A 102,958-nucleotide genomic window follows, 5' to 3' on the forward strand; every position below is an offset into this window, starting at 1 on the left:
GTTGAAATTAAGTGTTTACAAGCCGGATCGGATGCGTATAATGCGCCTCCCCAGCAGCGAGCTCCAGGGTTCGCGGTTGGTAAAAAGGTTGGCCTTTAAGGTGTTCTTTTGAGTGCTCTTTTAAAGGTTTAACCGGCGGCAAAAACTTTTTCAAAAAGTGCTTGCCAAGCGAAAAGTTCAGCGTATAATGCGCGCCTCTTTCGCTGAGAAAGACGGGAGTTGAGGTTAGGTTTTTCAGTTTCCGGTTTGTTAAAAACTTAATGAAATTAAGGGTTTACAAACAAAAGTTGATGTGTATAATGCGCATCCCCGCTAAAGCGCTAAGCGCTCTTAACGGGAAAGGTTAAAAGGCTTTTTAAAGCGCTTTTAACCCGGCAAAAAACTTTGAAAAAAGTGCTTGCCAAAACGAATTTGATGCGTATAATTCGCATCCCACGGTTCGAGGCGCAGCCCTCACCGAGTTCTTTAAAAGCTAGATCAAGCAATGCGTGTGGGCACTTGCGAAGTCGATGTGGCAACACAATATATCGAATGCAAGTGACTCGTACAATTCATTAAATGACTTCGGTCATTGAAGAAATACGTTCAACTGTATTTGAGCAAAGTTTTAGATCTTTGTTGTACCTTCTTCGGAAGGGTAAAGATCACTTGAAAGATTAAACTGAAGAGTTTGATCATGGCTCAGATTGAACGCTGGCGGCAGGCCTTACACATGCAAGTCGAGCGCGAACGTTCCTTCGGGAACAAGTAGAGCGGCGGACGGGTGAGTAACGCGTGGGAATCTGCCCAGTAGTGGGGGACAACAGCCGGAAACGGCTGCTAATACCGCATACGCCCTACGGGGGAAAGCAGGGGATCTTCGGACCTTGCGCTATTGGATGAGCCCGCGTCGGATTAGTTTGTTGGTGGGGTAATGGCCTACCAAGACTGCGATCCGTAGCTGGTCTGAGAGGATGATCAGCCACATTGGGACTGAGACACGGCCCAAACTCCTACGGGAGGCAGCAGTGGGGAATATTGCACAATGGGGGAAACCCTGATGCAGCCATGCCGCGTGTGTGAAGAAGGCTCTAGGGTTGTAAAGCACTTTCAACAGTGAGGAAAAGTTAACGGTTAATACCCGTTAGCCCTGACGTTAACTGTAGAAGAAGCACCGGCTAACTCCGTGCCAGCAGCCGCGGTAATACGGAGGGTGCAAGCGTTAATCGGAATTACTGGGCGTAAAGCGCACGTAGGCGGTTTGTTAAGCTAGCTGTGAAAGCCCAGGGCTCAACCTTGGAACTGCAGTTAGAACTGGCAAGCTAGAGTACAGTAGAGGGGTGTGGAATTTCAGGTGTAGCGGTGAAATGCGTAGATATCTGAAGGAACATCAGTGGCGAAGGCGACACCCTGGACTGATACTGACGCTGAGGTGCGAAAGCGTGGGGAGCAAACAGGATTAGATACCCTGGTAGTCCACGCCGTAAACGATGTCTACTAGCCGTTGGGGTCCTTGAGACTTTAGTGGCGCAGCTAACGCACTAAGTAGACCGCCTGGGGAGTACGGCCGCAAGGTTAAAACTCAAATGAATTGACGGGGGCCCGCACAAGCGGTGGAGCATGTGGTTTAATTCGACGCAACGCGAAGAACCTTACCAGGCCTTGACATCCTTGAGACTTTCCAGAAATGGATTGGTGCCTTCGGGAATCAAGTGACAGGTGCTGCATGGCTGTCGTCAGCTCGTGTCGTGAGATGTTGGGTTAAGTCCCGTAACGAGCGCAACCCTTGTCCTTAGTTGCCAGCACGTAATGGTGGGAACTCTAAGGAGACTGCCGGTGACAAACCGGAGGAAGGTGGGGACGACGTCAAGTCATCATGGCCCTTACGGCCTGGGCTACACACGTGCTACAATGGGCAGTACAAAGGGTTGCCAAGCCGCGAGGTGGAGCTAATCCCATAAAACTGTTCGTAGTCCGGATTGGAGTCTGCAACTCGACTCCATGAAGTCGGAATCGCTAGTAATCGTAAATCAGAATGTTACGGTGAATACGTTCCCGGGCCTTGTACACACCGCCCGTCACACCATGGGAGTGGGTTGCTCCAGAAGTGGTTAGCCTAACCTTCGGGAGGGCGATCACCACGGAGTGATTCATGACTGGGGTGAAGTCGTAACAAGGTAGCCCTAGGGGAACCTGGGGCTGGATCACCTCCTTAAACGATTTGCCCATCTCTTCGTAAGTGCTCACACGCATTGCTTGATCTGAAGTAGCAGTGATATCTGCAAGCTACTGGCCTGGCTGCAAGGTTCCTTAAGCGTACGCTGGTAAGGTTGCAGTGAGATTTAGAGGCCTGTAGCTCAGCTGGTTAGAGCGCACCCCTGATAAGGGTGAGGTCGGCAGTTCAAGTCTGCCCAGGCCTACCACTTTCAAGATATGGGGCTATAGCTCAGCTGGGAGAGCGCCTGGTTTGCATCCAGGAGGTCTGCGGTTCGATCCCGCATAGCTCCACCATCTCTTAGATATCATTGCTTGGCTTGGCTAGAAGTCAGAAACATAATGTTTTTTGAAGACATTATCTTCCTGGTTTTTACACCAGATGCTCTTTAACAAGATGAACAAAGTTGTAATAAATTGCTGATTAAAGGACGCGTTGTGTATCTCTACACAATAAGTCCGGCGAATTTATCATGTCGTAACAATCAGTCGCTTGTGTTATATGGTCAAGCGACTAAGCGCACACGGTGGATGCCTTGGCAGCTAGAGGCGATGAAGGACGTAGGAGCCTGCGAAAAGGTACGGGGAGCCGGCAAACATGCTTTGATCCGTACATGTCCGAATGGGGAAACCCACTTACCATAAGGTAGGTATCCATAACTGAATACATAGGTTATGGAGGCGAACGAGGGGAACTGAAACATCTAAGTACCCTTAGGAAAAGAAATCAACCGAGATTCCGTTAGTAGCGGCGAGCGAACGCGGATTAGCCCTTAAGTTGATTGTGTCTTAGTGGAATTTTCTGGAAAGTTGAGCGATACAGGGTGATAGCCCCGTACACGAAAAGGCACTTTTGATGAAATCGAGTAGGACGGGACACGTGTTATCTTGTCTGAACATGGGGGGACCATCCTCCAAGGCTAAATACTCCTAGCTGACCGATAGTGAACCAGTACCGTGAGGGAAAGGCGAAAAGAACCCCTGTGAGGGGAGTGAAATAGAACCTGAAACCGTGTGCGTACAAGCAGTAGGAGCAGACTTGTTCTGTGACTGCGTACCTTTTGTATAATGGGTCAGCGACTTAATGTATGTGGCAAGGTTAACCGTTTAGGGGAGCCGTAGGGAAACCGAGTCTTAATAGGGCGTCCAGTCGCATGCATTAGACCCGAAACCCGGCGATCTATCCATGGGCAGGTTGAAGGTTAGGTAACACTGACTGGAGGACCGAACCCACTAACGTTGAAAAGTTAGGGGATGACTTGTGGATCGGAGTGAAAGGCTAATCAAGCCGGGAGATAGCTGGTTCTCCCCGAAAACTATTTAGGTAGTGCGTCATGTCTCACCCACGGGGGTAGAGCACTGTTTGGGCTAGGGGGTCATCCCGACTTACCAACCCCATGCAAACTCCGAATACCGTGGAGTGCAATCATGGCAGACAGACGGCGGGTGCTAACGTCCGTCGTCGAGAGGGCAACAACCCAGACCGCCAGCTAAGGTCCCAAATGTTAGTTAAGTGGGAAACGATGTGGGAAGGCTCAGACAGCTAGGAGGTTGGCTTAGAAGCAGCCATCCTTTAAAGAAAGCGTAATAGCTCACTAGTCGAGTCGGCCTGCGCGGAAGATGTAACGGGGCTAAAACTAGCAACCGAAGCTGCGGATGCACTTTGTGCATGGTAGGGGAGCGTTCTGTAAGCCGTTGAAGGTGTGTTGAGAAGCATGCTGGAGGTATCAGAAGTGCGAATGCTGACATGAGTAACGATAAAGGGGGTGAAAAGCCCCCTCGCCGGAAGATCAAGGTTTCCTATTCAACGTTAATCGGAATAGGGTTAGTCGGCCCCTAAGGCGAGGCAGAAATGCGTAGTCGATGGGAAACAGGTTAACATTCCTGTACTTGTTATTACTGCGATGGAGGGACGGAGTAGGCTAGGCCATCACGGCGTTGGTTGTCCGTGTTTAAGGTTGTAGGCTGAGAGCTTAGGTAAATCCGGGCTCTTAAGGCTGAGAACTGATGACGAGTCTCATTTTTGAGACGAAGTGGTTGATGCCATGCTTCCAGGAAAAGCTTCTAAGCTTCAGGTAATAACGAACCGTACTGTAAACCGACACAGGTGATCAGGTAGAGAATACCAAGGCGCTTGAGAGAACTTGGGTGAAGGAACTAGGCAAAATGGTACCGTAACTTCGGGAGAAGGTACGCCGGCCTTGGTGATGGGACTTGCTCCCTAAGCTGAGACCGGTCGAAGTGACCAGGTGGCTGCGACTGTTTATTAAAAACATAGTACTCTGCAAACACGTAAGTGGACGTATAGGGTATGACGCCTGCCCGGTGCCGGAAGGTTAATTGATGGGGTTAGCTTCGGCGAAGCTCTTGATCGAAGCCCCGGTAAACGGCGGCCGTAACTATAACGGTCCTAAGGTAGCGAAATTCCTTGTCGGGTAAGTTCCGACCTGCACGAATGGCGTAACGATGGCCACGCTGTCTCCACCCAAGACTCAGTGAAATTGAAATCGCTGTTAAGATGCAGTGTTCCCGCGGCTAGACGGAAAGACCCCGTGAACCTTTACTATAGCTTTGCACTGAACTCTGAACCTATTTGTGTAGGATAGGTGGGAGGCTTTGAAACCATGACGCTAGTTGTGGTGGAGCCAACCTTGAAATACCACCCTGGTATGTTTGGGGTTCTAACGCAGGTCCATTATCTGGATCGCGGACAGTGTATGGTGGGTAGTTTGACTGGGGCGGTCTCCTCCCAAAGAGTAACGGAGGAGCACGAAGGTTGGCTAATCCTGGTCGGAAATCAGGAGGTTAGTGTAATGGCACAAGCCAGCTTGACTGCGAGTCTGACACGACGAGCAGGTACGAAAGTAGGTCATAGTGATCCGGTGGTTCTGTATGGAAGGGCCATCGCTCAACGGATAAAAGGTACTCCGGGGATAACAGGCTGATACCGCCCAAGAGTTCACATCGACGGCGGTGTTTGGCACCTCGATGTCGGCTCATCACATCCTGGGGCTGAAGCCGGTCCCAAGGGTATGGCTGTTCGCCATTTAAAGTGGTACGCGAGCTGGGTTTAGAACGTCGTGAGACAGTTCGGTCCCTATCTGCCGTGGGCGTTGGAAAGTTGAGAAGAGTTGCTCCTAGTACGAGAGGACCGGAGTGAACGAACCTCTGGTGTTCCGGTTGTTATGCCAATAGCATTGCCGGGTAGCTACGTTCGGACGGGATAACCGCTGAAAGCATCTAAGCGGGAAGCCTCCTTCAAGATTAGCTTTCCCTGGGATCTTGAATCCCCTAAAGGGCCGTAGAAGACTACTACGTTGATAGGCTGGGTGTGGAAGCGTTGTGAGGCGTTGAGCTAACCAGTACTAATTGCCCGTGAGGCTTGACCATATAACAGAATCGACTGATTGATAACATGATCAATCGACGGACTTAGTGTGATACACAGTGTCCTCAGTAAAACGAAAAACAACTTTGTTCATCGCCCTATTTGGTTGTGTGATTAGGCACTACGAACGTAGATAAGACCGAAAACAAACCATACCTGTTTGCTTGACGATCATAGCGAGTTGGAACCACCTGATTCCATCCCGAACTCAGCAGTGAAACGACTCAGCGCCGATGGTAGTGTGGGGCTTCCCCATGTGAGAGTAGGTCATCGTCAAGCTTCTAATATAAACGCCCTGTAGGTAGTCCTGCAGGGCGTTTTACTTTGTAGGCTACTTCCCAGCTTAGGTGGCCATTGCCAATTACAGATAACCGCTCCTGCGTTATCTGCATACACTACATCCTTGTAGATAACCTACTCCTACCGATCAATAAGGCGCAATTTTAGAGATCGAATACTCCGAGCACGTATCACTTTATGTAACTCAAACGAATACTCTGCGTTAATAGGCCCTGAGGTCAGCCTTCCAAACGCCGTTTGCTTTTTCTCGGATCTACTTCTGGGGCATGTAAGCAAAAAAGAAATGCCGCCCCAGAAACGTCTTTTGTCTTATTGCCCCGATCCCAATTAATCTGAATCACACAGAATTAGTAATGGTTTACGTATTTTTAGGTGGTAAGCACAACACCTAGCTGCTTGCCGATGCTTTGCGGACAGGTAGATTGCCAATCTTTCCCCAAAAGATTAGACGGGTTGACTCCGGCTATCCAAATTTGTTTCAGGCAAATAGAATGGCTTTTAATTTAGAGCACCTCATTGGGCTATTATTGCCTCTCCGTAAATCTGGCTAACGGCCATTGCTAATCAGTTCCGTATGTTTTCTCCATAAGGAGGGGCTGAATTGAGTACGGTGAGTTACTTCTCCTGACTGGCTTTAACTGTCAACTTGTAGTTGTGAAGATCATTACAACTACACTTCGTAACTCAGGAATAAGATTGGTTATGCATTTGTCACTTCACTATTTAATGGGAAGGAAATTTAGCGCTAAAAATGTTTATTTTCCTGGAAATTTCTGGCTTGATAAGCCGCTTGTGTTGGGGGTAAAGTCTTCAAATTTTTTTGGAGCGTTACTTCGGAAGTAGGTTAAGGTGGTCTCTATTGCTTTTGTTTTTCTATGTGGTTTAGCTAAGTTAACCCTTTCTGTAGGGTCATTTTGGTGATCATAAAGCTCCTCAGAACCATCAGCATACTGGATGTATCTCCAACGCTCATTCTGTAAAGCGAAATTACCAGGACTGTGTATTGTCGGCACAACGGTATTGGAGTTGCTGTTATCGCCGGCTAGTTTAGGTATAAGCGATTTCCCTTCTAGTTGAGAGAGTGATGGGAGCCCGGCGTAATCAATAAGCGTAGGAAAGATATCAATTAAGCCAACCGCGTCGGTGATTTGAATTGGATTTATGTCAGGTGCCGCTATTAACAAAGGAACACGAGTCGATCCCTGCCATAAGGTGCGTTTAAACCAGAGATTCTTTTCTCCATTTTGTACACCATGATCACTCGCAAGAACGATAACGGTGTTCTTAATTAGGCCGCTTGAGTAAAGATGTTGCAGTAGTCGGCCAATTTGCCTGTCAACAAGGCTAATAGAAGCTCGATAAGCTTGAATGTTTTTACGTGCTCTATCTTCTTGTGCGGTATATTCATTAAAACGTTGTCTTCTTTTATAGCTGGTCAACTCAAGGCCGTACTTGGGGACTTCATGATAAATATTATTTTCTACTGTCGGGGCGCGAATGTGCTCGAGTGGGTGCAGATCGAAAAACTCTTTTGGCGCAAACCGTGGATTATGAGGCCTGAAGAATCCTAGGGTCAGAAAAAACGGTTTCTGTTGGTTTTTCTTATTGTTTAGGAAGGTTAGAGCGGCGGTAGCCGCTTTAAAATCTGCTGTCTCTTCTTCTTCAAGAAATGCTCCCCAGTCATAATATTTATTAAAGCTAAAATCGGCCTGTAATGGCTCAGAAGGAAAGGGGCCGAAGGCGCCATACCAGCCTTTTTGAATGTAATCATAAGAGGCTTCATGGACATTCTGATGAAACACTTTTCCTATCGTTGCGGTGTAATACCCAGCTTCTCGGAAGTACCCAGGCAATGTGTGTAAGTTAGCGAGAGCGGGCACCTCCCAGTAATTTGGTTTTAATCCGTAAATACCGGTGCTGCTAGGTAAAGTGCCGGTTAATAGGCTCGTCCTAGATGGGTTGCATAAAGGAGCTTGAGCAAAAGCGTGCTTAAATACAACCGAGCGCGTAGCTAGTTGGTCTATGTTTGGGGTGTGAGCCCTTTCACTGCCGAGAAAGCCTACGTCATCGTTTAAGTCGTCGATTAATATAAAGATTATATTTTTTGGGGCGACGTTGTGAGGGGCTTCTGATAACCATTGTCTTTCTGTGGAGTGCCAGACACCATAGATTAGCGGCGCGGTGGCTATAAGGAGGAATGTTATAAATTTGAGGCTTTTTACCCTGATATTATCCGTCACGATGCCTTTGGTCCTTGTTGGCTATATTTTTATAAAGAGACCTGCTTTGCCAAAGTTGAGAGGTAGCATAAGGGTGCTTATGACTCATTTAGAAGGACGAAGCAGGTGGTGGGCCTGATTGTAGTGGATGTGGATTTTTGGCTCTAGTGTTGTACGCGAAAACCTGAGGGTTAACCCCCGGTGAGTTTGAGTCCTTTTTGTAGCTGTTATAGTCTATACCTGACTCTATATCCTCTGAGAAGCTTTATATGACCGTTCGTTATACTGAAAATTCAGCGTATTTTCTCGACTTTGATGGCACCTTAGTTAACTTTGCGGATGATCCAGAAGGTGTGTACGTGTCGGATGAGCTAAGGCAGGTTCTCACCGAGTTAGAGCAGATAACTCATGGGGCTGTCGCCCTGATATCTGGTCGTTCAATTTCTTCTCTGTCAAACCTAATACAGCTTCCCCTCTCTATGGCCGGTAGTCATGGTGCCGAGTGGCGCGTGGGGGATGGTGATGTTGAGAGTGTATCGTTAGAGAGCGACGCTTTTCAGGATATAAAAACGTCGCTACTGTCATTTGCTGAAGTTCATGGGCTCATAGTTGAAGATAAAGGACATGCCGTAGCCCTGCATTATCGTGTCAAACCTGAACTGAAAGCTTTACTGGACGATTATATAGATGGCGATTTGATGCTTGGCCAGCGAACCGATGTGCGGGTGATTCGCGGCAACTGTGTGCGTGAAATCCAGCCTAAAGGTGTGGATAAAGGCGTTGCCATTGCACGGTTTATGGGCATGCCGCCATTTGCGGGGCGGGTACCTTTTTACATTGGTGATGATACAACAGATGAAGATGGGTTCGCTTGGGTGAACGCTCGCGGTGGGGTTTCAGTAAAAGTCGGCGACGGGGATTCCTGCGCACAAGAGAGATTATCTGACCCTGGCGAGGTTTTTGCATTTTTGCGTGGACAACTGGATAAGTTGAGGCAATTAAATGATAGAACGAAATCTCGAACTGGCTCTGATCGGTAACTGTTCCATTGGCGCCCTGATTGATAAAAACGCTGAAATTGTATGGAGTTGCTTACCCCGCTTCGATGCTGAACCAGTCTTTTGCTCCTTGTTAAAGACCGACCCGCCTGATGCTATTACAGGGACTTTCGCGATTGATCTCGCGGATTATAGTCACAGCGAGCAGTACTACGAAAAAAACACCGCCATTCTCACGACTAAAATTTACGACTCCCATGGAAACGGAGTCGTGATCACAGACTTTATTCCCCGGTTTACCCAATACGGTCGCACCTACAGACCGGTTATGCTTAATAGGAAACTGGTTCCTATTGGGTCACCCAAAATTAGGATTCGCTTACGTCCGGCTTGCAAAGACGGTACTCAAGGGTTTCGTAAAGTCCAGGGTAGTAATCACATACGCTATCTGGGTTGCGATATGGCGTACCGCATGACTACGGGACTTTCGGTAACCGCTATCGTCGATGAAACGTGGTTTATTCTGGATACCGAGCATTATATGGTCTTTGCCGATGACGCTTCGATCACTGAGCCTGTAAAGCAATTGTGTGAGCGATTTCTGGCCGAAACAGAGTCTTATTGGTTGGAGTGGTCGCGTTATCTTGCGATTCCTTTTGAGTGGCAGGATGCGGTGATACGCGCAGCCATTACGCTTAAATTAAGCGCTTATGAAGATACGGGCGCTATTATTGCGGCCATGACAACTTCAATACCTGAGGCGCGGGATACAGAGCGTAACTGGGATTATCGTTTCTGCTGGCTGCGTGATAGTTATTTTACTGTGCACGCTCTAAACCGATTAGGTGCCACGCGAACGATGGAGCAATATTTACATTATCTTGTAAATATTGTGGCGCAATTAGACGAAGAGCACCTGCAACCGGTCTTTTGTATCAATGGCACGCAAGACATGCCAGAACGTATTGCTCATGATTTATCCGGGTACCGGGGTATGGGGCCGGTGCGTATAGGTAACCAGGCCGCTGAACAAATACAACACGATGTATACGGTGCAATTGTTCTATCTGCCACTCAGATGTTTTTTGATGAGCGTATCCGCAGGCCGGGTAATGTAGAGCTTTTTACCCTTCTAGAGACTATGGGAGAAAAGGCACTGGCGTACTATAACCAACCTGACGCAGGGCTTTGGGAGCTTCGGGGGTCAAAGCACGTTCATACCTTTTCCAGCATGATGTGTTGGGCCGCGACTAGTCGTTTAGCCAAGATCGCCGCCAAGCTTGGCGAAACGTCCAAAGCCGCCTATTGGTCCGAAGCCTCCGACACGATTCGAGAGGCTATCGAAACACGTGGTTTTAATAAAGAATTGAATGCTTATACCGCCACTTGGGATGGCGACTCTATGGATGCAAGCTTGCTGCTTGCGTGTGAGCTGGGTTACATCGATGGAAAAGACCCACGTTTTATTGGCACGATTGCTGAAATAGAAAATCGCCTCAAACCTGAGGGGAGCCGTTATTTGTTCCGCTATATAGTGGAAGATGACTTTGGTATGCCTGAAAACGCATTCACGATTTGCTCTTTTTGGTATATCGATGCCTTGGCAGCCTCCGGGAGAACCGACGAAGCGCGGGAGCTTTTCGAAGATCTGTTGGGTAAACGTAATCATCTTGGACTGATGTCAGAAGATTTGGATCCTGTTACAGGAGAGTTGTGGGGTAATTTCCCGCAAACCTACTCCATGGTGGGGATTATTAATAGCGCAAGAATTTTAAGTAAGAAATGGGAGAATGAACTATGAGCCGTTTGATTGTCGTGTCAAACCGCGTTGCAAAAACAGACGGGGCGAACAAAGGCTCAGAAGGTGGATTGGCCGTAGGCGTTATGGCGGCCATGGAAAAAGCCGGCGGGGTGTGGTTTGGCTGGAGCGGTAAGGTCGACAACAAAGACAGTGAAGCGAAGCACGAAGTGCGCGGCAACATTGAATATGTGACCATTAATCTGCGTCAGGCTGAATACAACCAGTATTACAAAGGTTACGCTAACAGTGTGCTCTGGCCACTGTTCCACCAACGCCCCGAGTTGATGCGCTACAGCGATACGGATTTAAGTGGTTACCTGCAGGCAAATAATAAATTTGCTACTGAATTACTTAAAATTATTCAGCCAGGCGACACTATCTGGATTCATGATTACCATTTAATCCCATTAGGAAAAATGTTACGCGATGCCGGTGTGAAGAATGCGATCGGTTTTTTCCTGCACACGCCTTTCCCCTCGCTGGATTTGCTGCGTACGGTGCCCGGCTATCAGAAAATTTTGAAAGGTCTGCTGCACTATGATTTAGTAGGTTTCCAAACTCAGGCCGATCACATGGGCTTTTGCATGGGCGTAGCCCAAGGCCTAGGTGGTGAAATATTAAAAAACGATCGGCTGCGCTTTGAGGACAGACACTGTACTGCCAGAGTTTATCCAATCAGTGTTGAAACCTCGGCCTTGCCTACTGCCGCGACGGCCGGTGAAAAAGCGGACGAATTTAAACGCCTGTATAACAGCTTGAGCGACCGAAAATTGATTATTGGAGTCGACAGGCTGGATTACTCCAAAGGCCTGGTGCAGCGGTTTCAGGCTTACGATAAGCTGCTCAATCACTACAAAGAATTTATTCGCAAGGTTGTGTATCTACAGATTTCGCCCACCTCGAGGGGGGATGTGCAGGCCTATGGCGATTTAGCAAAGCGAATTGATCGTGAAGCAGGGCACATCATTGGTACTTACGCTGATTTTGACTGGATGCCTTTACGCTATCTGAACAGGGGCTTCCGGCGCAGAACTATTCTGGCTATGTACCGGCTGGCACATGTTGGTTTGGTCACGCCGCTAAAAGACGGCATGAACTTAGTGGCAAAAGAATACGTTGCCGCGCAAAATCCGGAAAACCCTGGCGTACTGGTATTGTCAGAAATGGCCGGTGCAGCGGATGAGCTGGATGCCGCGGTAGTGGTGAATCCGTACGATGTGAGTGGTATTACGGGTGGAATCGCTAAGGCATTAAACATGCCTTTGGATGAGCGTATTGATCGCTGGCGCAAAATGATGGATGTGCTTGAACAGCAGGATATCCACGCTTGGCAGAGTCAGTTTCTTGAGGATTTGGCCAGTGTTACCAGTGTGGACATTGCGCCTGTGGTCAACCAGTAATGCCGGTTAATGTTTTACGGGGCGCTTATTGAGCTTACGCTGCAGTGTGCGTCGGTGCATACCTAAGGCGCGGGCGGTGGCGGAGATATTACCATCATGCTCACTAAGCACTTTTTGAATATGCTCCCAGGCAAGGCGGTCTACTGACGGTGGTTGAGCCGTTATTTCCACCGCCTCTGCCTCTGAATCAGAAAAAGCTGCGAGGATTTCGTCGGCATCGGCGGGCTTACAAAGATAATTACAGGCTCCTGCTTTAATGGCGTGTACCGCCGTGGCAATACTTGAGTAGCCTGTGAGAACAACGATCTCAATGTCTTCTTGCCGGTTTAGCAGCTCTTTCACCACATCCAGTCCAGATTCACTGCCTATTTTTAGATCAACTACGGCCCTAGCGTAGTGACGCTGCTGTAATAATTGCAGCGCATCGAAGCTGTTGGATGCGAAGGCGGCGTCGAATCCACGACGCCTTAAAGAGCGTTGCAAGATTTCTCCGAAGGTAATGTCATCATCGATAATCAGTAAGCTATTGTTCACCGGCTGCCTCCAATGGCAGAGTAATAGTTGTAAGCGTGCCGCCGAGATCAGGCGTAGTAATTTTTACCGTTCCACCGTAGCGTTGAATGCTGGCATGAGTTAAAAACAGACCGATACCGAGGCCGTCGGGTTTGGTGGTAAATGGACGCTTGCCAAGCATGGGTTCTGCTTCCGGACTGAAGCCTTTACCCTGATCTTTAATTTCCCAAATAAGTTTACCGTTATTGGTTCGCACCGAAACATGCAGCGGTTTTGCACTTGCATCCGCCGCATTGTTAAGTACGTTAATAATGGCTTGTTCAATGGTGGGGTGGAAACGGGTTTGTTGGCCTAATAAGGATTTTTGAACCTGAATGTCCGCGCGAGCATCTGGGCGTAATAGTTGCCAGCGGTCGATTAAGTCAGTGCAATAATCATAAGCCGCTGTTATGCCAGGGTGGGTCAGTTGTTCGATATCAGCTCGCTGGCGTAAGCGTTGTAAAATCGCACCACACTCGTTTACCTGGTTGCGCAACAAGGTTAGGTCTTCACCGATCAAACTGTGCACTTTGGGGTCTTGTGCTAAATCGGCTAATAAGACTTTTATACTCGATAGCGGTGTACCCAATTCGTGCGCTGTGCCCGCCGCTTGAGTGGCGACGGCTAATAATTGCTCATCTCGAAGGTCTTCTTCGCGCCGTGCATTTAAGGTGTCTTGTTGTTGTCGTACGGCGGCGGCCATTTTTACTACGAAGTAACTGATCAATAGCGCGCTGAGGGCAAAGTTAAGCCACATCCCGATCAGATGGAAATTAATACCCGCCTCATGGCGATGGCTATGTGAAGGGGGCTCAAGTTGTGCCAAAGGGTGATTCCAAACCAGCAACGTACCATAAAGTGCGATGGCCACTAAGCTGAGGCTCCAGGCGTAAACGCCGGGTAAAACGGCGGCGGCAATACAGACGGGAACTAAAATATACGATAAAAAGGGGTTGGCGGCACCGCCCGTGTAAAAAGCCAAAACGGCGACAGCCAATATATCCACCAGCAATTGGCCCGTTATCTCGAGACTCACTACGGGTACTTGCCATCGTAGTCTAAGCAAAGAAAAAAGATTTACGAAGGTAAGGAGTACAATAATGGCGGTAATGGGTATCTGAGGAAGTGCTAATAAACGGTTAGCCCAAAAAGTGGCTATAGCCAGAGCCAGTATTAAAAAGCCACGTATCAACACTAGCTGACGCAAGTGTCCAGAGGGTGCTCTTAAGGTGGTAATTCGCGGATTCATGACCCCTGATTATACCGGATTGATTGTCACTGGACAGCGACATAGGGTCGCATCATAGCAGCTGGTGAGCTTTGATTTGTCCGCTCAGAAGTCCGTTGCGTGTCAGCCAGATGACATCAAGTTGCTCTGTTTTAAGAGTTCGTCGAACTTTATCAATACTCGTGAGTTCGTCTAAAGCCGGTACATCTGAATTCATGATTTGATGTACGGTGCAGTACACACTTGCTCGGCGCGTCCACTGGCTCAGTTCGTCGAGGTTGTCCATGTCGTGGCCAGTACTGCGACGGAAATTATCATTGATCATTTGGGCGCGGTACGTTTCGTCCAGATGGGTTAGCTGGTGAATGTCGGTGCTTCCCACACTGCCAACTAGCTGGTGATCTGAGGCAATGACAGGAACCTGCGCCAGTCCGTATCGCTTGAGAAAGTGGTCCAGCCTTTGGATAGACCATCCCTCGTAGGCACAGTGCACTTCGGTGATCATAACTTCTTTGGCTATTGGGGGTGACATAGATATTCCTGATTATGAAGTATTGAGTGTACACCAAGGGCCTATGACTTGACGGGTTCAATTCGTTCTTTGGCTTAGTCGGTGCCTGAGGTTGGTCACGGTGACGTGAATCATAAAATCATCGCGGCTGTGCTCTCGCTCATTTTTGTTAAAGCTCTAACTGCTGCGCTGAGGGTTATTACTCAGGGCTAGCTCTATGGTCATAGTGGGGTATGCTCGGTTGAAGGCCATACTTTTATAGCGAGTGGACTTAGCGCCAAAAATGCGTAAATCCTGTCTGCGTGCTCTTGCCGTTATTAACTGGCTATTATTCATCCACTCCTGTATCCTTCGCGCCCCTTTTGTCCTAATTCAGAATCCCCCTATGATTTTTGCCGAACTTGGCCTTGCCCCCGAAATTCAACAAGCTGTTGCCGAACAGGGTTACGAAACCCCGACGCCGATTCAGGCCCAGGCCATTCCTGCGGTATTACAAGGCAAGGATGTGATGGCAGCTGCGCAGACCGGTACGGGCAAAACAGCAGGCTTTACCTTGCCGATGCTGGAGCGTTTGTCCCAAAGTGCTGCGAAGGGCAAGCAGCCCGGCAATCAGGTGCGGGCTTTGGTGCTGACGCCTACGCGAGAGTTAGCGGCGCAAGTGGGCGACAATGTGGCGCAATACAGTCGCTACTTGCCGATCAAATCAACCGTTGTTTTCGGTGGCGTTAAGATTAATCCGCAAATGATGCGTTTGCGCGGTGGTGTGGATATTCTGGTGGCAACACCTGGGCGCTTGCTGGATTTATACCAGCAGGGTGCGGTTAAATTTGATGCGCTGGAAATTCTGGTGCTGGATGAAGCCGACCGTATGCTGGATATGGGCTTTATTCACGATATCCGCAAAATTATGGCGCTGATGCCCAGCAAGCGGCAAAATCTGATGTTCTCGGCCACCTTCAGCCCCGAAATTCGCCAGCTGGCCAAGACTATCGTGCATAACCCGGTAGAGATTACCGTTAACCCACCCAACAGTACCGCTACTCGGGTAAAACAGTGGATTTACCCTGTAGACAAAAAAGAAAAAACGGGCCTGCTGATCGAGTTAATTAAGACCAACAATTGGCATCAAGTGCTGGTATTTTCGCGCACCAAGCACGGTGCCAATAAACTGGTTAAGTTGCTGGATGGCGCGGGTTTAAAAGCCGCCGCGATTCACGGCAATAAAAGTCAGGGGGCACGTACTCGCGCGCTGGCCGACTTTAAAAGTAATAAAGTGCGCATTCTGGTGGCTACCGATATTGCCGCGCGCGGTGTGGACATTGACCAGTTGCCGCAAGTGGTGAATTTTGATTTGCCGCAAGTAGCGGAAGATTACGTGCATCGTATCGGTCGCACGGGTCGTGCTGGCGCTGAAGGTTCGGCTGTGTCACTGGTGAGCGCCGATGAGTTTGATATGCTCAGTGACATCGAACGGCTTATTAATACGATACTGCCGCGTGAATTTATTATAGGTTTCGAGCCGCAGCATGCTCTGCCCGAATCCAGCTTGGAAAAGCGCGGCACTCGCAATAATCGTTCGCGTAGTGGTAACCCACGCAATAAAAAACCATCTGGTAATAAGCCTAAAAAACCTTCGCAAGGGCACAATAAGAATACCGACTCTGGCAAGCCTGCGGCAAAAAATAATGATGGAAAGCCCGCAGCCAAAAAAAGTTTCTGGCAAAAAAAGAAAGGCGGTAACGCCAGTGGAAAGGTTAAGCCTTTTGCGCGCAATAACAGCGAAGCAAAAAACAATCGCTAAAAAATTCGAGAAGAGCGGGGCGCGGGAAACGATTGAAGTAAACTTTCGCTCCCTGCTACCCGCTTTTTGTTGTCTACTTAATTACAGCTGCCGCTAAAGCAGTCGTCGGTGTGACCAAAGCCAATCACCCCACTGCAATGCATAGTTTCGGAATAAGAGCCTCCGCCGCACTCACCGTTTGCGTAAGTGGCTGTGTTGTACTCCATGTCTTCTGCCTGACGGTTTTCTCCGTTCACGGTGACATAATCCAGAATCACATCGCGGCCTGATGCGTCGTTATCGTATTCGACATTCACATCACCGTAGGCGCTGCCATTGTAGGTGTAGTTCTGGAAGCTGGTGCTTAAGGTCCAGTCGGCCACCGTAGTGCCCCCTACACGTAAATTAATATGCTCACTGCCGCTTACACCCCGTGCTCTAACGGTAATGCTTTCACTCCCACCACCGTTGTTGCCACCGCCGCTTGATCCCAAGGTGATATTGGAATTACCGCTGCTTTGATAGCCTTCAGTAGCCATCACCATATAATCGTGATTGCCAAGGTTTAAGCCGTGGCTGGCCCAGGCGTCAAAGTGGTTACCGGTGGTAATGGTGCCGCCGGTACGTTTTTGCTGGCGCACACTCCAATATTGGTAAAATGTTGCGGTACCTTCAATGGATGGCTGGTTTACCCGCTGAGTGCGGTAGATGTCATAGGTGCCGCCATCGGAATAAACCGTGCCGTAATAAGTGCCGCTTTCGCCGGGGCGGTAAGTACCCCAGTTATCGACGATGTAGTACTCAATCAATGGGCTGCGGGTCCAACCGTAAAGCGTAAGGTAGCCGTTGCCGGAAGGGTTAAAGGTACCTGAGTAATTTACGGTGCGGCGACCGCCGGGGTTCCAGCCTTTACCGCCCACCCAGTTGCCTGTATTGCTCCACTGTGATGAATAGTTGCCGCCAGAGCCCAGTGTCATTGACACGGTTCCTGGTGCGTCTGTCCAAAACGAGTAGTAATACCCATTGTGGGTGCCGGTCTGATTACTGGTTAATGTCTGTGCTTGAACGCCACTGGTAAAACACAGCGCCGTAGTGGCTGCGACCAGTGAAGCGATTTTTTTAACGCGTGCAAAAGTTGGCGTTGATGCTCTCTCTATTGTCATGGTTATTCTCCAGATAGGTGCCTAAACCAATACCGCTTTTAGAGGCAAGGCATGGGCTTTATCTGCGATACATCGAGCAGAATTGATAATACTTAACCGACTGCTTATAAGATTTATCCGATTAAGCGGTTTGCACCTTAGGTGGGAAATTCATTGTTGTCAATGAGACTATATGCTTTTGGTCAGAATAACCATGTGACACCGCTGTCATTGTCGCCTGTGTCACACTGAAATGAAGTAAAGGCTAAGGCGTTTGAAAAACCTTGTGTGAACGGCGAGTTTAGGGCGTGAAATTATCCCACACCGGGGGGGAGCCGAAATAGCCGCTGGCAAAATCGATAAAAGCGCGGACCTTGCTCGGCAAAAACTTGCGATGGGTGTATACCGCGTAAAGTCCTAATGGCGCAGGCTCATATTCGGGTAAAACGATTTTTAAATCGCCTCGCGCTACAGCAGGGCCAGCGATAAACGTGGGTTGAATAACTATCCCTGCGCCTGCAATCGCCGCCTGCAGTAAGACATCGCCGTTGTTACAGGTAAACGCGTTTTTCTGTCGCGAGGCCAGCGCAACGTGTATTGGCGACTCGCTGTTATCCATGTAGCTGTAGCGCAGGTAGTGGTGATCTTTTAACTCGTCTAGGTTCCCAGGGGTTCCGTGTTGTTGCAGGTACGCGGGGGATGCACAGGTCACCAGCCGTATAGGCGCTAAGTGGCGGGCAATCAGCGATGAGCATTTTTAATGCGCCAATGCGCAGCGCCACATCAAAACCCTCTTCGACAATATCGACTTTGCGATCATCGAGCTTTACATCGATTCCGACGGCTGGGTGCGCACGCTGAAAATCCATCAGCAGGGCGGGTAGGTGGCTGGTGCCAAAAGACACGGGAGCCGACAGGCGCAAAACGCCCTGTGCACTTTGCTGATAATCCCCCAGCTGGTTTTCCAGATCGTCAAGTTCCTCCAGCAGTAGCAGGGCTCTGGCACTGTACTGGCTGCCCGCTTCGGTCGGGTGAACCTTGCGCGTGGTGCGATTCAGCAGGCGAAGCCCCAGGTGTTCTTCCAGTTGCGACACATATTTGCTGACCAGTTGTGGCGACATGTTCAGCTTAGTGGCAGCTCGGGCGAAGCTGCCTTCGCTGACCACCGTGACGAACGTGCGCATAGCGTCGAGACGATCCATGACAAAACTCCCATTTCATTATTATTAACAATGCTTTGTTGATAATAAGCCAATGATAGGCATCTTATTCTTTTTTGGTGTGGATAGTAAATTGGTCTCATGCCGTTCGCGAAGTAACGGTACATCTAATTACTGGGAGCAAAAACATGAACACATCGTTAGTAACAAAACTGTTTGTATCGAACGCAGGGCTGAGTGCATTGGCTTTACGGGTGCCTGTGGGCGTTATTCTACTGGCCCATGGGGCGCAAAAACTGTTCGGCTGGTTTGGCGGCTATGGCCTTGAGGGTACCGGGCAGTGGATGGAGAGCATTGGTCTGGCCCCCGGTTATTGGATGGCTGCGCTGGCTGGCAGTGCAGAGTTTTTTGGCGGCGCCGCTTTAATACTGGGGTTGCTGGTCCGTCCAGCAGCCATTGTCAGTGCGTTTACCATGCTGGTGGCAATTTTCAGCGTTCACTGGGCAAACGGATTGTTTATGAGCAACAACGGTTACGAATTCGCCTTGGCATTGTTGGCCGCAAGTGTGTCTTTATCCTTAAGCGGTGCCGGGGCGGTATCTGTGGATCAATGTATCGCGCGAGCCGCTAAGCAGCCGTACGGCTCGCGATCTGCCTAGGCCCTAAGGCTTTATTCATCGACGGTCAGGTTGGAATTTCAATGAGTAAGAATATTATTTTTATCTCCCACGGCGGTGGCCCCATGCCGCTGCTAGGGGACGATGGTCACGCTCAGATGGAGGCCCATCTGCAGCAGCTTGCCCATAAGTTGCCTAAGCCAAAAGCCATACTGATTATAAGCGCTCACTGGGAGGCGCCAGTGCCCACGGTTACGACAAGCGTAAGCCCTGGCCTTGAATATGATTACTACGGCTTTCCCGAGCGGGCGTATCAGATTACCTATCCTTGTCCCGGCGAGCCTGCGTTAGCGGATAGGGTTAGTCAAACGTTGCAACACAGCGGCTTCTCCCCTGCGCAAGACACAGAGCGGGGGCTTGATCACGGGGTGTTTGTTCCCTTAAAAATCATGTATCCCCAGGCGGATATTCCGGTGGTTCAGTTGTCACTGTTGCGCAGCCTTGACGCGGCAGACCATATTGCGCTCGGTGAGTCTTTGCAAACGCTGAGCGACGATGGTTTGTTGGTCATCGGGTCGGGCTTTAGTTTTCATAATATGCGCGAGTTCTTTTCGGACGATCACGTATCCTTTGAAAAAAACCAAGCGTTTGAAGCTTGGCTGGAAGATGTTTGCACCCATGCCGGCTACAGCCAACGCGAGCGGCTGGAAGAGTTGCGCCAATGGCATACGGCCCCTAACGCAGAATTTTGTCACCCTCGCGCAGAGCACTTAATGCCGCTGTTAGTGTGCGCTGGGCTAGCCAATCGTGCGGCCAGTGCTTATACGGGAGTACCCATCTTAAATAAATCGGCGGCGATGATTGAATGGTTGTAAGTCAGCTGATCATTTAGAATAGGTCTATTGCAAACAGGGACGGGAAGGATGCAAATAGAAGATCAAAAGCAAACAAAAGGTCTGCCTAAACGTCATTTTGCTACACAAAGTGTTGAGACATCAGCGGTTGCTGATGCCGATAACCGTGTGCAGCAAGAGCGTAAATACACCGAGTATAAAAAGCGTCGCCGGCAGTGGCAGGTGCAAGCAGATCGAAAGCGTGAGCAGCATTTAGGTCTTAGGAAGTTCGGTTTAATGGTGGCTTCCTCGGCAATGCCTTTTTTGATCAAGGTCGGAAAGACGGCAAGCTGTTCTTGTGCGGCTAAAACTCCGGCGTTGCTATTACCGCTGGTCATTGGCGCTGTGGCGCTGGGGGCTTTTTATTTGGCGTATCGTTTTTTTGTGGGGTGATGAGGGTTTTTATGGTGTGCCCTTCATTACGTAAAATGCGGTGGAGAGTCTGAACAAAATGCTGGTAGTTACTGGATAAAAACTATGAAAATTTGGGTCGATGCCGATGCTTGTCCGGTGGTTATTCGCGAGATTATTTTTCGTGCTTCGCAGCGTACCAAAGTGCCGGTTACTTTGGTGGCCAATCAATTTATTCGTACACCCCAGACGCCGCAAATTACCTCGCTGCAGGTGTCGGCGGGTTTTGATGTGGCCGATAACGAAATTGTTCAGCGTTGCGCTGCTGGCGATCTGGTGATTACCAGTGATATTCCGCTTGCGGCAGAGGTCATCGAAAAAGGTGCCCAGGCGTTGAGTGGGCGGGGTGAGCTGTTTACCGCGGCGAATATTAAGCCGCGTTTGAATATGCGCGACTTTTTGGAAACCATGCGCTCTAGCGGTATTCAAACCTCGGGCCCTCCGCCGCTTAGTCAAGGTGACCGGCAGCAGTTTGCCAACCATCTGGATCGCTGGTTGAGCAAATTAAACCGACACTAGTGGTCAAGTGGAAAACTCTTTAATCGTTCTCTACGGGGCGCCCGGTGCTGCACAGAGAACACTTGAAATAGTGCTACTACTCCTACCATACATACCCCTTGTGTTAACGGCCTTGTCTGTGTTTTTAAACCGTCGGCCATGTAAATCCCGGTAAACCACGTTCGTGTTCCTTTAAGGCCTTGCTATGCTTAACAGGCAACTAAAAATACTCAAGGTTTACCGTGATGATGCTAACTGATTCTAAAATTCGCTACGGCGCGTTAAGTCGTTTATTCCACTGGTCAATGGCACTGCTTATTGGCTGGCAGCTTGTGGGTGTATTGGCGCGGGTGTTGGCCGAAGATACCGCGCTGGATAAGTTTTTCTGGGCGACCCATAAGCCTTTGGGGGTGATTTTATTGGTGCTGGCTCTGTTACGTCTTGTTTGGGCGCTGGTCAACCTGCGCCGACGACCACCCGAATTAACTATGGCCGCCACCATTGGTCACATTGGCCTGTATGGTTTATTGGTGGCGATTCCGACCCTGGGGCTGCTGCGTCAATATGGCTCCGGTCGTGTGTTTGACGTCTGGGGCTTACCACTGTTCGCAGGCTTTGAGGGGCGTGTCGAATGGATGGTAGAGCCAGGTAACCTATTGCACGGTAACCTGGGCTGGTTGTTATTGGTTGCCGTTATCGGTCATGTGTTTATGGTCTATTGGCATCGTCGTGGCAACAAAGAGCACGATGTTCTGCCGCGGATGTGGGGCTGATCCAGGGTAGAGGTAATAAGGCGAACGGTAAGTGGTTTTAGCGTTCGCCGTGTTTTGTTTAATTGTCTGTATCGGTTTCTTTGCGTTTTTCCTCCTGGTGGATATCTTCCGTCATGCCAATTTGCCAGTAACCGCTGGCGTACAACCGACGTTTGTCTATCCCTTTGTCTTTGAGATAGCGGCGTATTTGTTTGATCGCACCGGATTCGCCGGCCACCCATGCCGCTCCATTACCCGCCAGCCATTGCAAACGCTTTACCGTATCAAACAGTGTGTCGTTTGGGGTTTGTGGAGTGGGGTTGATGAGCCAGATAACCTCCAGGTTGGCGGGTTTTTGCAGAGGGATTTTATCGCTGTCGCTGATCACCTCCAGCACCGCATAGCCTTGCGCGTTATCGGGCAGCTGCTCGAGATTGGCCGCTATAGCGGGCAGGGCGGACATATCCCCGGCGAATAAAAACCAGTCTGCAGCGGTATTCACCCATTTGGGTTTGCCCGGCCCGGCAAAGCCTACTGTATCGCCGGCCTGAGCATTGGCCGCCCAACTGGAAGCGGGGCCAGCGGGTTCGTGCATCAGAAAGTCCACTACAATTTCTCTCTCGGCGCGATTGAACTGGCGCAGGGTGTAGGTGCGCACAATAGGGCGTGATGCCTTATCGTTTGTGGCCAAACTATCGAGGTTGAGACTTTGGCCAGGCTTAGGCAGCAGCAATTTAAAATTGGCGCTTTCGTGATGTTCTGGAAAGTCATCCAGGTTATCGCCCGTGAGTATGACGCGCCGCATATTAGGACTCAGGTGGTAGGCACGCTTAACGCTGAGCAGGCGGGGGCCGGGTCTGTTCATGTTTGCTCCCTCTAGAACAATAGTAGATAATATCAACTATATTTTTTATGGTTGATAAAGTCAACAATATGTCTGGAAAAAACATGCCCGTTGAAAACACGGGTTTTAGTGATCTTTTGTGGCAATTGGCGTTTCAGGTGCGCAGCCGCTGCCAGCGTGCGGTAGCTGAGTCTGGATTTACACTTTACGGCATGCATGTAAGGTTGCTGCACTTAATCGCCGCCGAGCCCTTCTGCCGTGCGCAAACCTTAGTCGAGACCAGTGGGCGCGATAAGGCGCAAATTGCCCGGCTGTTAAAAGACTTGCAGGCGCAGGGGTTACTTACCCGAGCGCCGCACCCGGAGGATGGTCGCAGCCGAGTTATTACCCTAACGGCTGAGGGCAACGAGCTGTTAGCTACGGTACGCGCTGCGGAACAGGCGGTAGAGTCCGAATTTCTGGCTAAACTCTCAGAGCGAGAAGTTGAAACTTTTGTCCGTTTGGGGCGCAAAATGCTGGCACCCTAGGCTCTAGGAGCCTGATATGAACAATATTGCCTATTTTGAGATTCAAGCGAGCCAACCCGAAGCCTTGGTGGCGTTTTATCAACAAGTGTTTGATTGGAGTTTTACCCGCGATGAATCCTTGCCCATCCCCTATTGGCGAATTCAGACCGGCGGACTCTATGGTGGGCTGTTGCAACGACCGGCCGATACACCGCCAATAGGGTGCGGCACAAACGCCTTTACCTGCTCCATTGAGGTGGCGGATATCGACACCACGGCGGAGGTGATTGTCGAGCTGGGCGGGCAGGTGGCACTGGATAAATTTGAGGTGCCAGGCGTGTGCTGGCAGGCCTATTATCTTGACCCGGATGGCAATACGTTTGGCTTGTTCCAGCCGATGCCTCACGCTTGACGCTGCCCTAGGTTTTGTTATATATAATTTGTGGTTTTATATGTGAATATTGTGGGGGCAGCGTCTGCTGGCCCAATTCTGCATAATGATAATAACGAGGGATACAACCATGTTACGTAGCATTTATTGTTTAGCCTTATTAGTTCTTGCGAACCTGTGTTTTGCGCAGTCGTCGCCCAACTCTAACTATGTTTACTTTACCCAAGGGCAAACACCAGACCCATGGCATTGGGTGCTTGCCGACCCCGGTAACTGGTGGATGCCGGTTGAAGATACCGGTGGGCAGAGCGGCAAGGGCAAGGTGAGTTTGGCCAGCGCCGAGGATAAAGACTTCCCGGGTGCTATCAGTTTGAAATGGAAAAAGTCAGACGATTGGGGCAGTGTCACCCTGAGTGGCGGCATGCTGGATCTGAGTAAATTTGAGCACGCCGCTGAGCTGGTCATTGCGCTTCGGGTGAATTCTAAAGTGCCCAGTACCGTGAATGTCAAAATGGCTTGCGGTGAGGGGTGTGAGGCGGAAGTTAATGTGGCCGACAATCTCAAAAATATGAAGCGTGGCCAGTGGATGGCGTTGCCTATTGCACTGGATTGCTTTAGCGCCAGCGGTGTGGATTTAAGCAAAATAAACTGGCCGTTTTCTATCGGCACCGCTGGCAAGCTTGAACTGGATATTGTTGAAGTCAGCCTGGCGCCTATGGCCGAAGGCGAAGAAGGTTGCGTACCGAATTCATAAATCTTTACGCACCGTTAATTTGATAGGTAAAAGGCTTTGGTACACTGCGCCAAAGCCTTTTTATTTGCAAAGCTCATCTGAACCACAGCGCGATATTATCGAAAATAACTCTACTGTTTTAGAGCGCAGAATTTAGATCGAAAAGTTTAAAACAAAAAATTTAAAACAAAGAATCGAGAGCCCTATGAAAACCAGTATGAAAAAATTAACGAGCGTAATCTTCCTTTCTGTTGCGGCCTGCTCTGCGGGTGCGAACGAATTAACCGAGAGTGAACAGCTGCGCCTGATTGGTCGCTTTCAGCCGGTGCAAACCGAAGCGGTTTCATTTACATGGCCCGGCTCGGCTGTCGAGTATCGTTTTCGCGGCAGTGAAACTGCCGTTACCATCACCGTGCCCGAACGCATGCGTTTCTGGGTAGAGGTTGACGACAATAAAGGCCGTGAGCTTTGGGCCGAACCCAGTGTGCAAGATTACACTCTGGCGCAGTCACTGCCCAATGCTGAGCACAAGGTGCGCTTAACCCGTTTGGCTGAATCTTTTTCGGGTGTGGCAAAAATTACCGGCTTGCCGAGTACCGATGGCGAGTTGCTAGGTGCACCGGCTGCCCCTGAGCGTCAGTTGCTGGTTATTGGTGATTCCATTACCGCTGGGTACGGCGTTGAAGGTGACAGTAAAGATTGCTCGTATTCGCAGGATACCAGCACGCCACTTAAAGCCTACGCAGGCCTGACGGCAAGTGCGTTAAACGCTGATATCCACACCATCGCCTGGTCAGGTATTGGTGTGTGGCGCAGTTACGGCGAAGAGACGCCCAAGTCGCCGACCATTGCCGAGCGTCGCAAACTGACCCTCGCGGATGACTTCGACACCCCATGGAGCTCGGACAGTTACCGGCCAGACGCGGTGTTGATAAATATTGGCACCAACGATTTTTGGCAGGGGAGCGCCCCCGGCTACCCGCAAGCGATGGCGACTATTTTGAGCGAGGTGCGCAGTGATTACCCCGGCACCCCCGTGTACTTTATTGTAAGCCCTATGTTGGGTGGCGAAGCGCGCGAGCAGCAAGCGGAATATTTAAACGAACTGGCCACCGCAAACGATGTGGCGGTACTCGACACGGGCCGTATAAAACCCGAGGATGGTTATGGCTGTGATTGGCACCCTAACGAGTTAACCAATCAGCGTATGGCCGACAAGCTGGTAGCACGCTTACGCGAGGATTTAGGTTGGTAAGTGTGCTGAATATTCGGCGTCCAATAGCGCTGCTACTTGCCTTGGTTTTTTTTATGGAGGCGAGTGCGAGTCGAGCAGAGGGCGAAGCAATTGGTGCTCATCGTGACCAGTATGTGCTTCGGTTTATGGTTCAGCAGCAGAAAATAACTGAAGGTGAAAACCTTCAGCGAGGCTATGAGGATGCGATCTTAGTTAAGCTTGATGAGCCTGCGAAAATTACCGCCCTTGACGATATACAAATGAGCATTCGGTTAGTCAAAAAGCAGCAGGACATTTGTGCTCACATCGCAGTGCGCTCAGATGTAAACACCTATGAGGGCCAGCTATCAAACTTGAAAATCGATGCGGGTGACTTTCGCTCGCCTTTAAACGAACCACTGACAGCGGAGTCAGTATTACTGCAAACGAGCGAACAGGAAGTTATTAAAGTGTTCGCTCGGGTGTATCGATATTTACCCGAGAGCGAGAAATAGCATGACAAAAGATGTAACAACTGAAATTGAAGCGGCGGCCTTTCGCCGTTTGCTGGAGCATTTGGATGAGCGTAAGGACGTGCAGAATATTGACTTGATGGAGCTTGCCGGCTTCTGCCGCAATTGTTTGGGCAAGTGGTACCAGCAGGCGGCGGCCGAACGCGGTGTGGCTTTGGATAAAGAGCAGGCGCGAGAGGTCATTTATAAGATGCCTTACGCGCAGTGGAAAGAACAGTATCAGACACCGCGCGACTGATGGGTAGGTTTGCCGCTGTCCTCACCGCGCTGGTGCTGAGTGTCAATATCAGTGCGGCCGAGCCCCTATCGCTGGACGGTTTTAGCGATGCCATTCATCACTGGTACAATCGCACCGACAAGCTGGATGCGCCGGTACATCCTGCCAGCGATACACGGGCCATTGCCGATAATATACTGCTATACCAACGTGAAAACGGCGGCTGGCCCGAAAATACTCACCCACAGCGCCTGTTAACCGAGGCGGAAAAATCTGAAATTCGGGCGGCAAAATCGCAGGCGGATGCCAGCTTCGATAACCGCAACATCTACCCGCAAATTACCTACCTGGCCCACGCGTATCAGCGCACAAACGATGCACGATATCGTGATGCAGCCTTAACCGGTTTGGATTTTGTGTTGCAGTCCCAGTACAACAACGGCGGTTGGCCGCACTCGCCTGGCCGGGCCGATCGCCCTTACGGTGATTACATCACGTTTGCCGATGAGGTGATGCCTGGCGTGTTGGGGTTTTTACGCAATGTGCAAAGCGGCGAGCCGCCCTTTGATTTTATTCCCGACGACACACGCACCGCCGCCGCTCAAGCCATTGTTAAAGGTGATGCGTTAATTCTGCAGCTGCAAATAAACATAAACGGCGTGGCGACCATTTGGGCGGGCCAATACCATGAAGCCACCTTGGCGCCCGTAGCCGCTCGCAGTTACGAGCTGCCAGCATTGCAAACCTGGGAAAGTGTGGCCGTGGTGGAATATTTAATGTCGATTCCCTCGCCGTCAAACGGAGTTATTCACGCTGTTGAAAACGCCGTGGCCTGGTTTCGCGAACACCAGATTCCCGCTGTGCGAATTGAGGAATTCGCAATTGAGCCGGTGCGGTTTGATTACCACACCGCCACCATCGACAGGCGTTTGGTTGAAGACGCCAATGCGCCCGGCTTATGGGCCAGATTCTACGATCTGAAAACCAGCGAGCCGTTTTTTACCAATCGCGATGGCTCGCGGGTCGAGGCCTTGGAAGACGTAGCGCTGGAGCGCCGCAGTGGCTATCACTGGTACGGCACCTGGCCGCAACAGTTGATTGATGTTCACTACCCACAGTGGCGCGAGAGAATCGGTGTGGAGCATGAGCAACATTAGCGAACCTTTCGTTGTGTCAAGGCGTTCAGCTCGGCGTTGGAAAAACTTGAAATAGACCCACTGGGTCTTAACTGCACTGTTAAATTTTCGCCCCTGTTAGGTTTAAAGTCTGGCAGACTATTACCGATAACTAAGGAGCCTCTGATTAAGTCCCCAGTGGTCTCTGGCTTACAGAGCTTTTCGAGATCAAGGCGGCGAACTAAAAGCGGGCTGACGGCCCGGTGAGGTGAGCCAACACAGAGATCGGAGAGCTCTGTAAGCCCCGAAGGGCGCGGCCAAAACGCTCATCCGCTGTGTTGCCTACACGGATGTAGGTAAGGGCCGTGAGCAGGACGCGGAAGGCTTGCACTTCTTGCCAAGGACTATGGCCATTGCCTACGAAGCGCGCCAAGGGCAATGGATTGCCCGAATGCCGGAAAGGCAGGAGCATTTTCCGGCGAAGGAGTGAACGTTTTGACTCGCGCAGAGACCGCTGGGGAGTTAATCAGAGGCTCCCTATAACGACAATTCGGAGTGCCCATGTTTGTGTTGCGTCAATTCTCTATTGCTCAGCGTCTCAGCACTGTAGCCGTTCTGGCTTTATGCGTTGTCCTCGGTGTTATCGGCTTGTTTTCCATCGGTTACCACGAAAGTCTGCTGCAAGATCGGCGTATTAAAACCCAGCATTTGGTGCAGGCAGGGCTGGGGGTGATGGAGCATTACCAGAGGCTTGAGCAAAGTGGTGAGCTGACTCGCGAGCAGGCACAAGAGCGTGCTATTGCGGCTATTGATGGGCTGCGTTATGGCGATAATGATTACTTTTGGATTCAAAATCGCCGCGTGGAAATGATAAATCATCCCTTCAGCACCAAGCTTAACGGCACCAGCATAGCCGATATCGCCGACCCTAACGGCGTGCGCTTATTCAGTGAAATGGAAAAGCAAGTGGCGCAGGCAGGAGAGGGCTTTGTGCATTACCACTGGCCTAAACCGGGCTTTGATAAGCCGGTGGAAAAGGTGTCGTTTGTGAAAGCGTTTGCGCCCTGGGGCTGGGTGCTGGGCTCGGGCATTTACATCGATGATGTCGAAAATGCCTTTTGGCAAACCATGACGTTTACGCTCACGCTTGCACTGATGGGTGTGGTGTTGCTGACGGTGTTTATTTTTCTCATTGCCCGCAGCATTACCCGCCCCATGCAGGGCGCTGTGGCGGCGCTTGAAGATATTGCCAGTGGAGACGGTGATTTGACACACCGTTTAAGCACCGAGGGTCGCGATGAGCTGGCAAGCCTTGGTTGTGCGTTTAATCGCTTTAGCGACAAGCTCGCCGGTGTGATCACTAATGTGCGCCATTTGGTGGAGCAAAACCGCGACGTAGTCGCCACCGTGAAAGGCACCATGAGTCAGGCTAACGGCGTTTACCAGCGGCAGAAAACCGAGCTGGATACCGTGGCCACAGCGATTGAGCAAATGAGCGTTACTTCGCAGGAAGTGGCGCAGCGTATTGGCGATGCCGCCACCGCAGCACAAAGTTCCAGCGACCAATCGGCCGAGGGGCATAACACCGCTGAACACACCCGCGAGTCCATGGATGCCCTGGCGACGGATATCGCACAAACCCAAGCAGCAATTGGCAAATTGGATGAACAGTCGGGCCGTATTCGCACCGTACTGGATGTGATTCGTGGCGTGGCCGAGCAAACCAACTTACTGGCGTTAAACGCGGCCATTGAGGCGGCGCGTGCCGGCGAGCAGGGCCGGGGCTTTGCAGTGGTTGCCGATGAGGTTCGCACCCTTGCCAGTCGGGCGCAGGACTCCGCCGACGAAATTCAATCCATGATCGACGCACTGCTTAGCAGTACCGCAGCCGCTGTGCAGGCCATGCAATCGAGCCATGAGCGCTCCGAAGCATTGGGTGAGCGGGTGCATTCGGTCGCACAAGTGCTGCAAGAGATCAACAACGCCGCTGCCACCATTACCGATATGACGCACCATGTGGCCTCGGCCGCAGAAGAGCAATCGCAAACATCCCATTCGGTGGCGCAGAGTTTGTCACAGCTGAATCGCTACGGCGATGAAGTGCTCAGCAGCCTTGAGCGCACCGACGTGAACACTCGTATTCTCGCCGATACCAGCGCCGAGCTGGAAGCGGTGATGCAGCAGTTTCGAATCGGTGACTAGAGTGTAACGCCCCATGATTTTTAAAGGAGTGTAAAAACGAATGGCCGCAATATGGAGTTATGTATACTAGTGTTCCATAAGTTGTTAAGTAAAAAAATAAAATTCCATCGGAGAGCCTTATGAAATTAAAAACAGCCATCGCTTGTGGCTTATTACTAACCAGCCAATCACTCCTGGCGAAAGATCATACAGTAGAAATTGAATTCGACGCGAGTGAATCTGGTCCACTGATTCACAAAGATATCTATGGGCAATTTGCCGAGCATCTCGGTCGCGGTATTTACGAAGGTGTTTGGGTTGGAGAAGATTCCGACATACCCAATACCCGCGGTTTTCGCAACGATGTGTTAAACGCGTTGCGCGACATTAACGTGCCTTTGGTGCGCTGGCCTGGCGGCTGTTTTGCCGATGAATACCACTGGCGTGAAGGCATAGGCCCGCGCGATGAACGCCCGGTAAAAGTAAACACCCACTGGGGCGGTGTGGAAGAGCCCAACACTTTTGGTACCCACGAGTTTTTTGAGTTCGTCGAACTGTTAGGCGCTGATGCTTACGTTAACGGCAACCTGGGCAGCGGCAGCGTGCAGGAAATGGCCGAGTGGATGGAATACATGACCGGCGATAAGGGCTCCACCCTGGCCGAAGAGCGTCGTAAAAACGGCCGTGAAGAGCCTTTTGAAATCGCCTATTTTGGAGTGGGCAACGAGGCCTGGGGTTGTGGCGGGCACATGCGTCCAGAATATTATTCGGATTTGTATCGTCATTACTCTACCTTCCTTAAAGCCCCTCACGGCAAAATGCCTAAGTTGGTAGCCAGTGGTGGCACCGGAGATGACACCTCTTGGACCGATGTGCTCAGCAAGAATGTTGAGCAAAAAATGGATGGTATCAGTTTCCATTACTACACCCTGCCTTTAGGGGATTGGGATAAAAAAGGTCGTGCGGTTGATTTTCCTAAGGATGAGTGGGCAAAAACCATGGCACAGACTTATGAAATGGATCGGTTTATTCAAATGAACCTGGCGGTTTTGGAAGAAAATGATCCTGACAACACCGTTAAGCTCTACGTTGACGAGTGGGGCACCTGGTACGACCCAGAGCCTGAGCGCGACCCGGGTTTTCTGTATCAGCAAAACACACTGCGTGACGCAGTCGTTGCGGCAGTGAATTTCAATATTTTTCACAAGTACGCTGACCGAGTGACAATGACGAACATCGCTCAAATGGTGAATGTACTTCAGGCGATGATCCTGACCGACAAAGAAAAAATGGTGTTAACACCCACTTATTACGCCTATGGGTTGTACAAAGTGTTTCAAAATTCGACCTCTATTCCGTTTGAGATTAAAGCACCTGGATACAAGGTTGGAGACAAAAGTGTGCCCGCGGTAACCGCATCAGTCGCTAGAGGAGATGATGGCAAACTCTACATGGCACTGGTGAATCTAGACCCGGAAAATGGTGCGGATATCAAGCTGGATATTGACGGCGTTACAGCCAAGCGGGCGGTAGGGCAAATGCTGACCGCCGAGGCGATGGACGCGCGCAACACGTTCGAAGATCCAGACGCTTTCAAGCCCGTAGCGTTTGAAGCTGATCTGGATGAGCTGGAAATACCCGCCAAATCGGTCGTTGTCGTTGAGTTGAAATAAACTTTTTATAATGACGATATCGAATGCCGGGCCCAGCGTAGTGATGCGCTGGGCTTTTCCGTATTAACGAGAAAGTTTGGGATTGATCAACTCAAGACACTTATTGCTTTATTTTTCTTTTAAAGTGTCACGTTTGTCAGGTGTAGAGGAACGCACTGTGTAACTACCCTATTATTAGCCAACCTACAATTTTCGAAAGGGCTATGCCAATGCCATCAAAAGCCACAGTAAACCAGTTTAATTCTGCGCGCGAGTACTTTGAGCCGTATGGCTTGACCTGTGTCTATTGGCAGCCCAGCTCCATGCCGCGCCCTGATTATCACAATGAAATTGAACTGAATTTTCTGTTGTCGGGCTCGGTTACGTATCTTTATGGTGGACATCGAATAACCTTGGGGGCGGGTAAGTTAGCGGTTTTTTGGGCGGCAATTCCTCATCAGGTAATTGAGTATTCAGAGGGTATTGTTTATTTTGCTGCAACAATTCCCTTGAATGATTTTTTATCCTGGCAAATGCCTGAAGACTTTGTGCAGAGTTTGTTGCAAGGGCAATTCTATTTAGAACCATCGGATGCCTCTGCAGAGGCTGACGCTAGGCTTTTTAAGCGTTGGGAATTCGATTTGCAGGGCGGGAGTGTGGCACTGGATAAGGCCGTGCTGCTGGAAATGCATGCACGTTTATTGCGACTCGCCGACAGCTTGTTTCAACGGGGCTACACGCAAAGGAATGCTATCGTTGCTCATCAGATGATCACGTCTGAACTTACCAAAGTTGAACGAATGGCGTGCTATATCATGAAAAATTACACCGAAAAAATCACCACGGCTGATGTGTGTAAGAGTGTCGGGCTTACACCCAACTACGCAATGAACTTATTTCGGCAGACGTTTGGCTCTTCTATTGGTGACTATCTTATCCAGCATCGTGTGTCTCACGCTCAGCGCTTGCTGGTGACTACCTCGGTGCCAATTACCCAGGTGGCTCTGGAATCGGGCTTTGGGTCTATCAGCCGATTCAATGAGGCGTTTCACCGTAATAGCGGGTGTTCACCCCGTCAGTATCGTCAACACCATAGTGTGGCATAAACTCTTAGTATTACTGCCACCGCTGAAGTCATAGAATCCCGGTAATATTGGAAGCAATAGCGGAAGAAATGGCCAGAAAGTGTGGTTATTATCGGCTTTGAAATTTTAATAATGACTCATAGGTATCCACGCTCATGAGATATGCCCTTATTGTGTTCTTATTCTTTTCGTGTGTCTGTTTCGCAGGCGCAGAACCTCTCAAACCTCGTATTATCCTGCTGACCGATATTTCGCCAAACCATATCGAGCCCGATGATATGGAGTCGATTATCCGGTTGTTTTCGTATGGTGACCTGTTCGAAATCGAAGGTATTGTCGCCACCACCGGTTGGAGTAGTGAAGGCGATAACGCTGAGTGGATTGAGTTAATCTACGATGCGATTGACGCCTACGAGAAGGATCTGCCGAAGCTGTCGCAGCGCTCTCAGCAATCAGAATTTGCTGCGGATGAAGAGGTCCAGCGCCTCGGGTACTGGCCAAGTCCCGATTATCTTCGGGACCGGACGGTAGTGGGTAGTCAGGTGCGCGGCATTGAGTTTATTGGCAAGGGTAATAACACAGCCGGTAGTCAATTACTGATCGACGCCGCCAATGAAGCCGATGAGCGCCCGGTATGGGTGTTGGCTTGGGGCGGTGCGAATACCTTGGCTCAATCCATCTGGTACTTACAGAACAATGGCGATGGTAAACAGCTTGCCCACTTTTTAGACAAGGTGCGTTTATACACGATCACTGACCAGGATCGCAGCTACAAAGAGGGCACTCCCTATGAAATCAGTGCCCACCAATGGTTGCGTCGCGAGTTTAAAGACGAGCTGTTTTTTATCTGGGACGAAAGTGCGTGGCGCTATCAAAACGGCACCGGAAAAGCGAATTGGGATGAGTACGCTAAACACGTTCAGGGTAAGGGCGTTATGGGCGAGTTGTATCCTAAATACAAGTATGGTGTAGAGGGCGATTCGCCGTCGTTTTTTTACGTACTGCCCAACGGCTTAAATTATCCTGAAAACCCAGGCTGGGGTGGTTGGGGCGGTTATTTTGAAATGGCCCTGACGCCCGACGGTGAGACGTATGCGCTCACCAATCACAGTCAAATAGACGCGGGCGCTGTTTCCCGTAAGTACGAAGAGCAGTTCTACCCCGCTATTTTCAACGATTTTGTTGCGCGCATGGATTGGGTGAAAGAAGGTACAGGCAATCTAAACCCCGTTGCGGTGGTGGGTGATGACGCCAGCCTTAAACCTGTCTACCTGACGCCCAAGGCAGGGGCCAAGGTAAACCTGGACGCTTCTGCAAGCCACGACCCCAACGGCGACGCTCTTAGTTTCTTGTGGTGGTATATGCCAGAAGCTGGAGATTACGAGGGCGCACTTAAACTGCCAGGAGCAGATGCGAACTCCGTGACTATTGATGTTCCTGCCGATTCTGCGGGTAAAAGCCTACATATCATTCTTGAGATTACCGATAATGGCACGCCTAATCTTACCGCCTACCGTCGGGTTATTCTTAAGCCCCAAGCGTAACTCAATCACCAGCCCGAGAGGTTTAACGCACATTGCGGGCTGGTAGATTTACAGCATCTAGCTTGCTACACTCTTGCAAATTGTTTGGTTGACTATAAGGCTCGGTGCAGACCGCTGCATTGGGCTTTATCTATTAATTATTTAAAGAATAATGACTATGAATATGCCGCGCCTTCTCGTCTTTATACTTACTTGTATTTTACCGTCCGTCAGCCTCGCCGACTCCTGCGAAGCACCTGCGAGTGTATGTTTTACCTCCCAAAAGGGCGCTCTCGCACTCATAAAAAACGGCGCCCCACTTGCGGTGTTGTCGGATAAAGACGCAAACCCCGCCGTACAGCGTGTAGCACAAGATTTTGCGGATGACTTAAGAAAGATCAGTGGTGCGAAGGCTAGGCAGGTAACTCAAATAACAGATCTGAATGGACCTGCAGTGCTGATTGGCGAAGTAGGTAAGAACCAGTTTATCGATTCGTTGGTTAAGTCTGGCAAGCTGGACGTGTCCGCCATACGGGGTAAATGGGAAGGCTATGTTATCAGCGTTATCGATGAGCCCTGGCCGAATGTACCTCGGGCACTGATTGTTGCCGGGGCTGATCGTCGCGGTGCAGTGTTTGGCAGCTACGAATTATCCGAAGCCATGGAGGTGTCCCCCTGGTATTGGTTTGCCGATGTGCCCGTCAAGCCTCGCGAGAACGTGTACATCACGCCCGGCTCTCGGGTCGACTGGCCAGAGGTTCGCTACCGCGGCATTTTTATTAATGATGAAGATCCAGCCCTTAGCAGTTGGGCAAAACAACGCTTTGGCGGTGTTAATTCAAAGATGTATGAGCGTGTATTTGAACTGATACTGCGCTTAAAAGGAAATTATATCTGGCCTGCAATGTGGTACCCCAAAGCGTTTCATTTGGATGACCCGAAAAATAAAGTGCTCGCGGATGATATGGGCATTGTGATGGGAACTTCGCACCACGAACCTTTAACCCGAGCCCAAAGCGAGTGGCACCGAATAGACAGTGACGTAACCGGAGGGGCCTGGGATTATCAAACAAATGCGGAGAATTTGCGGGAGTTTTGGCGCGGCGGCATAGAGCGGATGATGTCCAAAGGCGACGGTCAGGGCTATGAGAACCTGGTGACCGTGGGCATGCGCGGTGATGGCGATATGCCGATGGCTGAAGGTACCGCGATTGATTTGCTGGAGACCATTGTTACCGAGCAGCGTGACATTATTGCTGAGGTCACGGGCAAGCCCGCATCGGCAACACCCCAGGTATGGGCCCTGTATAAAGAAGTTCAGGATTATTACGATCAGGGCATGACCGTACCGGATGATATTACATTATTGTTTGCCGATGACAATTGGGGGCAGATTCGCCGTTTGCCGACTAAAGACTTAGATCGCGCTGGCGGTTTTGGGGTTTACTATCACTTCGATTACGTGGGCGTGCCCCGCAATTACAAATGGCTTAACACTCAGCAAATTCAGCAGGTCTGGCAGCAGATGAACCTCGCTTACGAGCGCCACGCGCGTGACCTGTGGGTGGTGAATGTCGGCGATATTAAGCCCATGGAATACCCGCTGGATTTCTTTATGAAAATGGCGTGGCAACCAAGCGCCATGGATAGCGCGGCGCTGGAAGAGTTTCCTGTACAGTGGGCCAGCCGCTCTTTCGGGGCTAATGTGGCGGACGATGTGGCTGAACTTATGACTGAATACAGTCGTCTGGCGTCGCGTCGAACCCCCGAGCTATTAAACGAATCGACCTTTCCTGTAGGGCCGGTGGCCGAAGTGTTAGATGGGCAAGAGTTCGGCCGTATTGTGGCTGACTGGCGCGCATTGGTCGCGCGATTAGAAAGTGTAAAAAAGCAGATTACCCCTGAGCAACACTCTGCGTTTTTTCAACTGATCGAGTACCCCATACTGGCGTTTTCAAACCTTTATGAGCTGTATTACGCGACCGCCTGGAATCGCCGCCTGGCCTCTCATCACGATCCGCGCGCTAACCATTTTATTCCCTTGGCCGAGAGCGCTTTTGCCCGTGATGCCGAGCTGACTGGTCAGTATCATGCGCTGAACAATGGCAAGTGGGATGGCATGATGAACCAGGTGCATATGAATTACGTGATTTGGAATGAGCCAACTCAGCAAACCTTGCCTGTGCTTACCCGGGTGGCTGCAGACGCGCCGGTGGATAAACATGTGCAAGAAATTGTATTTGCTGACCCTTACGCTGCCAAAGACAATAAGCACATTGTAATAGACGCGACTCAGTTCTCGCGTAACGTGGCGGGTAAAGGTGTTGCATGGACAGCGGTAGAGCATTTAGGCCAAGGGCGTGGCGCAATGTTGTCTGTACCTCAGGGGCAGCCAAGTACAACGGTCGAGGACAATGTAAGGTTAGAGTACGATTTTTCACAAAATCAAACGGCCGACGTAGAGATTCGGGTAAATTTGTCGCCTACTTTGGATACTCGCAATGCGGGGGGTATTCGCCTCGGTGTATCCATCGATGAACAACCGGTGCATACATTAATCTCTACCTTACAACCGACTGCCGGTGGCGTGAGCAATGATAATCAGGCCGATTGGGTTGAAGCGGTTTCAAACAGTCGCCACACTCTATCGACTAAGATTACAAACGTAACCAAAGGACAAAGAACGCTCAAGCTTTGGCGTTTGGACGACAATATTCTTATTGAAAATATTGAGCTAGTGGCGCAGTAGCGGTTACTTACTTAAAAAAGGGGCCGCAATAGCGGCCCCTCCCAAAATTTATCGGCTTATCAAGATTTATCGGTTAGATAAAGCGATTTAAGGCGGGCAAGGTCACTTGGGGAGACGTCCAGTTCCTTCTGGATATAAGCCATGGTTGATCCGTGCGTTTTTTCCAATTCATCGAACATTGCTTCAATAAACATGGGCTTGGAGCCCATAAACACATTGCGAATTTCTTCAGGCATTTGCGCAAAGCCTGCGTGCGGCGCGTCTTGATCCTGCGCCTTTTTCAGATCGGCTGGCTCGTGCTTGGCGACTCTTTCTGTGAGGGTGTAGTCCTCGATGATGGTGTCGCGGGGCACGCCTAAGGCCGTCAGGATTAACGCCGCAGCCATGCCCGTGCGATCTTTACCGGCCGAGCAGTTAAACGCTAACGGCGCATTGCCCGCGGTCAGCTCGGCAAACATCTCTTTGTACTGTTGTTTGAATGACGTCGGCCCTTGACGATAGAAGTAGGCAAACATTTGCTCGGCGTCTTCCTTGCTGCGAATAGACGATAACTGGAGCGCACCTTCGCCGGACATCAGTTCACGCATTGAATAGTCACGGGTTTGGTAGTCGGCATTGGGGGCGAAGGCGTTCCACTGTGTGGGTTCGCTAGCCAGCTCTTCGCGGGAGCGGAAGTCGCAAATGACTTTAATGCCCAAATCGCTTAAGTAGTCGTAATCCTGATCGGTCAGGCCCACCATGGTGCCACTGCGATAGAGTTTGCCCCACTTAACGTATTGGCCGTCTTCGGTTTGATAGCCGCCCAGATCACGAAAGTTATGCCCGCCCTGCAGGGGCAGCAAACGCTCGGCCACCCAGCGACCTTCGCCATTGTTAGGCGCTACATAGTAGTAATGGCGGGTGTCAAAATCATCGTCAATGCGATAGCTGTTGCCGCTGATATCGTCGGCAATTTTAATCATGGTTTGCGTGTCGGGGCTGGTGGCCTGATAAATGTCGACCGGCACCTGGGCGCCGTCAAACCCCCAGAACAGTAGTTGTGAGTCGGGGACAAAAACACTGTCTTCGTTGACCAGCGACAGCGAGTTTAGAGTGCCGCCCGCGACGGTTTGAGTGTCTTGATGACTGCAGGCACTGAGCAGGCTGGCCGCTAAGCAGGCGACCAGCAGAGTTTTTGGGGTAGTCTTTTGCATCATTATTCCCTCGTAGGTCTCTACAGTTTGTTAGAAGCTTGCACGCACGCCGAACAGGTAGCGTTTACCGAAGCCTTCAATTTCAACGGGGCGAGTTTCGTTACCCTGATAGCGAATGCCGGTTTCGTCGGTTAAGTTGTTGATGTCGGCGTACAAACCAATCGCTTCGGTAATTTGGTAGCGAATGGACAGATCCAAGCGCTCAGTGTCTTGCCAGTAGTAATCGCCGTCGGCATCGGGCGAAATATCGTCCAGCCAGGCGTCGCGCCACTGCCAGTTCAAACGCACGGACCAACCAAAGTCTTCGTAGTAAAGCGAAGAGTTAATCACCTGGTCAGAGGTGCCGGGGAAGGCGGTGGTACGACCGTCGGGGGTGGTGAATTCACCGTCCAAAAAGGCGACGTTAGCCTGCATACCAAAGCCGTCAAAAGGCTCCGGCAAGAATGACCACTGCTGTTGATAAGCAAGCTCTACCCCGGCCAGTTTGCCGTCGTCACCGTTCAACGTAGTTTGGTATTCGTAGTCAGAGCGATCCATCCCGTCACTGTTGTAGCGATCGTCGCCGACGGTGGTGACCGAGTCGAACAGCACGTTATCTACATCGCGGTAGAACGCGCCGATAGACGCTACGGCGGCGTCGGCAAAGTACCATTCCAGCGAGGTATCAACCCCCTTGGCAAATTCGTTTTCTACTTCGGGGTTGCCTCCCGAGACGCTTTCTCCTGCATCGCTAATACTGGCGCCCGCGCGCATCTGGTTAAACGTGGGGCGGCTGCTACCCGTAACAAAAGCAAGGCGATATTTTAAATCGTCTGTCACTTCAAAGTTCCAGTGAATGCTCGGGTAAACGCGCAGCTCGTCACTGTCTAACGTAATCGGGGTAGTACTGGTGCCGTCGTTTAAAAAACCTGCGCTGGTTAAATCGGTTTGTTCAACGCGCGCGCCCACTAAAATCTGGTGTCTGTCCCAAGTCCAGGTGTTCATCAGGTAGGCGCTGGCGACTTTTTCGTTTACCTGGTAGCTGGAATCGGGGCTGATAAATTCGTCAGGATTAACCAATCCTGCGTCTGTCAGCGCTGCGAGCGCAGAGTCCAACTCATCGCGCAGTCCGGCATTATCAACGTAAGTAATATCAACACCGCGATCAAAATCTGTGTCCCAGCTTTCATCGGTCACATACTGGTTGGGGTTCCAGTCAGAGCCGATCGCCTGTGCCATAGGGCCTACGGCGACAAATGCCGAGCTGCTACCAGGGGATGTCGCCTCGCGATCATCGTACTGCACGCCAAACTTTAATTCAGAGTCCGCCGCGCCCATAGTCCAGGCGCGGGTAAAATCCAGCTTGGCAGTGTAGGCGTCGGTTTCCGAATTAATTAAATAGTTAACCAGGCCATCAAAGCCGAAGCCGGTTTGATTTAGGCTGCTGCTTGCCTCGCCCATCACCGGCATGCCTTGCTCATTAAATTCGGTGCTATACAACTGCACTTGCGGGAAACCGCGATCTGTGTGGTTGTAAGTCAGTGAGGCAAATTCCAGCGGATCGGTTTGGTTGCGCAGGATAATAGGCAGCTCAACATTGGACTCTGTTTGGGTGTAGTTTAAGCGCCAGTTAATTTCCCACTCGCCGGTAAAGTGATCGCCGCCTAAAGTGTTGGTGAACGTGGAATTTTCATAGTTACCGTCTTGCAGCCAGCCTTCAATCGGCACGCCAATCAGCTCGCCCGCATCAGGAGCGCGGTTGCCGGCGATGGCGTCTTCCAGTGACAGCACATACATATTGCGCTGTTCGTGATCGAGAAATTCGGTGTACAGGGATGACAACACAAAATGGTGTGCATCGCTTGGAGCGTACTCGAACTTGGCCATCGCCGAATTGGTTTCGCGCTCCAGTTTGTAAGAGCGGAAATCAAAAAACGTCGGTGCGTCGTTTTCGTCATAACCAATTTCGTTATTGTCGGTTACTTGCTCCATGGAAAAGGTTGATAGCGCCACTACGGCACCAAAGGTATCTCCGCCCCAGGCCAGACGCCCGGCATAGCGTTCCTGATCACCATCGCCCAGCTCCATGGGGCCGTAGCCCAAATCCAAATCAACACTGAAGCCGTCGCTTTGCAACGGCGAGTAGGTGTGAATATCTACCCGGCCGGCCAGCGCTTCAGACGACATGGAAGGCGTGAGAGTTTTACTGATCTCTACCGAGTCCATCACCGCGGCGGGCACTGAGTCAAAGCGAAACACGCGCTCTTCGGCGCCGATGACATTGATGCCGTCAAAAGAAACCGTGGTCCAGCGCGCCGGTGCGCCGCGTACCTGAATGTAGCGGGGCTGACCCTGGTCGCGCTGCACCGCTACTGCGGGCAGTCGTGCCAGTGCCGCGGCGGCGGTATGGTCGGGGAAGCGACCGATATCATCCGCGGCAATGGCGCTTACTACGTTTACTGCATCGCGCTGTAAGGCGATGGATTGCGCCTGCGAGTCGGCAATGGGGCTTGCCGAAACCAGAACTTCTTCCATCACCGGTGCCACGATGTTCTGTGGCTGTTGTTCGTCCCCCTCGGCGGCGATGGTGCCGCTGCACACCGCAGCGCACAGGGCGGCTAGGGTGCACTTTTTGAATAATGGTTGAGTTGCGAGCATTACACGTCCTCAAAAGTGAGTTTTTGATGGCGCATACGCTAAGTGAGGAATATGACAGACTTATTACTACAATGTAGTAGTTGTGCTATGTTGTAAATAAGTTGCTATTTTGTATTTGGGCTATGACGTTGTCATAAAACTGTTATTTTAACGGCTTAATATCGCGCGCGGTCGTGTTGGAGGACTTGTGAGACAAAAGGCGTTGCCAGAATTATCAAAAACGGAATTTACGGTTTTAAATGTGTTGTGGAAAAAGAGCCCGCTGTCGGTGCGTGAAATTCACGACCGACTGAATAACGGCTGGGCTTACACCACTACTAAAACCACTTTGGATCGCATGGCGGGTAAAGGCATTTTATCGCGCGAGTCGGCGCACGGCGTTTTTATCTATGTGCCATTGGTGGGGCGCGCCGCAGGATTAGTGCAGTGGGTCAAATTTATTGCCGACAATGTATTTGATTTAGAGCCCACTGAAGTGGTGAATTTATTCGCCAAACGAAAAACCTATTCTGACGAAGAGATAAAAGAACTGCGCGATTTACTGTCGCGCGATGACGATCGCCACTGATTTTCTGAGAGCGAACATTGACAGAACCCACGAGCTTTGTTTTTTACAGTGCCAGCCTCGTTTTGCTGGATTGGGCGCAGCGGTTTTTGTTGCTGTCCATTGTGGGCTTTGTGGTCGTTTACGCTTTACTTAAATGGCTCAAACCCTACAACACTGGCCCTGTGTGGGCGGTTTTTTTGGGTTGGCTGTTTCTTACCTCGTCACCTCTGGTGCCAGGGGTACCTCAAAGCTGGATGGCGTGGACCGGGTTATCCGCGTTTATTCTGGATGACCCCTGTGTGATGCTGCCAGTCGATCGCGTTGATTCGCTGATTACTCAGAGTCTTCCCTTTGTTACTAATACAGAATTGCTGGTGATTCTCTGGGGTTTAATAAGTTCGGCATTGCTGCTGCGGATCATTTATAAAAGGATGAGTTTTGTTGGCATCATTAACAAGGCAAATCCAGTCGTTGATCCCTACTGGCTAAACACTGTAGAAACTCTGCGCTCAGACTATGGGATTTCTCGTCGAGTTTATTTGTGCCATTCGCACTCTTACGCCGCGCCTTTCACCGTGGGTTACCTGCGTCCCGCGATCTTCTTGCCATCGTCGATAGTCACGGATTTAGATCGCGAGACGGTTAAAGTGATTCTCGCTCATGAAATGGCGCACATTGCGCGCGGCGATGACTTCAGCGTAACCGTGCAGCATGTATTTAACGCGCTGTTCTTTTTTAATCCGGTGGTACGCATTGCGCAGCGCAACCTCAACGATGCTCGCGAGCTCGATTGTGATTGTCTAGCGGTGGCGCGGGGAAAAATTTCGCCGCGTGACTACGGCCTGGCAATGGTGCGGGTGCTGGAGTATTTCAAAGGCAGCTTAACTCCCAATGTACCTGTGGCGGGTTTTCTCAGTAAAGATATTAAGTGTCGTATTCACGGTTTAATGGACTCAAGGGCGCAGCAGCGAGGCTGGTTGCTTAGCGCGGTGCTGTCTGGTGCTGGTTTGTTAATGGTCAGCTCGGTATTGGCGGCCAGTAAACCCGCCCCCCAAATTTTGCCGCCGCAACATGCCAAGGCGTTATTAATGCAATTGGATCCTGTGCATCCTATGCCGGGCGCTCGGGTGACGGGGCATTTGCATCTAGGCTCTCCGCTCGGCTGCTTGATCCCGGAGCGCGATCACTATCATACGGGCATGGATTTAACACCGCAGGCGCCGGGTGCTCCTGTCTATGCGATTGCCCCTGGGTTTGTAAGCAAAGTGTTGGTGCCAGCCGGAGAATACGGCAAGCTGGTCAAAATAGAACACAAGCACTCAATCCACGCGACCTATGTTCGCCTAGATAACGTCGAAGTCAAGGTCGGCCAGCCTGTTGGTCGCGGCCAAAAAATTGGTGACTCTGGAGCAACTCTAGTGACCCGTCATGTCCATTTTGAACTTACCCGGGGACAGGACATTATTAACCCGGAGTTAATTCTCGCCCATTAACGCTGCTCTTCTAAGGCCAGTCCGGCCACTGTTTGCGAGACTTTCTGTGCACCTTGGTGAATTTGCTCGATCGCTTTAGCGACCTTTTGATTTAACTCGCTGCCGCTTTGCACCGACTGCGATACCGATTCGATCTGAGTGGTAATCGCTTGAGTGAGCTGTTGGTTGTGTTTAACCACTTGTTCAATCTCGGTGGTCGACTGCGAGGTGCGCGCTGCCAGTTGGCGCACCTCGTCCGCCACCACCGCAAAACCGCGCCCCAGATCCCCCGCCCGCGCCGCTTCAATCGCAGCGTTAAGGGCCAGTAGATTGGTTTGTTCGGCGATGGCGCTGATGGTCGATACAATGGCCTTAATCTGCCCCGACTGTTCATTGAGCTGGCTGATTAATTTCACCGTGTCTTCTACTTGCTGGTTGATGGCGGTGGAGTTCTCAAGTGCGGTATCGAGAATGTGTGAGCCTTCCACTGACGTGTTTAAGGTGCTTGTGGCGCTCACCTTCGCCACCCGCGCGGCATCGGCAATGGTCTCGTTGTGTTGTACTTGGGCGGTAATATCCGAGGCAAATTTAACCACTTTGTATACGCGACCACTGGTGTCAAATACCGGGTTATAGGTTGCCTCTAGCCAGAGCACCTGTCCCGCTGCGGTGCGCCTTTCAAAACGGCCGCTTTTAAAGGCGCCCGCCGCCAGTTCCCGCCAAAAATCCGGATAGTTTTGATAAAACTCGGCGGTGCAAAACATTTCGTGATGCCTACCGGTTATCTCTTCCAGGCGATAGCCCACGGCGTTTAAAAAGTTGCTGTTGGCATGCAGTACCTCGCCCTCGGGGGTGAACTCGATCACCGCCATGGAGCGGTTCAAGGCGTCCACCACACCGTTTTGTTGCGCGCTTTGCAGGTGTTGTTCGGTGACGTCAGTGGCAAGTTGTATAACTTTGATTACCTCGCCCTGATCGCTTACCGGAATAAACGTCGAGTCCAGCCACAGTTGGCTTGTACCGCGGCCGTAGTCGGCCTTTAGTTGCTGACTCTTTCCTTGCGCTACGGCCTGCCACAGCAGGCGGTTGTCTGGCCCAGCGGGGGCGTCAATGTGGCACAGCTGTTGGTGCTTACGGCCGATGAGTTGCTCTTGCGTTTGCCCCAGTTTCTGAGCAAAGACCTCGCTGATGCTAAGCAGCCTCGCGTGCACATCGTATTCGGCATAGAGGGTATGCTGCTGCAGGCTTTGCAGCAGTGTCTGATCCAGGCGCGAACTCTGCTGCAGACTGCTTAGTTGATTCTTTAAGGCGCGCTTAAACATAGGGCATCTCTTCTTCCGGTTAAGCTCTGACTTTCGAGGGGGGGTGAGGGTGGATTGACACCTTTAATGATGAGTAAATACGCGCCAGTTTAAGGGTTGGATCATGAGTGGTTGGAACCAGAGGTGGATTTGCTCCTAACGCTGTTTTGCTTACGTCAATTAGCGTTAGGCTGCTTATTTGTAATAACGGTTATTAAAGTTGGTCAGGCGTCTTGCTCTTGTGGTTATAAGTGTCTTGCTGAAGTAGGCGCTTGTCCGAGGGGATTCTCGGCTCGATTAAAAACAAGCCGTGGTTACCGGCATGGGCGCCAGGCTATCGATGCGATTCAGCCCAATGTGTTGTTTTACCCCGGTGGCCGCTTGCAGGGTTGGGCGTGCACCAAACAGGGCGCTATTGCTTTGCCCAATCTCAACGAGGGTAGCGATGCGGTTACCCTCGCCGATGGTGGTCAACTGCTGGTTTATAATCACTCGGGTCACAACCCTGCTACCGGGCAAAGGCCCGCGTTATCTGCTTAATTTGGCGCGGTCGAATGATGGTGCTCACTGGCAGCCGGTATTGACTCTGGAGGACAAGCCTTTGCAGGAGGGGTATGGCTGCCCCGCGATTATTCAGGCCTCGGATGGTTGGGTGCAGATGGCTTACACGGTGGGTCGCGAGCGTATTAAGCTCGTGGTGGTCGATCCGGCCAAGTTGAGCACAGCAAGGGTTAACCCTTAACGCTTGCCTGTTTATTCAAAAACACAGGTATTACGGCCCGAGTGTTTGGCTTGGTAAAGGGCAGCATCAGCGCGCTGAAATGTCTCGGTAAAGCTTTCGCGGGCTCGGGCGCAGGTCATACCAATACTAATGGTTAGGCCATCGCTCACACCATCGAAATGGGTTTGCGAGATCAGTTGCCGCAACTTTTCTGCCAGGGCTTGGGCGTCCAGCTCCTCGGTTTGTGGGCAGATCAGCATAAACTCCTCACCACCCCAGCGGCAGAAAGTGTCCTGGGCGCGAATGTTGTGCAAAATTAACGTACACAGGGCTTTCAGTGTTTCGTCGCCCTGTTGATGGCCCAGGTTATCGTTGAGTTGTTTAAAGTGATCCAAATCAATCAGCATGAGCGCCAACTTGGCAAAGCTTTCGCCGTTGGGGTAAAGCCGATCTAACTCTGGCGCTATGCCGTGGCGATTGAGTACGCCGGTTAGTTGGTCGCGCATGGACAGTTGTTTGTATTTCTCAGATTTATCTTGCAGTGACTGGCTGTAACTTTGCAGCGATTCCAGGCGTTCTTTATCACGCGCGACACGGCGTTTTAGCCCCCAGTATTGGCGCACGGCTATTGCCACCAGCGCTATCACCCACAGCCCGAGTAAGAGCTGATACCAGTTCGCCCGGCTGAGCAAGGGGCCGGTAAACTCAATGTGATTTACGGTAAACGTGTGTGCTCCTAGCTCTGAGGGGTAGGCTAAATCAATGCCAAACATAATTGCTTGCTCAAAGCCGGGCATGGTGTATTCCAGCGGCACATTGTTATCGTGCTTCCACCAATCAGCCACAGTAAACAGTGCCAGTGGTGCACGCCAGGGCGGCTGGTATTGGTCCACCGAGACAATGACATTGTTAAACTTGTTGCTTTCGTAGTCGTTGGGTCGGGAGAAGCCCGGCTCAAAGTTGCGGATATAAAAACGGATTTTTCCGGTAGGGCCCTGGTAATCCACATCGAGTTCAATATGGGTATAGGGCGTAAGGTCTATGCCTTGCTCGCGGCCGTCGCCCAGAGGAATATGCATGCCACATATTTTCCAGGTATCGCTGGGGCGCATAACGCAGCGAAACTGCCCTGGGGTATCTGTCCAGCTGACAGTGGATTTTCCTCCTCGTTCGGCATCGGCGAATAATAGCTCGCGGCCCAATTCGGGGTTGGGCCAAATTTGCAGGTGCCTCTCTGGCAGCCAGTCGTACATTAGCACTAACAATGCCGTAAAAAGTGCGGCCATCAATGTTAGGCGATAGCCAATATGTTTCCCTACTCTGTGCATAAATAACCAATATTATTGCTGTTTTTCTATTAACCCGGCAATGACGTTTGCCGGGTTAATGGCGGTGCAGGATACGCCGAGGCCGCTCGAAGGTGAGCCCTATAAAGTTAAGGGTTTTGCAAATTCTGCCGATTTTACAGGGCGATAATTAAAATGTTCAGTGCGAGCATTTTAATCTCCACGTTAATAAGCGTATAGGCGATTGTCTTTAGGGTAAAGCCCGTAGGTGTGGTGACACTGAGGAGGCAACTGGCCTAAAATCTTAGCGCACCGGTAACCCAGTCTTCAAAGGAGGGGCTATGTACGACGGCGAACGGATCAACAGTATTACGCATTTGGTCGGTGCCGTGTTGGCGCTGGTGGGTTTTGGCGCGTTGCTGACCATCAGCATTCAGCAGTGGAATGCGGCGCTGATAGTGAGCTTTGTGATTTTTGGTGTAACCCTGATTCTGCTCTACACCATGTCCACCCTGTACCATAGTTTTCGCTCACCCAAGGTCAAGGCGGTGTTTCGCCAGTTGGATCATGTGTGTATTTATCTGCTGATCGCCGGCACTTATACGCCTTTTATGTTGGTGACCGTAGGCGGCACCACAGGTTTAATTATGCTGGTGCTGATTTGGTCGTTGGCGCTGGTGGGGCTGTTGCTGGATATCCTGCCGAAAAAGCGCATCAAGTGGCTGCAGATTTTAATTTACCTGGTAATGGGCTGGGTGTGTGTGGTGGTGTACCGAGACTTGGCGGCCAACTTCGACCCGGTAGGATTGTTGTGGCTGTGGCTCGGGGGGATTGCCTATACCGTGGGGGTGATTTTTTACGTGTTGGATGGCATGCGCAAACTGCGCCACGCCCACGGTATTTGGCATATGTTTGTGTTAGTGGGTTCTTTCTGCCACTTTGTTTCTATTGTCGCTTATGTGCGCTAGGGCGCGCCAAAGCAACAAAAGGGCGGTGACGATTAAGCTCAGGTTGATGCCCAAAGGCGCCGCTTTCCAGGCGTAGGCGCCGAACGCCATTGTATGCAGAACTACCATTGCCAATAACGTCAGTGAACTGGCCAGCTGCAGCAGACCTTTACTGCGGTTGTGGTGATCGACCCACTGGCACAGCAGCGCAGCGACAACCAGCACGCCCCAAAAAATCCACTTGGAGCTGCCGCCCAGCGCTAGTTGTGCTACCGCCGTTAGCCCCAGCGCCAGCGGGGTGCCCCACACAATCGCTGTCCAGATATTATTAAGCCCATCGCGCTGACGCCGTTTGGCCAGCCAGATATTGATACCGCTCACTGAAATAACGGCCAGCGCTAAACCGAGCGCGACATAGGCGAGCTTAACCAGCAAGCCGCCATAGTGGCCAAAGTGAATGCGGTACACTGAGAAAATCGCCTGGCGGCCCGCTTCGCCATCGCTAAACCCCACCTTGCTCAAATAATTGCCGGCGCTGTCAAAGCGGTATTGCTCGGCGTAAATCAATCGCCCCGGGTGCTCGGCACCCAGCAAAATATACTGGTGTTCGGTGCCCACATCTTCCACGGTAATGTAAAACGGTTTGGCCTCGGGAGCGATGTGCGGCATTTGCGCCAGCGCTGTGCCCACGGCGGCAGTTTGTAATGGTTGCTCAAGCTCGGGCTCGGCACCGTAAATAGCGGGTACCACCCGGCTGGTGTCGCCATCGAAAAACGCCTGAGCGCCAATCAAGACAAATAAACTGGCAAGGCCAAAAAAAGCGCCGGTGATCCCAATCATCAAGTGAAAGGGCGCGCCCCAGACACTAAAGCGGTTGTGCCAGTCTGCCTGATTTAAGTGCGTGGCCGCTTTGGGGCGCAGGGTAAAGGCGTCTTTAAAAATACGTGGGTGGGAAAGAAATCCGGAAATAATCAGCCCGCACAGCATGACTCCCAGAATGCTTACCACAATCATGCCAAAGCTTTTGGGCAAGTGCAGGTACAAATGCAAATCAGCCAATAATTGAGTCCAAGGGCTGTCGACTTTATCCCCCAGGCTGCCATCGGCGTTGACAAAATAGCTGCCGTCGTCCGAGGCCACGGTTAAGTGGGGGCGGTCGGCGGTGGGCAACATCACGAACATGTGATGGTGGTGATCGTCGTCGGTTGCTTCTTCCTCTTGTTCGGCAGCCGCCACTTGCGCTGCGAGCAAGCTATAAGCGTTTTGCACCTGTTCGGGGGTGACCTGATGGCGCTCGGGGGCATCGGCCTGCTCCCAGTGCTCCAGTTCGTGTTCGAACACCAACAGGGAACCCGACAAACACACCAGATACATAAAGGCACCCACGGCGATGCCGAGCCAGCTATGGCTTGAAAGAGACTGTTTCACTAACGCGGGAGAAAGAAATTGTTTCATGGCATCACAGTAAAATAACAACGCCGCTGACCAGGCCGGTCAGCAGCAAAGAAAGAATCGGACGGGCGCGACGAGGATCAGCCAGCAGCCAATAACTCATTAGCCCCCAAAGCAGGGGGGAGAGCAAAGCAGCCATCACCATGGCGTTAACCGCAGACAGAGGTGAGAGCTTACCTAAGGCCACCAGGGCTGACACGCTTACTGTACCGGCCAGTAATACAACAGTGATTACCCGCCACAGCTGATGCCCAATTGTTCGAATACGGGCTAACGGCAGTTGGCCGCGCGGCTGAGGCTTGGTTTTTTGCTGTCGATGATCAGCTGTAGCCAGTGCAAAGCACCAAGCGGCCAGCGCCAGAGTGAGCAGTGTAAAGCTAACGCCAAATTCCGGGCCCGATTGGGCGCTCCAGATCAACATTGCCATCAACAGCAATAGCCAACCGGCAAGAGTGGTCAGTGGTGTTGGCTTTGAGCGACGCCAAGCACTAAAAAGAACGCCTGTAGCGCCACAGGTGAGGGCGCAGGCTAGCAAAGCCAAAACCATGGCAAGCTCCTGTTAGAGAGAAACGCGCCAATGGTAGTGAGAAATATTATTAACTGCAACTGGTTGGGGTTGTTTTACCGGTGGCTGGCGGTTTGTTGGGGGTATCTGAGCTGTTGCGCCATGGGTTGGGGTTGCCAATACACTAACGAGCGCCATAGCCATTCAAGGGGCCCAAACTTATAGCGTGTCAGCCACCAGTGGGCGGTTAATATTTGCAGAGTCCATATTCCGGCCACCACAAGGTACAGTTCGGCACGCTCTAATTGGCCGTACCAACCGAGGCCAAAGCCATAAAAAATAAACGCGCCAAGCGCAGATTGGCTGACATATAGTGTGAGCGCCATTCTGCCGCAAACGGCCAGTGCCTGACGCACGCGGGTAAGCCGAGCTGTTTTAGCCAGCCAGAGGAAAAGGCCAACATAACCCAGTGTCAGAGGCACGCGACCCACGTCGTAGTACAACCCCAGAAAACTCCATTTAAGCACGGCGAGTAAACTGAAATCGTGGCGTATCAGTGCGGCCAGCTCCAGCGCATTGACGGTAGCGCCAATGCCAATACCGCCCAGGGCCAGACTTGCGTAAAAGCGTGTTGATCGTTGGGCCGTCAGTACCCCCGTCTTAAACAGTGCCATCCCGATCAGCATCATGCCCAAAGCATCAAACAAGCCGCCCTGGTAAACAATGGTTGATTGATAGGCAATAATTGTCGGCTTCAGCTCGCTGAATACCGACACATAGTTTCCCTGCAGCGCGTCAATCTGACGGGCAAGCTCAGCATCGTCCGGCTTGCGCCACCGCTGTATGTCCTCCCAGTGAGCCAGAGCCTCTTGTTCGGTTTGGGTTAACGCTTGGTTTTGCCGCTCTTTTTGGGTAGCGATTTGCACAGTTTGTTGAGTGTTTATGGTGTCTTGTACCTTGTCCGCCGTGCGTGGCACCAGAGTTGCCAGCAAAGCAAGACCGATAATCATCAGCCAACGAGCGCGTAAGACTCGCATTGGGTAGGCGAACATACCCGCTAACGCATACCAATAGAGTACATCGCCAAACCACAGCAGCCCCCAGGCGTGTACCAGTCCGAAAATAAACAGCCACAGCATACGGCGGTAATACAGATCGCCCGTTTGGCTACTTTGGTTGGCGCCTTGCCAATAACCGCTTAGCAGTAAAATGCTGGCGCCAAAAAGTAAAGAAAAAAGACCGCGCATGGTGCCTTCAAAGAACAAATGCGTCACCGCAAAAGCCGCCAGGTTCCAACCTTCGGCACCGCCGTAAATACTGGGGTCCGAGTAGGCGCGAGGTAGACTAAAGCTGACAATATTAAGTAATAAGATTCCCAGCACGGCGGCGCCGCGCAGTGAATCTAGGGTTTCTATACGGGGCTTATTGGCGCTCATGCGAGACATTTCTTAGCGCTGCTTAGCGCGCGAATTTTCTGCGTGTCGTGAGCTATAGTCCATTGCGGGTCTGGTCCAAACCACTCAAGCGATGCACTGTGAACACGGTCGCGAGGCAATTTATTGATAAACTCTTGATAATCGTAAGCACCTTCAAACAGTGGTACCAAGCCGCTGCGATCACCGGCGGCGGAGTACACATTGGCCGGTGCGAAAACCGGTAATAGTTCGCGTCGACTGATGTTTTTAAAATGTAAGTGATGCACGTAGGGCGATAGCAAATGCCAGGCTTTAACAGGGTCTTCGTGAGCCTCCCAAATGTGCAAAACGTCCAAGTTCACTTTTAACGCGGCGTGATTCACATCGCCTAATAGTTTCAGTGTTGCCTGAGTTGTATCGGCAAACGTGTCCGGGTGAGTTTCAAGTAATAGTTCGCAGCCGTGGCTATGAGCTTGTTGGCAATATTGCTGCAACCGCATCACCAGTTGTTGATAATGTTCAGCGGATGCGTCGGCGCTGGCGGTTTGGCCAGCAAAAATTCTCAGCTTACGAGTGCCCCAATGCTGCGCTAGCTCGCATAACTCTGTGAGCTTTTCCTGCCCTGTATGGAGCGGGCCCTGAAAGGGCAGGTAGTCGCTCAGCATGGCAACATCCAGATTCATGGCTTTCAGCCATTGGCCATTAAGGCCGGGTTGGTCGCGTAAATGGCGCGCATGCGCGGCCCATAGTTCGATACCGTCTAAACCACTGCGAGCGGCAAAGGTTGCCAGCTCTGGCAGGGAAATTAAGTGATGGCGAAAGCTAATGGTACAAAGGGATAAGTGCATCATGCCGGCTTGAGCTCCGCGTCTCGGTGGTCCGTAAAGGCTTGCTTGCGCCATTGGTCGCGGGCCTCGCGCACGGCTTGCTTGATGTTCAGTTCGCGCCGGTTCTGCTCGGCTACCAGCTCCAGCAGTTGTTCTAAATCGGCGCCGGTTTGCGTCATGGCCCATTTGTTGGCCTGGTACAGCAGTTTGTCGAAACCTTTCACCAGTCTTTCAATGGCGTCGCACCAGCGCTCGAATTCTTGTGCCGGTTGGTTAAGCTCGCGCCAAAAGAAAGCCAACCCATGCTCGTAGGCGTACTTGCGTATGGCGAGCACCGGCAGCTCCGCCAGGGCTTTACCCAGCTGCGTTGGCGCCTGGGCGCCTCCGGGTAGGTGGTGTTGGATTATGGTTTCGACTGCGTCGGTCAGGTGGTTTTGCTGCGGGTTAAAGCAGGCGTTGAAGTAGGCATCAATATCGGCGGCGTAAGGAGTGTGCAGGGGGCGGGTGTCCAGCGTATAGCCACCGGCGACCGCCGGTGAGGCAATCGCTTGCATAACACGCTCGCGCTTGAGGTTGCCCTCCCAGCGAAAGTCCGGGTCCCACATCCACAGGTCTTCGTCGCTAGTGGCGTTTTCCAGCAGAACATAGTGTGGGAATGGGTCCAGCGCAAAGCGGTTTTCCCGCTCCGGTAGTCGATACATATCCAGCATTACCATCAGCTGTTGCCAGTCTGGGCGGTGTTGCAGCATAGCGCTCAGGGTATCGATATTGTTCTGCTTGCTCAGGCCGTGGTCGTACCATTGCGTTACTTTCGCGCCGTATAAGCGCTGGTACCAGCGAATAAAAAAATCGTGGTCGACCTTTTCGCTGTGGTAGCGCAGTTGGTGTTGTGCATCGATAAATACTTCGGCATCCCACACGCCAAAGTAAAAGGGGCGGTGGTCCAGCCCATGTTGTTTAATACTGTGGCACAGGCAACTGACGACGCAGTGCACTTTAACGTCCAGCTCGGGTTCGCCCACGGTGTCTTGATCTTGGGCACACAGCAGCTGTTGTAGATCGGCCACGGTTTGCAGCTTGTCGGCATCCAATGCGTAGTCGGGAATTTGGTAGCCGGTTTGAGTTTCCAGCAGCACCAGTAGCTGCATTAATTCAATCGAATCCAGTCCTAAATCGTAGGTGAGGTGGGCATCTGTGTGCACGGCAGCGACATCAAGACGCGGCAGGGTTTGCGCTACCAGGTCGCGCAACTGGGAGATAAAGTCGCTGCTCATCAGGCCACTCCTTCGCATGGCTGAGTCTGAGGCTGGCGGGCAAACTGTTGTGTTAATTGGCGCCGACTTATTTTGCCGTTACTTAAGCGCGGAATCTGGTTCTGGTGTTGAATCCAGCTGGGGCACTGGTGCGAGGTTAAATGCTCGCGAAAAAAGGTGCGCAGCTCGACATCGCTGAGTTCTCTGCCGGTATAAATGGCGGCGACCCGCTCGCCGGCCAATGGGTCGGGCATTTTAAATACGACGGCTTCGTCGATATCCGGATGTTGGCTGAGGGCCGCTTCGACTTCCTGCGGATAGACATTAATGCCGCCGCAAATAATGGTGTCGTCTAGGCGGCCGCAATAGTGCAAATTGCCATCGGCGCTGATAAACCCTGCGTCGCGGGTATGAATGGGTTTATCGCCTTGCTCAATAATGATTTCTTGCGCTTGCTTTGCGCTGCTGCCGGCTTGCAATTTACAGTGCTGCAGCGCCCGGCCTAAGGTGCTGCTTGTTTGCGGCTGGTAGGCAATAGCAACACAGCCGGCTTCCGAGCAGCCGTACTGCTGCCAAATATGCGTTGCTTTGGCGCGCAGTTGTGTAAACCAGGGTTCGGGCATAACGCTGCCAGAGGTCATAACGCCGTACAGGGGGGTAGCGCCGCGCTGTAGCATAAGCAGGGTATGAATAAAAACCGGTGAACTGTAGAGCAGGGGTTTGGGGTAGCTTTCTAAAACTCGCAACAGCTGTTTGGGATTCCAGCCAGTGACAATATGCGGTACCACTCCCCGAGCCATGGACGCGAGCAAGCCGCAAATAAAACCATAGGAGTGAGTAATGGCACAGGCAATGACCGGGGTGATATCTGCGCTTACATTGAGCAAGCGATTGTAGTGTTCGATTTCTGTATCTATCTCGTGCCAGCTGCGCTCGATGGCTTTGGGCTCACCGGTGGTGCCAGAGCTAAATTGAATTAACGTGCCAGAGGGGCTGCTGCTGTTGCCAATTTTTTCCAGTTTGTCGCCGTGTTGCCACAGTAGGTAGTCGCAGTCGAGTTTTTGCGCTTTGGCCCGTGCGGTCTCGTAGGGGGTGTCTGGCTGCAGTGGTGCGACCGATAAGTTGTGGTGACGACAGTAGAGCGCCACCGCGAGCCATTCAAAGGTATCGGCGGTGCAAACGGCCAGGCGTTTAGCCTTGCCGAGGCCCTGCTGTTGCAGAGTGTGCCAGCGCGCGTTGAGATCGTCTTGATGGTAGGTTTTATCGTCTAAGTAAAACAGCATGCATCACCTTTAAAGCGTATCAGTGTGGGCGGTGGGAGCCAGCGGATTGGCGACCCGGTGGTGGTATTCCTGGGCCTGGCGACAGAGTTTTTTGCGCAGTAGCGATTCAACGGCAATGTGCGCCTGCTGGTAATTAAGCTGCTCCAGCCTTTGCGGATCGCACACACCCAACTGCCGGTATTGATTCAGACATTGACGCACCATTTGCCAGAATTCGCGCTCGGCAAGTTGATAGTGTTCTTCGCACAGCAGAGCCAGCTCTGATAAATGAAAGACAAACAAGGTATCCATTGTTAACTCGCGCAGAGCTTCAACAGATTGCATCCAGTAAAACTCATCGGTTTGGGCGTTGGCGTACAGTGGGTTGGTGGTGAAGTCGGGCGCGCGCTCGGGCGCGGCGAGAAACTCCGGTACATACTCCAGGCTCTCGTGAAAATCGCGCGCCGCCAACTTGCTGGGCCAACCATCGTTGTGCACCATCAAGGTGTTCTGGCCGTGGGCTTCAATGGCAATGCCGTGGTGTGCCAGCAGATGCCACACCGGAAAAATCAGCGTCTGCAGCAGTTGCTGTAGCCAGGGGCGCAATCCGTACTGCGCAATCCAGGGGTCAATAAAAGGTTTGCCGTCGGCTTCGGTAAGTGACAATGCCATAAAGGGAACTGCCTGTTCGCCAGCTTGCAGGTGCCGGTTCATACTGTCGCGCCAAATAGCGCCCAACTGACTTACCTGCGGCTTGTCAGTGTTAAACAGTTTGATTTCATTGACACGCACACCGGCGTATTCGCGCAGCACTATCAGCGGGTAGCGCTGAAAAAAAGCGTCGTCGGCAAGGGTGCTGGTCAGCCACTTTGAAATCAGTGGCGCTGAGTCTATACCGTGGCTAAGTAAATAACGCGGCGCCGAGGTGTTGATGATATTGAGCGGCAGTTTTACATCGGGCTCGGTGGGCTTGTCCGCGTTTAAAAGTGTACGCACCGACTGGCTGGGAAAATAATCATCTCCTGCGCTACCGAGAAACACAACTCGCTGATCGTACTCTTCGAGTTTGGGGGCAATAACTTGTTGCCACTGCCACGGGTGCACGGGGACAAACACATAGTGTTTACTGTCGAGCGATAGCTGAGTCAGGGCGCGGTTAAATTTTTCGCAGATTGCAGCGCTGAGAATAGTGCGATAAAAATTCTCGTCGCTTTGGGCCTCGCCACTTAAAAAGCAACACTCTCTGGTCACAGCGAGCCACACCAGCTGTAGGCGCGCTTCGCACTCCGGCGCATAGCGACTATGGTCCGCGGCAGAAAAACCAATGCGCGCTTTGAAGCAGGGGTGGTAGGGGTGCCCTTCGTGCATCGCCATTTCAAGTTCGCACAAAGACAAGTTGCGCCTTTGGGTTCGAATAATGTGCTGCGTATCATTCCATTGGCACCAGTGCACGGTTTGCTGCAGCTCATGTAAAAAAGTCGCGCGTAATGCCTCGCTTGTTGGCAGGGCTTGCAGCAGCTGCGTCAATACTTGCTGCAAGTTGGGGGCGCGCGTAACGGGGCTAACTTGTGAGAGTGTATAAATTTCAAGTCGCACCCGGTCAAAGCCGCGCACCCGCCCTGTGCAGCGATAATGATTACCCGCAAGGTTAAAGTAGAAGGTGCTGCCGCTGACAATAAAATCGATTAACTTTTCCGTTAAAGCCGCTTCCAAAGCTTGGCGCACCACCCGTGTTAGCGGCGAGTGCGCTTCAGCTTTTAGCGCGATCGCTGAACTAGACATAGGCGGCCTCGCGGCTGCGCTCTGTCACCGGTTCGGGTTCACACAAAGGGTTGCGAATTTTTGTGTAGGCGGCGAGTTCTAACTCCGCTTCCAGCTCGTCAATGTCGTGAACCCGAGTAAGTAAGTTGGCTTTAGCGGCAATGTGTGGTTCGGTAAGCCAGCGCTGTAAAAGCTCAGCACCGCTCCCTTGCATGCGCGCTTGCAGACGGCGCAGCTTGGTGCGCATTAGTGCCAGCAGTTGAGCCTCTTTTACTAACGCATCGGCCCCCAGGCGATAAATAAGGGCAAATACTTGATTGACCAGCAGGTAATAGCCAAAGCGATCGAGAATGCTCTCGGTGTCGTAAAACAAATCGCTGTTGGCTTTGAGCTTGGGCTGAAGTTGCTGCAGCGTGGATTGCAGGCGGCGCTCCAAATAATAGCCCTGGTTGTCGCGATAGTAGTAGGTGTCGGGGTAGCCGTTGTGCAGGCGCAGTAAACTGTTTTGCTGGTGCGCTTCCAGGGCGATGCCAAAGCGATCAAACAGTACAATGCACGGCTCGATGGCGCAGTGCCAATAGGCGTCAAACCAGTCCAGCGCGAGGGCGTGGGCCGAGCGTTTTTCTCGCTTTGCCTGAGTTTTAATAATGCTGCCCAGCAGCGAAGACTCTTGTTGCCGGTGCCAGGTGTCTTGTAACAGTGCGCCCAGACAATAGACGTCAGCATTGCGCTCGGGCGTAAAAATATTATCGCGCAAAATGGTTTCAAAGCCGGTTTCAGAATCGCCGGTTCCGCGCAGGGTGATATACGCCGGGTCAAATAAAAGTTGAAATGGACTGGCGTCATGGCAAAAGCCAGTGGCCTGGACAAGCTCCGCCATCAGTACACCAGCATCTAACTCGTGGCGTTTGTTCTGGCGCAGTGAATTGGTGATTTTTATTGGCACCGAGACTTTGTACATCCAGCGCGCCTCACGGCGGTACAGAGTGCGCACCGATGATGTGGCCGCAAACTTTGGCCCCTGCGGCCCCAGGTAGCGCAATTTCTGCTGTTGCATTAACTGCTGTACCGGCTCGCGGCTTAGCAACCACTGAGCTTGCAGCGGGTGTATCGGCAGTAGTTGTTCATCGTCGTGCAGCGGCGGGGCTGGGTGTAAATCCGCAGCAATCAGTTCAGCGGCGCTCTGCGGGAGTAGAGAGTCCTGCTCAATTAACTCTTTTGCCGCGGCAAAGTAATGCAGTTGCAACTCGCCCTGCATTTCTGGTGTGACGATTTTATGTTGCCACTCGTGGATACCCTGACGGCTTTTGGGGGTGGGGTGTAGCCAGTGCCCCAGCAATAAGCTCTGTTCTGCGGCGAGAAAATTATCCGGCAGGGTGTAGGGTTGCTGCCAGCGTGCTTCCAGGTAGCGCACCGTGTTTTGCAAACTGTCGGTCAGACGGTGGGTCAGCTCCAATTGCCGCTGTTTTAATGTAGGGTTGGTGCCGTTGCCGCGCTCGTGAAACAGCTCTTTAATGAGCAGCAAAGTCGCGCTCCAGAAATTTTCCGCCTGGGGCGAGCTGCCTAAAATGGCAATATTGTGCTGCGCGTAAACGCTATCGATATGGTGACAACCCACTTGCGAGCGATAGCTGACCGAGAGCCACAAGGTAAGGTTTTGCTGCGCCAGAGGCAGTTGCACCAGCCAGGGGTTGTCAGAGGCGGCAGCGTTTAACCAGTGGCAGTGTCCAAACTCGGTGCCGCTTAACCAGACACCGGAATCTATCTCGCGCAGGTAGCAATTAATAAATGCCTGGAAACTTTGGTGCTCAGCCAGCTGACGTGGAGAATCGGCCATGGGTATCCTCGTAACTCCGTGTTGAGGAAAGTGTGCGACCGATTATATGAGAATGTGTCCCAGTTTCATTAAGTTTTACGATTGTTACAAATCTGTCGTTTTTGTCATCCTGTAACGATAAGTTCAGCTTTACGGGCAGAATGTTGCTTCTTTAAGCCGATTGCCAACACGAAGGTCAGCAGCTCCGCCAGAGGTAGCGCCCATAAAAACAACGGGTTTTGCGGCAGCAGACGCAACACCAAGATAAACACCAGCGGCAAAATAAGGCTGCGCGAAAGCGCTAGCAGCGCCGAAAATCGGGGCATTTGCAGGCCGGTGAACCAGGCCGACATCACCAAATTAATGCCGGTGAGAAAAAACACCGGGGCCACAACGGTGAGAAACTGCTGGGTGTAAAAAGCGGCCTGGGGGCTGGCTTGCTGGAAAAACCAAGTGCCCAGAAGCCCCTTACTGAACATTGCCAAAAGCCAAAGCAGGGCGCCGCTGGCGGCGGCTAACCCCATCCCCAATTGCCAAAAGCGATTGACCCTGCGCCAGTTTCCGGCGCCACGATTCTGACTAACCAGTACATGCACTACCTCCGCTATGGCGCAGGCCAACATAATGTTCAGCAGTAAGGTGTAGTTGGTTACTGCAAAGCCGGCAATGGCGGCCACCCCGTAATCGCGGCTGAGAATCCAGTGCACTGCCAGCAGGACGATACCGGCGGATACTTCATTGACGAATTCCGATAAGCCGTTGCCGCACAGTTTGAACATTTGCCTCAGTGCCAGCCATTTTGGCTGCCAGCGCAAGCGCTGACTGCGGCGGTAAGTGTGCAGCAGTAACACACACTGGGTAATTTGCGCGGCGGTGGTAGCCAGGGCGGCGGCGCGAATATCCCACTGCAGGCCCGCCAGTAGCACCACATCCAGCACAATATTGACCAGTGCACCCAACACCAGTGCTCGACTGGCGCGACTAGGCTGCCCGGCGACTCGCAAAAAGTAATACAGCACCACCGCCAGGTACTGCGGAATAAGCCCCAGCAACATTATGTGCAAGTAGGGCTTGGCGTAAATCAGCAGTGTCTCGGGTACGGCCAGCAGAGCCAATAGCTGGCGATCAAAAAACCAGGCTGCGCTGGCAAGTATTGCAGCGCTGATACCCGCGCTGCACAGGCAGCCGCTGAAAATTATATTGGCCGCGTGGTATTTGCGCGCCCCGAGATAGCGACTGGCGGCAACACTGCCGCCAATGGCGAGCATAAGTACCAGGCCGAACAGCAGGGTCCACAGCGGAATTAACAGGTTAACAGCGGCCAGGGCATCCGCCCCCAACCATTTTCCGACCATGATTCCATCAACCAGCGCGGCTCCGGTTAGCGCCAGTAATCCGGCTACCGAAGCGCCCACATAACGAAAAAAGACGTTGATGCTGGGGCCGTCGGTGGCCGGGTTATAGTCGCTGTGGGTGACGCTCATAGATGCTCACTTAAAGGTGTTCCATGCTTGGAGGGTTGAGAGGAAAGCTATTCGCAGGCGGCTTGCATAGAGAGTTGATAACCGTAACCGCGCACGGTTTGAATGGCGTCAGTGGGCATGCCGAGTGCGATCAGTTTTTTTCTTACCCGGCTTAAGTGCATATCGATACTGCGGTCGTGCTGGCAATAGGGTTTGTTCAGCACCCGCTGGTGTAAGTCGGCTTTGCGCAGCAGGGTGTTGTGCTGCTCGGCAAGGCAAAACAGCAGCTTGAATTGGATGGCGGTCAGGGCTATGGGCTTTTGGTTGTAATGAGCTGCACGTGCATGGGCGTCCAGCTGTAACGGCCCAAGAGCTAAAGTTTGTGTGGTTTTTACCGGAGGCTGTTGCCACAGGCGGTTAAGCACAGAGCGGCTGCGAAGCATGAGTTCGTCAGCATTGACGGGAGTGCAGAGGAAATCATCTGCGCCCTGGCGCAGGGCATGTACACAGAGTGTTGGTGCAGAGGCCAGGACGATGATTGGGCAGTGTCTAGTTTGGCTCTGGTGGCGCAGGTTGGCCCAGAACCACGGCAATTGGTCCTCTATTTGGCAAAAAAGCAGGTTCGTGTCCGGGGGCAGAGAATAAAGGCTCGAGGTGTGAGGGTGGGCGCTAAAAGACACATTCCAACCTGTACCGGCGAATCTGTCGCTTAACTGATTAAACACATGCGGCGTTTGGCTCAGCCATAAGGCGTGGATTGGTAAATCTCTGGTAGACATTCTTATTTCCATGCGGCGTGTCTGTTTACAAATCTGTTCCACAGGAGTCGCAAAACGATACTCATTATCGTTTGTGGGTGCAAACCTTATTTTTCTCTTTAGCGACTTATTCACCAGAGTGCTGCTTTGTGCAAATTGCTGTGTAACAACTGTAACAAGTGTTTACTTGAGTCAAGATGGTAATGATAATGCTTCTTTTTTAGAAATCAGAGAATAGAAGGAAGCGATCTCCATGCAACGTCCGTTTAACTCCCTGGCCAAGCTCAGCCCTCTGGCTCTCGCCATCACTCTGGCACCAAATTTCTCCCTGGCGCAATCCGAGGCCAATGCCGTAGACGAGAAAGAGCGGGACAACAATCCCAAAGAAATCGAAGAGCTGGTGGTCATCGGTGAGCCGGTGGACAGCTTGCTAACGTCGGCGGACCTGGATCGTAAACAGGCCAATGACCTGGATGATATTTTCTCGGGCGTACCCACGGTGCTGGTAGGGGGCTCGGTTGGCGCGGCGCAAAAGATCTACGTGCGCAACCTGGGTGAAGATACCCTGAATATCTCTGTGGATGGTGCCACCCAATCTGGCGTGACCTATCACCACACCGGCCGTATTTCGGTTGAACCGGAGCTGCTTAAACAGGTTCATGTGCAGGTGGGCGCGGGCGATGCCACCAGTGGCCCTGGCGCGCTGGGCGGTGCGATTAAGTTTGAAACCAAAGACCCTGAAGATATGTTGGGGGATCGTGATTTCGGCGCAATTTTAAAGGCTGGGTATTTTTCCAACACAGAAGGGTACAAGGGCAGCGGCACAGTATATGGTCGATTGGGTAACACCTTTAGCGCTATGGCCAGCTACGTAACCTCTGATCAAAACGACATGGAAGATCCCAACGGCAATGAGCTACCGGGCACCAATTCGGAACAAGACCTGGGCTTTGTAAAGCTGGTGGGTGATTTTGGTGGTGGTCACAGGGCGAGCATCAGTTACGAGAATTTGGTCGAAGAAGGCGAAAAACTGACGCGCCCAGAATGGGGCGAGGGTCCTCGTAATCCGCTCCGCGATCTTGAGTTTGACCGTAAAACCACCACCGTTAAATACTCGTGGGATAAGCCCGATAGTGATTGGGTTTTGTTGGATGTGAGCCTGTATAACACGGACTTTGAGATCTATCGCCCTTGGGATGACTACACCAGCGCCGTGGATACGCAGGGGTTCTTGTTCAGTAATACCAGTCAACTGGGTGATCATAAAATCGTTTACGGCTCTGACTACCGCGATGATGAAGTTACCGCAGGTGAGAGAGCCATCGGTGGTAGCGCATTTACAGAAACCAGCGATGTGCTGGGGTTCTTTGTGCAGGATCATTTTCAGGCCACCGACGCGCTGCTGTTGACCTTTGGCTCCCGCTGGGATGACTTTAATGCAGTGGATAAAGAAAACAATGAATTTAATTCTGACGGCTTTAGTCCCAACGTCGGTTTTGCCTACGATCTGACCCGCGATCTGACCTTCAGTGGTGGTTATGCTGAATCTCTGCGGGGGGTTGAAACCAACGATGGCTTTAAATTGTTTGGCACCACAAATGATCCTGATTTAAAAGCCGAGCGCGCAAAAAACTTTGAGCTGGGGCTGGACTACACCCTGGGCGCGTTTTTGCTGAGTGCCGGTTACCACGACACCACCATTGAAGACGCCATTGGTAACGCCGTGCCCTGGTCGCGCCACTACGAAAACCTGGGCGAATTGGAAACCAATGGTTACTCCTTGGGCGCCACTTATAACGGCGAACGTTTGTTCTCCAAGTGGACGTACGTTGATACCGATGTAGAGCTGGACGGCGAAGCCCTTACCCGTTACTCATACGGTTACTTAGGTACTTCGACCGGTAATACCTTAACGATGGATACGAGTTATCAGCTGGCATCAACCATGGATATTGGTTGGATCATGACGCTTGTGCAGGATCTGGATGATATCTACGTTGAATCGGCTGGTGCGACCATCAGTAAACCCGGCTATAACGTACATGATGTATATGCGCACTGGGAGCCGAGCGGCTTGCGTGGCTTCAGTGTGACCCTAACGGTTAAAAATGTATTTGATGAAGAGTATCTGGATCATGGTAGCGTGGAAGACTTTACTCATCTCGAAGGCTACACCGGTATTAAGGGCTACCCTGCTCCGGGACGGGATGTTCGCTTGAGCATGGCGTATCGATTCTAAATTTAACGTTCTGTGTTAGAGAATGGAAACACAAAACGCCGTGGTTAATTCCACGGCGTTTTTGTCTCTAATAACCTCTGGGCCAGGTGTCAATTTTATTCGGCCAGGCTTTTGTGCACGGCGACACGCCAGCCCGCGAGTAAAAGTGTGCGGCTTTCTGCATTGATGCAGGGTTCGGTGCTTTTTTCCAGGGACCAGTTGGCGGCAACATCGTCAAGGTGTGCGAAAACCCCTAATTGCAAAGCGGCAAGCTGTGCGGCACCGAGTGCGGTGGTTTCGATGATGTCTGGGCGCTCCACCCGCGTACCGGTAATGTCGGCCAGGGCTTGTAACAGCCAATTGTTGGCGATCATCCCGCCGTCTACTCGCAGAGTCTGACTGGCTTGGCCGGCGTCTTTCTCCATGGCGGTGAGAAGGTCGTGGGTTTGGTAGCACACGGACTCAAGGGCGGCTCGCGCTATTTCAGCCCGCCCGCTGTTGCGGGTTAAGCCACAAATAACCGCGCGAGCATCCGGCTCCCAATGCGGCGCGCCCAAGCCCGTAAAGGCCGGCACTAAATAGACCCCGTGGTTTCCATCGAGGCTCGCGGCCAAAGCCTCGGTTTCTGCCGCCTCTTGAATCATTCCTAGCTTGTCGCGCAGCCATTGCACTGCGGCGCCAGCGATAAAAATGGAGCCCTCCAGCGCGTACTGGGGCTTACCGTTTATACGATAGGCCAGGGTGGTGAGCAGTCGGTTGGCCGAGCTTTGCGGGTTATCGCCGGTGTGCATCAAAGCAAAGCAGCCCGTGCCATAGGTGCTTTTAATCATGCCTGGTTTAAAGCAGGCCTGGCCGATCATGGCGGCGTGTTGGTCACCCGCTACGCCAGCGATAGGCAGTTGACGGCCTGCCAGCCCTTCGGTTGCTGTGCCAAAGTCGGCGGCGCAATCGAGAACCTCGGGCAGCATCTGGTCGGGAATATTAAACAGTTTGAGCAGCTCATCGTCCCACGTTTGTTTGTGAATGTTGAACAGCGCGGTGCGACAGGCGTTGGTGGCATCGGTGGCGTGTACTTGGCCGTTGGTAAATTTCCAAATTAACCAGCTATCGATGGTGCCAAACGCCAGCTCGCCGAGCGTTGCGCGTTCGCGGGCGCCTTCCACTTTATCCAAAATCCAGGCGAGCTTGGTGGCAGAAAAGTAGGGGTCCAGCAGCAGGCCCGTGCGTTCACGCAGTAAGTCCTCATAACCCTTGTCCCGTAGCTTGCGGCAGCTACCGGCGGTGCGCCTGTCCTGCCAGACAATGGCTGGGTAAATGGGTTCGCCGCTGGTCTTATCCCACACCACGGTGGTTTCACGCTGGTTGGTAATGCCTATCCCTGCCACCGCTTGGTCTGACTCCAGTTGCGCCAGGGCATCACAGCAAACCTGACTGGTCACCTGCCAAATTTCCAATGGGTCGTGTTCCACCCAGCCGTCGGCGGGAAAGTGTTGTTCAAACTCACGCTGGGCGCTGGCGAGTATTTTTCCGTCGCACGAAAATACGATTGCCCGACTGCTGGTGGTGCCCTGATCAATAGCTAAGATGGCGTGGCTCAAGCTGTACCTCAAGAATTATTGTGGGTGTGCGGTGAGTTTAGTACACAACGTCTCGACACCAAATACTGAGTGCGTCATCTTTTTTATTGAGATGGGGCTGGGCGAGGGGCCTTTTAAAAGGTGGATTTTTAATGGCAGTGAAAACTGCTTTTCTTGTCTTGGGTTCGACTCTGCCTACGCTAACTTATACGCAAGTGCCTGCTGCGATAGTAATGGGGTGGGTCAAACTGATGGCTACCAAGGGTGGTCTTGAGTGCGCCAGTTCGTTATGTGTTTATCCGTGAACGCTGTTGCGAATTTTATAATGTATGAAGCGGAAAATGCCCTTCAGTTAACGCTTTTTGGGTAAGGTGTTGAGAATTCTTGAGCATACAAATAGAGATCATATACCCTATAATGTCGAATGAGTTTACATTTCCCGGCATTATGGAGCCCATCTTTTGAGTAAACGCCAAGGTCCACCTTCTGACCCGTTTGCCGACCGCGAAGCGCAAAAATACGAAAACCCCATTCCCAGCCGCGAGCTGATTCTGGAGCTGCTCGACCGACAGCCTGGGCCATGCACCCATCCGCAAGTCGCCCAGTTGCTGGAGTTGAACGACGAAGACGATATCGAAGCGCTGCGTCGACGTCTGATTGCCATGGCTCGGGATGGCCAGCTGATCAGCAATCGTCGAGGTGCTTTTGCTCCTGTGAATCTGTTGGATGTTATCCGAGCGCGAGTTCAGGGCCACCGTGACGGTTATGGTTTTGCCATCCCGGTAGAGGGCGGCGACGACATTTACCTGCACAATCGGCAAATGCGTAAAGTCTTTGATGGCGATGAAGTGCTGGTGCGCCTGCAAGGCGAGAACTATCGCGGCCGCGAAGAAGGCGCGATTATCGAAGTGCTCAACCGCAATACCAAAACCTTAGCCGGGCGTTTTATTAAAGAAGACGGCGTACAATTCCTAAGCCCGGAAAATCCGCGCGTTACCCAGGATATTATGATTGCCCAGGGCGATGAGCTGGGTGCACGGTCTGGGCAAATTGTAGTGGTAGAGTTAACACGTCAGCCAGAAAAACAGCGGCCACCGCAGGGGCGAGTGATTCAGGTGCTGGGCGATCATATGGCGCCGGGCATGGAAATTGAACTTGCCATCGAGTCCCACGGCATTCCCAATCAGTGGAGCCACGAAGCGCTGAGCGAAGCCGAGGCTCTGCCGGCCGAAGTGGCCGAAGCCGATAAGTCCGGCCGAGTGGACTTACGTGATTTGCCTTTTGTAACCATCGACGGTGAAGACGCTCGCGACTTTGACGATGCTGTGCTCTGCCAGCGTAAGAAAGGCGGCGGTTGGCGTTTGTTTGTGGCGATTGCGGATGTCTCTCACTATGTGCGCCCGAATACCGGCTTAGACGGCGACGCCGTGCGTCGCGCGACCAGCGTGTACTTCCCGGATCATGTGGTGCCCATGCTGCCGGAAAAAATCTCCAATGGTTTGTGCTCCCTGAACCCGCAGGTGGACAGGTTGGTGATGGTGTGCGAAATGACCATCAGCCAGGCCGGGCAGGTTAGCGGGTACAAATTCTACGAAGGCATTATTCACTCTCATGCGCGTCTGACGTACAACCAGGTGGGCGCGGCTTTGGCCGGTGACGCCGCGGTTGTCGAGTCTTTGTCTGAGCGTATGGGCGAGCTTGAGATATTGCACGAGCTTTATCAGAGCTTGCGCGAGGCTCGAAGTGAGCGTGGTGCCATCGACTTTGAAACCGTTGAAACACGCATTGTCTTCAACGACGAGCGTAAAATTGATGAAATCGTGCCGGTAAGGCGTAACGATGCGCACAAAATTATTGAAGAGTGCATGCTGTGCGCCAACGTGTGCGCCGCGCGCTTTTTAGAGCAGCATGATCTGACTTCTCTGTATCGGGTGCATCAGGGGCCAACCGCTGAAAAGCTCGAAAACCTGCGTGAGTTTCTTGCTGAGCTCGGTTTGGGCTTGAGCGGCGGGGAAGAGCCAACCTCGGCGGATTATCAGGCGCTGATGGCGGCCATTAGCGGGCGTGGCGATGCCAATATGATTCAAACGGTGATGCTGCGCAGCTTGCGTCAAGCCGTGTATCAGGTGGAAAACGATGGCCATTTTGGTTTGGGTTACGACGCCTACGCTCATTTCACCTCACCCATTCGCCGCTATCCCGATTTATTAGTGCATCGCGCGATTCGTTCGGTGATCCGCTCTGATCAGGCGTCTACCCATGTTGTTCGGGTGGATGGCGTGAAGCCCATACCGGCCAATAAAATCTACCCGTACAGTGTTGCGGATATGATTTCGTTAGGGGAGCACTCCTCTCTTGCCGAGCGTCGCGCCGATGAAGCCTCACGAGATGTGGTGAGTTGGCTCAAGTGCGAATATCTGCAAGATAAAGTTGGTGATGTTTTTGATGGCGTTGTGGCCTCGGTAACAGGCTTTGGTATCTTCGTTGAGTTGGTGGATATCTACGTTGAAGGTCTTGTTCACGTGACTGCTTTGCCGCAGGATTACTACCGCTTTGACCCGGCGAAGCATCGTTTGGTGGGTGAGCGCACACGCCAGGTGTTTGGCTTGGGTGATGAGTTAAGCGTGCGCGTGGTGCGTGTAAGCCTTGATGAGCGGAAAATAGATTTTGAGCTTGAAAGCGTAAAGAATGCTCGCCGTAGTCGCGCACCTTTACCGCCTACAGGCGGTAAGTCTGGCAAAAAGGGGGCTAAATCCTCAGGTGCCAAAAAGGCGAAAAAGCCTGGCGCTAAATCCGCGAGTGGTACCCACAAGTCACGGCAAAACAAAGCCAATTTGCCCACTCCACGTAAAAGGAAACCGAAACATGGCTCTGAAACCGGCGCGCAAGTTCATCGCTCGGCGCAGGATTCGTCAGTTCGATCGGCGCAAACACAGCCAGCGGAAAAAAGCCGATCTGTATTTGCGCAAGCAGCAGCTGGGGTTAAGAAGGCGCTGGCGCGATTTAAAAAGAAGCCTCCGCAGGACTAATGCCATGCTTTTTTGGTGTGACAAATACGCCGGAGGCGCGCCTGAAGTTGAGCAAGACGTCAAAAGAGAAGAGCCGTGAGCAAAAATGATATTCTCTATGGTTTGCACGCTGTACAAGCCATTTTAAAAAGTGCCCCTCAGCGTGTATTAACCTTAATGGTGCTGCAGGGGCGCACCGATCAAAAGTTGCAAAAAATCTTGCAGTTGGCCCGGCAGAATGGGATTTCAGTTCAAGAGGCATCGCGTAAAAAAATGGACGCGTTGGCGGCCGATGCGAATCACCAGGGCGTGATTGCGCAGGCGCGGCCCGGCAAAACCCACGATGAAGCTTATCTGTATGAGCTGCTCGATTCGCTCGATTACGCACCGTTGTTGTTAGTGTTAGACGGTGTAACAGACCCGCATAACCTGGGTGCCTGTTTGCGTTCGGCGGACGCCGCCGGGGTTGATGCTGTGATTGCGCCTAAAGACAACGCCGCGGGATTAAACCCGACGGCACGCAAGGTGGCTTGCGGTGCGGCCGAGGTGGTGCCTTTTATTCCTGTGACGAACTTAGCGCGCACGCTGGAAAAGCTTAAAGCACGAGGGGTATGGGTAAAAGGCGCGGCAGGAGAGGCGACGGCAACGGTTTTTGCGAGTGACCTGACCGGTGCGGTGGCATTGGTCATGGGGGCAGAGGGGGAAGGTTTACGCCGCTTGACCCGTGAAACCTGTGACGAGTTAATTAAAATACCCATGGTGGGCACAGTCAGCAGTTTAAATGTTTCGGTGGCGACCGGCATTTGTTTGTTTGAGGCGGTGCGGCAGCGCAGCGTTTAAGCGTTCGTTGCTGCTGGTGAGTCGCTCACGCAAGTGAGCGACAGACTTTAAGTTCTAACGCTGCTGTCTATCGGCCGTTCGGCCACAGTTACCTCAAGCTCAAGTTGCTCGGGTTGGGCGTTAAGTTTGGGGCGTAATACGCGGACGGTCACCTTGGTTCCCGGGTCGAGCTCGGCGACTTCATTCAGGCCCTGGCGCTCGGTACCAATAGGCTGGCCGTTAATGTGCGTTAATAGGTCACCACGTTGAATGCCTGCAATATGCGCGGGCTGATTATGGCTTACATCGGTTACCAATACGCCGGGAGTGTTGCTGGGTATGCCCAGCTCCTGCAGTTGCGTATCGCTTAAGCGTTCGACGGTGAGCCCCAGCCAGCCCCGAACTACGCGGCCATATTTAATAATGTCGTTGAGCGAGTCCATGGCATCGTCAACGGGTACCGCAAAGCCAATGCCCACCGTATCAAAAATAATCGCTGCGTTAATGCCCAGCAGGTTGCCCTGAGTGTCGATCAGCGCGCCGCCGGAATTCCCCGGGTTAATGGCAGCGTCGGTCTGAATATAATTTTCGTAAACGCTCAAGCCCAAGCCATAGCGGCTTAGCGCGCTGACAATCCCTTGGGTGACGGTTTGCCCAACCCCAAAAGGGTTGCCAATCGCCAATACCACATCGCCCACACGGGCAGCTTTGGGGTTGCCCAGGTTGATGGGGGTGAGGTTGTCCAGCTCGATTTTCAGTACGGCCAAATCGCTTTCCGGGTCGTTGCCAATAAACGTCGCCCCGGCACGACGACCGTCGTGCAGCAACACTAAAATCTCGTCCGCACCGTCAATAACGTGATTGTTGGTGAGCAGATAGCCCTCCTCGCTGACAATAACCCCCGAGCCAAGTGCTGATTGTACCCGTTTTTGCTGGCTGGGATTGCGATACAGTTGTTCGTACAGCGGGTGATTGGCTAAGGGGTGGCGGCGAGTTTCAATAACTTTGCGCGAATAGATGTTGACTACTGAGTTCGCCGCTTTGTTGACGGCGTCAGCGTAAGAGAGAGTGGTCCCTGTGGTGTGTCGGGTCGTAACCGGGTTGTTGCTGCCCTCGGGCAGCAAATCTGGAAATAATGCAAAAACTAATAGCGCAATTACTAGCCCTGCCACGACGGGCCAAGCGAAAAATTGCAACGCTCTGGTAAGGCGGGGCATGCGCTCTCCAGCTGTTTTTATGAGTTGTGTTGGCTGCGAGTATGGGGATCAGAGTCGGCGCTGGCGGTTTCGCTTGTCTCTAAATCGTAGTCTTCGCTTAAAGTACCCTTGTGGCCTTCACGTTTCGGGGCCCAGTCGCGTGGCGCTTCAACTTTTGCGTGCTCAATGCTTTCATTGCCACCCGGCAGTTGGTGTTCAGCATCGGCCAGCAATTGACGGCTAATTTCAGGCGTGCTGAGCTTCAGGGCGCTGGTGGCTAAGTGCTCATGCATATCCCGATAGCTTTCATTAAGGCTGTGGACCAGCTCCGTAGTGCGAGCGAAATGTTCGGTGACGTCGCGTTGATAAAGATCCAGTGCCTGTTCTGCTTCTTGTAGGCGCTTTTGCATCTCGGCGTTACGACCGCCGCCGCTGCCATTGCGTGAGAGAATATAGCCTGCTGCACATCCGACCAATAGTGAAACCAGTACTGCAACAATGATCGTAACTAATGAAAACACAAAAACTCTCCTGATATAGACCGCTCAACGTACGAGCCTGATGCGTTAGCAGGCCCTTACCATTATTATACGGCCTTTTGGCCACTAAAGAGAGGTGCAGGGCGCAAGTAGATGATATATGGCCCCTGTTAAATTATCGAATATGAAAGATCTGTTTTTATCGGCGACTAAAGTGTTGCTTGATGGGCCTGTGGGCACTCTGGAAGTTGCTGTGGACCTCGGGAGTAAAGACGGCGCTTACCGGGCTTGCAACACCTTTGCAGTCATTGCCCATCCCCACCCTCTGCATGGGGGCACCATGGATAATAAAGTGGTGACAACATTAATGCGCAGCTATCGAGAGTTGGGGGTTGATGTGCTGCGTTTTAACTTTCGCGGAGTGGGGCGAAGTACTGGTGAGCACGATCATGCGGTTGGTGAGCTGGATGATATGCTGGCGGTATTAAGGGCAGGGTTGGTGGCGCGCCCGCAGGCAAGACCGTTCTTGGCTGGATTCTCGTTTGGTTCATCTGTTGCGGCGCGAGCCAGTTATCAGGTTAATACGGCGCACCTGTGTTTGGTGGCACCTCCTGTGCCGCGCTACGATTTCGAGTCCGGTGGCGCATTTCCCGCTCCGCTCAGTATTCTGCAGGGGGAAGCGGATGAGCGCGTCGAAGAATCAGAGGTAAGGCAGTGGGTAGGCGGATTGTCGGGCGAAATACGCTATCACGCCTTTCCCGCTACGGGCCATTTTTTTCACGGCCAATTGGTGGAGTTAAAGCAGTTGTTGACAGATGATATAAATCAGCAATGCCCTGTGCGGGGGCTGCTGTGAGCAAAGAGTTATCAGGGGGGCTGCTATCTCCCAGGCAGCGCTATGAACGAGATCTTGAGTTGCCAGGCTTTCACTCGGACGCCTCTCAGGAGCAGGCTGTTGCAGAGCTTCAGGCTCTTTATGAAGCGCTGGCAGAGACGCCAAAGCAGCCGAGTCTCTGGAAGAGGTTGCGCGGCAGGGGGCAGCGTGAACCGGTGCGGGGTTTGTATTTCTGGGGGGGCGTTGGGCGCGGCAAAACCTATTTGATGGATAACTTCTACGAAAGCCTGCCGTTTGAGGCCAAAATGCGGGCTCACTTTCACCGTTTCATGCGTCGGGTGCACGGTGAGTTAAAGCAGCTGGCGGGCCAGAAAAACCCCCTGGAGCAGGTGGCCGCGAACATAGCAGGCGAGGCGCGAGTTATTTGTTTCGACGAATTTTTTGTGAGTGACATCACTGATGCGATGATTTTGGCCGGCTTGTTGGAGGGGTTGTTCCGTCGTGGCGTGACTCTGGTGGCTACCTCCAATATCGAGCCTTCTGGGTTGTATAAAGACGGTTTGCAGCGCGAGCGCTTTTTGCCTGCGATCGCTTTGCTGCAAAAGTACACTAAAGTCGTGAACGTGGACGGCGGTGTTGATTATCGCTTGCGAGCCCTTGAGCAGGCCGAGCTATATTACAGCCCGTTAGGTGAGGTGGCGGAGCAATCCCTCGCCAGTGCGTTTGAAAGCCTGGCTCCGGCAGGTGCAAAGCATCGAGTTAACGTTGAGCTTGAAGTGGAAGGGCGTATTATCAAGGCGCGCTGTGTGGCCGACGATGTGGCGTGGTTTGAGTTTGATGCGTTATGCGATGGGCCTCGCTCACAAAATGATTATATTGAATTGGCGAGAGAGTTTCACTCAGTGCTAATTGCCAACGTGCCTTTATTGGGGGGCGATAAGGACGATCAGGCCCGACGCTTTATCAATATGGTGGATGAGTTCTATGATCGCCACGTCAAGTTGGTGGTGTCAGCGCAAATGCCTCTGGAGTCTCTTTACGGCGGCGGGCGTTTGGGATTTGAGTTTGAGCGCACCGCCAGCCGCCTGCTTGAGATGCGCAGCCGGGAGTATTTGGGGCGGCCGCACAAGCCTTAATAGGTGCAACTTGCGGCCGGTGTTTTTACGCGCTGCAGGATGGATAAAAAAAGTGCAAAAAGTGGTTGAAAAGAAGTCGGCGCTTATGTAGTATTCGCGCTCTTTTGTGGGAAGCACCACCTAGTAGGCAGGTATAACATGAAGACATATAGTGCTAAAGCAGAATCGGTCGTTCGCGATTGGTTCGTCATAGATGCAGAAGGTAAGACTCTGGGCCGTATGGCTGCCGAGATCGCTACTCGTCTGCGCGGAAAGCACAAACCTGAGTACACCCCGCATGTTGACACCGGTGACTACATTGTAGTTATTAACGCAGAGAAAGTTGCTGTGACCGGGCGCAAAGCTACTGACAAGATGTACTATCGTCACACCGGCTATATCGGTGGCATCAAGTCTATTAGCTTTGAGAAGCTGATCGATAAGGCTCCAGAGCGTGTGATTCAGTCTGCTGTAAAAGGCATGCTGCCACGTGGTCCTCTCGGTCGCGCTATGTTCAACAAGTTGAAAGTGTACGCAGGTAGTGAGCATCCGCACACTGCTCAGCAGCCGCAAGAACTTAACATCTAAACGGAAAGCTGATTATGGCAGTTACTCAATATTACGGTACCGGCCGTCGTAAGACCTCGACCGCTCGAGTGTTCATTACTCCAGGCACTGGTACAATCACCATTAATGGTCGTCCGCTGGATCAGTATTTCGGTCGCGAAGTTGCACAGATGGTTGTGCGTCAGCCGCTGGAGCTCACTGATCTGACAGAAAAATTCGACGTTAAAGCCACCGTTGCCGGTGGTGGTAGTTTTGGTCAGGCGGGTGCTATTCGCCACGGCCTGACTCGCGCTCTGATGGAGTACGATGAAACATTGCGTCAGCCGCTGCGTGCCGAGGGTTATGTAACCCGCGATTCGCGTGAAGTTGAGCGTAAGAAAGTCGGTCTGCGCAAAGCACGTAAGAAGCCACAATTCTCCAAGCGTTAATTGGGATTGTTGCTGCTGTGCAGCAGAACAGAGAAAAGCGCCCTGGTTTACCTTGGGCGCTTTTTTTGTATCTATTATTTTGGTTACTAGGTCGCGTCTGTCTGCGAGCCCTTGTGAGACGCGGGCTTGCGCCCTTTTCCTTGTAACGGGCGCGCATTTTCATTAAGATTGGGCAATTTTTTAAGACAATAAGATCCATCTAAATATTTGAAATTCAGTGATTTTTAGCCGTCGATGCTGTTAGGGGAGAAACCGTCATGAGCAATGACGTTGTCAACAAAACACGCCGCCGTGTACTCACTGGTGCCACTACTGTTGTGGGCGCTATAGGTGCAGTGGGCGCTGCCGTTCCGTTTGTCGGGTCTTGGAACCCGAGCGCCAAAGCGAAAGCTGCAGGTGCACCGGTACAAGTCAATATCAGTAAAATTGAGCCAGGCGCTATGATTACCGTTGAGTGGCGCGGGAAGCCGGTTTATATCGTGCGTCGCACGGAAGAGGCTCTTGAGAATCTCGCAAAAACGGATGATCTGGTGCGTGATCCCAACTCGGAAGAGCCCCAGCAGCCTGCTTACGCGACCAATCACACTCGCTCTATTAAGCCTGAAGTTCTGATTCTGCTTGGGTTATGTACTCACTTAGGGTGTGCGCCGATGTTTCGTCCGGAAGTTGGTGCGGCGGACCTGGGCGGAGATATTTGGCAGGGTGGTTTTTTCTGCCCCTGCCACGGTTCTAAATTCGATTTGGCGGGTCGGGTGTTTAAAGGCGTCCCTGCTCCAATCAATTTACAAGTGCCTCCCCACAGGTACGACAGCGACAGTCTGGTAACCATCGGCGTGGATCAGGAGGCATAACATGAACTGGATGAAAGGTCTTTGGAATTGGGTTGATGCCCGCCTGCCGGTGCAGCGCGCCTGGGATACCCACATGGGTAAATACTATGCGCCGAAAAACTTTAATTTCTGGTATTTCTTTGGGGTTTTGTCGATTCTGGTGCTGGTAAACCAGCTATTAACCGGTATCTGGCTGACCATGAATTACACGCCCAGCGCCGAGGAAGCGTTTGCTTCGGTAGAGTACATCATGCGTGATGTGGACTATGGCTGGATTCTCCGCTATATGCACTCCACAGGGGCTTCCGCCTTCTTTGTCGTGGTGTATCTGCACATGTTCCGCGGTTTAATGTATGGCTCTTATAAGGCGCCTCGCGAGCTGGTGTGGATCTTCGGTATGACCATTTACCTGGTGCTGATGGCCGAAGCCTTTATGGGGTATGTGCTGCCCTGGGGGCAGATGTCTTACTGGGGTGCGCAGGTGATTGTATCGCTTGCAGGTGCGATTCCTGTGGTGGGCGACTCCCTGGTTGAATGGGTGCGCGGTGACTACCTGATTTCGGGTATTACCCTAAACCGTTTCTTCGCGTTGCACGTTGTTGCGCTGCCGATTGTTCTCTTGGGGCTGGTAGTGCTGCATCTCTTGGCGCTGCACGAAGTCGGCTCGAACAACCCAGACGGTATCGAGATCAAAAAGAACAAAGATGAAAACGGTGTACCTAAAGACGGCGTGGCTTTCCACCCCTTCTACACGGTGCATGATCTGGTGGGCGTGTCTGTCTTCCTGTTTGTTTTCTGTTTCGTGCTGTTCTTTATGCCGGAGATGGGTGGTTTCTTCCTGGAGTACGCTAACTTTGAAGAAGCGAATAACCTGAAGACCCCTGAGCATATTGCACCTGTTTGGTACTTCACGCCTTTCTACGCCATTTTGCGTGCAGTCACCTTCGATATTGGGCCTCTGAGTTCCAAGTTCTTGGGTCTGATTGCCATGGGGGCCGCGATTGCCATCTTGTTTGTGCTGCCTTGGTTGGATAAGAGCCCGGTTAAGTCCATGCGCTACAAAGGTAATTTCAGCCGTGTAGCGCTGATTGTGTTCGCCGCGGCCTTTGTGATTCTGGGTTATCTCGGTGTGAAAGCCCCAACTCCGGGTCGCACCATCTTGTCTCAGGTATGTACTATTTTGTACTTCGCCTATTTCATTGGCATGCCGTTCTGGACTAAGCGCGAGAAAACTGAGCCAGAGCCTGAGCGTGTTCGTATGAAGGGCTTGCCCCTGCACCTGACCTTAGGTGGCTTTGTGCTCTTCGCTATTCTGGTCGTGGTGCCCATCAAAGCCGTTGGTGCTGAAAGCCACTTTGCCTGCGGTTCTATCCCCTGTGACACCATGGAGCCAGATTTGGAAAACAAAGCGTCGCTGCAGCGCGGCGCCAAGTATTTCGTCAACTACTGCATGGGGTGTCACTCGGCGAAATTCTCTCGCTACGGTCGTGTGGCCGATGATCTGGGTATCCCCCAAGATGTAATGATGGACAATCTGGTTTTTGGTGAGCGCCGTATCGGCGATTTGATGGAAAACGCCATGACCAAAGAGCAGGGCAAAAAGTGGTTTGGTGCGGCCCCGCCGGACTTAACCCTGGTGGCTCGCTCTCGTTCTCCTGAGTGGCTGTATACCTACCTGCGCAACTTTTATAAAGATGAGTCGCGTCCTTTAGGGGTAAACAACCGCGTTTTTGCTAACGTGGGTATGCCTCACGTGATGCTCGAGCTTCAGGGGCTGCATGAGTGTGGCGCGGGTCCTGCACTAGATGGCCATGGTAACGCCGAACGTGACAATTTGGGTAACTTGGTCATGGATGAGCATTGTGGTGCGCTTGTTGAAGGCGACATAAAAGGCACTATGAGTACCGAAGAGTTTGATCGTGCTATCTATGATCTGGTGAACTTTTTGGAGTATGTGGCTGAGCCCTCCCAGTTAGATCGCAAGCGCATAGGTGTGTTTGTTCTGCTGTTTTTGTGTGTATTGTTTGTCTTTACCTACTTGTTAAACCGTGAATACTGGAAAGGTATTCATTGATCTTAGAGCGGGCCTGTTAGCCCGCTCCCATTACTATTGACTACTGAGGTGACTTAATGGGTGTTGTGACTAAGCGCTCATCCATGATTTTTTATTCTGACCCTACAGATCATTACAGCCATCGTGTGCGTATTGTTCTTGCCGAAAAAGGTGTTTCGGTGGACATGGTTGAAGGAGATTCGGCGAACAAGCCCCGCGAGTTAGCCGACTTGAATCCGTACAATACGCTGCCAACTCTCGTGGATCGTGATCTGTCTCTGTACGAGTCAAAAGTAATCATGGAGTATTTGGATGAGCGTTTCCCTCATCCGCCGCTGCTGCCGGTTTACCCGGTAGCCAGGGCGCAAAGTCGCCTGTGGATGTACCGCCTGGAGCGAGATTGGGCGCCGATGGTTGATGCTATCGTGCAAGGTGGTGAGGCTGAGCAAGTTGAGCATGCACGTAAGGAATTAAAAGACAGTTTGCTGACAATTGCTCCTATCTTTGCCGAGATGCCTTTCTTTATGAGCGAGGAGTTCACCATTGTAGACTGTTGTTTGGGGCCCATTTTGTGGCGCTTGAATTCTTTAGGTATTGAGTTGCCAAGTACCCGTCAGAGCTTGCCCTTACAGCAATACATGGAGCGTTTATTCTCGCGTGAGTCCTTCCAACAAAGCTTGACTGAGCCTGAGAAGGAAATGCGTCCGCAAGCTTAGTTTCTACGACGGGGCTTGGCCCCGTTTTTCTTTACTCGACTTCAGGAGCGCTTTATGCCGATGAGTTCAAGTCGCCCCTATATGATCCGTGCTTTGTATGAGTGGATTGTAGACAATGCCTGTACGCCTTATATCTTGGTTAATGCGCGGGCAACTGGGGTGGAAGTGCCTCAGGAACATGTCAATAAAGATGGCCAGATCGTTTTGAACATATCACCTGCCTCGGTGGTAGGTTTGGATTTGTCTCAAGAGCATATTGCCTTTAGCGCGAGGTTTGGCGGTATTCCCCGAGACCTCTTTATTCCCTCTTACGCCGTGTTAGGTATTTATGCTCGTGAGAATGGCCAGGGCATGGTGTTTGATGCTGAGCCTGAACCACCGACCCCGCCAGAGCCTCCAAAGCCGGAAGGTGATGAGGAAAAACGACCCAGTTTGCGAGTGGTTAAGTAACGGGGTAACACCCGTTATGACTTATATTTCTTTGTACGTTTAGCGTTCAGTATCCATATAGCAATATCTTATTTGTTGCCCTGTGGCGCCACTTGTTATCGTAAATCCTGCAGATCCACTGAATAATAAAAACAGCTGTAGGAGAAGTAGTATGGCAATGTTCCAACACACGTTTGGTATCTTCACCAACCCTGACCGCGAATGGCAGCGTATACGTAATGAAGACCAAAGCTTTTTTAAGGTCTATTGGACACATGTACCACTTTTAGCATTAATTCCTGTGGTGTGTGCTTTTTTTGGGGTAACGCAACAGGGCTGGAGCATTGGCAGCGGGGGAGTGGTTAAGCTTACTTCCGACAGTGCCTTGATCCTTTGCGGTTTTGCCTATCTTGCGCAACTCGTGGCGGTGTATATCCTGGGAGAATACATTAATTGGATGAGCCACAGTTTTGGGGTGACCGACGAAGATTCACGTCGCCACTACGAGGGCACTGCTTTAGCCGTTTATTCAGCTACACCTATGATGCTGGCTGGCTTCGTACTCTTATTTCCTGAGCTCTGGTTAGTGGCTGGGGTATTTATTCTGGCGGCGTGCTACTCGATTTATTTGATTTATGAGGGCATTCCAATATTGATGAATATTCCCAAGGAGCGAGGTTTTGTATACGCCAGTTCAGTTATTACTGTAGGTTTGGTGTTGGCTGTAGTGGTTATGGTCGCTACGGTTATTGTATGGGGTTCGGGTATGGGCCCTGTATATGTAAGTTGATGTTTTTACACTGAGTTTTTAAGGCGGCTTCGGCCGCCTTTCGTGTTTATTGCAAGGCTATTTTTTGAATGTGTATTTTTTGTGACATTTTCTTTACAGCTTGTCACATAATTGTCATATAGGCTCGATAGAGTGCGCCGGAGTTTAAGATTTTAGCGAAATTATCCAATAGGAGCGCACGATGAAAGCCAGTAAGATTTTTCGCGGTTTAGCCCTTGCCGGTTCAATGATGTGTTCGGCTGTATTTGCCGATGTGGACCCCAACTTACCTGAATACACTGCCACCTCTGGTGTGTCTGGAAACGTCAATAGCATTGGCTCTGACACCCTTAATAACCTGATGACGTTATGGGCGGAAGAATTCGCCAAGTTTTACCCCAACGTTAATATTCAGATCCAAGGCGCTGGCTCATCTACCGCGCCACCAGCGCTCACCGAAGGCACTGCTAACTTCGGCCCAATGAGCCGAGAAATGAAAGCCTCAGAAATTCAGGCTTTTGAAGCACATTTTGGTTACAAGCCAACCGCTGTTCCTGTTGCGATTGATGTGGTAGCAGTGTACGTGAATAAAGATAACCCAATTGAAGGCCTGACAATGGCGGAAGTGGATGCCATTTTCTCCGCCACTCGCCGTTGTGGTTATGGCGAAGACATTACCCGTTGGGGGCAGGTGGGCTTGGATGGGGCTTGGGCCAATCGTGATTTCACCATGTACAGCCGCAATGCCGTGTCTGGGACGTATGGCTTTTTTAAGGATGTCGCACTGTGTGGGGGCGACTATAAAGCAAGCATTAACGAGCAGCCTGGTTCAGCATCGGTAGTGCAGGGTGTGAGTGAGTCTATTAACGGTATTGGCTACTCTGGTATTGGTTATGTAACTTCTAGCGTTCGTGCGCTTCCTTTGGCTGCTGAAGAAGGCCAGCCTTATGCACCGGCCGACGCCGAACACGCCGCTGATGGCAGTTACCCAATGGCCCGATTCCTTTACGTTTACATTAATAAGCACCCCAACCGCCCCCTGGATCCAATGCAGGCTGAGTTCCTGAAAATGGTGATTTCTAAGCAAGGACAGGAAGTGGTAGTACGTGATGGCTATATTCCCTTGCCAGCGAAGGTTGCCGAGCGTGTGACTAACGAGCTGGGCCTTTAACCACGCGAATGGCGGTGTGCTCTGTAGCCGCCGCTAAATTTGTCTTAGATCGCTGCTGGCAAGGTTGCCAAGCATAAATCGCAAAGGGTTTAAGCGGCCGACAGCAGCGAGCACCTAATTTTTTCATCAGGATTTTCAGGCAATGAGTGACACGACTCCCGCACCCCAGGCCGGCGAGAGCCTTATGCCCAATGCACGTGAACGGGCCCGGTTGCGCAACGTTCGCAGACTTAAAGACCGCTTCTCGCACTGGGGGGTGGCTACTGCTGGCTTGGCCGTGGTGGGCGCGCTGGGATTAATTTTTTTCTATCTGTTTTCTGAAGTAGTGCCCCTGTTAAAAGATGCGGACGTTGAATTACGGGAGTCCTATCCGGTTAGCGCAACGGGAGCAGACACTGACGTCCAGCATTTAATTCTTGAACGCTACGAGGAGCTGGGAGCCAAGGTTACCGCTGATGGGGTAAGTTTCTTTCTTGCCGACAGCGGTCAAGAACAGGCGGATTACAACGTGGCCGCTCCGGCGGGAGCGAAGCAGACAGCCTTGGGCCTGAGTACCCCAGGTGAAGCGCTGCTGGCCTATGGATACAGTAACGGCCAGCTGGTGTTGACGCAGCTGAGTTACCGCTTAAGTTACCCCAATGACCAGCGCAAAATCACCCCTCAGCTTGAATACCCATTAGGCCAAGCCCCCCTGCAGTTTGATGAGCAGGGCCGTGAGCTGTCACACATCGCGGTACAAGCGACGCAACGCGGTTTTGTAATTGCTGCGGCTACCGCAGACGGTCGTTTGTTGCTAGGGCGCTATTCGGCCCGTGAAAATTTAATGACCGGTGAAGTAACCACTACGGGTAAGGTAGAGGTGTTGCCGCCGTTACCCAGCGGTGTTACACCGGTGTTGCTTGAGGTGGATAAAACCGCAAGTCATTTAGTGGTGGCCGACGATCAAGCCAACCTGCATCTTTATGCGGTCTCTGATCGTGGCGAACCCGCTCTAACTGAAACTGTTGCAACTGAGCGTGGCCAGATTACTGCCATGCGCTTTTTGGTGGGCACTGGGTCGTTGGTCATCGGCACCGAAAGCGGCAATGTGAGCCAATGGTTGTTGGTACGAGATCCGAAAAATATTTATCACGTGCAACCTGTGCGCGATTTCGAGTCTCTTTCCTCTGCGGTCACTACGATTACCCCTGAATACGCCCGGCGCGGCTTCTGGGTAGGCGACAGTTCGGGCAATATTGGTGTCTATCACGGCACGGCCGCTCGCACTTTGATGGTGGAAAACGTCAGCGACCACGGCGTTGAGAATATCGCTATATCGCCTATTAACCGTAAGATGCTGCTGTTGGATGCATCAAACCAAGTTCAGGTAATGGATGTGTGGAACGAGCATCCAGAAATTTCTTTCAGCTCATTATGGCAAAAAGTCTGGTACGAAGGTCGCAGCGGCCCTGAGTACGTGTGGCAGGCTTCCTCCGGTGGCGATGAATTTGAATCGAAAATGAGCCTTGTGCCTTTATCTTTGGGCACGCTCAAAGCTGCCTTTTTTGCCATGCTGTTTGCTATCCCACTGGGTATTATGGGCGCGCTGTATACCGCTTATTTTATGACGCCTAAAATGCGTGGGTTAGTGAAGCCGACCATTGAAATCATGGAGGCGTTGCCAACAGTTATTTTGGGCTTTTTGGCGGGACTTTGGTTGGCCCCGTTTTTAGAAAATCACCTGCCCGCGATCTTTAGCGTTCTGATCTTTATGCCGTTGATGATGGTGTTGGTTGGCTACGCCTGGTCTCGTTTACCTCAAGCTGTGCGCACGCAAGTCCCTGAAGGTTGGGAGGCGGCGATTTTGATTCTGCCTATTCTGCTTACCGGCTGGATGTGTGTAGCACTGAGCCCTTTTATCGAAGTGTGGTTCTTCTCTGGCAGTATGCGCCAATGGTTTACGGATAATGGTATTGATTACGATCAACGCAATGCTCTTGTGGTGGGCATCGCTATGGGGTTTGCTGTCATTCCTACTATTTTCTCAATTGCCGAAGATGCGATCTTCAATGTGCCGCGCCATTTGACTCAGGGCTCTTTGGCGCTGGGGGCAACTCGCTGGCAAACCGTAGTGGGCGTAGTTCTTCCTACTGCCAGCCCCGGTATTTTTTCGGCGGTAATGATGGGCTTTGGTCGCGCAGTGGGTGAAACCATGATTGTCCTTATGGCTACCGGCAACAGCCCCGTGGTGAACTTCAATATTTTCGAAGGTATGCGCACACTATCGGCCAATATCGCCGTTGAATTACCTGAGACAGCGGTTGATAGCACACACTTTAGGGTGCTGTTTTTGGCTGCCATTGTTCTGCTTACGCTGACATTTATCGTTAATACGTGCGCAGAAATCATTCGCCAGCGCTTGCGTAAACGCTACAGCAATCTGTAATTGGGGAGACGACACAAATGAAAAGTTGGTTTAAAAGTGGCGCCCCCTGGATTTGGCTAAATGGCGGCGCAGTGGCACTTTGTGTGGTGATGGTAGTAGGGCTGATCGGTTTAATTGCGATTCGCGGTTTCGGGCATTTTTGGCCTGCGGATGTGATGCAGACCACTATCATCGATAAAAGCGGTGCCGAGCATACCATTTTGGGTGAGAAAGTGCGCTCTGAAACCATTCCGGCCGCTGTGGCTCGGGATGGTGGTTACACGGTACCTGACGATGTCGAGTTAGTAACCCGCTACCTGGTAAAGCAGGGCAACCGCGATGTCAGCGGCCGAGACTTTAACTGGTATATGGAAACCGGTATGGGCGAATGGGCCTATCCCGAAAATGCCATGGTGATTGAGCGCAGAGAATGGGGGAGTTTTTATGGATTTCCCGTCGCGTTGCAAGAAAATGGCAAAGTATTGCTTAGCGCCTCTGATGAAAACTTCTGGCATGAGCTGCAAGAACGAGTGGAGCGTAGTGTCGAGTTACATGAAGAGATTAACCATATTGAGAAAGTCGATATTGGTCGGATCAATCATGCGCTGGAGCGTATGCGCTTAGATCGTCGTCGTCTCGAATTAGAGGGGGTAGACTCGGCAGCTTTGGCTGAAGCCGAAGCTGAGTTTGCTGCGCGCAAGGCCGAGCTGGATGCTCAGTATCTTCAGGTTAAAGGTGAGCGAGATAAGCTCTATCGTCAACTGGGTCGCGATACACTGGTAGCGGAGGTGGCATCTGGCACTCAGGTAAACATACCGCTACAAAATGTGGTTCGTATAACCACGCCTAACGCGTTAGGTGTGGTTGCCAAGCTCGGACAATATATTGAGCGCTTTTGGGAGTTTTTAACCGACGAACCCCGCGAAGCCAACACAGAAGGTGGTATTTTCCCGGCGATTTTTGGCACCGTGACCATGGTTCTGGTTATGTCGATAATCGTTACTCCATTTGGTGTGTTGGCGGCGATTTACCTACGGGAATACGCCAAACAGGGGCCCGTATTACGGTTAATTCGTATCTCGGTTTATAACCTGGCAGGTGTGCCATCCATTGTGTATGGCGTATTTGGCTTGGGCTTTTTTGTTTACTTTCTCGGCGGCAGCATCGACGAGCTGTTCTACCCAGAGTCTTTGCCCGCTCCCACGTTCGGTACTCCTGGCTTGTTTTGGGCATCATTGACCTTGGCACTTTTAACTCTGCCTGTGGTGATTGTGTCTACGGAGGAAGGGCTTTCGCGTATCCCTACCACCATTCGTCAGGGCTCTTTAGCTTTGGGGGCTACCAAAGCAGAAACTCTGTGGAAAGTGGTGGTGCCCTTAGCGACCCCGGCCATGATGACCGGACTTATTCTCGCGATTGCTCGCGCGGCCGGTGAAGTGGCCCCGCTGATGCTGGTAGGTGTGGTAAAGCTGGCACCATCGTTACCCATTGATGGCAATTATCCCTATCTGCACTTGGACCAAAAAATCATGCACTTGGGTTTCCATATTTACGATGTGGGTTTTCAAAGCCCCAACGTAGAAGCTGCCCGCCCGCTGGTTTACGCCACTGCACTCACGCTGGTGCTGCTGATTATTGTGCTGAACTTAACCGCCATTCGAATTCGCAACAGTCTGCGTGAAAAGTACCGCAGCGCGTCTGATTGATAACGGGAGTTGAATCATGTTAGAAACCAAAGCCGTTAGCAACCAAAACCCTGTTGATGAAAACCACTCGGCCGCCGATAAGGCGAGGGAAGCTGCCAACTACCGCGCCGCTGTTGAGTCGCCCGCAGGTGCGGCTTTGCGCCCCAACGAACAAACTGAATCTATGTCTATGGAAAATGAAACGATTAAGCTGCAGGTCTCTGACCTTAACCTTTACTATGGTGAAAAACGGGCCCTGAATAACATCAGTTTGGATATTCCCGAGAAAAAGGTAACCGCGTTTATTGGGCCATCCGGTTGTGGTAAGTCGACTTTACTGCGCTGTTTTAATCGCATGAACGACTTGGTGGATAGTTGCCGGATTGACGGCAAAATTCTGTTAGATAAAGATGATATTTACGCGCCGGGCGTAGATGTGGCCGAACTGCGACGACAAGTGGGAATGGTGTTTCAAAAGCCCAATCCATTTCCCAAGTCGATTTACGAAAATGTCGCCTATGGGTTGCGTTTACAGGGCGTGAAATCAAAGCGCACTCTGGATACCGTGGTGGAAAATTCTCTGCGCGGCGCCGCTTTGTGGGACGAGGTCAAAGATCGCCTGCACGACAACGCCTTTGGTTTGTCGGGGGGGCAGCAACAGCGTTTGGTGATTGCTCGTGCGATTGCGATTGAGCCCGAAGTCATCCTGTTGGATGAGCCCGCATCCGCACTGGATCCGATCTCAACCTTAAAAATTGAAGAGTTGATTTACGAATTGAAAGACAAGTACACCATCGTTATCGTCACCCATAATATGCAGCAGGCGGCACGGGTCTCTGATTACACCGCGTTTATGTACATGGGTGATTTGATTGAGTTTGGTGATACAGATACCTTGTTTACCAATCCAACAGAAAAACAAACCGAAGACTATATTACCGGCCGCTACGGCTAAGCCTTAGCGCACTTTTTAACCTCGATAACTTACGTAGAAGACATTGGCCATGGATATTACCAGTCACACTCACCACATCTCCCAGCAGTTTAATATCGAGCTGGATGATATTAAAACGCACCTGGCGGAAATGGGCGGCATGGCCGAGCGCCAGGTAAATGATGCCATCACCGCGATGATCGAGGTGGACCTGGAAAAGGCTGAGCAAGTCGTGCACGGCGATCGTAAAGTGAATTCGATGGAGGTATCCATCGATGAAGAGTGTGTGCGTATTCTGGCCAAGCGCCAGCCCGCGGCAGGTGATTTACGTTTGGTGATTGCGGTGACTAAAGCCATTACAGACCTTGAGCGTATCGGTGATGAAGCGAGCAAAATCGCTCGCCAGGCGATCGCCCTGAGCCGCGATGGCGCCGCGCCGCGTGGGTATGTAGAGATGCGCCATATTGGCAACCATGTATCACGCATGTTGCATGATTCTCTGGACGCCTTTGCCCGCCTTGATCTCGATGTGGCGCTTAAAGTGGTACAAACTGACCGTACCGTGGATATGGAATACTCCACCGCCATGCGTGAAATGATCACCTACATGATTGAGGATCCGCGCAGTATCACTCGTGTGCTGAATATTATGTGGTCTCTACGGGCGCTGGAGCGTATTGGCGACCATGCTCGTAACATCGCTCAGTATGTGGTGTATCTGGTGAAAGGCGAGGATGTTCGCCATGGCAGCTATGAAGAAATTGAAGAGCAGATTCAACAGAGTGATACGGACAGTTAAGCCAGTTTTACATTGAAGCTTGAGCGAGGTTAAATAGCCATACATCTTAATAATGGAGGATTTATGGCTCGCACCCCGTCAAACATGTTGCCTCTAGGTACGGAGTTGCCGTCTGTTAAGCTACCGGATGGTGCAGGCGATGTTTATAATATACACGATAATCTAAAACAGAACGGGCTGCTGGTGATGTTCATCTGCAACCACTGCCCATTTGTTTTGCATATTGCAGATTTCCTCTCGCCTATGGCGCTCGAGCTGAGTAAGCTCGGTGTTGGTTCAGTGGCCATTAGTTCAAATGATGTTATTCAACATCCTGATGACGCTCCCAGTAAAATGGTCGCTTTTGCGGCTCAGCATAATTTCCCTTTTCCATATCTATACGATGAATCTCAAGACGTGGCCCGGGCCTTTGACGCCGCTTGTACGCCGGATTTTTATTTATTTAATGGTGAGGGAAAGCTGGTTTACCGGGGCCAGATAGACAGTGCGCGCCCAGGTAACGATGAGCCAGTAAATGGTGTTGACTTGCTCGCGGCTGCCAGAGCACTTGCCGAAGGCGGCGAGATAAACCCTGCGCAACGTCCGAGCTTGGGTTGCAATATCAAATGGAAGGTATAAGCAGTTGCAGCGGATATTTCTTATAAGTTGGCTTGTGGGCCTTAGCTGCTGGTGGTTGGCAGGCTTGGCACAAGGGCAGGAGGTCACGCTCAAAGACATTGTCGATGCGAATGCACTGGCTGAAGAAGAGGTCGCTCATTTACAGCGTTCACGCCCTCTTGCCACACCTTTGGGAGCCGTACTTTTACTGCGTGAAGCAGGGCGTAAAGAGCAGTGGGAGGCCATGGCTCAGTATGCCGATTTACGCTACCTACCTGACGATGTTAAGGCGGTACCTCCCGCAGAGCTAATGCGTAAGCTCACCCTGGTGTGGGAGCAATATCAAATACTGGATATGGCCAGTATCAGCAACGAAGAGACCGGTAAGCTCGATGATGGCCTTCCACCTTACCGAGAGCTTTTAGGGAGTTTACGAGGCAGCTCTAAAACGTATGACATGTATCTACAGCGTGTCCCGGATGAAGATGGTCATCAAGTATGGAAGCTGTCTAACGCCAGTGTGGCGCAAATCCCCGAACTCTGGAGTCGATATGGATACCCCTCTCAGCTAGAAATACTTGAGCGTTGGCTGCCCAATTTCAAGTTGTTTCACATGCATAACTGGCAAGTTGTTGCATTGATTTTGCTGATTGTCGTGGCGTGGCTCGGTACAGGCATCATCAAGTGGGTACTGCTCAAGCTGGTGGAGCGCTTTTCTATTTATGGCGACACCATGCAAAGGCTTATCCGTAAGCCATTGCGCCGTTTCTTGTTTTTCCTTTTCCTGAACTGGAGCGTTTTCCAATTAGGGTTACCCCTTAAGGCCAGAGTTATTTTTGATACAGGCTTTCTTGCCTATCTTGCAGGCCTGTTTCTGGTGTTGGGGGTGGTTGAGTTTTTTCGCGCTGTTTATATCGGTCGAGCCATCGCGCGTGATGAAACTTACGCCCCGGGTTTTGTTACGCCTTTAGTCACCACGTTAAAAGTTATTATCATTATTTTCGCGGTGCTATTCTGGCTGGAAAGCGCCGGGTACAACATGGCAACCGTATTAACGGGTTTGGGTATTGGTTCGCTTGCGGTGGCACTGGCGGCGCAGAAAACATTAGAGAACGTATTTGGTGCATTTACTTTGTTTATTGCACGTCCGATCAAACCCGGTGATTTTTGCTGCTTTGGCAATGTGGTTGGCACCGTTGAGGAAATTGGCTTGCGTTCCACTGTGCTGCGAAAATTAGACCGCACGTTAGTGAATGTGCCCAACTCGCTGTTTTCAGCGCAAGTATTGGAGAATTTCACCGAGATCGATCAACGTTTGTATCGGCAGAGTTTTTACCTGTCTCTTGATGTCACCAGTCAGAAGTTACAGGCCGCTCTGGAAGAAATGAATAAGGTGCTGGAAGAGCATCCGCGGGTGCTCGAAACATCACGCAGGGTTCGTTTTGAGGCAGTGGAGCGTCAAGGTTTCTTGTTGCAAGCTAACGCCTACATAAATACCGCTGACTTTAGTGAGTTTTTGCCTGTTGCTGAGAGCCTAAATTTACAGATGCTACAGGTTTTAGAGAGCTTGCAAATACCCTTGGCGCACTGGACTCCAGCGTTTGAATAATCATTAATATCAAAGACCATAAAAAACCCGCTTGGTAGCGGGTTTTTTATGGCTTTTTATTAGCGAGTTTCTTGCTCGCGGGCGATGGCCCGGTAGGCAATGTCGCGGCGCAGGTAGACGTCTTTCCACTGGATTTTATCGGCCAGTTGATAGGCGCGCTGTTGCGCTTCGCTGACGGTATCGCCCAGTGCGGTGGCGCAAAGAACACGCCCGCCATTGGTCACCACTTGGCCGCCTTTTTCCGCGGTCCCGGCGTGGAATACTTTCTCGCCAACGGTTTCACTGGTGGGCAGTCCGGAAATAATATCGCCTTTATTGTAGCTGCCAGGGTAGCCACCGGCGGCTAATACCACGCCAACAGAGGCGCGTGAATCCCACTCGGCCTTGGCTTTATCCAGCTCGCCACGGGTGGCAGCCAGACACAACTCAACCAAATCGGATTGTAAGCGCAGCATGATCGGTTGGGTTTCCGGATCACCAAAACGGCAATTGTATTCGATAACTTTAGGTGTTCCTTCGCCGTCGATCATCAGACCGGCGTAAAGAAACCCTGTGTAGCGGTTGCCTTCGGCGGCCATGCCTTCGACGGTGGGCTTAATCACTTCATCCATAATGCGCTGATAAACAGCGTCCGTTACAACCGGTGCGGGTGAGTAAGCACCCATGCCGCCGGTATTCAAACCCGTGTCGCCATCGCCGGCGCGCTTGTGGTCTTGACTGGTTGCCATGGGCAGAATATTTTCGCCGTCTACCATCACGATAAAGCTGGCTTCTTCGCCGGTGAGAAACTCTTCAATCACCACGCGGTAACCGGCATCGCCAAAGGCGTTGCCCGATAACATATCGCGCACGGCCTCTTCAGCCTGAGCGAGTGTTTCGGCTACGATCACGCCTTTACCGGCGGCCAGACCATCGGCTTTCACCACGATAGGCGCGCCTTTTTCCCGCAAGTACGCGAGGGCGGGCTCTACTTCGGTGAAGTTTTGATACTCCGCGGTGGGGATGTTGTGGCGGGCTAAAAAGTCTTTGGTAAACGACTTTGAGCCTTCAAGCTGCGCAGCACCTTTGCTCGGGCCAAAACACACTAAGTCATGTTCGGCAAAGTAGTCGACAACGCCTTCAACCAGCGGTACTTCAGGGCCGACGATGGTCAGCTCAATTTGCTCGGCCTTGGCAAATTCTACCAATTGCGCAAAGTCGCCAACGCCAATGTCGACGTTCTTTAACTTGTCATCCAGTGCTGTACCGGCATTGCCCGGCGCAAGAAAAACAGTGTCCACTTTTTTACTCTGGGCGGCTTTCCAGGCCAGAGCGTGTTCGCGGCCACCGCCGCCGATGATAAGAATGTTCATGGTTTTCGGTAAACGGCTAACGGGGAACGGTGTGTGTTCCGGCGTGCTGCCGATCCTCCTGAATTTTTGTTTTACGTTAGACGGCGGACGATTCGTTGGTTTGTAAATCGTCCGTCGTTATTCGTTTTAGTGGCGGAAATGACGCATTCCGGTAAACACCATGGCAATGCCTGCTTCATCAGCAGCGGCAATGACTTCTTCGTCGCGCATGGAGCCGCCCGGTTGAATCACCGCGGCGATACCCGCGGCGGCCGCGTTATCAATGCCATCGCGGAAGGGGAAGAACGCATCGGACGCCATCACAGAGCCCGGTACTTCAAGCCCTGCGTGCTCGGCTTTAATACCGGCAATACGCGCTGAGTTCACACGGCTCATCTGGCCCGCGCCCACCCCGATGGTGGCGCCATCCTTACCGTAGACAATAGCGTTGGATTTAACCATTTTTGCCACTTTCCAGGTAAACAGCAGGTCGCGCATTTGAGCTTCGGTGGGCACTTTTTTGGTGACCACTTTTAAATCGGACTCGCTGACGGTGCCATTGTCACGGTCTTGCACCAGTAAGCCGCCGGCGACGCGTTTGTAGTCGAAGTCGCTCGGTGCTTGGCCCCATTCGCCGCACTCCAGCAAACGCACATTTTTCTTTGCGCTTACCGCTTCAACCGCGGCCGAATCAATTGCCGGAGCGATGATGACTTCAACAAATTGTTTCTCGACAATCGCTTTAGCAGTAGCGGCATCCAATGTGCGGTTGAAAGCGATGATGCCGCCAAATGCAGATTCGGGATCGGTGGCGAAGGCGCGTTCGTAGGCGCTCAGCAGATTCTCGCCGCTGGCTACGCCACACGGGTTGGCGTGCTTAACGATAACGCAGGTGGGAGCGTCAAATAGCTTAACGGTTTCCAGCGCAGCGTCGGTATCAGCGATATTGTTGTAAGACAACTCTTTGCCTTGTAGCTGTTTGGCCGTCGAAATAGTGCCGGGTGCTGGATTTTTCTCCACAAAAAAAGCGCTTTTTTGATGGGAGTTTTCACCGTAGCGCAGTGTTTGCACTTGATGGAACTGGCTGTTAAAGGTGCGCGGAAAATCTTCGTTGCCACCTTCAACCATGCGGCCGAAATAGTTAGCAATAGCGCCGTCGTAGGCGGCGGTGTGCTCGTAGGCTTTGATGGCGAGATCAAAGCGGGTTTTGTAGGTGGTGCTGCCGTTGTTGGCTTGGATCTCACCCAATACTTTGTCATAGTCGCTGGCGTTTACCACGATGTTAACCCAGGCGTGATTCTTTGCCGCCGCGCGAACCATAGTGGGGCCACCGATATCAATGTTTTCAATGGCGTCTTCCAGTGAGCAATCCGCCTTGGCCACGGTGTTTTCAAAGGGGTAAAGGTTAACCACGACCATATCGATGCCACCGATGCCGTGCTCATTCATCACCGCGTCATCCTGGCCGCGACGGGCGAGGATGCCACCGTGTACCTTGGGGTGCAGGGTTTTAACCCGGCCGTCCATCATTTCGGGAAAGCCCGTGTAGTCGGACACTTCCACGGCGGGAATTTGGTTGTCTTTTAACAGGCGGTAGGTGCCGCCGGTTGAGAGGATTTCGACACCCGCTTGGTGCAGGGCAGTGGCAAATTCGACAATTCCGGTTTTATCCGACACGCTGATCAGTGCGCGTTTTACCGGTGCCAGGTCGGTGACATTGCTCATATGGTTTCGGTTTTCCATTAGCATGTTGACAGGGGGTAAAAATAAAAAGGGTGGTCATAACCACCCCGGAGCCCAGACGCTAAGCGTCTAAAGCGCGATTACAGCAAGCCGTATTGTTTCAGCTTTTTGCGCAGGGTGCCGCGGTTTAAACCCAGAACCTGAGCGGCGCGAGTTTGGTTGTGGCGGGTGTACTTCAGTACCACTTCCAACAGTGGCGCTTCAACTTCGGCCATTACCATTTCATAGACGTTACTTACCGATTGTCCGTCCAGGTGCTGGAAATAATTTTCCATGGCTTGCTCTACACTACCGCGCAACGACTGGCCCTGGGGTTCGGCCACACTTTGCTGGGGTGCGATAGGTGCATCGGTAATAAATGTTTCTGCTGAGTTCATGCCGCTTTTTCCTCTCTTTCTATCAGCGGTTCGAAGTAGTTGCGAACGCTGGCATGTTGATCTTCGGTCTTATCCAGCTGGTTAAAGCTGGCGCGAAACGGCTCGCTGTCGGGCATGGTTTTCAAGTACCAGCCCAAGTGCTTACGCGCAATACGCGGGCCCATAACGGGGCCGTAAAATTCGGCCAGTTCACCCAGATGGGCACAGAGTATGTCCCTGATATCACTCAGGGGAGGTTCCGGCAAGTGATCACCTGTGCGCAAATAGTGATCGATTTGTCGGAAAATCCAAGGGCGCCCCTGGGCCGCCCGCCCAATCATGACGGCTTGGGCGCCCGTGTGGTCGAGTACCTGACGCGCCTTTTCAGGGCTGTCGATATCGCCATTACAAAACACCGGTATGTCTAGCTGACTTACTACCTCGGCTATAGTGTCGTACTCGGCGCTGCCACCGAAACGGCAGGCGCGGGTTCGACCATGTATGGCTAAGGCGGCAATGCCTAAGTCTTGCGCAAGGCGGGCAATGGTTGCCGCGTTACGTGACTCGGGGCACCAACCGGTGCGTATTTTCAGGGTGACAGGTACTTCTACTGCGGTTACTACCGCGTGCAGAATATCCGCCACCAGTTGTTTATCCTTTAATAGGGCCGATCCCGCTGCTTTCTTGCAGACTTTTTTGGCTGGGCAACCCATGTTGATATCGATGATTTCTGCGCCGTTATCGACATTGAGTCGCGCGGCCTCAGCCATCATCTGCGGGTCTCCACCGGCAATCTGTACGGCTATAGGGCCGACTTCACCGGCGTGATCCAGTCTCTGACGACTCTTACGGCTATGCCATAATGAGCTGTCAGAAGTTACCATTTCAGAAACTACCAGCCCCGCGCCTTGAGCGCGACATAGTTGACGAAAGGGACGATCGGTAACACCAGCCATGGGGGCGAGTATCACCCTCGAGTCGATGTGATAGGGACCAATCTGAAACACTTTCAACTACCTACCGACGCTGTTTGTTACTGGGCTTGCTTACCCGACCGTGTTGGTCGGGTGAAAGGTGCCGCCGAAAAAGGCTGGCTATGATACCTTTTTGCAACTGGATTGGGAACGCAGAAATCAGCCAGATTGTGTTTTTTTTAGCCGATTTTGGTCTTGACTTTTAGCGAATTTCCATACGGTAGTTCACGGCCTCGGGGCCGGGGTCTGCCAGCTCTAAAGAAAGGTGTATGGGTTGCTTGGAAGGCATGATAGTGCTGCCCGCCAGCTCACCTCGAAGGTACTCGGCAGGAGTAAATTCGCGGCTTGCTACAGGTTTGTTGTTGGTGCTGGTGAACACCAGGCGCAAATTAGGGTAGCGCTGGGCAAAGGGGGCATTGTTGAGAATCATGGCGTCTACCATTAACGCGCTGTTAACTTCCGGGTGGTTGCGAACCACGAGGTTATACGCCTTGATACGTGATTTATCGGCTTGCGCGGGTAGCGTGCAGCCCAGTGCATCGCAGGCGGCCTGGTAATAAGGTCGGTAGGTTTGCGTGCTTGCGAGGCGGTCAAACTGCAGCCAGGCGACTTGAGCCACTAACGCGAGCAGTGCCAAAAATGAGAGTCCTCCCCATAATAAACGCGACCGCCAGCGGCTGGAGCTGATGTCCGTCATTTCGACGGGAACCTGATCAATGCCCATCAAAAGTGCGGTGCGATCACTGTCGTAAGCGCGCAGGCTTTCGCTGTGGGCCGGCTCTTCATCGGGGTTGTCGTGCAGATGAAAGCGTGGCGCAGGTGCGCTGCTGTCAGTGGGCTCGGCGGGTGGAGCTTCGTAAGTGGTGTCCGGCTCTACATCGGGGTATGTATCGGGTTCATCATTGTCGAAAATAAATTCATCGGCGTCGAGGCTTGTTGAATACTCACTTGGCTCGGAGGCATTCAAATTGTCAGCGCGACTGGGTGTGCTCGCTGCCTGAACGTTATTGTCTTCGCGCAGCAAGCTTTCTGCCCAGGACTCATCGCTATCGTCAATAAACTCTTGTTCTTCTCTATGGGGTTTGCGGTCAAACAGTGAGCGGTCTTCCTGTTTGGAGCCGACGTATAAAATATCCTCTTCGGGGGCAGAGGTTTGGTCCATGTCGTCGCTGATTAAAAAATCATCATCCTGCTCGCTTTCTCGATCAATTTGCTCTTGATCAAATAGCAGCTTGCCGCTTTTCTCACGTTTGCTCTGGTGCGGTGTGGCGCCTTCTGAGGAAGGGGCTGCCGGTGTTTTGGGTTCTTCTATAGCCAGGCTGGTTTGTTCAGGGGGTGGCGTTGACTTTGCTTTGGCCGCAGGCCTGGGGGTGGTTTTAGGCTTGACGATGGCCCCTTCGATCAGGTGCTGCTCGGCGTTAAATATATGCAGGCAGGAGCCACAGCGTACCGCGCCCTTGGCTTTTTGTATCTGTGTCGGAGTAATCCGAAACGAGGTTTTACACTGGGGGCAGCGGGTAACCATATTGGCCATGGATCAGGCAGTCCTTTCAAATGCGCGTGGCGTACAGTTCTCTGAGTGTAACGACAAACCCGAGCGGGGTAAATTGGCGCTATTTTAGCGAATTTTGCGCCCGGTTATTCGAACCCACTCGTCTTTTTGTGCGACGGGGTCAAATTCAAAGTGTCCGCTGTAAGCGTCCATAACCGTTTGCGCTTGAGTCGCTAATATGCCTGACAGGCAAATATACCCGTTTAAGCGAGTTAGAGCGGTAAGTTTCGGTGCCAGCTCTGCCAGAGGGCCGGCCAGTATATTGGCCAGTACGACGTCGGCGTTCGCCTCGGGAGCTTGCGCGGGCAGATATACCGGCATGGCGTCTGCCTCCAGGTGGTTGCGGGCGGCATTGGCTTTGGTGGCGATTAAGGCTTGTGGATCAATGTCCACCCCTAATGCATGTTTGGCACCGAGCCTAAGCGCGGCAATGCCGAGAATGCCAGAGCCGCAGCCGTAATCGATAATGTCTAGCCCCTCAAGGTTTTGGTCGTTCAGCCACTGCATGCACAAATAGGTGGTGGGGTGGGTGCCGGTGCCAAAGGCGAGGCCGGGGTCGAGCAGAATATTAATTTTTTCTGGTTCCGGTGGTTCACACCAGCTGGGGCAAATCCATAAGCGGTCGCCGCAACAGATGGGATGGTAATTGCTCATCCACTCCCGTTCCCAGTCTTTATCTTCAAGCTGTTCCCAGTAGTGCTCCGGCAGGTTTTCGCCCAGTGCACTTGTAATGCTGGCAGTGGTTATCGCGGTGTCGATATCGGCATCGAACAGGCCGGTAATTTTTACCTGATCCCACAGCGGGGTTTCACCCAGGCCGGGCTCGAGAATGGGTTGGTCGGCGTTGTCTTCTAAGGTTACCGAGCAGGCGCCGCAGCTTAATAAAGCGTCTTCGAGCGGTTCGGTTTGTTTGCGGGTGGTGGTGAGTTTTAATTGCAGCCAGGGCATAGTCGTCAACTTGAAAGCAGAGCGCCACCCTGAGTGGGGTGGCGCCTTAAGAGGTTAACCCTCGAGCTTTTTCTCCAGGTAGTGGATGTTCACCCCGCCTTCGCGGAAAGGCGCGTCGCGAACCAGGCGTTGTTGCAGTGGAATGTTGGTGCGAATGCCATCGATGATGGTTTCTTCCAGCGCATTTTTCATGCGATCCAAGGCTTCAATGCGGGTGTCCGCGTGGGTGATGATCTTGGCGATCATGGAGTCGTAGTTAGGTGGTACCGAATAGCCGCTGTAAAGGTGCGAGTCCACTCGCACGCCCAGGCCGCCCGGTGCGTGGTAGTTTTTGATGGTACCGGGGCAGGGCATAAAGGTGTTTGGATCTTCAGCGTTAATGCGGCACTCGAAGGCGTGACCTCGAATGACGACATCTTCTTGCTTGATCGACAGCTTTTGCCCGGCGCAAACGCGAATCTGTTCTTTGATGATGTCCACGCCCGTTACCATTTCGGTGACCGGGTGCTCCACCTGAACGCGGGTGTTCATTTCAATGAAATAGAAGCGGCCGTCCTCGTACAGAAACTCAAAGGTACCGGCGCCTTTGTAGCCGATGTCGATACACGCCTGTACGCACGAGTGGGCTGTGGCGGCCCGCACGTCTTCTGGGATGCCGGGTGCTGGCGCCTCCTCCAATACCTTCTGGTGGCGGCGCTGCAAAGAGCAGTCGCGGTCACCCAGGTGAATGGCGTTGCCCTGGCCATCCGACAACACCTGAATTTCAACGTGACGAGGGTTTTGCAGGAATTTTTCCATGTAAACCGTATCGTCACCGAAGGCGTTTTTGGCTTCGTTCTGGGTGATGCTGATAGAGCTCATCAGCGAGCCTTCGGTGTGCACCACGCGCATACCGCGGCCACCGCCACCTGCGGCGGCTTTAATGATAATCGGGTAGCCGATGCGGCGGGCAATATCGTGGCAGGTGTCGGCGTCGTGTGTTGGCAGTGGGCCGTCAGAGCCGGGTACGGTAGGTACGCCCGCTTTTTTCATTGCTACGATGGCTGATACTTTGTCGCCCATCATGCGGATGACATCCGGATCGGGGCCGATAAAAGTAAAGCCGCTTTTTTGAACCTGCTCGGCAAAATCGGCGTTCTCGGCCAGAAAGCCATAGCCTGGATGCACGGCGACAGAGTCTGTCACTTCCATGGCGCTGATGATCGCCGGAATGTTCAGATAGCTTTGCGGCGATGGGTTAGGACCTATGCAGACAGACTCGTCTGCCAGGCGCACGTGTTTCAGGTTGCGATCAATTTGTGAATGCACAGCCACGGTTTTAATGCCCATCTCTTTACAGGCGCGCAGCACCCGCAGGGCAATCTCACCGCGGTTGGCGATCAGAATTTTTTCAAACATAAACCAACTCCTCGATAAATCGGCACAGGGTGCTTAAACGATGGTTACCAAGGGTTGGTCGAACTCTACCGGTTCACCGTCTTCGACCAAAATAGCTTCAATGGTGCCGGATTTATCCGCTTCGATCTGGTTCATCATTTTCATGGCTTCCACGATGCAGATAACATCGCCGGCTTTTACTTGTTTACCTACCTCTACAAACGCCGCAGAGCCCGGGCTGGGTGAGCGATAGAAGGTGCCGACCATTGGCGATGTAACCGCGTGACCGCTATGGGCGGGAGTGGCGTCGGCGGTGGCTGGTGCGGCGTCGGCTGCAGGGGCTGGCGCTTGTGGTGCGGGTGCGGCAGGCGCTGCAGGGGCGTAGTAAGGTTGTGGAGAAACTGCAACATTGCCCGAGTTGCGGCTGATGCGAACAGACTCTTCGCCTTCCTTGATTTCCAGTTCGCCGATATCTGACTCTTCCAGCAGTTCGATCAGTTTTTTAATTTTACGAATGTCCATGTGTGCCCTCTCTTGAACGGGTGACGAATGTGATTAAGGGTTGTCGGCTGTGCGGCTAAAGGCCGCTTGTAACGCTAGCTGATACCCCTCGGCACCGAGGCCGCAAATGACGCCCTCGGCAATATCAGAAAAATAAGATTTGTGACGAAACGGCTCGCGCTTATAAACGTTACTTAAATGTACTTCAATAAACGGGATTTCGACCGCCAGCAGCGCATCGCGAAGCGCAACGCTGGTGTGAGTAAACGCGGCGGGGTTGATGATAATAAAGTCCACTCCCTCGTGACGCGCCTCATGAATGCGGTCGATCAGTTCGTACTCAGCGTTGCTTTGCAGGGCAAGTAAATGATGCCCCTGACTGCGAGCTAGCTCGACGAGCTGACGATTGATGTCGTCGAGCGTTGTGGCACCGTAGGTGCCGGGCTCGCGAGTGCCCAACAAGTTCAAGTTGGGGCCGTGCAAAACCAAAATGCTTGCCATGCTTGAGTCCTAGTTTTGTTGGGTTGCCGCTGTCGGCGCTTGCCACAGGACCGGAAGTTTGCCGTAAAAAAAAAGCTCTGTCCATGTTGCGGTGAGTTTTTTCTTAAATCCCGAAAAATAGCAGCACGTTTACGACCGTTTAGCGGCTTTTGCGTTTTTTATTTTTTAGTGAAGATTTTTCAAGTTTGCACTTTAGGGGGAATTCATGAGTTTTAGCCCCAGTATTCCGGCAAACTTAATTAAAGTTCGCGAAATGTCGGTAAATCTCGTTATTTAGGGTTTAAATTCGGCTTTCTGCGGGTAACTTTGCGCGAAAGAAGCCAAAAGGTGTTCGCGGCGCAGCAGTTGCGGCAGTATTTCCGCCTGACCGGACCCGCCGGGTGGGTACCACAAGTATAAAGGCACTCCGCTGCGCTGATATTGCTCAAGCAGTTTGGTAATGGCTGCATCGTGGTTGGTCCAATCACCCTTGAGAGTGGCGATATCGTAGTAATCAAAAGCGGCGGCCACCTCGTCAGTGTTGAGCGTAATGCGCTCGTTGGCCAGGCAGGTTAAGCACCAATCGGCGGTCAGATTGACAAAAACACCGCGGCCCTGGGCGCGTAACTCGCTCAGTTTGTCGGCGCTGTAGGTTTGCCAGCGATTGTGTGGGTCGGTATCACGTTGCAGCCAAACGAAAGGCAAGCTTAGGGCGATAATGAGCGCGCCGGTAGTGAAAATGCCCAGCAGCCATTTCCCTGCTTTATTTCGAGGACTGTGGCCTTTTAGCCACAGCGCCAGGCTGAAACTGAGCAACCCGGCAAGCAACATCACAATGGCGTCAGTGCCAGCTTGACGTCCCAGCACCCATAACAGCCACAGCGCGGTTAGGTATAGAGGGAAGGCCAGCGCTTGCTTCAAGGTGTCCATCCACGGGCCGGGTTGGGGCAGGTGGTGTACTAACCGAGGGAAATAGCACAAGGCCAGCAAGGGGAGCGCCATGCCAAAGCCCAGGGCGCAGAATATCACCAGCGAAACCAGCATCGGCTGGGTGAGCGCATAGCCTAACGCCACACCCATAAACGGTGCGGTGCAGGGGCTGGCAACGACTGCGGCAAGCACGCCAGTAAAGAAGGAGCCAGATAGCCCAGATTTTTGCGCCAGGCCCTGGCCGATTCCCATAAAGCCTGCGCCGATATTAAGTAAGCCCGATAATGCCAGCCCCATCGCTAAAAACAGATACACCAGTGCGGCGATGAGCATGGGAGACTGCAGCTGGAAACCCCAGCCTATCGCTTCGCCCCCGGCGCGGGCGAGCATTAAAGCGAAGGCGAAGGCGGCAAAGCTTACAACAATGCCAGCTGTATAGGCCCAGCCGTGCAGCTTCAAGCGCTCACGGTGAGCGCTGGCAAGGCTTAGCACTTTAATGGACAGCACAGGAAATACGCAGGGCATTAAATTGAGAACAATACCGCCGAACAGGGCGAACACGATAATCAGTGGCAATGAGCTTGCGGGTTTTGAGGCGATATCCGCGGGCTTGGGTGTTGGAGTGTCGACAACTTCGGTACTGCTGGTGGCGGGGTCGATCAGCAGGTAATCGTCATGGGGTGGGTAGCATAGCCCCGCGTCGGCGCAGCCCTGAGACTGAATTTTAAGAGTGAAGCTTTCATTTCGTTCAGCAAGAGGTACGGTTAAAGTGGCGCCGGTGTAATAAACCTGCATGAATTTCTCAAAATATTCATCGTATTTCTCTTCACCGGCAGAATAGCTTGGAGTTATGACCTCTCCGTTGTCGGTAACCAGGTTGAACTTTTCCTGGTAAAGGTAATAACCGGGTTCAATGTCCCAGTGTAAGATCAGTTGGTTGTTTTTAATCCAGCTGGAAAGCAGATAAGCTTCGGTAACGGGCAAGAATTCGGGCTCGCTGTTATCGCTATTTGCCCCTAACGATTGTCGTGTGACTGGCGAGGCTTCTCCCTGGCTTCCTGGGGCCAGCAAAGATGTTGTCTCGCTAGCGTGAATATTGGCCGTTGCGAATGCGAAGCATACGATTGCGATTAAGCGGTAAAATCTGGACTTCATGAAGCCTTGCCTGTGGGTAAAAGATCAAAATTTTAGTCAGCATAAGATCAGCTGATGGGCGCTTGGTTCCCTATGGTGCATCTATCACTGGTGCATCCATCGCAAAGCGCGGCACTTACGTTGCCGAGCCTCGGTGCATCGGGCTACACTGGCCTACTGTTATGTTTACCGTGCTATATCCGCAAGAGGTTATCAAAAAGTGGGGCTAAATACTGCGCTTTGTCGCTGTTGTCTAATAATCGGTGTAATGATGCTCACCGCTTGTGCCGGATCGCAAATGAAACAAGTAGAGCTTGAAGCTGAGCAGGCGCCCCCGTCTCAACCTGAGTTGAGCCCTGAGCAGCGACGGGCACAGCATATTTCCAATCTACTTTATGATGCTGATCGTGCTTTGGCCCGCGACCGATTAATCAGCCCCGGCTACGACAATGCTTATGATCGGTATCGCTCAGTGCTTTTATTGGACTCGGATAACAGTGCCGCGATAATGGGGTTGCAGTTCATCGTTTTACGTTACCTGGATATGGCGCGCAGTGCCGCTCAGCGCAGCCGCTTTGATGAGGCCGAGACGTATCTGAGTCGAGCTGCGAGCGTGCTGCCCGAAGATGCCGCGGTGCAAGAGCTTGTGGCTCAGCAGCGTGAGGCAATTGAAAAGCCCGCTGCTCGCCCTGTTTCAGACGAAAGTGTTGCGCTTGACAGCGAGGCCTTGTCTCAGCGTTCTGCAAGCATAAAAGCCGAATTGACTGAACTGGCACGCCGCGCTAAAGCGCACGAAAACATGGTGTTAATTGTTGCAAGCACCGATGCACAGGGCCGCTGGATTTACCAGACTATGCGCGAAGCGGTGGCCGGCTACTTGTTGCGTGGGGATATTCAAATAGGCCATCCCGCGCGCATTGAGTTTCTTCCTCCACTCTAAAATTGAGAGTAATAATCATGCCAAAACCACAGACACGGGCCCGGATTTTTGCCGTCTCTTTGTTTCTGATGGGTAGTGGATTTTTCCCGCTGAGTGCGGCGGCCCAATCAATCACGGTCAGCGATGCCAGTATGCGCCTGCCTGTTCCCGGGCAAAGCACATCGGCTGCCTATTTCAAAATAGAGAATCGCAGCGATTCGGCAGCCGTTTTACAGGCGCTGGCTTGCACCTGCTCTAAGAGCGCCGAGCTTCACTCCCATAGTAGCGAAAACGGGGTTATGAAAATGCGCCGGGAAGAGTCTCTGACCCTGGCGGCAGGTGAAAGCTTTACTTTTGCCTCTGGTGGTTGGCATGTCATGCTCAAAGATGTGTATAAAACGGTACGCAGTGGCGATACGGTTGAATTGACCTTGAGTTTCGCCAAGCGTGAGCCGGTAGTGGTGCCTGTACACGTTACCAGCTTGTTCGATGAGCCGGATCACCAGCATCATCACTGATTAAGGAGACAAAACAATGGAAAGTGCAAAGCGCCAATGGCAAAAAATAATGAGTAAAGACAGTGCGGTGAACGAGCCGGAGCTGTCTTCGTTTGACGGAAAAGAAAAGCCGAGCGGAAAGAAAAAAAGACTCGCCTGGTTTATTTTTCCTTTATTGATTCTTTTATTGCTGCTGATCGTGCTGGGTATGTATTGGAGTTATACGCCTGAAACTTTCAATGTGCAGGCTCGCACCGAAAGCGTATTAGCGCAGAAGTCCCGTGGGCCCGTGGTGGGTGCGGCAACAACGGTTAGTTTACTCGCGGTAACCGAAACGCTGCTGAACAAGCGCGGCGGCTACTTGAGCAATGATGTTATGCCGCCGAGTATCTGGCTCGACAATATGCCCAATTGGGAATACGGCGTAATTATTCAAGTGCGTGATATGAGTAAAGCGATGCGTGAGGCTTTCAGTCGCTCGCAATCCCAATCCCTGGAGGATAAAGACCTGGCATTAGCCGAATCCCGCTTTAATTTTAATAACGACAGCTGGTTGTTTCCTCCTACCGAAAAGCAATACCGAGAAGGTGCCGAGCACTTAAATGCGTATTTGGATCGCTTACTTGACCCCAAACAAAAAAATGCGCAGTTTTACGCTAGGGCAGATAATCTTCGGTATTGGCTGGCGACAGTAGAAACGCGCTTGGGAAATCTTTCGCAGCGGTTAAGTGCGAGTGTGGGCCAGCAGCGCTTAAATTTAGATTTAGCTGGCGAAGCCGGGGCTTCGCAATCGACCCCTGCGCCCGGCGACGAATTTGTGAAAACCCCCTGGATGGAAATTGACGATATTTATTTTGAAGCGCGGGGTTCTGCTTGGGCGTTAATTCATTTTTTGCGTGCGGTGGAGTACGACTTTGCCGATGTGCTGCAAAAGAAAAACGCGCGGGTTAGCTTACAGCAAATCATTCGCGAGTTAGAGGCCACGCAAAACCGGGTATACAGTCCGATGATATTAAACGGCAGTGGTTTTGGTATTTTGGCAAATCACTCGTTGGTCATGGCGTCGTACATCTCCCGAGCGAATGCGGCAATAATCGACTTGCGGGAGCTGCTCGCGCAAGGATGACAGACGCTTTTTTATTAACCCGTGGTTGGCGCGACGGTCGCCGCGGGCTAGAGCTGGACTACTGGTGGGCTACGGATAACGGCCCAGTACACACCAGGCACACCGCCCAAGAGGCGGTGTTTTTTATTCTGGCCGGTAAGCTCCCTCAAGCTCAGCAGCTGTTAGCGGATATGCGCGGCTGGCGCAGTCGTGCCTTGACCTTAACCACACGAGATGGAAAAGCGGTCGCCGCCTTGTATTTCACTCGTGTGGGGCTGGCGCGCGAGGCCGAAAAGCGCCTCACCTCACACGCTATTGCCTGCTGGGAGGCGGACATTCGCCCGGCAGAGCGGTTTTTAATGGAGCGTTTTATTACCGCAGGTGCCAAGTTGCAGTCGCAACACTCGGGCTCGACGGCCTGGGTGGATCCGATGTTGCAACCGGCTGATTACCGCCCGACGTTAAGCCTTGCATCGGTGGATATTGAAACCACTATGGACGCAAAGCGTTTGTATTCCATTGGCGTTTTTTCGGCGCGCTCACGCATAGTGTTTATGGTGTCGGATTTGGATGTGGAGCGGCAACTGAATGACGATGCGCGTCTTATTTTCTGCCCCGGGGAAAAGGCGTGTTTACTGCGGTTTCTGCAATGGTTGGAAACGGAAGATCCAGACGCTTTAATTGGCTGGAACCTGGTGCAGTTTGATCTGTGGGTTTTGCAGCGAGTGGCTGACAGATTAAAGGTGTCTTTGACGCTGGGACGAGGCCGCCGTACACCTCATTGGCGCGAAGAAAAAGGTGAGGGTGGACGCCGTTTTGTCAACGTTTCTGGCCGGGTTATGCTCGATGGCATTGAGTTGTTAAAAGCCGCCAACTATCAATTTGAAAGTTTTGCGTTGAATCAGGTAGCGACAGAACTTCTGGGGGAGGGAAAGTTACTGCATGGCGCAGGTCGCGGTGAGGATATTACCCGGTTGTTTGCCAGCAACAAGCCCGAGCTGGCCCGCTATAACCTCAAAGACTGTGAGCTGGTGTGGGAGATTTTTTCCCGCGAGGGGTTGCTGGCCTTTGCCATTGAGCGCAGTCAGCTTACAGGTTTGTTATTAGACCGTATTGGCGGCTCGGTGGCGGCGTTTGAATACAGCTATTTACCACGCCTGCATCGCGCCGGGTTTATTGCGCCTAATTTGGGTGAGCTAAGAACCGATATTATCAGTCCCGGTGGCTACGTCATGGATTCGGAGCCGGGTATTTATCAGCATGTTTTAGTGTTGGATTTCAAAAGCCTGTACCCCAGCATTATTCGCACCTTTTTTATCGACCCCTGCGCTTTTTGGAAAGCGAGCCTTGCCATGGCGCCTGCGGCCGAGTGTGTGCCGGGTTTTAACGGCGCTGAGTTTGATCGCAATAATGCCATTCTGCCCGACATGATTGAAAATTTATGGCGTGCTCGTGAGCTGGCTAAGTCGCAGGCGAATGTGCCTTTATCCTACGCTATTAAAATTATTATGAATTCTTTTTATGGTGTTTTGGGTTCGACCGGTTGCCGGTTTTTTGACCCCCGCATTGCCAGCTCTATTACCCTGCGCGGTCACGAAATTATTCAGGCCAGTAAAAATTGGATCGAACAGCAGGGGCAGAAGGTCATATACGGTGATACCGACTCTGTGTTTGTTTGGCTTAGGGGTGAGAGTGGCACCTTAACCAATGATCGGGCGCGTGATGTTGGTGCCGAACTGGCGCAAGGGTTAAACGCCTGGTGGCGCGACAAATTATTTCAAGAGCTAAACATTGATAGCGCATTAGAAATTGAATTTGAAACTCACTATCGAAAGTTTTTAATGCCCACGGTGCGCGGTTCGGATGAGGGCAGCAAAAAGCGTTACGCAGGCCTTGCAACACAGGGCGATACAGAAACCTTAGTGTTCAAAGGCTTGGAATCTGTACGCACCGATTGGACGCCTTTGGCGCGGGAGTTTCAAACAGAGTTGTATCGGCGAGTATTTCTGGAGCTGGACTATCGAGACTGCGTACTCGATTGCGTGAATCGGTTAATGCGCGGCGAAGCTGATGATAAGCTGGTGTACCGTAAGCGTTTAAGACGCCGTCTTGACGATTACGAAAAAAATATTCCGCCCCATGTGCAGGCAGCGCGTAAGCAGCGGGACTGGGGCGCCGGTGTATTGCGCCGTGGAGATTGGGTGAGCTATGTCATAACCACAAACGGTGCCGAACCTGTGAATGCCAGGCGCAGCCCCATTGACTACGAGCATTATCGTGATAAGCAGCTCGCGCCTGTCGCGGATGGTATTTTGCATTTTTTAGGTGATTCGCTGGCCGCTGTCACCGACCAGCAAATCTCGTTATTCTGATTGCAGCGCTAAGTCTGCTACCAGCTGTGTACCGAGGCCGTTGTGCCATCTACAATGACATCGAACTTACGGTTTGCGCCGCTGATTTCGATGGTGTCGTTAATATCGATACCGCTTGTGGTTATGGTGATGCTGTAACTGCCGTTGTTTACGCTTAGCGTGTACAGGCCTGCGTCGGATGTGGTGGTGCTGAAGCTTCCTACTTTTACGGTTGCACCGGAAATGCCCTCGCCCACGTCGTAAAATTGATTGCCATTATTATCCTTGTAGACAACCCCAGTAACAAAATGTGACGCACCGCTGGCGGCAAAGCTCTGCGTGAGCATGGACGACAAAAACCAGTCTCCAAAGTCGCCGCTGAAATAATAGGTGCCGATGTTTTGCCCGACCCCCAGTTCTTTGAAGCTTGTACTCAAGAGGTTACGCCTGTGGCCTGCGGACTCAAACAGACCTTCGTGGTGGGCATATATTTGAGAGGTTTTGTTCAGTGTTGACCCGGAGGTGCCGCTGACGGCGATATTTTCACCATAGCTGTAGGGTGGGTTAAAGCGATATCCGGCGGCGGCCATGCGATCACCGGGGCTGCTGTCATTCTCACCCGTGTGAGAAAACACATCGGCATTGAGCATCCATTGGCTGTGCTCGCGCGAAGCTTGCATCAATTGACGGTTGTGCGCCAGGGGCGGCTTTTGCGCGCTGCTGATTGTGCCGGGGCTCAGGCCCTGATTCAGGTCAATACCATAGCGGGCTGCTTCGGCCTCGGGGTCAAAGCGTGCCCGGTTAACCAGCTCAAGCATCAGTACTTCTTGCGCAGAGGGGTTGTTTTGAGCGGTCTGACTGCGTGGTGTGGCGGAAACTTCAATGCTGTCTTCGGTTTCTTGCCCGTCGGCGGTGGCGGTTACTACGAAGTAATAAGTCTGGCCGTTGCTTAGGCCTGTGACCTGCTGTGGCGAGCTGACGTCTTGCTGCCAATCGCCATTGTTATAGGCATGAATATTGGCGCTGTTGATATAAGGTTCACTGGCCCAGTAAAGATTGTAACCCGTGGCTCCGGCTACTGGTTGCCATTCAACGCTTACTCGAGAGCTGCCGGCAGACGTTTGTACGGCACCTACCGATTCCAGCGGCACCGCAGAGCTGCTACTTGAGCTTGAATTACTGGAAGATTCGCTTGCGCTCGACTCGCTGGATGAGGACGATACTGAGGAGCTGGAGCTGGAGCTGGAGCTGGAGCTGGAGCTGGAGCTGGAGCTGGAGCTGGAGCTGGAGCTGGAGCTGGAGCTGGAGCTGGAGCTGGAGC

Annotated in this window: 84 protein-coding genes, 2 tRNA genes, 3 rRNA genes and 2 pseudogenes; 53 read left to right on the forward strand and 38 right to left on the reverse strand. The window is 52.0% G+C overall.

Going from position 1 to position 102,958, the window contains the following annotated elements:
- Positions 1–658: 658 nt before the first annotated feature.
- From D568_RS0113490 to rrf, 5 genes are all read left to right on the forward strand, one after another.
- Positions 659–2,194: ribosomal RNA gene (locus tag D568_RS0113490) — 16S ribosomal RNA — on the forward strand.
- Positions 2,195–2,325: 131 nt separating this feature from the next.
- Positions 2,326–2,402, forward strand: a tRNA-Ile gene (locus D568_RS0113495).
- 12 nt (positions 2,403–2,414) lie between these two features.
- Positions 2,415–2,490: transfer RNA gene (locus D568_RS0113500), tRNA-Ala, on the forward strand.
- Between the two features lie 207 nt (positions 2,491–2,697).
- Positions 2,698–5,583, forward strand: a 23S ribosomal RNA gene (locus tag D568_RS0113505).
- A 161-nt stretch (positions 5,584–5,744) separates the two neighbouring features.
- Positions 5,745–5,860: ribosomal RNA gene (gene rrf, locus D568_RS0113510) — 5S ribosomal RNA — on the forward strand.
- Together the 16S, 23S and 5S rRNA genes with 2 tRNA genes alongside form the textbook arrangement of a ribosomal RNA operon.
- 776 nt (positions 5,861–6,636) lie before the next feature.
- Here the strand turns inward: rrf and D568_RS20135 are convergent.
- Positions 6,637–8,121 carry a sulfatase gene (locus D568_RS20135; protein WP_020210141.1) on the reverse strand — a complete coding sequence of 495 codons (1,485 nt, stop codon included), beginning with the start codon at positions 8,119–8,121 and terminating at the stop codon, positions 6,637–6,639.
- 248 nt (positions 8,122–8,369) lie between these two features.
- Here D568_RS20135 and otsB point away from each other — a divergent pair, with 248 nt between their 5' ends.
- The 3 genes from otsB to D568_RS0113530 are packed head-to-tail and all read left to right on the forward strand — an operon-like array spanning position 8,370 to position 12,299.
- On the forward strand, positions 8,370–9,140 hold the full coding sequence (gene otsB, locus D568_RS20140; RefSeq protein WP_020210142.1) for a trehalose-phosphatase: 771 nt from the start codon (positions 8,370–8,372) through the stop codon (positions 9,138–9,140).
- Positions 9,103–10,899, forward strand: a complete 1,797-nt coding sequence (locus D568_RS0113525; protein ID WP_020210143.1) for a glycoside hydrolase family 15 protein — start codon at positions 9,103–9,105, stop codon at positions 10,897–10,899. The genes otsB and D568_RS0113525 overlap by 38 nt, the downstream gene beginning before the upstream one ends.
- On the forward strand, positions 10,896–12,299 hold the full coding sequence (locus tag D568_RS0113530; protein WP_020210144.1) for an alpha,alpha-trehalose-phosphate synthase (UDP-forming): 1,404 nt from the start codon (positions 10,896–10,898) through the stop codon (positions 12,297–12,299). Before D568_RS0113525 ends, D568_RS0113530 begins: the two co-directional genes overlap by 4 nt.
- Positions 12,300–12,305: 6 nt before the next feature.
- Here the strand turns inward: D568_RS0113530 and D568_RS0113535 are convergent, their stop codons facing one another.
- The 3 genes from D568_RS0113535 to D568_RS21155 form a co-directional block, all read right to left on the reverse strand.
- Entirely contained in the window at positions 12,306–12,833 is a 528-nt protein-coding gene (locus D568_RS0113535; protein WP_020210145.1) for a response regulator transcription factor, read from the reverse strand.
- A complete protein-coding gene (locus D568_RS0113540; RefSeq protein WP_169334803.1) occupies positions 12,823–13,887 on the reverse strand; it encodes an ATP-binding protein in 1,065 nt (354 codons plus the stop codon). The genes D568_RS0113535 and D568_RS0113540 overlap by 11 nt, the downstream gene beginning before the upstream one ends.
- Before the next feature lie 265 nt (positions 13,888–14,152).
- On the reverse strand, positions 14,153–14,611 hold the full coding sequence (locus D568_RS21155; RefSeq protein WP_020210147.1) for a CBS domain-containing protein: 459 nt from the start codon (positions 14,609–14,611) through the stop codon (positions 14,153–14,155).
- A gap of 364 nt (positions 14,612–14,975) precedes the next feature.
- Between D568_RS21155 and D568_RS20150 the strand changes: the two genes are divergently transcribed.
- Positions 14,976–16,391 (forward strand): DEAD/DEAH box helicase, encoded by a 1,416-nt coding sequence (locus tag D568_RS20150; protein WP_020210148.1) that lies wholly within the window; start codon positions 14,976–14,978, stop codon positions 16,389–16,391.
- 80 nt (positions 16,392–16,471) lie between these two features.
- Here the strand turns inward: D568_RS20150 and D568_RS0113555 are convergent.
- The 3 genes and pseudogenes from D568_RS0113555 to D568_RS20155 form a co-directional block, all read right to left on the reverse strand.
- A pseudogene (locus D568_RS0113555) lies at positions 16,472–17,533 on the reverse strand (glycoside hydrolase family 11 protein); the annotation flags it as partial.
- A gap of 280 nt (positions 17,534–17,813) precedes the next feature.
- Positions 17,814–18,131, reverse strand: a complete 318-nt coding sequence (locus tag D568_RS22045) for a LysR substrate-binding domain-containing protein (RefSeq protein ID WP_425401968.1) — start codon at positions 18,129–18,131, stop codon at positions 17,814–17,816.
- Positions 18,124–18,714: a LysR family transcriptional regulator gene (locus D568_RS20155; protein WP_245551640.1), complete on the reverse strand. Its 591-nt coding sequence runs from the start codon at positions 18,712–18,714 to the stop codon at positions 18,124–18,126. Before D568_RS20155 ends, D568_RS22045 begins: the two co-directional genes overlap by 8 nt.
- A 146-nt stretch (positions 18,715–18,860) precedes the next feature.
- Between D568_RS20155 and D568_RS0113565 the strand changes: the two genes are divergently transcribed.
- The 5 genes from D568_RS0113565 to D568_RS0113585 all read left to right on the forward strand — a co-directional run bounded on the left by D568_RS0113565 (position 18,861) and on the right by D568_RS0113585 (position 21,864).
- Complete coding sequence (locus D568_RS0113565; protein ID WP_020210150.1) at positions 18,861–19,331, forward strand: DoxX family protein; 471 nt, start codon at positions 18,861–18,863, stop codon at positions 19,329–19,331.
- 41 nt (positions 19,332–19,372) lie between these two features.
- Positions 19,373–20,164: a DODA-type extradiol aromatic ring-opening family dioxygenase gene (locus D568_RS0113570; protein ID WP_020210151.1), complete on the forward strand. Its 792-nt coding sequence runs from the start codon at positions 19,373–19,375 to the stop codon at positions 20,162–20,164.
- Between the two features lie 48 nt (positions 20,165–20,212).
- Complete coding sequence (locus D568_RS0113575) at positions 20,213–20,575, forward strand: hypothetical protein (protein WP_020210152.1); 363 nt, start codon at positions 20,213–20,215, stop codon at positions 20,573–20,575.
- 84 nt (positions 20,576–20,659) lie between these two features.
- Complete coding sequence (locus tag D568_RS0113580) at positions 20,660–21,112, forward strand: YaiI/YqxD family protein (protein ID WP_020210153.1); 453 nt, start codon at positions 20,660–20,662, stop codon at positions 21,110–21,112.
- 224 nt (positions 21,113–21,336) lie between these two features.
- Positions 21,337–21,864 (forward strand): cytochrome b, encoded by a 528-nt coding sequence (locus tag D568_RS0113585; protein WP_020210154.1) that lies wholly within the window; start codon positions 21,337–21,339, stop codon positions 21,862–21,864.
- Positions 21,865–21,922: 58 nt separating this feature from the next.
- Here the strand turns inward: D568_RS0113585 and D568_RS0113590 are convergent, their stop codons facing one another.
- Positions 21,923–22,708, reverse strand: a complete 786-nt coding sequence (locus tag D568_RS0113590; protein WP_020210155.1) for a siderophore-interacting protein — start codon at positions 22,706–22,708, stop codon at positions 21,923–21,925.
- 83 nt (positions 22,709–22,791) lie between these two features.
- On the opposite strand from D568_RS0113590, the gene D568_RS0113595 reads away from it, so the two are divergent.
- The 12 genes from D568_RS0113595 (at position 22,792) to D568_RS20165 (ending at position 36,585) form a co-directional block, all read left to right on the forward strand.
- Positions 22,792–23,214 (forward strand): MarR family winged helix-turn-helix transcriptional regulator, encoded by a 423-nt coding sequence (locus D568_RS0113595; RefSeq protein WP_020210156.1) that lies wholly within the window; start codon positions 22,792–22,794, stop codon positions 23,212–23,214.
- A 16-nt stretch (positions 23,215–23,230) separates the two neighbouring features.
- Positions 23,231–23,605: a VOC family protein gene (locus D568_RS0113600; RefSeq protein WP_020210157.1), complete on the forward strand. Its 375-nt coding sequence runs from the start codon at positions 23,231–23,233 to the stop codon at positions 23,603–23,605.
- A 109-nt stretch (positions 23,606–23,714) separates the two neighbouring features.
- Positions 23,715–24,338, forward strand: a complete 624-nt coding sequence (locus tag D568_RS20160) for a putative glycoside hydrolase (protein WP_020210158.1) — start codon at positions 23,715–23,717, stop codon at positions 24,336–24,338.
- 196 nt (positions 24,339–24,534) lie between these two features.
- Entirely contained in the window at positions 24,535–25,572 is a 1,038-nt protein-coding gene (locus D568_RS0113610; protein WP_169334804.1) for an SGNH/GDSL hydrolase family protein, read from the forward strand.
- 2 nt (positions 25,573–25,574) lie between these two features.
- On the forward strand, positions 25,575–26,045 hold the full coding sequence (locus D568_RS0113615) for a hypothetical protein (RefSeq protein ID WP_040516843.1): 471 nt from the start codon (positions 25,575–25,577) through the stop codon (positions 26,043–26,045).
- Position 26,046: 1 nt separating this feature from the next.
- Positions 26,047–26,301 (forward strand): DUF1244 domain-containing protein, encoded by a 255-nt coding sequence (locus D568_RS0113620; RefSeq protein ID WP_020210161.1) that lies wholly within the window; start codon positions 26,047–26,049, stop codon positions 26,299–26,301.
- Positions 26,268–27,437, forward strand: a complete 1,170-nt coding sequence (gene pelA, locus D568_RS0113625) for a pectate lyase (RefSeq protein WP_157497873.1) — start codon at positions 26,268–26,270, stop codon at positions 27,435–27,437. Before D568_RS0113620 ends, pelA begins: the two co-directional genes overlap by 34 nt.
- Positions 27,438–27,956: 519 nt before the next feature.
- Positions 27,957–29,597, forward strand: a complete 1,641-nt coding sequence (locus tag D568_RS0113630) for a methyl-accepting chemotaxis protein (RefSeq protein WP_020210163.1) — start codon at positions 27,957–27,959, stop codon at positions 29,595–29,597.
- A 119-nt stretch (positions 29,598–29,716) separates the two neighbouring features.
- The gene (locus D568_RS0113635; protein WP_020210164.1) at positions 29,717–31,249 is read left to right on the forward strand and encodes an alpha-N-arabinofuranosidase; all 1,533 of its coding nucleotides are present in this window, start codon (positions 29,717–29,719) and stop codon (positions 31,247–31,249) included.
- Positions 31,250–31,458: 209 nt separating this feature from the next.
- Positions 31,459–32,334, forward strand: coding sequence for a helix-turn-helix domain-containing protein (locus D568_RS0113640; protein WP_020210165.1), 876 nt, complete (start codon positions 31,459–31,461; stop codon positions 32,332–32,334).
- Between the two features lie 134 nt (positions 32,335–32,468).
- The gene (locus D568_RS0113645; RefSeq protein WP_020210166.1) at positions 32,469–33,857 is read left to right on the forward strand and encodes a DUF1593 domain-containing protein; all 1,389 of its coding nucleotides are present in this window, start codon (positions 32,469–32,471) and stop codon (positions 33,855–33,857) included.
- 157 nt (positions 33,858–34,014) lie between these two features.
- The gene (locus D568_RS20165; protein ID WP_020210167.1) at positions 34,015–36,585 is read left to right on the forward strand and encodes a glycosyl hydrolase 115 family protein; all 2,571 of its coding nucleotides are present in this window, start codon (positions 34,015–34,017) and stop codon (positions 36,583–36,585) included.
- Between the two features lie 59 nt (positions 36,586–36,644).
- Here D568_RS20165 and D568_RS20170 read toward each other — a convergent pair whose 3' ends face one another.
- Positions 36,645–37,781 (reverse strand): tyrosine-protein phosphatase, encoded by a 1,137-nt coding sequence (locus D568_RS20170; RefSeq protein WP_083915364.1) that lies wholly within the window; start codon positions 37,779–37,781, stop codon positions 36,645–36,647.
- 27 nt (positions 37,782–37,808) lie between these two features.
- Positions 37,809–40,415 carry a TonB-dependent receptor gene (locus D568_RS20175; protein WP_020210169.1) on the reverse strand — a complete coding sequence of 869 codons (2,607 nt, stop codon included), beginning with the start codon at positions 40,413–40,415 and terminating at the stop codon, positions 37,809–37,811.
- Positions 40,416–40,602: 187 nt separating this feature from the next.
- Here D568_RS20175 and D568_RS21160 point away from each other — a divergent pair, with 187 nt between their 5' ends.
- Positions 40,603–40,983, forward strand: coding sequence for a BlaI/MecI/CopY family transcriptional regulator (locus D568_RS21160; protein ID WP_020210170.1), 381 nt, complete (start codon positions 40,603–40,605; stop codon positions 40,981–40,983).
- A gap of 17 nt (positions 40,984–41,000) precedes the next feature.
- A complete protein-coding gene (locus tag D568_RS0113670; RefSeq protein ID WP_020210171.1) occupies positions 41,001–42,455 on the forward strand; it encodes a M23/M56 family metallopeptidase in 1,455 nt (484 codons plus the stop codon).
- Here D568_RS0113670 and D568_RS22330 read toward each other — a convergent pair.
- The 3 genes and pseudogenes from D568_RS22330 to D568_RS21165 form a co-directional block, all read right to left on the reverse strand.
- On the reverse strand, positions 42,452–42,961 hold the full coding sequence (locus D568_RS22330; RefSeq protein ID WP_483788243.1) for a methyl-accepting chemotaxis protein: 510 nt from the start codon (positions 42,959–42,961) through the stop codon (positions 42,452–42,454). The two genes, D568_RS0113670 and D568_RS22330, sit on opposite strands and share 4 nt — an antisense overlap.
- A gap of 33 nt (positions 42,962–42,994) precedes the next feature.
- Positions 42,995–43,756 (reverse strand): annotated as a pseudogene (locus D568_RS22335) (PAS domain-containing protein); the annotation flags it as partial.
- 276 nt (positions 43,757–44,032) lie between these two features.
- Positions 44,033–44,236 (reverse strand): hypothetical protein, encoded by a 204-nt coding sequence (locus D568_RS21165; protein WP_026287045.1) that lies wholly within the window; start codon positions 44,234–44,236, stop codon positions 44,033–44,035.
- Positions 44,237–44,276: 40 nt separating this feature from the next.
- Between D568_RS21165 and D568_RS21170 the strand changes: the two genes are divergently transcribed.
- Positions 44,277–44,477, forward strand: a complete 201-nt coding sequence (locus D568_RS21170; RefSeq protein ID WP_020210174.1) for a hypothetical protein — start codon at positions 44,277–44,279, stop codon at positions 44,475–44,477.
- Positions 44,478–44,488: 11 nt separating this feature from the next.
- On the opposite strand, the gene D568_RS0113690 is transcribed toward D568_RS21170, so the two are convergent.
- Positions 44,489–45,784: a GGDEF domain-containing protein gene (locus D568_RS0113690; RefSeq protein WP_083915366.1), complete on the reverse strand. Its 1,296-nt coding sequence runs from the start codon at positions 45,782–45,784 to the stop codon at positions 44,489–44,491.
- 299 nt (positions 45,785–46,083) lie between these two features.
- On the opposite strand from D568_RS0113690, the gene trhA reads away from it, so the two are divergent.
- Positions 46,084–46,710, forward strand: a complete 627-nt coding sequence (gene trhA / locus D568_RS0113695; RefSeq protein WP_020210176.1) for a PAQR family membrane homeostasis protein TrhA — start codon at positions 46,084–46,086, stop codon at positions 46,708–46,710.
- Here trhA and D568_RS0113700 read toward each other — a convergent pair.
- From D568_RS0113700 to D568_RS20205, 10 genes are all read right to left on the reverse strand, one after another.
- Positions 46,660–48,144 carry a PepSY-associated TM helix domain-containing protein gene (locus D568_RS0113700; RefSeq protein ID WP_020210177.1) on the reverse strand — a complete coding sequence of 495 codons (1,485 nt, stop codon included), beginning with the start codon at positions 48,142–48,144 and terminating at the stop codon, positions 46,660–46,662. The genes trhA and D568_RS0113700 overlap by 51 nt on opposite strands.
- A gap of 4 nt (positions 48,145–48,148) precedes the next feature.
- Complete coding sequence (locus D568_RS0113705; protein ID WP_020210178.1) at positions 48,149–48,688, reverse strand: hypothetical protein; 540 nt, start codon at positions 48,686–48,688, stop codon at positions 48,149–48,151.
- A gap of 74 nt (positions 48,689–48,762) precedes the next feature.
- Positions 48,763–50,082 (reverse strand): DUF418 domain-containing protein, encoded by a 1,320-nt coding sequence (locus tag D568_RS0113710; protein WP_020210179.1) that lies wholly within the window; start codon positions 50,080–50,082, stop codon positions 48,763–48,765.
- A complete protein-coding gene (locus D568_RS0113715) occupies positions 50,079–50,912 on the reverse strand; it encodes a sugar phosphate isomerase/epimerase family protein (protein ID WP_020210180.1) in 834 nt (277 codons plus the stop codon). The genes D568_RS0113710 and D568_RS0113715 overlap by 4 nt, the downstream gene beginning before the upstream one ends.
- Entirely contained in the window at positions 50,909–52,162 is a 1,254-nt protein-coding gene (locus D568_RS20190; RefSeq protein ID WP_020210181.1) for a DUF6005 family protein, read from the reverse strand. Before D568_RS20190 ends, D568_RS0113715 begins: the two co-directional genes overlap by 4 nt.
- The gene (locus D568_RS20195; RefSeq protein WP_020210182.1) at positions 52,162–53,424 is read right to left on the reverse strand and encodes an AMP-binding protein; all 1,263 of its coding nucleotides are present in this window, start codon (positions 53,422–53,424) and stop codon (positions 52,162–52,164) included. The genes D568_RS20190 and D568_RS20195 overlap by 1 nt, the downstream gene beginning before the upstream one ends.
- Positions 53,425–53,433: 9 nt before the next feature.
- Entirely contained in the window at positions 53,434–55,185 is a 1,752-nt protein-coding gene (locus D568_RS20200) for an IucA/IucC family protein (protein WP_020210183.1), read from the reverse strand.
- A complete protein-coding gene (locus D568_RS0113735; RefSeq protein WP_020210184.1) occupies positions 55,178–57,001 on the reverse strand; it encodes an IucA/IucC family protein in 1,824 nt (607 codons plus the stop codon). Before D568_RS0113735 ends, D568_RS20200 begins: the two co-directional genes overlap by 8 nt.
- 104 nt (positions 57,002–57,105) lie before the next feature.
- A complete protein-coding gene (locus D568_RS0113740; protein ID WP_020210185.1) occupies positions 57,106–58,464 on the reverse strand; it encodes an MATE family efflux transporter in 1,359 nt (452 codons plus the stop codon).
- A gap of 47 nt (positions 58,465–58,511) precedes the next feature.
- Positions 58,512–59,222, reverse strand: coding sequence for a response regulator transcription factor (locus D568_RS20205; RefSeq protein WP_020210186.1), 711 nt, complete (start codon positions 59,220–59,222; stop codon positions 58,512–58,514).
- 232 nt (positions 59,223–59,454) lie between these two features.
- Between D568_RS20205 and D568_RS0113750 the strand changes: the two genes are divergently transcribed.
- The gene (locus D568_RS0113750; protein WP_020210187.1) at positions 59,455–61,440 is read left to right on the forward strand and encodes a TonB-dependent receptor; all 1,986 of its coding nucleotides are present in this window, start codon (positions 59,455–59,457) and stop codon (positions 61,438–61,440) included.
- A gap of 95 nt (positions 61,441–61,535) precedes the next feature.
- On the opposite strand, the gene glpK is transcribed toward D568_RS0113750, so the two are convergent.
- Entirely contained in the window at positions 61,536–63,017 is a 1,482-nt protein-coding gene (glpK, locus tag D568_RS0113755) for a glycerol kinase GlpK (protein ID WP_020210188.1), read from the reverse strand.
- A 440-nt stretch (positions 63,018–63,457) separates the two neighbouring features.
- Between glpK and rnr the strand changes: the two genes are divergently transcribed.
- Positions 63,458–66,025, forward strand: a complete 2,568-nt coding sequence (gene rnr / locus D568_RS0113760; RefSeq protein ID WP_020210189.1) for a ribonuclease R — start codon at positions 63,458–63,460, stop codon at positions 66,023–66,025.
- A gap of 75 nt (positions 66,026–66,100) precedes the next feature.
- On the forward strand, positions 66,101–66,844 hold the full coding sequence (gene rlmB, locus D568_RS0113765) for a 23S rRNA (guanosine(2251)-2'-O)-methyltransferase RlmB (protein ID WP_020210190.1): 744 nt from the start codon (positions 66,101–66,103) through the stop codon (positions 66,842–66,844).
- Positions 66,845–66,891: 47 nt separating this feature from the next.
- Here rlmB and D568_RS0113770 read toward each other — a convergent pair whose 3' ends face one another.
- A complete protein-coding gene (locus tag D568_RS0113770) occupies positions 66,892–68,040 on the reverse strand; it encodes a trypsin-like peptidase domain-containing protein (protein WP_020210191.1) in 1,149 nt (382 codons plus the stop codon).
- A gap of 17 nt (positions 68,041–68,057) precedes the next feature.
- Positions 68,058–68,540 carry a Z-ring associated ZapG family protein gene (locus tag D568_RS20210; protein WP_020210192.1) on the reverse strand — a complete coding sequence of 161 codons (483 nt, stop codon included), beginning with the start codon at positions 68,538–68,540 and terminating at the stop codon, positions 68,058–68,060.
- Between the two features lie 118 nt (positions 68,541–68,658).
- Here D568_RS20210 and D568_RS0113780 point away from each other — a divergent pair, with 118 nt between their 5' ends.
- From D568_RS0113780 to D568_RS0113855, 16 genes are all read left to right on the forward strand, one after another.
- Complete coding sequence (locus D568_RS0113780; RefSeq protein ID WP_020210193.1) at positions 68,659–69,354, forward strand: alpha/beta hydrolase; 696 nt, start codon at positions 68,659–68,661, stop codon at positions 69,352–69,354.
- A complete protein-coding gene (zapE, locus tag D568_RS0113785) occupies positions 69,330–70,469 on the forward strand; it encodes a cell division protein ZapE (protein WP_051084065.1) in 1,140 nt (379 codons plus the stop codon). The genes D568_RS0113780 and zapE overlap by 25 nt, the downstream gene beginning before the upstream one ends.
- Before the next feature lie 138 nt (positions 70,470–70,607).
- Complete coding sequence (gene rplM, locus D568_RS0113790) at positions 70,608–71,036, forward strand: 50S ribosomal protein L13 (RefSeq protein ID WP_020210195.1); 429 nt, start codon at positions 70,608–70,610, stop codon at positions 71,034–71,036.
- Between the two features lie 14 nt (positions 71,037–71,050).
- Complete coding sequence (gene rpsI / locus D568_RS0113795; protein WP_020210196.1) at positions 71,051–71,443, forward strand: 30S ribosomal protein S9; 393 nt, start codon at positions 71,051–71,053, stop codon at positions 71,441–71,443.
- 257 nt (positions 71,444–71,700) lie between these two features.
- Complete coding sequence (gene petA, locus D568_RS0113800) at positions 71,701–72,294, forward strand: ubiquinol-cytochrome c reductase iron-sulfur subunit (protein WP_020210197.1); 594 nt, start codon at positions 71,701–71,703, stop codon at positions 72,292–72,294.
- Position 72,295: 1 nt separating this feature from the next.
- Complete coding sequence (locus D568_RS0113805; protein WP_020210198.1) at positions 72,296–74,347, forward strand: ubiquinol-cytochrome c reductase; 2,052 nt, start codon at positions 72,296–72,298, stop codon at positions 74,345–74,347.
- A gap of 56 nt (positions 74,348–74,403) precedes the next feature.
- Entirely contained in the window at positions 74,404–75,042 is a 639-nt protein-coding gene (locus tag D568_RS0113810) for a glutathione S-transferase N-terminal domain-containing protein (RefSeq protein ID WP_020210199.1), read from the forward strand.
- Positions 75,043–75,096: 54 nt separating this feature from the next.
- Positions 75,097–75,492, forward strand: a complete 396-nt coding sequence (locus tag D568_RS0113815) for a ClpXP protease specificity-enhancing factor (protein ID WP_020210200.1) — start codon at positions 75,097–75,099, stop codon at positions 75,490–75,492.
- Between the two features lie 151 nt (positions 75,493–75,643).
- The gene (locus D568_RS0113820; protein WP_020210201.1) at positions 75,644–76,261 is read left to right on the forward strand and encodes a Yip1 family protein; all 618 of its coding nucleotides are present in this window, start codon (positions 75,644–75,646) and stop codon (positions 76,259–76,261) included.
- Positions 76,262–76,442: 181 nt separating this feature from the next.
- A complete protein-coding gene (locus D568_RS0113825; protein WP_020210202.1) occupies positions 76,443–77,411 on the forward strand; it encodes a PstS family phosphate ABC transporter substrate-binding protein in 969 nt (322 codons plus the stop codon).
- A gap of 142 nt (positions 77,412–77,553) precedes the next feature.
- Positions 77,554–79,836 carry an ABC transporter permease subunit gene (locus D568_RS0113830; RefSeq protein WP_020210203.1) on the forward strand — a complete coding sequence of 761 codons (2,283 nt, stop codon included), beginning with the start codon at positions 77,554–77,556 and terminating at the stop codon, positions 79,834–79,836.
- Between the two features lie 17 nt (positions 79,837–79,853).
- A complete protein-coding gene (gene pstA / locus D568_RS0113835; protein WP_020210204.1) occupies positions 79,854–81,521 on the forward strand; it encodes a phosphate ABC transporter permease PstA in 1,668 nt (555 codons plus the stop codon).
- Positions 81,522–81,684: 163 nt separating this feature from the next.
- Positions 81,685–82,455, forward strand: coding sequence for a phosphate ABC transporter ATP-binding protein PstB (gene pstB, locus D568_RS0113840; protein WP_245551642.1), 771 nt, complete (start codon positions 81,685–81,687; stop codon positions 82,453–82,455).
- A 49-nt stretch (positions 82,456–82,504) separates the two neighbouring features.
- Positions 82,505–83,233 carry a phosphate signaling complex protein PhoU gene (phoU, locus tag D568_RS0113845; RefSeq protein ID WP_020210206.1) on the forward strand — a complete coding sequence of 243 codons (729 nt, stop codon included), beginning with the start codon at positions 82,505–82,507 and terminating at the stop codon, positions 83,231–83,233.
- Between the two features lie 63 nt (positions 83,234–83,296).
- Positions 83,297–83,851: a thioredoxin family protein gene (locus D568_RS0113850; RefSeq protein ID WP_020210207.1), complete on the forward strand. Its 555-nt coding sequence runs from the start codon at positions 83,297–83,299 to the stop codon at positions 83,849–83,851.
- A gap of 34 nt (positions 83,852–83,885) precedes the next feature.
- On the forward strand, positions 83,886–85,439 hold the full coding sequence (locus D568_RS0113855; protein WP_020210208.1) for a mechanosensitive ion channel family protein: 1,554 nt from the start codon (positions 83,886–83,888) through the stop codon (positions 85,437–85,439).
- Positions 85,440–85,498: 59 nt separating this feature from the next.
- On the opposite strand, the gene purD is transcribed toward D568_RS0113855, so the two are convergent.
- The 10 genes from purD to D568_RS0113910 form a co-directional block, all read right to left on the reverse strand.
- The gene (gene purD / locus D568_RS0113860) at positions 85,499–86,791 is read right to left on the reverse strand and encodes a phosphoribosylamine--glycine ligase (protein ID WP_020210209.1); all 1,293 of its coding nucleotides are present in this window, start codon (positions 86,789–86,791) and stop codon (positions 85,499–85,501) included.
- Between the two features lie 126 nt (positions 86,792–86,917).
- Positions 86,918–88,495: a bifunctional phosphoribosylaminoimidazolecarboxamide formyltransferase/IMP cyclohydrolase gene (gene purH / locus D568_RS0113865; RefSeq protein WP_020210210.1), complete on the reverse strand. Its 1,578-nt coding sequence runs from the start codon at positions 88,493–88,495 to the stop codon at positions 86,918–86,920.
- Positions 88,496–88,593: 98 nt separating this feature from the next.
- Positions 88,594–88,890: a DNA-binding transcriptional regulator Fis gene (fis, locus tag D568_RS0113870; RefSeq protein WP_020210211.1), complete on the reverse strand. Its 297-nt coding sequence runs from the start codon at positions 88,888–88,890 to the stop codon at positions 88,594–88,596.
- Positions 88,887–89,876: a tRNA dihydrouridine synthase DusB gene (gene dusB, locus D568_RS0113875; RefSeq protein WP_157497878.1), complete on the reverse strand. Its 990-nt coding sequence runs from the start codon at positions 89,874–89,876 to the stop codon at positions 88,887–88,889. Before dusB ends, fis begins: the two co-directional genes overlap by 4 nt.
- 169 nt (positions 89,877–90,045) lie before the next feature.
- The gene (locus D568_RS0113885; RefSeq protein ID WP_020210213.1) at positions 90,046–91,377 is read right to left on the reverse strand and encodes a DUF3426 domain-containing protein; all 1,332 of its coding nucleotides are present in this window, start codon (positions 91,375–91,377) and stop codon (positions 90,046–90,048) included.
- 84 nt (positions 91,378–91,461) lie between these two features.
- Positions 91,462–92,343: a 50S ribosomal protein L11 methyltransferase gene (gene prmA, locus D568_RS0113890; protein ID WP_020210214.1), complete on the reverse strand. Its 882-nt coding sequence runs from the start codon at positions 92,341–92,343 to the stop codon at positions 91,462–91,464.
- Between the two features lie 54 nt (positions 92,344–92,397).
- Entirely contained in the window at positions 92,398–93,741 is a 1,344-nt protein-coding gene (gene accC / locus D568_RS0113895; protein ID WP_020210215.1) for an acetyl-CoA carboxylase biotin carboxylase subunit, read from the reverse strand.
- 33 nt (positions 93,742–93,774) lie between these two features.
- Positions 93,775–94,242 carry an acetyl-CoA carboxylase biotin carboxyl carrier protein gene (gene accB, locus D568_RS0113900; protein ID WP_020210216.1) on the reverse strand — a complete coding sequence of 156 codons (468 nt, stop codon included), beginning with the start codon at positions 94,240–94,242 and terminating at the stop codon, positions 93,775–93,777.
- 33 nt (positions 94,243–94,275) lie between these two features.
- Positions 94,276–94,722 carry a type II 3-dehydroquinate dehydratase gene (aroQ, locus tag D568_RS0113905; RefSeq protein ID WP_020210217.1) on the reverse strand — a complete coding sequence of 149 codons (447 nt, stop codon included), beginning with the start codon at positions 94,720–94,722 and terminating at the stop codon, positions 94,276–94,278.
- A gap of 273 nt (positions 94,723–94,995) precedes the next feature.
- Positions 94,996–96,786, reverse strand: a complete 1,791-nt coding sequence (locus tag D568_RS0113910; RefSeq protein WP_020210218.1) for a protein-disulfide reductase DsbD family protein — start codon at positions 96,784–96,786, stop codon at positions 94,996–94,998.
- 277 nt (positions 96,787–97,063) lie between these two features.
- Here D568_RS0113910 and D568_RS0113915 point away from each other — a divergent pair, with 277 nt between their 5' ends.
- Genes D568_RS0113915 through D568_RS20215 form a run of 4 tightly spaced genes read left to right on the forward strand, consistent with a single transcriptional unit; the run spans position 97,064 to position 101,658 of the window.
- A complete protein-coding gene (locus D568_RS0113915; RefSeq protein ID WP_020210219.1) occupies positions 97,064–97,705 on the forward strand; it encodes a hypothetical protein in 642 nt (213 codons plus the stop codon).
- Between the two features lie 17 nt (positions 97,706–97,722).
- On the forward strand, positions 97,723–98,202 hold the full coding sequence (locus D568_RS0113920) for a copper chaperone PCu(A)C (protein WP_020210220.1): 480 nt from the start codon (positions 97,723–97,725) through the stop codon (positions 98,200–98,202).
- 16 nt (positions 98,203–98,218) lie between these two features.
- Entirely contained in the window at positions 98,219–99,307 is a 1,089-nt protein-coding gene (locus D568_RS0113925; RefSeq protein ID WP_020210221.1) for a DUF2333 family protein, read from the forward strand.
- The gene (locus D568_RS20215; protein WP_020210222.1) at positions 99,304–101,658 is read left to right on the forward strand and encodes a DNA polymerase II; all 2,355 of its coding nucleotides are present in this window, start codon (positions 99,304–99,306) and stop codon (positions 101,656–101,658) included. Before D568_RS0113925 ends, D568_RS20215 begins: the two co-directional genes overlap by 4 nt.
- Positions 101,659–101,675: 17 nt before the next feature.
- Here D568_RS20215 and D568_RS21450 read toward each other — a convergent pair.
- Positions 101,676–102,958 (reverse strand): CAP domain-containing protein (locus D568_RS21450; RefSeq protein ID WP_211211694.1); only part of this gene is annotated, 1,283 nt, incomplete at its 5' end.

Source organism: Gilvimarinus chinensis DSM 19667 (assembly GCF_000377745.1).
Taxonomy (GTDB): domain Bacteria; phylum Pseudomonadota; class Gammaproteobacteria; order Pseudomonadales; family Cellvibrionaceae; genus Gilvimarinus; species Gilvimarinus chinensis.

Coding starts and splice junctions, on each gene's coding strand:
- otsB (WP_020210142.1), top strand. CDS start 8,370: ATGACCGTTCGTTATACTGAAAATTCAGCGTATTTTCTCGACTTTGAT.
- D568_RS0113525 (WP_020210143.1), top strand. CDS start 9,103: ATGATAGAACGAAATCTCGAACTGGCTCTGATCGGTAACTGTTCCATT.
- D568_RS0113530 (WP_020210144.1), top strand. CDS start 10,896: ATGAGCCGTTTGATTGTCGTGTCAAACCGCGTTGCAAAAACAGACGGG.
- D568_RS21155 (WP_020210147.1), bottom strand. CDS start 14,611: ATGTCACCCCCAATAGCCAAAGAAGTTATGATCACCGAAGTGCACTGT.
- D568_RS20150 (WP_020210148.1), top strand. CDS start 14,976: ATGATTTTTGCCGAACTTGGCCTTGCCCCCGAAATTCAACAAGCTGTT.
- D568_RS22045 (WP_425401968.1), bottom strand. CDS start 18,131: ATGGATAACAGCGAGTCGCCAATACACGTTGCGCTGGCCTCGCGACAG.
- D568_RS20155 (WP_245551640.1), bottom strand. CDS start 18,714: ATGGATCGTCTCGACGCTATGCGCACGTTCGTCACGGTGGTCAGCGAA.
- D568_RS0113565 (WP_020210150.1), top strand. CDS start 18,861: ATGAACACATCGTTAGTAACAAAACTGTTTGTATCGAACGCAGGGCTG.
- D568_RS0113570 (WP_020210151.1), top strand. CDS start 19,373: ATGAGTAAGAATATTATTTTTATCTCCCACGGCGGTGGCCCCATGCCG.
- D568_RS0113575 (WP_020210152.1), top strand. CDS start 20,213: ATGCAAATAGAAGATCAAAAGCAAACAAAAGGTCTGCCTAAACGTCAT.
- D568_RS0113580 (WP_020210153.1), top strand. CDS start 20,660: ATGAAAATTTGGGTCGATGCCGATGCTTGTCCGGTGGTTATTCGCGAG.
- D568_RS0113585 (WP_020210154.1), top strand. CDS start 21,337: ATGATGCTAACTGATTCTAAAATTCGCTACGGCGCGTTAAGTCGTTTA.
- D568_RS0113590 (WP_020210155.1), bottom strand. CDS start 22,708: ATGAACAGACCCGGCCCCCGCCTGCTCAGCGTTAAGCGTGCCTACCAC.
- D568_RS0113595 (WP_020210156.1), top strand. CDS start 22,792: ATGCCCGTTGAAAACACGGGTTTTAGTGATCTTTTGTGGCAATTGGCG.
- D568_RS0113600 (WP_020210157.1), top strand. CDS start 23,231: ATGAACAATATTGCCTATTTTGAGATTCAAGCGAGCCAACCCGAAGCC.
- D568_RS20160 (WP_020210158.1), top strand. CDS start 23,715: ATGTTACGTAGCATTTATTGTTTAGCCTTATTAGTTCTTGCGAACCTG.
- D568_RS0113610 (WP_169334804.1), top strand. CDS start 24,535: ATGAAAAAATTAACGAGCGTAATCTTCCTTTCTGTTGCGGCCTGCTCT.
- D568_RS0113620 (WP_020210161.1), top strand. CDS start 26,047: ATGACAAAAGATGTAACAACTGAAATTGAAGCGGCGGCCTTTCGCCGT.
- D568_RS0113630 (WP_020210163.1), top strand. CDS start 27,957: ATGTTTGTGTTGCGTCAATTCTCTATTGCTCAGCGTCTCAGCACTGTA.
- D568_RS0113635 (WP_020210164.1), top strand. CDS start 29,717: ATGAAATTAAAAACAGCCATCGCTTGTGGCTTATTACTAACCAGCCAA.
- D568_RS0113640 (WP_020210165.1), top strand. CDS start 31,459: ATGCCATCAAAAGCCACAGTAAACCAGTTTAATTCTGCGCGCGAGTAC.
- D568_RS0113645 (WP_020210166.1), top strand. CDS start 32,469: ATGAGATATGCCCTTATTGTGTTCTTATTCTTTTCGTGTGTCTGTTTC.
- D568_RS20165 (WP_020210167.1), top strand. CDS start 34,015: ATGAATATGCCGCGCCTTCTCGTCTTTATACTTACTTGTATTTTACCG.
- D568_RS20170 (WP_083915364.1), bottom strand. CDS start 37,781: ATGATGCAAAAGACTACCCCAAAAACTCTGCTGGTCGCCTGCTTAGCG.
- D568_RS20175 (WP_020210169.1), bottom strand. CDS start 40,415: ATGCTCGCAACTCAACCATTATTCAAAAAGTGCACCCTAGCCGCCCTG.
- D568_RS0113690 (WP_083915366.1), bottom strand. CDS start 45,784: ATGCACAGAGTAGGGAAACATATTGGCTATCGCCTAACATTGATGGCC.
- trhA (WP_020210176.1), top strand. CDS start 46,084: ATGTACGACGGCGAACGGATCAACAGTATTACGCATTTGGTCGGTGCC.
- D568_RS0113700 (WP_020210177.1), bottom strand. CDS start 48,144: ATGAAACAATTTCTTTCTCCCGCGTTAGTGAAACAGTCTCTTTCAAGC.
- D568_RS0113705 (WP_020210178.1), bottom strand. CDS start 48,688: ATGGTTTTGGCTTTGCTAGCCTGCGCCCTCACCTGTGGCGCTACAGGC.
- D568_RS0113710 (WP_020210179.1), bottom strand. CDS start 50,082: ATGAGCGCCAATAAGCCCCGTATAGAAACCCTAGATTCACTGCGCGGC.
- D568_RS0113715 (WP_020210180.1), bottom strand. CDS start 50,912: ATGATGCACTTATCCCTTTGTACCATTAGCTTTCGCCATCACTTAATT.
- D568_RS20190 (WP_020210181.1), bottom strand. CDS start 52,162: ATGAGCAGCGACTTTATCTCCCAGTTGCGCGACCTGGTAGCGCAAACC.
- D568_RS20195 (WP_020210182.1), bottom strand. CDS start 53,424: ATGCTGTTTTACTTAGACGATAAAACCTACCATCAAGACGATCTCAAC.
- D568_RS20200 (WP_020210183.1), bottom strand. CDS start 55,185: ATGTCTAGTTCAGCGATCGCGCTAAAAGCTGAAGCGCACTCGCCGCTA.
- D568_RS0113735 (WP_020210184.1), bottom strand. CDS start 57,001: ATGGCCGATTCTCCACGTCAGCTGGCTGAGCACCAAAGTTTCCAGGCA.
- D568_RS0113740 (WP_020210185.1), bottom strand. CDS start 58,464: ATGAGCGTCACCCACAGCGACTATAACCCGGCCACCGACGGCCCCAGC.
- D568_RS20205 (WP_020210186.1), bottom strand. CDS start 59,222: ATGTCTACCAGAGATTTACCAATCCACGCCTTATGGCTGAGCCAAACG.
- D568_RS0113750 (WP_020210187.1), top strand. CDS start 59,455: ATGCAACGTCCGTTTAACTCCCTGGCCAAGCTCAGCCCTCTGGCTCTC.
- D568_RS0113770 (WP_020210191.1), bottom strand. CDS start 68,040: ATGCCCCGCCTTACCAGAGCGTTGCAATTTTTCGCTTGGCCCGTCGTG.
- D568_RS0113780 (WP_020210193.1), top strand. CDS start 68,659: ATGGCCCCTGTTAAATTATCGAATATGAAAGATCTGTTTTTATCGGCG.
- zapE (WP_051084065.1), top strand. CDS start 69,330: ATGCCCTGTGCGGGGGCTGCTGTGAGCAAAGAGTTATCAGGGGGGCTG.
- rplM (WP_020210195.1), top strand. CDS start 70,608: ATGAAGACATATAGTGCTAAAGCAGAATCGGTCGTTCGCGATTGGTTC.
- rpsI (WP_020210196.1), top strand. CDS start 71,051: ATGGCAGTTACTCAATATTACGGTACCGGCCGTCGTAAGACCTCGACC.
- petA (WP_020210197.1), top strand. CDS start 71,701: ATGAGCAATGACGTTGTCAACAAAACACGCCGCCGTGTACTCACTGGT.
- D568_RS0113805 (WP_020210198.1), top strand. CDS start 72,296: ATGAACTGGATGAAAGGTCTTTGGAATTGGGTTGATGCCCGCCTGCCG.
- D568_RS0113810 (WP_020210199.1), top strand. CDS start 74,404: ATGGGTGTTGTGACTAAGCGCTCATCCATGATTTTTTATTCTGACCCT.
- D568_RS0113815 (WP_020210200.1), top strand. CDS start 75,097: ATGCCGATGAGTTCAAGTCGCCCCTATATGATCCGTGCTTTGTATGAG.
- D568_RS0113820 (WP_020210201.1), top strand. CDS start 75,644: ATGGCAATGTTCCAACACACGTTTGGTATCTTCACCAACCCTGACCGC.
- D568_RS0113825 (WP_020210202.1), top strand. CDS start 76,443: ATGAAAGCCAGTAAGATTTTTCGCGGTTTAGCCCTTGCCGGTTCAATG.
- D568_RS0113830 (WP_020210203.1), top strand. CDS start 77,554: ATGAGTGACACGACTCCCGCACCCCAGGCCGGCGAGAGCCTTATGCCC.
- pstA (WP_020210204.1), top strand. CDS start 79,854: ATGAAAAGTTGGTTTAAAAGTGGCGCCCCCTGGATTTGGCTAAATGGC.
- pstB (WP_245551642.1), top strand. CDS start 81,685: ATGTCTATGGAAAATGAAACGATTAAGCTGCAGGTCTCTGACCTTAAC.
- phoU (WP_020210206.1), top strand. CDS start 82,505: ATGGATATTACCAGTCACACTCACCACATCTCCCAGCAGTTTAATATC.
- D568_RS0113850 (WP_020210207.1), top strand. CDS start 83,297: ATGGCTCGCACCCCGTCAAACATGTTGCCTCTAGGTACGGAGTTGCCG.
- purD (WP_020210209.1), bottom strand. CDS start 86,791: ATGAACATTCTTATCATCGGCGGCGGTGGCCGCGAACACGCTCTGGCC.
- purH (WP_020210210.1), bottom strand. CDS start 88,495: ATGAGCAATGTCACCGACCTGGCACCGGTAAAACGCGCACTGATCAGC.
- fis (WP_020210211.1), bottom strand. CDS start 88,890: ATGAACTCAGCAGAAACATTTATTACCGATGCACCTATCGCACCCCAG.
- D568_RS0113885 (WP_020210213.1), bottom strand. CDS start 91,377: ATGGCCAATATGGTTACCCGCTGCCCCCAGTGTAAAACCTCGTTTCGG.
- prmA (WP_020210214.1), bottom strand. CDS start 92,343: ATGCCCTGGCTGCAATTAAAACTCACCACCACCCGCAAACAAACCGAA.
- accC (WP_020210215.1), bottom strand. CDS start 93,741: ATGTTTGAAAAAATTCTGATCGCCAACCGCGGTGAGATTGCCCTGCGG.
- accB (WP_020210216.1), bottom strand. CDS start 94,242: ATGGACATTCGTAAAATTAAAAAACTGATCGAACTGCTGGAAGAGTCA.
- aroQ (WP_020210217.1), bottom strand. CDS start 94,722: ATGGCAAGCATTTTGGTTTTGCACGGCCCCAACTTGAACTTGTTGGGC.
- D568_RS0113910 (WP_020210218.1), bottom strand. CDS start 96,786: ATGAAGTCCAGATTTTACCGCTTAATCGCAATCGTATGCTTCGCATTC.
- D568_RS0113915 (WP_020210219.1), top strand. CDS start 97,064: ATGAAACAAGTAGAGCTTGAAGCTGAGCAGGCGCCCCCGTCTCAACCT.
- D568_RS0113920 (WP_020210220.1), top strand. CDS start 97,723: ATGCCAAAACCACAGACACGGGCCCGGATTTTTGCCGTCTCTTTGTTT.
- D568_RS0113925 (WP_020210221.1), top strand. CDS start 98,219: ATGGAAAGTGCAAAGCGCCAATGGCAAAAAATAATGAGTAAAGACAGT.
- D568_RS20215 (WP_020210222.1), top strand. CDS start 99,304: ATGACAGACGCTTTTTTATTAACCCGTGGTTGGCGCGACGGTCGCCGC.